Raw genomic sequence first — 115,343 nt, forward strand, 5'->3', positions numbered from 1 at the left:
CCGCGGCCCGCCGGCGCCGCCTCCTGCGCGTGCGCCGCCGAGCCGAGGCCCGCCGCCGCGACCGCGAGGCCGGCAGCGGCCCCGAGGAACGCACGTCTGCTGCCGTGGGGACTCAACTGGTCCTCCTTTCCGGCCCGTTCGGGGCCGTGTGTCCAACCGGAGCTGTCGCGGGGCACCGTCACTCCACCTTGATCCGGACCGAGCCCGCCGTGGTGTCGCCCTTGTCGTCGGTCACCGTCAGCCGGGCGGTGTAGTCACCCTTGCGTTCGTAGGTGTGCTCGGCGGTCGCGCCCTCCTCGCCGTCGGCCTTGCTGTTGTCGCCGAAGTCCCAGTGGTACGAGGCGATTTCGCGTCCGTCCGCAGGCTTCACCGTGCCGGTGAGCGCGACCTTCAGCGGTGCGCCGCCGTCAGCCGGCTCCGACTTGACCGTGACCTCGGTGGCCGGGGTCTTCTCCACACCTGGGCCGTTGAAGTGCAGCCAGTCAAGGGAGAGCAGATCCTCCTTGTCCTCGGACCACTCGGAGTTGGTGAAGACCGCGTACAGCGCATCGGTGCCGCCCGGGTCCTCCAGCTCCGTGGTGGGCGACACGAAGTTCCCCCAGTCGCCGGTGCTCGGCACGGTCACCTTGCCGACGAGCGGCCCGTCCGGGGCACCCGAACGGAACTCGATGTCACCGCCGAGACCACCGGAGGAGGCGCCGACGGTGACCGACTCGACGCCCTTGAGATTCGTGGGGTCGAACGACACCCAGTCGCCGTCCTCGATCTCGATCAGCCGCTTGCCGGCCGAGGCGTCGTCACGCGACCCCACCTCGACACCGTCGTGCGCGCCGCCGGTCTTGGTGAAGTGCTCCGCCTCCCGGAAGGAGGTCCGCAGGGTCAGCGAGGAGGAACCGGTCAGCGACGGCACACCGTCCGCGCCGCCCTCGTCCTCGTACTGCGCGGTGATCCCGTAGTACAGGTTCTGCCCCGGACCGTGACTGTCGCCCGCGTCCGTGACGATCTCGCCCTCGCAGCCCTGGTAGTTGTCCAGCGGATGCAGATGGGAGTCGTGGCCGAGCTGCGACTGGACGACGACCTTCTCGCAGTCGATCTCGTCCGGGCCGCCGTCCTCCTCGTCCGTCACCTCGACCTTGAACGGGATGGTGTCACCGAAGCTGAAGAGGCCACCGTTCGGCGGCGTCGTCACCTTCACCTCGGGTCTGTTGTTGCCCACGGTGATGTCGCGCACCGCGAGCGCCGTCAGATCGCCCGGCGCGGTGACCTTGAGGCGGGCCGTGTACTGCCCGTTCTCCTCATAGGTGTGCTTCGGGTTCGCCTCGGTGGAGTCGGTCTCGCCGTCCCCGTCGAGGTCCCATTCGTACGTCACCTCGGTGCCGTCCGGCAGACCGGAACCCTTGCTGGAGAACTCCACGTCGAGCGGTCCCGTGCCGTTGTCCGGGGTCGCGGTGATCCGGGCGTCCGGCAGCCGGTCGTCGCCGACGTAGTCGATGCGGTAGATGCCGGAGCCCTCGTTGCTGCCGCCGCGGCCGGTGCCGCTGCCCAGCCCGAAGTCGATCACGTACAGGGCACCGTCCGGGCCGAAGTCGGCGTCGAACGGCTGGTTCCACTCCATGTCCTCGAACAGCGGGTTGATGGAGTGCAGATCGCCCGCCTTCACGTCCTCGAAGCGCGGATCCTCGAAGGACTGGTCCTTCTGCTGGATCGAGAACGACTTGAAGTTCTGCCGGGTGAGCTCGTAGTTGAGCCACTTCCCGTCGTACGCCTCGGGGAACTTGGTGCGGTAGTCGTTGTCCCCGTCGAAGTCGTAGACCGGGCCGCCCATCGGGCCGCCGCCACCGGTGCCGAGCTCGGGGAACTCCTCGGAGGCCGAGTAGGCGTACCAGACCAGGGCCGGCTTGGCCGCGGGCAGGTCGGTGAGGCCGGTGTTGTTCGGCGAGTCGTTCTTCAGGGCGTCGCACTTGAACTTCTCGCCCGAGGTGTTGGACGCGAAGTCGAAGTCGTTGAACGGGATGTTGTTGCCCACGCAGTACGGCCAGCCGTAGTTGCCCGGCTCGGTGATGCGGTTGTACTCGACCGTGCCCTCCGGACCGCGGTCCTCCTTGGCCGCCTGCGCATCGGGGCCGTAGTCGCCGAGCAGCACCGCGCCGGTCTGCGGGTCCGTGGTGATGCGGAACGGATTGCGGAAGCCCATCGCATAGATCTCCGGACGGGTCTTCTCGGTGCCCGGCTCGAAGAGGTTCCCGTCCGGGACGCCGTACGTGCCGTCGTCCTTCGGGGTGATGCGCAGGACCTTGCCGCGCAGGTCGTTGGTGTTGCCGGCGGTGCCCTGGGCGTCCCAGGCGCGACGGCCCTCCCGCTCGTCGATCGGCGTGAAGCCGTCCGAGGCGAACGGGTCGGTGTTGTCGCCGGTCGCGATGTAGAGATCGCCGGCCTTGTCGAAGGCGATCGACCCGGCCATGTGCGAGTTGGCGCGTCCCTCACCGCGGTAGGTCGGCACGGTGAGCAGCTGCTCTGCGCTGTCCGGATCGACCTTGCCGTCCTTCTCGGTGAACCGGGAGAGATTGAGCTGCTTCTCCTCCTTGTCCGAATGCAGCAGATACAGCCAGTGGTTGTCCGCGAAGTTCGGATCGAGGGCGAGCCCGAGCAGACCGTCCGACTGGTCCGTCATCTCCGGGGTGTACGCCATGTCCATCGCCGTGCTGACCTTGAGGGTCTCCTGGTCGATGATCTTCAGCTTGCCGGTCCGCTGGATGAAGAACACCCGTCGGTCGGGCGCGATCGCCAGCTCGAAGGGGTCGGCGAGATCCTCGGTGGCCAGCGGAGTGCGCTGGAACGAACCGGTCTTGGAGGCCGTGCAGTCGCCCGGCTCGGCCCCCGCCGCCCACTCGATGCCGCCGAGGATGTGCTGCAGGAAGGCCTCCTCCGAGAAGGCCGCCTTGTCGTGCCCGCCGGCCGTGAACCAGGAGCGCCCGCCGTCGTAGTTCTGGCACCAGGACCACGGGTGGTCGACGCCCTCGTCAAGGCCTTCGACACCGTCGCGCACCTTGATCTGCGCGAGGGTGTGCACCTTGCCGGTCGGATTGGTGCGCCAGTTGTACCACTCCTCGTTCCGTTCCCAGAGCTGGGGCAGGTCCTTGGTGGACGGGTGCGTCTGGTCGAGGACCTTGATCCGGCCGGTCTGCGGCTCCGGGTGCTTGTCGAAGATCGCGCCGACCAGGCCCTCGTACCACTCCCAGTCGCGCTCGCTGGCGGAGGCCGAGTGCAGGCCGACCCAGCCGCCGCCGCCCTGGATGTACTTCTGCAGGGCCGCGCGCTGATCCGCATCGAGCAGATCGCCGGACTCCGGCGTGGAGTTGGTGTTGTTGAAGACGATCGTCTGGAACCGGGCGAGGTTGTCGTCGGTGAACGCGGTGGAGTCGTCCGTGGCCTCCACCTCGAAACCGTTTTCCTCACCGAGTTTCTCGATCGCCGCGATGCCCGCGGGGATCGAGTCGTGCTCGACGTTGGTGACCTTGGAGAAGACCAGCACCTTGAACGGTGCGGCGGCGGCCTTCGGCGGCACGCCGAGACCGAGGCTGAGCAGCAGTCCGAGCAGCGCCACCAGGACAACTGCGGGTCTCAGTAGGGTCGGTGGCCCGGCACTGGAGGTACCTCGTGCAGTGCGCGTGCCACGTGCGGGACGTCCCATGGGCGCTCCCTGAGAAGAGGGGGTGGCTGTGGAGGCAAACTAGAAAGCGCTTTCTGCAGTGCGTCGTTCAGCGTAGGTTTCCGGCCCGAGAGGGGTCAATGGGTCGGGAGCGCGCGGTGCAGGCAACCGCGGTTCCTGGTACGGGAGTTGGCGTACGGCGCCGGACGGGACCCTGCCGTACGGCGGAGCAGACGCCAGCGGTCGTACGCATGTACCGGCCGCAGGTGGGGAGGCAGAGGGCCACAGCACGCCGGGGCGGCGCCCCGCAGAGCCGCCCGTCGGACGCCACCGCGCCCCGGCCCACGACACGAGGAGGACGCCCCGATGACGTACACCGTGGGACAGGTGACGCCCGGCGACGGCGCACAGATCGCCACGTACACCTGGCTGCCGGGCAGCGGCCGCCCGCGTGCCCTGGTGCAGATCGCGCACGGCGCGGCCGAACACGGCCTGCGCTACGAGCGGTTCGCCCGCCACCTCACGACGCGCGGCTACGGGGTGGTGGCCTCGGACCACCGCGGTCACGGCGCGACGGCTCCCGCCACCGGCGGCTACGGCGTCACCGGCGACGCCGACCGGGACAGCTGGCTCGCGATCGTCGAGGACCTGCGCCTCATCGGCGAGCGGGCCCGAGCACTGCACCCCGGTGTGCCCCTGGTCCTGCTCGGCCACAGCCTCGGCTCGATGCTCGCCCGCGACTACGCCCAGCAGTACTCCGACGACCTCTCCGGTCTGATCCTGTCCGGCACCTTCCGCTCACTGCCGTCCGTCGAGACCGAGCAGTCGATCGCCGACCTCGAGCGCGAGATCGCCGAGCGCGGCCGCACCGCCCTCTCCGACTTCGTCCCGAACCTCTTCGGCTCCTTCAACGACCCGTATCCGGACCGCACCGGCTTCGAGTGGCTCTCCCGGGACGACGCGGAGGTCGACGCCTACGTCGCGGACGAGCGCTGCGGCTTCCCCTTCTCCGCGGGCCTCTCCCTCGACTGGGTCCGGGCCGTGCGCCGGATCAACGACCCCGCGAACCTGGCCCGGATCCCCGCCGACCTGCCGGTCCACATCGCGGTCGGCACCGAGGACCCCTGCAACCAGCGCATGACCCTCGTCCACGAGCTCCTCGAGGACCTGCGCTACGCCGGCGTCACGGACCTCACCTGGAAGGGCTACGAGGGCGCCCGCCACGAGATCCTCAACGAGACCAACCGCGACGAGGTGCACAGCGACCTCACGGCCTGGCTGGACGCGCACGTGTGAGGTGGGCGGCCGGGGCGTTCGGCAGGTGCTTCACTGTCAGTGCCGTGTTCTACCGTCGTGCCATGGTCACCTCCGACGACGTCCGGGAGCTCGCGCTCTCGCTGCCCGCCACCACTGAGAAGATCGCCTGGTCGATGCCCACCTTCCGGGTCGCGGGCAAGATGTTCGCCACGCTGCCCGAGGACGAGACGTCGATGGCGGTGCGCTGTCCGAAGGAGGAGCGCGACGAGCTGGCGCTCTCCGAGCCGGACACGTTCTGGATCGCGGATCACGAGGCGATGTTCGCGTGGGTCAGAGTGCGGCTCGCGGCCCTGGAGGACCGAGCCGAGCTGCGCGACATCCTGGCCGACTCCTGGCGCCAGGCCGCCCCGTCCCGGCTGACCGAGCAGCATCCGGACCTGGGGGTGGTGTGACACCTGCCGCCCGGGATCCGCGCGGCTCCGGCGCCACCGGAAACGAATTCACGACCACCGCCCCGAGTGCGGTATTGTTTCGGTGCGCGCACGGCCGGGGGAAACCCCAGGTCACGCGGGCATCGGGACGTGGCGCAGCTTGGTAGCGCACTTGACTGGGGGTCAAGGGGTCGCAGGTTCAAATCCTGTCGTCCCGACGGATACGTCGGATATTTCCGCAGCTGAGGGCCATCTTCGGATGGCCCTTTCGGCGTTCTGGGGGCCGGCCCCGGGATCGGATGGGAGTGCTCCCACCCGATCCCGGGGCGGTGAAGACGGGGTCTTGCTGGTGCTGCGGTGCCATGATGCGTGGCCGGTGGTGGGGGAGAGCGCTGTGAACTGCAGGTTTCCCGAGGGCGCCCGCCCGTGTGCACGGGAGTGCCCGCCCGTGTGCACATGGAATCGCAGGCTCGGCGTACGGACCGGCTCGTGCGCGGACTACGGCCGTGACCAGGAACTGAGCACAGCCCTGGAGCCTCTTCACCCGGCACCGACCCGTACCCCGAAGCCGGCGGCGGACGTCGTGTCGGCGTTCGGGACCGGCGGAGCGCTGTCGAGGATGGCGCGTTCGGTGATCGTGGCCTGCGCCGTCCACTCGGGGGCCAATGCCGCGTAGGTGGTCACGTCGTGCCAGTGGCCCTGGGTGTGGAAGAGCTGGCGCAGGGTCGCCTCGGGGCGGAGGCCGGCGGCGAGCATGACGGCTTCCATGCGGGTGTGGTCGGCGCGATGCCCGGCCCAGATGCGGTGCAGTCCCAGCGGGCCGAAGCCGTACGCCATCAGGAGGCGTCCCGCCTCGTGGCCGTGCCCGCGGACCGGGGCGTCGGGCAGCAGGACCAGGCTGGTGAGCATGGCGTTTCGGCCGTACTCCTCGATGAGCAGGCCCATCGTGCCGACCATGGTGTCCTGGCCCGGCGGGCACACGGCCAGGGTGTGCTTGCGCCGCGGGTGGGTGTAGGGCTGGGCGAGGTGCTGCGCGAAGGCGTCCTGCGCCTGGCGGGCGTCCATGCGGTCGACGCCGAGGTAGCGGGTGAGCAGCCGGTGGGTCTGGATGCGCTCGAAGGGTGCCAGGTCGGTGACCCGCAGTTCGCGCAACCACAGGTGTTCGCCGTGCAGTTCGGGCAGCCGGTTCACCGGACGGCTCCCGCCGTCGGGCGCCCGAGAGACGCGGCACGGTCCGGGACGTCGGTGATGCCGCGGGGAGCGATGAGAGCTTCGAGGTCCACGTAGTAGCGGCCGGAGGCGACCGGGTCGCCGAGCAGGATCCGGCGTGCGGTGTCGGTGACCAGGGCGCCGCCCAGCATGACCCCGCTGGCGAGTTGGGGCCAGCTGGACAGGGTGCTGCCGATACGGGGGAGGGCGTCGGTCATCGCTGGGCTCAGGCGGCTCTCGTCGCAGATGCGCAGCAGGTGGGCGAGGGCCTGGGCGGGACTGAGCTCTCGCACTTCGCCGGCGCTCAGATCTCCCGTACGGCCGTGGAAGAGCGGCCGGTCCGGCTCGAGGTCGAAGCGCTCGACGTCGAGCAGGCCCCGGTCGTTGGCGTCCATGAGGACAGGGACGCGGTGCCGGCGGGCGTACTCGCGGGCGGCGGTCTTCACCCACGGGGTGTCGCACTCCTCGACGAGCAGGTCGAGCGGGTGCTCCGGGTCGTCGAAGAACGACTCGATGGTGTCGTCGGTGAGCCCGTCGTGCCACAGCTCGATGTCGAGATAGGGGTCGACCTCGTACATCTGCCGGGCGCACAGCACGGTCTTGGGCAGACCCAGATCGTGGACTCCGGCGCGCAGCCGGTTGAGGTTGCTAAGGGAGAGGGTGTCGAAGTCGGCCAGGCGGAACGATCCTGCGACGCCTTCCATGACGCAGGTGAGGGCGGCGCTGTTGCCCACGGAAAGGCCGATCACGGCGATCCGCCGCTCAAGCAGACTCTGTTGCTGAGCGGCAGTGATCTTGTCGCGGTTACGGTCGGTGCGCACCCGCCGGAACTGCTCGCGCGGCAGCAGGTGCACCAGACGTCCGGACCACGGATACCAGGCCCAGGTGCCGTGGCGGCCGGGCTCGACGCCGTCCGTCAGCTCCTGCACGGCGGCGTCCAGGCCGTCCCCCGAGAGATCGTCGCCCGGGCGCAGACAGCGCGCCAGCTCGACGAGTTGCTCGTCGATGTGGTCATGCATCTCCCGCACGGATCCGGAGGCGAGCAGCGTTTTCAGTGCGGCGCGGTCCTCGGGCTCGCAGGGGCGCAACAGGGCGGGGCGGAAGGCGGCCCGGTGTCCGGGGCCCGGTGCGGTGCAGGCTCCGTACTCCGGAGCATCGCTCAACGAATTGATCACGACGCCGGAAGTTACCAGCGGCGGATCTTGGAAATCCCTTAAGGCAGGGGGCGCGCCCGGTCGAATTCATGCGCGGACCTTCACCATCGTGCGCCCCCTCAAGCCCCGTCCCCCAAGGGGTCTTTGGGAACAAGGGGGCGCGCGCGACAAGTCATCTGCTTATCGGTCTTGAGGGCGAAGCCCGTCCGCGCGCCTACAGCGGAGCTTCACCGCCCGCCGCCCAGGCCAGCATGGCCGCCGGATCGGCGTGGGCGGCCTGGCGGTGGTAGGTGTCGTAGGCGCCGGCGCCGACGAGCCGGCGTGCGGTGTTCTCGCCGAACTCGCGCAGCGGCTGGACGTCCGGTGCGCCGCGCTGGGGGTGGCCGACCGCCTCCCACAGCCGTTGCCCTCCGCCTGAGGCGAGCGCCGCCGAGCGGCCGTCGCCGCTGGCCGAGTACGACGCGGCCAGCATGTCCAGGCCCAGCGCGATCCCGAAGGTGTCGCCGATCTGCTGCTTGGAGGCGAGCATCGCGCGCGCATGCTCCAGTGCCGCATCACCGTGCTGCTCCCGCAGCGCGATCACGCACAGCTGGTACTCGGTGTACGAGCGGATCCAGTGCTCGCCCATGGCCACGCACTCGGCGCGCAGTTCCGTGGCCGCGTCCCGGCTCTCCTCGAGGCGACCGACGCCGGTCAGCGCGAAGAGCCGCAGCATCCGGCACATCATCATCGCGTGCCCGGCCGGTTGTTCCGCAGCACCGTTGTCCTCGTGCGCAGCCTGCAGGGCGCCCTCAAGCAGGTCGAGGGCCTGACCGGCGTTGCCCTGCAACAGGTCACTCATGGCCTGCAGATAGGCCGCGCGCAGCAGCCCGGACGGGTCCTGGTCGCTGCGCGCCAGGGCCAGGCACTGACGGGCCAGCTCGGTCCCCGTGGCGTGGTTGCCCTGGAGCAGATGCGTCAACCCCAGTGCCCAGACGGCTCGTTGCCTCGTCGCCGCCTGCTGCCCGCTGTCACCGGCCTGCAGGGCACGGGCCAGATACTCCTGTGCGGTGTGCGCATGGCCGCAGCAGGTCCAGTAGAAGCCGGTCAGCGTGGCCAATTCGACGGCGTCGTCGACCTGGTGGTCGAGCAAGTAGTCGAGCGCCGCGCACAGATCGGGATGGGCGTCCTTGATCGTGCGGTACCAGCCGCTCTGCTCCGCGCTCGTCCATGTCGCGTCGGCCTGCCGCGCCAGCGAGAGGAAATGGGCGGCATGCGTGGTGGCCATGGTGTCCAGCTCACCGAGCTGTGTGAGCCACAGGCGCCCGTACTCGCGCACGGTGTCCAGCAGCAGATAGCGCTCCCCGCGGCGGGTGACCACCGACTTGTCCACCAGGCCCGCCAGCGCGACCTCGACATCACGCGCGCTCAGCGGCCCGCCGGCGCACAGCGCGGCCGCCATGGGCGCGTCGAAGTGCCCGAGCACGATCGAGAGCCGGGCCCAGAGCAGCCGTTCCTTGGGCGTGCACAGTTCGTGACTCCATCCCAGGGCGGTACGCAGCACCTCGTGCCGGCGTGGCGTCGGGATGCGCACCGGGGTGGTCTCCTCGCGGTGCAGATCGTGCCGCGGACGCTGCAGAAGCTCTGCGACGCTGCTGTGACGCAGCGCCCCGGCCGCCAACTCCAGGGCCAACGGCAGCCCGTCGAGATAGGTGCACAGCTCGGTCACCTGGTTCAGCTCACCGGGCTGCGGCGTCACGCCCATCTGACCCGCACGCTGCAGGAAGAGTTCCGCGGCATCCGTGGCGTACGGCAGCGGCTCGACCACCACCACGTACTCGTCGTCGAGGCGAAACACCTCCCGGCTGGTGGCCAGGATCGTCAGGTGCGGGCACTTGTCGAGCAGTGTCTCCACCACGCGCCGGCAAGCGGGCAGCACATGCTCACAGGAGTCGAGGACGATCAGCAGTTCGCGCTCGCCGATCCACTGGCCGATGACGTCCAGCGGCATCCGGGGCGTGTGGTCGGACAGCCCGCAGGCATCCGCGACGAGGGCCGCGAGCATCCGCTCGTCGGCCAGCTGCCACAGGTCGGCCCAGCAGGCCTCGTCGCCGCCGGCGGCCTGCTCGCGCTCGACGACCTGTCGGGCGAGCCGGCTCTTGCCGACACCCGCGGTGCCGGTCACCGTGATCAGCCGCTGCACCTTCAACGCACTCTGTAATTCGGCCAGTTCCTGATCCCGCCCGATGAACACGGCCCACGCTCCCCACCGTTGCCGGCCCCGGCGTCGCTGCAACGCCGCTTCGGCCTCTGGCACTCTCCGACAAGGCATCCTGGCACTCCGGCGCGGCCCACGAAACACTTCCGCGCCCGCGGATTCACCGGAGTGGTGCCTGTGCGGTCGCGCCCCGCGGTAATCGTTGTACGGGCTCATGCGGTAATCGTTGTACGGGCCCTTGTCGTCCCCGCCCCGACGTTTGTACGTTGCAGCAGACACCACAGGAAGCGCTTTCTATGCTCGCCGTCCGGAGGGGACATGACGCCTGGCGCCACCGTGCCGTCGTATCGGCGCACAACTGCACCGTCACGACTCCGAGCTGCCGTGACGGCGGTCGGAGCCGCTCTGCTGACCGCCGCGTTCGTCACCCCGTCCGGCGGCCCGTCCTCGCCGCAGGACCGGTCCGCGGCTGCCGGGGCGGGCATCCGCGGAAGCCTGGTCGCGGGCTACGACTTCGAGCATCCGGACCCCGTGGACGCCGGGCGTGAACGAGACCTGGGGCCGTCCGGGACCAGCCTGTCCCTCGTCAACGGCGGGGCCGCGATGCGCGTGCGCGACGACGCCGATCCCCGGCGCGGACACGTCCTGCAGACCGGGCAGGTGAGTCCGGAGGCGGCGGGGAACGACGACTGGAAGGCGGGCGTGTACGACCCGGACGGCGCGGAGTCGCTGCACGCGTTCAACGGGGCCCGCCAGGCCACGGTGATGGGCTGGTTCCGTACCACCGGGCAGAACCCGAGCCCGGATTCGGGCTCGGACGACCCCTCCGACCTCTACAACGCCATCGGTCTTGCGGGCGTCCTGACCGGGGACTCGAACGGACACGACGTACGGGCGCTCCTCGAACTGATCGATGTCGACGGCGAGTTGCGCCTGGTCGCGCTCGGCCGCCGCCTGGACGGCGGCGAGTCCCAGACCTTCGCCGCGGACGGGGACTGGCGCACCCATCTGCCGGACGGCAAGTGGGTCCACCTGGCCGCGACCTTCGACTTCGACACGGGCGAGATGGCGCTCTACCGCAACGGCCGTGCCCTGTCCGGCAGTTACGTCCGCGACGACGATCCCTGGACCCTGGAAGGGGAGCCGGAGCCCGACCTCGCCTCACCGACCGACCCACGCGGCCTCAAGATCGGCGGGAGCTTCCCGCAGAACACCCGCGAAGCCAACCCCTGCAACTGCCGCATGGACGACCTGCTGTTCCTGGACCGGGCCGCCACACCGGGGCAGGTGAGAGCCGAGTACCGCCGCACCGCCGGGCGCCCCGCGTCCTGACCGCCCGTCCCGCGCACGCCGCCCGTACGCACCTCCCGGGCACGCCACACGAAGGGAGCCCTCTTGTCCCCGTCGGTCCCGCACGTCCGGCCCCGTAAGACATCCCTCCTGGTCCAACTCCTCACCTGCGCCCTGTTCGCCGCGGTGCTCACCGCGGCACCGGCGGGCGCGGCCGAAGCGCCTGCCGACGACGCCGCCGCGGCGGACGCCGTCACCGACCCCATCCCCGGCAAGCCGGTCACCTCCGGACTCGGCCTGGAGGTCGAGGAGTTCGCCCAGCTCCCGAAGTCCGAGCCGCGGCCGGGCCCGGTCGAGGACGACCGTCTGATCCGGCACAACCGGATCAACTACCTGACCCCGTTCCCGGGCAGGTCCGGCCGCCTGGCCGTCGCGGACCAGAACGGCACCATGTACTCGCTCGAGAAGGACGGCTCCGGGCAGCACCCCTACCTGGACCTGTACGAGGAGTTCTCCGATGCGTACTACGCCAGCCGGGGCCTGGGCACCGGCTTCGGCTACGTCACCTTCGACCCGGACTTCCGGCACAACGGCCGCTTCTACACGGTCCACACCGAGAAGCCCGAACTGACCGAAGCCGAGCCGGACTTCAGCCAGCCCAGCGGGGACGGGTTCCACGGCGTCATCACCGAGTGGACGGCCGACGACCCGAGCGCCGGCACATTCTCCGGCACCCACCGGGAGCTGCTCCGCATCGGCTTCAACGGCCAGGTCCACGGCATCCAGCAGATCGACTTCAACCCGACCGCCGGGCCCGGCGACACGGACCACGGACTGCTCTACATCGCGGTCGGCGACGGCGGCAAGGGCTCCACCACCGGTGACCCGCAGGACCGGGCTCTGCCGCACGGCAAGCTCCTGCGCATCGACCCGCGCGGCCACGACAGCGCGAACGGCGAGTACGGGATCCCGGCCGCCAATCCGTTCGTCGACGAGCCCGGCACCCTCGGCGAGACGTACGCGATCGGGATGCGCGACCCGCACCGCTTCAGCTGGGACCCCCGCGGCAGCCACCGCATGTTCCTCTCCCATGTCGGCGAGCACGCCATCGAGTCGGTCTACGAGGTGCGGGCCGGCGACAACTACGGGTGGAGCGAACGCGAGGGCGCCTTCGTCTTCGACAAGAACGCCACCGACCCCTGCGCCAAGATCCTTCCGCTGCCCGACGACGACGCGAAGTACGGCTACACCTATCCGGTCGCCGCCTACGACCACGATCCGCCGGCCGACTGGGACTGCAAGTCCGACGTGGGCGTCGGCATCTCCGGCGGCTACGTCTACCGCGGTGACGAACTGGACGCCCTGCGGGGCAAGTACGTATTCGGCGACATCGTCGACGGCCGTCTCCTGTACACGGATGCCGCGGACATGCGCCGCGCGGAGCCGGGCGGCGAACAGCGTCTGGCGCAGATGTACAGCCTGATGGTCTACGACGCCAAGTCCGGCAAACGCGTCTCCCTGCAGGAACTCGCCGGTGACGAGCGTGTCGACCTGCGGTTCGGGCAGGACGCGGAGGGCGAGCTGTACATCCTCTCCAAGGCCAACGGGAAGATCTGGAAGGTGACGGGGACGCGCACGTTCGCGAGCTGCGACACCGACGGGACCACCCTCACCGATGTGATGGGCGCGGAGCACTGGGCGCCCATCACCCCGTCCAAGTGGCGGTTCGAGGGCGGCCAGGCGGTGCTGACCGAGCCGGGCGTCGAACGGCCCGGACCGCGCCGCCCCTACGAGTACGCCGTGCTCACCACCGGCCCCACGTACCGCAACGTCCGTATCGACGCCGAAGTCCGCATCGATACGCCGACCGACATCGACAACCGGGACGTGGTCGTGATCTTCGGCCATGAGTCCGACACCAGGTTCGGCTACGCGCATCTCTCGCAGGACAACTCCATCTATCCGCACAACGGCGTCTTCACGGTGGACGACGCCGACCGGCTGCGGGTCGAGGACCAGTGGGACGGCACCACCGGCGCCCCGCCCGCGATCAGCGACGCGGCCTGGCACCGGGTCGAGGTGGTGCGCTGCGGGGACACCGGGGAGACGGCCGTGTACCTTGACGGATCGTCGTACCCCTTGATGACCGCGGTGAGCGCGCGGCCCGGCGACGGGCGGATCGGCTTCGGCTCGTTCGACAACGCCGGCAGGATCCGTGGTCTGAAGGTCTCCGGAAAGTCGTAGCAGCCATGTGTCGAACGGGCCGGACGCCGGCCCACGCGAGGGGAGTCCGATCAACGATGTCCACTTCGGTACGGAGCAGAGTGCGGACGGCGGCTCTCGCACTCGCGGCAGTCGCTGCCCTCGCCTTCGGCACGACCGCCACAGCAGGTGCGGCGGGCTCGGCAGCGGCTCCCGATCCCGCTCCCGCTCCGGCTCCCGTTCCCGCGAAGGAGGGGCCGACCTCGGTGGCGTNTCCCGATCCCGCTCCCGCTCCGGCTCCCGTTCCCGCGAAGGAGGGGCCGACCTCGGTGGCGTACATCGAGGTGAACAACCACAGCATGCTGAACGCCGGCAAGTACACCCTCGCCGACGGCGGCGACCAGGTCTTCGACGTCGCCGTGATCTTCGCGGCGAACATCAACTACGACACCGAGAAGAAGGAGGCGTATCTGCACTTCAACGAGAATGTGCAGCGCGTCCTCGACAACGCCGACACCGAGATACGGCCGTTGCAGGAGAAGGGCATCAAGGTCGTCCTCTCGGTGCTCGGCAACCACCAGGGCGCGGGCTTCGCCAACTTCCCGTCCCAGGAAGCCGCTTCGGCCTTCGCGACCGAGCTGTCGGACACCGTGACCGAGTACGGTCTCGACGGCATCGACTTCGACGACGAGTACGCCGAGTACGGCAACAACGGCACCGGCCAGCCCAACGACAGCTCGTTCGTGCACCTGGTGACGGCGCTGCGTGCGAACATGCCGGACAAGATCATCAGCCTGTACAACATCGGCCCCGCCGCATCACGCCTCTCCGACGGCGGGGTCGACGTGTCGTCCGAGTTCGACTACGCCTGGAACCCGTACTACGGCACATGGCAGGTGCCCGACATCGCACTGCCCAAGTCGAAGCTGTCCCCGGCCGCCGTCGAGATCGGCGGGACCTCGCAGAGCACGACTGCCGACCTCGCCCGCCGCACCGTCGCCGAGGGGTACGGCGTCTTTCTGACGTACAACCTCGACGGGACCGATCGCAGCGCCGATGTCTCCGCGTTCACCAGGGAGTTGTACGGCAGCGACGCCGTCCACTCCCCGTAGGAGGTCACCAGGGGACGCTGCCGTGGCGGTCCCGGTACTGCGCGGTCGGGCCCGTCGCACTGATCGGGGATCTCGTGCACCCGCCGCCGGGGCCCTCGGCGCCCTGCGCGCCGAACAGGACTCGGCGGCCTCCCGCCTGCCTCGTACGCCCTGACCCAGGGCGCCCACGTCCGGATGCAGGGCAGGGCAAACGGTGCAAATCTGGCGCCATGACCTCTACGCCGAAGCATGTCCAGCCGTTCGTCGCCAAGCAGCAGGAAGAGCTGCGCAAGCGCCTGCCGTTCTCCGACACCCAGGACTTCGAGGATGCGACGCGCGGCCTGATCGCTCGCCGGGAGCCGAACGCGGTGGCGGCGGAGGACGGCACGGTCGTATGGGACAACGACAGCTACGCCTTCCTGACGGGTGACGCTCCCGACAGCGTGAATCCGAGCCTGTGGCGGCAGTCCCGTCTGGTGGCGGAACAGGGGCTCTTCGAGGTCGTCGAAGGCATCTACCAGGTACGCGGCCTGGATCTGTCCAATGTGACGTTCGTCGAGGGCGACCGGGGCGTCGTCGTCATCGACCCGTTGCTGAGCAAGGAGACGGCCGAGGCGGCGCTGGCCCTGTACCGCGAACACCGCGGTGAGCGGGAGGTCACGGGCGTCGTCTACACCCACTCGCACGTCGACCACTTCGGCGGTGTCAAGGGCGTCACCACGCAGGAGGACGTCGAGGCGGGGCGGGTGCCGGTGCTCGCGCCGGAGGGGTTCATGGAGCACGCGGTGTCGGAGAACGTGTACGCGGGCACGGCCATGGGCCGACGGGCCGCGTACATGTACGGGGCCGCGCTCGCCCGCGGTCCGCAGGGCCAGGTCGGCGCCGGCCTCGGGCAGACCACCTCGACCGGCACCCTCACGCTCATCCCGCCGACCGTGGACATCACCACCACCGGGCAGGAGGAGGTCGTCGACGGCGTACGCATGGTCTTCCAGATGGCCCCGGACACCGAGGCGCCGTCGGAGATGCTCATCCATTTCCCCGACCTCCGGGCGCTGTGCACGGCCGAGGACGCCACCCACAACCTGCACAATCTGCTGACGCTGCGCGGCGCCGTGGTCCGCGACCCGCACTCCTGGGCGAACCACCTCACCGAGGCCATCGACCTGTTCGGCGACAAGTCCGACGTCGTGTTCGCCTCCCACCACTGGCCCACCTGGGGCCAGGAGCGCGTCGTGCGGTTCCTCGGCATCCAGCGCGACCTCTACGCGTATCTGCACGACCAGACCCTGCGCCTGATCAACAAGGGCTGGACCGGCACCGAGATCGCCGAGCACCTCGAACTGCCGCCGGCCCTCGAGCAGGCGTGGAACACCCACGGCTACTACGGATCGGTGAGCCACAACCTCAAGGCGATCTACCAGCGCTACATGGGCTGGTTCGACGGCAATCCGGCCCACCTGTGGCAGCACACACCGGTGGAGGCGGGCAAGCGGTACGTCGAGTTCATGGGCGGCGCCGATGCCGTGGTCGAGAAGGCACGGAACTCCTTCGAATCGGGCGATCTGCGCTGGGCGGCCGAGGTGCTCGGCCATGTGGTGTTCGCCGAGCCCGATCACCGCGCGGCCCGCGAACTGCTCGCGGACACCTACGAGCAGCTCGGGTACGGGGCGGAGAACGGCCCCTGGCGCAACTTCTACCTGTCGGGCACCACCGAGCTGCGCGACGGCCGATTCGGCACGCCCACCGTCGCCGCATCCGGCGACATCATCGCCAACCTCACGCCGCCCATGCTGTTCGATGCGATCGCCATCCAGATCGACGGCCCCAAGGCCTGGAACGAGAACCTGAGCATCGATGTCGTCCTCACCGATGCCCAGGACCGCTACCGGTTGAGCCTGACCAACGGCGCGCTCACCTACAGCTCCGCACCGCGGCAGGGCACGGCGGACGTCACCCTCACGACCACCGCCAAGGCCCTGCCCGCGCTGGCGCTGGGGAAGCCGACCCCGGACGCCCTCGCGCAGGCGGGCATCCAGGTCGAGGGTGACGTGTCGGTCCTCGAGACGCTCTCGTCCGTACTCGATCCGGGCGACCCGGACTTCCCGATCGTCACGCCGTAGCCGGTCCGTCCGACCGGCCCACGCTGCGCGGCCGAGGCACGACCGGATCCTGCTGGACGCCGTCAGGCCAGCAGGCGCTTCCAGTCGCTCAGGGTGAACGCTCCCGCGGCCGCGGGCGTCCTGGCACCCGCGCGACGCATCGTCTCCACGGCCGCGGCGACGTCCTCGTTCTCACCGGGCCGGCCGGTGGGGGTGATCAGCGGCCAGATGTCGGAGCCGAGGTATCCGGTCTCGTCGACGGCGGAGTGGTACGTCGCCGAGCAGCTGTGCCGCTCGATCCGGTGCGTCTCGGTGAGCCGCACGACCGCCCGCTTCGTGGCCGCGTCCAGCACGCCGGTGGTGCCGACGCCGGTGAACCCCTTGGCCCGTAGCAGGTACTGGGCCGCGCGCACCTGGGGGCCGACCGCGTTCGGGCGCAGCAGCGGCCACACCTCGGGGGCGGGGACCCTGGCCACGCCCATGGCGTCCGCCACCGCGTCGCGCAGTTCCTGGAGACGGCCGTAGAGAACCGTGCCCGGGCACTCGGTGGAGTTGAAGTCGCGGTGCCCCATGATGTCGGCGACCGGACGGTCGTACTGGGTGGCGATCCAGGCGACCAGGTCGACGAGGGAGTCCCACAGGGCCTGCGGGACGTCGACGTCGACGTAGATGCCCTCGTTCTCGATGCCGATCGTCTCGCTGTTGTGGTCGGCCACATGGGCACCCTGCACATGCTGGGTGCCGCCCTGCACCACGCCGAGGCTCTGATGCCTGCCCTCCAGGGCGTAGCCGCCGCGGCTGTTGGTGAACTGCTGGCCGCTGTCCCCGAAGCCGCGTGCGATGTGGGCGCTCTGGATGCTGCGGCAGATCTCCATGGCGTGCTCCAGCGAGTAGTCCTCGCTGTTGCCCGGATCAGCGGTGTGGTGGACGACGATGTAGGTCGGCACCCGGTCGAGTACGACGATGTCCTGGGTCGGAGCCTGTGCTCCCCACTCCTCGGTGGTGTAGATGCGCGGCTCGGCCGCGGCGCGGCGGGCTCGTGCCTGTGCGGGGACGGTGGGGGACCGGCGCGCGGTGGCGCCGGAGGCGGCGTTCGCGCCGCCGAGGCCGACGACCCCGGCCGCGGTGGCGACCATGCTGCTGCGGATGAGCGCTCGACGGTTCAGTCCGGGCTGCGAGCTCATGAGTGCTCCCTGTGCGTGTGGGGGGACAAGCGGTCTGGAGGCCGGTACGTCAGGCGTGGCACGCCTGGCCAGGGAAGCAGTGAGACATGTACGCGACAACCCCGTGGAGGCGAATTCCCCAGGTTCTCCGGGCCGGTTGAAAGAAGCGCGACCGAGAAAGCCGCGTAGCCGAGCGAATCGACGCCGCTCTTCGTTGGTCGCACCTCTGGCGGCGGGCGGCGCGCGGCCGGCGTGGCCCCTGGGCGGGCGGTCGGCCCGGGGTTGCGCCGGAGCCCGGCGGGCCGGACGCTGAAGGTCCGGGGTGATGACGATGCGCAGCCGTTTCGAGCCGGATCGCAAGCTGACCGTCCGCATGGTGCTGACGATGTTCCTGCTCGGGCTGCTGTACGTGGTGTTCGTCGCCGCCCTGATCGTGCTGCTCAAGTCCGTCGTACTGGTGGTCGTGATCGCCGCGGCCCTGCTCGTGGCGCAGTTCTGGTTCTCGGACCGCATCGCGCTCCACGCCATGCGCGGGCACCTGGTCGGCCGGGAGGAGCAGCCCGAGCTGCACGGGATCGTCGACCGGCTCTGCGCGGCCGCCGACATGCCCAAACCCCGGGTGGCCGTGTCGGACATGGATCTGCCCAATGCGTTCGCCACCGGCCGCAACGCCGATCATGCGGTCGTCTGTGTCACCACCGGACTGCAGCGCCGCCTGACCACCGAGGAGGTCGAGGGGGTGCTCGCGCACGAGCTGTCCCACGTCGCACACCGTGACGTCGCGGTGATCACCATTGCGTCGTTCCTGGGCGTGATCGCCGGACTCATCGTCCGCTTCGCCTTCTACTCGCAGCTCTTCGGCGGACGTAATCGCGACCAGAACACGGCCGCCGTCCTGGCGATCGTGATGGCGGTGTCCGCGTTCGTGTACGCGATCAGTTTCCTGCTGATCCGTGCCCTGTCCCGCTACCGCGAGCTGGCCGCCGACCGGGCCGGCGCCATGCTCACCGGCAAACCGTCCGTGCTGGCCTCGGCGCTCACCAAGGTCAGCGGCGATGTGGCCCGTATCCCGACCCGGGATCTGCGCACCGCGCAGGCGTTCAACGCCTTCTTCTTCACCCCCGCCCTCGGACCGGGCACGGCGCTGGCCAAGCTGTTCTCCACCCACCCCAGCCTCGAGCGCCGTCTGGAGGCGCTCTCGGCGATGTCCGCGGAATTGGGGGAGCCGGGATGACCGTACGCCCCGACTCCGGCCGAAGGAGCTGACGGACCTGTGGGACTCCTGGACGTGCTGTTCGGCCGGACCAAGCCGGTCAAGCCGGACCTCGACCGGCTCTTCGCCCTGCCGTCGGCGGCGGTCACCCTCCAGGCGGCCGCCGGCTTCACGCCGACCGGGGCGGGCTCGGTGTGCTTCGCCGCCATCGAAGGAGGAGCCTTCGCCCAAGTGCAGCAGGACGTACGGGCCTTGCTGGACGCCGACTCCCAACGGGGCGGTACGCCGGTGGAGTCCGGCCGCGACGACTACGGCTATGCGTGGCTGCTCTCACGCCGTGATCCCGGTGACCTGCCGGCCCTGGTCAGTGATCTGCACGCGGTGAACTCGGCCCTGCAGGACAGCGGCTTCGGGCCCCAACTCCTGTGCTCCCTGGTCACCTTCCACGATGCGGAGCAGCGCCCGCTCGCCCTGGTCTACCTCTACAAGCGGGGCACCTTCTACCCGTTCGCCCCGCTGCCCGGCGAGAAGCGCGACAACCCGCTGGAGCTGCAGGTCAGAGCCGCGGTCAAGGGTGACCTGCGCGTCGAGGAGGACCTCGCGCGCTGGTTCCCGGTCTGGGGTGCTCCGGGCCTGTGACCCGGGGTGTGACCCGGTGGTGTGAACGTCCGCCCGCCGGCGATGAGTCCGGCCCGTGCCGGCGGTCTCGATCTCCGAGAAGTGCACGATCGTTCGCGAGGAAGCCGGGAGAACATCATGACCGCCACCTACACCTTCGACGTCTTCTCGAGCCTGGACGGCTTCGGCGCAGCCGCGGGCGACTGGACCGGTTACTGGGGGAAGCAGGGGCCCGAACTCCTGGATCGGCGCCTCGAGTTGTACGGCGGCGAGCAGCGGATGGTGTTCGGAGCCAACACGTTTCGGCTGTTCGCGCGGATGCTGGCGGAGAGCACCGAGGGCTCGGACGTGCGCGACCCGTGGGTGACCCGGATGCGGAGTCTGCCGACGACGGTGGTGTCGACCACCCTGGAGACGACCCTCGACTGGCCGGACGCGACGATCGAACACGGCGATGCGGTCGAGGTCGTCGGCCGTCTCAAGGAGGCCTCCGACGTCCCGCTGCGCTCGCACGGCTGCCTGGCGATGAACCGGGCGTTGATGGCCGCCGGCCTCGTCGACCGCGTCCATGTGACCCTCTATCCGGTGATCACGGGCGAGTCCGGCCGTGACCCGGTCTTCCAGGGTGCCGCCGACTTCGACCTCGAGCTGATCGAGTCCCGCACCCTCGACCACGACATCACGGAACTCGTCTACCGGCCCGCCCTGCACGGCTGAGGGCCGGCCGCGGCACCGCGAACTGCGCCCCCGTCACAGGCGGTCGACCTGCCGTGCGGGGGCGTGAGTTCGTGCTGCGGGTGGTGCGAGGTGCGCGCGCGACGTGCCGGCTGTGACGTGCGGGCCGCGACGCGCTCGGCTCACTCCTCGATGGACGCCGGGTCCATCCAGACGACCTCCCAGGTGTGACCGTCCGGGTCGTCGAAGGCGCGGCCGTACATGAAGCCGTAGTCCTGGGTCTCGCCGCTGACCGTGCCGCCGGCGGCGACCGCCTTGTTCACCAGGTCGTCGACCTGGTCGCGGCTCTCCGCGCTCAGGGCGAGCAGCACCTCGCTTGAAGAGGTCGAGTCCACGATCTTCTTCTTGGTGAACTGGGCGTACTTCTCGGGGGTGTGGAGCATGACCACGATGGCGTCACTGAGCGGGATGGACGCCGTGGATTCGTCGCTGAACTGGGGGTTGATCGCGTACCCCAGCTCGGCGAAGAACTTCTTGGCGGCGTCCAGGTCGCCGGTGGCCAGGTTCACGAAGATCATCTGCTGGTACATGGCTTGGTGTCTCCCCACGGTGTGTGTCCGTACGAAGAGATGGACCCGGGTGCGGCCGGGAACTCATCGGTACTCGTGGATCCACTTTCCCCGGCTCCTGCCTGATGTGTACGCTGACACGAAAACCGTTCAGTGTATGTTTTTAGACTGCCGCGCGGTCGCCGAGCGATGCGAACGTGCGGGGAGGAGCGCCTTGATGACGACCCCGACCGGCCCGGGCCTCGATCTGCCGAACGGCTTCCTGATGGGAGCCTCCACATCGGCCCACCAGGTCGAGGGGAACAATGTCTCCAGCGACTGGTGGGGGATCGAGCAGCGCCCCGGCACTTTCGTCGCCGAACCCAGCGGCGACGCGGCCGACAGCTTCCACCGCTGGCCCGAGGACATGGACCTGCTGCGTGAACTGGGCTTCAACGCCTACCGGTTCGGCATCGAATGGGCCCGCATCGAGCCGGAGCGCGGGCAGATCTCACGGGCGGCCGTCGCGCACTACCGGGCCATGGTGGAGGGTGCGCTCGAGCGCGGCCTCACCCCTGTCGTGACGCTTCATCACTTCACCTCGCCGCGCTGGTTCAGCGAGGGCGGCGGCTGGCTCGCCCCCGATTCCGCCGAACTCTTCGCCGCATTCGCTCGTACGGCCGTGGAGATCCTGCAGCCCGGCGTACGGTACGTCGTCACGATCAACGAGCCGAACATGCTGGCGGTGATGCACGCCATCCGGGAGGTGGCCGCGCAGCACGGCTGGGAGAGCATCGCGCACGGCAAGCAGAAGGACGCCCCGACGGGGGCGGCGGCCATCGACCCCGCCTCCATCGAGCCGGACGCGGCGGTGGCGGAGGCACTCATCCGCGCCCACCGGGCCGCCTCGGCCGTACTCAGGTCGGCCGCGCCCGGCCTCCGGGTCGGCTGGACGATCGCCAACCAGGTCTACCAGGCCGAGCCGGGCGCCCAGGAAGTGGCGGACGCCCATGCCTGGCTCCGCGAGGACATCTTCCTGGAGGCGTCCCGGCAGGACGACTGGATCGGCGTGCAGGCCTATACCCGCCACCGCATCGGCAAGGAGGGTCCCCTGCCGGTCCCGGACGACGCCGAGACGACGCTCACCGGCTGGGAGTACTACCCGCAGGCACTCGGCGAGGCCGTACGGCACACGGCGGAGGTGGTGGGTCCGCAGGTGCCGGTCCTGGTCACCGAGAACGGCATCGCGACCGCCGACGACCGGCGGCGCATCGACTACACCACGAGGGCCCTCGCGAGTCTGGCCGAGGCGATGCGCGACGGCATCGAGGTGCTCGGGTATCTGCACTGGAGCGCCCTCGACAACTACGAATGGGGCACCTACCGCCCCACCTTCGGTCTGATCGCGGTCGACCGGGAGACGTTCGTCCGTACGCCCAAGGAGTCGGCCCGCCGGCTCGGCGCGCTCGCGCGGTCCGGCCGCATCCCGGAGGGCGCCGAGCTGCCGGAAGCCGGTGCCGTGTCCTCGCGTTAGGCTGACCGGCATGGCGAAACGGGGTCCGTACGAGAAGGGCGAGGCGAAGCGCGCGGAGATCCTCGAGGCCGCACTGGAGATCTTCGCGGCCGAGGGGTACCGGGGCACTTCCCTGCGCAAGGTGGCGGCCCGGTGCAATCTCAGCCTGCCGGGCCTCATGCACTACTTCGACTCCAAGGAGGACCTGCTCACCCGGGTGCTCCAGGCGCGTGACGAGACCGCGCGGGCCCGGCAGATCGAGCGCGGCGCCGCCTTCAACTACCGCGAAGTGATGCGGGAGGGCGCGTCCACCCCGGGCCTGGTCGAACTGTTCGTGTCCATGGCCGCCGCCGCGAGCGATCCGGAGCATCCGGCCCGTGCGCATTTCGCCGAGCGCTATCCGGTGATCCGCGAGCGGCTCGCCGGCTCGCTGCAGGGGCACATGGACGAGGGCCGGATCACCGACGCGATCCCCGCGGAGCGCCTCTCGCAGCTGCTGATCGCACTCGCCGACGGGATCCAGCTGCAGTGGCTGACGGACCGGTCGGTCGACATGGAGCAGCCGATCGACGACGTGATGCGGCTGCTCGAACTCCTCGCAGGGAGCGGGGTGTCTCCCGCCGACGGCGGCTGATCGCGGCGGCCTCAGGTGTCCGGCCGGGGCACGCTCCCCGAGGGCGATGAGCGGACTTCGGCCCGGGCGGGGTGGCCTGGAGTCCGTGACGTGACAGCCGGCCACGCCGGTCAAGTGGCCGTATGTGAGGGCACGGTGGAGCGTCGCCGCGCGGCCGTGTCGGCCGGATCTTGTGGGTCCGCGGTGCCTGGCGCGCTCCCTCAACCTCCGGCCGGGGCCCACGAGTCGTACGCCCGAATCACCCAAGTGCGTCCAGCGCGAAGGGGATCCGTGCGTCGGCTGAGCGCGCGCCTGGGGCCACAACCCGGCCTGAGCCTGGGGGAGTCGCGACCGGGCTCCGCGGGTCGATCCGTGAAGATCCGCCGGACAGCGCCCCGGCGTCTCGGTCTCGCGGCGCCCCCGCGACCCATGCGTGGCGGTCGCCGCCTCCCTGGCCTTGTCCCTGCCTGCGCTCACGCGCGGCGGCCCGTGCCTGGACACCGGTGCGTACAGGCCCAGTTCACCGCTTGGGCGGGCGGAGCCGTGGCCCTCGGCCTCGGTCGCGCGGTCACAGGGTGCGGGGACTCTTGACGACTAGAAACCGATCACCGTACGGTTTTGGAAATCGGGAGATGCGCGGACCGCCGGTGGCCGCACACCGCGACCCGACACCCGCCCTCTGCGAAGCGAGGTACCGCCCCATGCCGGAAAGCGATGCGCCACCCTCGACCGACGGCTCCCGGGCCACGCGCCCGTCGCGACGGCGAACGGCGGCCCGTGCGGGGCTGGTTGCAGCCGTCGATGCGATCGCGCTCGCACAGCCGACGGTGACCGCCGTGGCCGATGCACCGGCGCTCACCGCAACCCCGGCGCCCACCGCAGCCCCCGCGGCCGAAGCCCCGACCGGCGAGCGCTACGTCGCGCTCGGTGACTCCTTCAGCTCGGGGCAAGGGGGGCCGGGCGACGGGGCGCCCTGCCGCGAGGCGATCCCGCTCGCCGACGGCGACCTCGGCTGGTTCGGTGAGAAGGAGCGGCAGTTCAACACCATGCCGGCGCAGCAGGTCAATGTGTACGACGCCACCTGTGTGGACACGTACACACCCTCGATCGGGCGCGACGCCTGCAAGCCCGTCGGAGTCCGCTGGGTCGAGCCGGAGGACGTCGGTGACGGCGCCGGGTTCCACCCCAACGGCGCCGGCCATCGCGCCATGACCGAGGAGGTCGTCGGTGCGCTCAGGCGCTGACCCGGGCCGCGGGGTCCGGGTCCACGCCGTAGCGGCGCAACAGGGCGCGGAGTTGGGCCGGCATGTCGACCGCGTCCGGCTCCAGGAGCCACTGGGTCTGCAGTCCGTCCATCAGGGCGATGAGCTGGACCGCCACCGCGTCCGGGTCGTCCGTCACCGGCGGGTCGGCCGCGGCGAAGAGTGCGCCGAGGGCGCGTGCCGTGCCCTCGCGCACCACTCGGTAGCGGTGCACGAAGTAGTCGTGTGCCGGGTGTTCGGGGTCGGCCGCCTCCGCGGACAGATTCGCGTACAGGGCGACGAGGCCCGGTGTCGTGCTGTTGCGTGCGACGACGTCGAGCAGCCGGGACAGCCACTGCTCCGGCGAGGGCTCGGGGGCGTCCGCGTCCAGGGCCGTGGGGAACAGGCCCTGGGCGTCGGCCCGGTCGCGGTGGCCGAGCAGTTCGAGCAGCAGGGCCTCCTTGCCGGGGAAGTGGTGCAGCAGGCCCGCATGCGTCAGGCCCGCGTGCGCCGCGATGTCCCGCAGCGACACGGCGTGGAACCCGGAGCGGGAGAAGAGTGCGGACGCGGACTCAAGAATTCGCGTACGGGTGCGCTCGCCCTTCGACGGGCGTCTGACGGGGGTGTCTCCCGGATGACTCAACTCGGCGTCCTTCCACAGGGCTCGGCGGCGACCGCCATCCTGCCCGGTGCGGGCCCGGCCGCGAAACCTACCACTTGGTTAATTCTTCACCCGGAACACCTACCGGCCGGTCGGTCCGGTGTGTAGGCTCGCCCGCACCGCGCCGGAGGCACCCACCGCCCGTACCGCCGACCAGGCGGTTCGCACGGACCGACCGGACGCCGGCACCCGACGCCGCGCCGGAATCGGCGGCCGCCACAGCCCACCGCCACGCCATCCCATCTCCGCCAGGCCGGGCGGACAGCCGGACGGAAAGCCAGTCTCATGCTGAACTTCATCGCACGCCGGATCGCGGCAGGTGCCGTGCTCCTGCTCGTCATCTCCGCCTTCACCTACCTCCTGCTGTCCGTCCCCGACATCGACGTCGGGCGCCAACTCCTCGGCCAGGGCGCCGATCAGCACGCGGTCGACGCCAAGAACACCGCTCTGGGACTCGACCGGCCCGTGATCGAGCAGTACGCCGACTGGCTGGCGCATGCCGTACGCGGCGATCTGGGTGTCTCGTGGTTCACCAGTGAGGACGTCGGGACGGCGGTCTCGGGACGGCTGCCCGTCACCCTGAGCCTCGTCCTCGGCGTCACCGTCGTGACGACCGTCCTGTCGTTCCTGCTCGGTGTCTGGGCCGGAGTGCGGCGCGGCGCCGTCGACCGGGCCGTGCAGATCATCGGGGTCGCCGGATATGCACTGCCCGGCTTCCTCGTGACGCTGATCCTCGTCCTGGTCTTCGCCGTGCAGCTCGGCTGGTTCCCCGCCATCGGCTACACCCCGTTCACCGAATCGCCCGGCGGCTGGCTGTCCACGGTGACGCTGCCGGTCCTGTCCCTCTCCGTCGCCTCGGTCGCGGGCGTGTCCCAACAGGTGCGCGGCGCCGTCATCGACGTACTGCGCCAGGACTACGTACGCACGCTGCGGACCCGCGGCCTGACCACCCGGCGCATCGTCCTCAAGCATGTGCTGCGCAACGCCTCCGCGCCCGCGCTCACGGTGCTCGGCATGCAGTTCGTCGGGCTGCTCGGTGGCGCGGTCCTGGTCGAGCAGATCTTCGGCCTGCCCGGCATCGGCAGCATGACCGTCGCCTACACCACGCGCGGCGACATCCCCGTGATCATGGCGCTCGTCATGCTCACCGTCGTCGGCGTCGTCCTCATCAACCTCGCCGTCGACATCCTCATCGGCTGGCTCAACCCGAAGGCGAGGGTCGCATGAGCGAGAACCTCCCCGCGACCACGGCACCCGAGCCCGGCGCCGACACTCCGCAGGTACGCCGCACCGGCACCGTCCGCCGAGTGCTGCGCAACCCGCTCGGCGCGCTGTCCGCCCTGATACTCGCCCTGTTGGTGCTCGCCGTGCTGCTCGCCCCGCTCCTCGCGCCGCAGGCGCCCGGGGCATCCACCCTCAGCGAGGCCTTCGCCCAGCCCAGCGCCGCCCACCCGCTCGGCATGGACTCGGCGGGCCGCGACATCCTCTCGCGCATCCTGTACGGCGGCCGCGGCACCCTCGGCGGCGCGGTGCTCGCCCTGGCGATCGCCCTCGTGCTCGGGGTACCCAGCGGGCTGTACGCGGGCTACTACGGCGGCCGGTTCGACGCGGCCGCCGGCTGGATCGTGAACCTGGTGATGGCGCTGCCCGCGATGGTCGTACTGCTCGCGTCCCGGGCCATCCTCGGCCCCCGGGTATGGGTCCTGATGGTGGTGCTCGGCGTGCTCGTCGCGCCCAGCTTCTTCCGCCTGGTACGTGGCATCGTGGCCGACATCCGCGGCGAACTGTACGTGGACGCCGCGAAGGTCTCGGGCCTCGGCGACACCCGCATCGTGGCCCGGCACGTGCTGATCGTGGTGCGCGGCCCGGTCATCATCCAGGTGTCCCTGGTCGCGGGCATCGCCATCGCCCTGCAGGCCGGGCTCGAGTTCCTCGGTATCGGCAGCACGTCCTCGGCCACCTGGGGCGCCATGCTCAACGAGGGGTTCCAGAACATCCAGCGCGCACCCCGCCTGATGCTGTGGCCCGGACTCGCCCTCGGCCTCACCAACGCGGCGCTCGTGCTGCTCGCCGGCGCCATCCGCGACGCCCTGGACGACCGGGCCGGCGCAGCCCGCAAGCGCAGCCGCCCTCGTAAGGTGCGGGGCCGCCCCGCCGGCATCGAACCCGCCACCCGCACCGCCTCGCTCGCCGACGCCACCGGGCGCTCCCCGCTCCTCTCCGTACGGGACGTGGTCGTCGCCTACGCACAGGCGGACGGCACCGACAAGCACGTCGTGCACGGAGTGGACCTCGACGTGCACCCGGGCGAAATCGTCGGGCTCGTCGGCGAATCCGGATCCGGGAAGTCGCAGACCGCGTTCGCCGTGCTCGGCACGCTGCCCGAAGGGGGCAGGATCGCCCGCGGCAGCATCACCGTCGACGGCCGGGAGATCGTCGGACTGCCCGAACGCGAGCACCGCACCCTGCGCGGCCGCACCCTCGCGTACGTCCCGCAGGAGCCGATGAGCAATCTCGATCCGGCCTTCACCGTCGGCAGCCAGCTCGCCGAACCGCTCCGCCACCACCTGGGCCTGTCCCGCGCCGAGGCCGCCGCGCGCGCCCTCGAACTGCTGCGCATGGTCGAGATCCCGAACCCTGAGCAGGTGCTGCGGCGCTACCCGCACGAAATATCCGGCGGCATGGCCCAGCGAGTGCTCATCGCCGGCGCGATGTCCTGCGAACCCGACATCCTCATCGCCGACGAACCCACCACGGCACTCGACGTCCGGGTCCAGGCCGAAGTCCTCGACCTGCTACGGCGGTTGCGCACCGAACGCGGCCTCGGCGTCCTGCTCGTCACCCACAACCTCGGCGTCGTCGCCGACCTCTGCGACCGCGTCGCGGTGATGAACGCGGGCCGCATCGTGGAGACCGGCGACGCCGCGGACGTCCTCGACGCCCCGCAGGACCCGTACACCAGGACCCTGCTGTCCGCCGTGCTCGACGACGCCCCCGCACGTCCCGCCTGGCAGCCGCACCCGAGCACAGCAAGGACCGCCACCGCATGAGCATGCAACCGAGCAACCACCCGGCCGCCCACCGCGAGGTCTCCGCGGCCGACGCCCTGCTCTCCGTGGACCGCCTCCGTGTCAGCTTCCCCGGCAAGGGCCGGCGCGCGCCCGCCACCGAGGTCCTGAAGGGCGTCGACCTCGCCATCAGGCCCGGTGAGACCCTCGGCCTTGTCGGCGAATCGGGGTCGGGCAAGTCGACGATCGGACGCGCCGTGCTCGGGCTCGCCCCGGTCACCTCCGGCACCGTCACGTTCGCCGGCCGGCGCATCGACCGGCTGAGCGCCCGCCGCAGGCGCGGGCTCGCCCGCGATCTCCAGGTCGTCTTCCAGGACCCGTACACCTCACTGAACCCTTCGCGCACCGTCGGCGACACCCTCGCCGAACCGCTCATCGCGCAGGGGACCGCTGCGGGCGCCTCCCGGGAACGGATCGCCGATCTGCTGGGGCGGGTCCAGCTGCCCGCGGACGCCGCGTCCCGGCTGCCCCGCGAGTTCTCCGGCGGCCAGCGCCAACGGGTCGCCATCGCACGGGCGTTGGCCCTCGACCCGCGCCTGATCATCTGCGACGAGCCGGTGTCCGCACTCGATCTCACCACCCAACGCACCGTCCTCGACCTGCTGTTGGAGATCCAGGAGGCCACCGATGTCGCTTACCTGTTCGTCTCGCACGACCTGTCCGTGGTCCGGTTCATGAGCCACCGGGTGGCCGTCATCCACCACGGCGAGATCGTCGAGACCGGCGACGCCGCCACCGTCACCGGCACGCCCAGCCATCCGTACACCCGCACCCTGCTGCTCGCCTCACCGGTGGCCGACGTCGCCGAACAGCGCCGCAGGCGGGCGGCCGCCGACCGGGTGGCGAAGAAGGAGCAGCAGACATGACCACGAGTGCTTCGCGCCGCGAAGGAGCCACCATGCCCGGCAGCCGACCCAACTTCGTCTTCTTCATCCCCGACCAGCTGCGCGCCGACGCGGTCGGTGCCTTCGGTAACCCGTACGTGCACACTCCGCACCTGGACGCACTGGCCGCGGGCGGGACCCGGTTCGACAACGCCTATGTCCAGCATCCGGTCTGCTCGCCCAGCCGTGCCTCCTTCCTCACCGGCTGGTACCCGCACACCGGCGGCCACCGCACCCTCACCCACCTCATCCGGCCGGACGAGCCGAATCTGCTGCGCAGCCTCAAGGAGGGCGGCTACCACGTGGCCTGGCCCGGCCTGCGCGGGGACACCTTCGCGCCCGGGGTCACCGAACTCAGCGTCGACGAGCACGGTTTCGGCGTCCTGCCCACGGTGCTGCCCACCCTTCCGCGGGTCGAGAGCTGGCCCGGCGGAGAGGAATGGGCCCGCCTCTACTACCAGGGCCGCACGGAGGACGACGACGGCCGGATCGACTCCGACGAGGCCACCATCCGCACGGCACTCCAGTGGCTGGAGAATCCCCCCGAGCAGCCCTGGGCGCTCTTCGTCCCGCTGATCGCTCCGCACTGCCCGTTCGGGATCGAGGACCCTTGGTTCTCCCTGCACGACCGGGACGTCCTGCCCCCGCCGGTGCCCGCCGCGGACGACTCCGACCGGGAGCCGGCGTACATGCGGGCGATCCGGGAGCGCTTCGGGATCACGGACACCTCACCCGCCATGTGGCGGGAGATCACGGCCACTTACTACGGGATGATCTCCCGGATGGACGATCAGCTCGGCCGTGTCATGGCCGCCGTGGACTCCCGCGGACTGCGCGACGACACGGTCACCCTGTTCTTCGCCGACCACGGCGAATACCTCGGCGACTACGGGCTGATCGAGAAGTGGCCCTCGGCCATGCACTCCTGCATCACCCGCGACCCTCTGGTCATCTCCGGCGGTGGGCTGCCGTCCGGGCAGTCCACGGATGCCATGGTCGAGCTGCTCGACATCGTGCCCACGGTCCTGGAACTGGCCGGACTCGAGGCCGGCCACCGGCACTTCGGGCGCAGCCTGCTGCCCGTCCTGGAACGACCGGACACGGAGCACCGCCGATTCGCCTTCACCGAGGGCGGGTTCTCCAGCGACGAGGAACCGCAGTTCGAGATGGCGGGCTTCCCCTACGACCTCAAGGCGGCGCTCCAGCACGAGAATCCGCGGCTGGTCGGCCGCGCGATCGCGGTGCGAGACAAGGAGTGGTGCTACGTCTGGCGGCTGTACGAGGAGCCGGAGCTGTACCACCGTCCCAGCGACCCGGACGAGCGGGTCAATGTCGCCGGGCGGGACGAATATGCCGGGGTGGAGGCGCGGATGCAGCAGGCGCTGCTGCACTGGCTCGCCGACACCTCGGACGTCATTCCCGCCGAGCCTCATCCGCGTTATCCGCGCGTCGACCTGCCCGTACCCGCCGGGCGCCCGCGTCCGGACGGCGCGGTCGAGCGCGCATCGGAACACCTCGAAAGGGTCTTCGCGCACCTGAGGAACACCGGCGCTGTCTGAGCGCGCCGGACCCGGCCGGGAGCGGCTCCGACTGCTCCCGGCCCACCTGCCCCGGCCCTCTCGCCCCACCTGTCGCACACAGTCCGGCCGCGGGGCCCCCGGGCCCGATGCGGCCGGTGGAGGACTCCATGAACGCCGTCATCCCCGCCCCTGCCACCACCGTCGACAGCGGTGGCGCACCGCTCACCGCAGGCAACTGGCACATCCGGTCCGATCCCGGACTGCGGGCCGAGGCCGACACACTGCGCGAACTGCTCGCCCCACACCTCGGCCCCCGGCTGCTGCCGCCGGGCTCCACCGACGAGGGCCATCACCTGTGGCTGACCAGCAGTCCGACACCGACGACGGGCCCCCGAACCCCGGTCGGCGTCCCGCCCTCGGGTCACGATCGTCCCGTGGACGAGTCGTACGAGATGCGGGTCGACGCCGACGGAATCACCTGCCGGGCGCACACCGCGACGGGTGCCTTCCGCGCCGGTGTCACCGCGGCCCAACTCCTGATCACAGGCCCGGACTTGATTACGCGTCAACAGCTCACCGACGCACCGTACTTCGCCTGGCGCGGCCTGATGCTCGACCCTGCCCGCACCTTCCTGGACGGCACGGAACTCCGCCGTCTCATCGACCTCGCAGCGCTCTACAAACTCAACGCCGTCCACCTCCACCTCACCGACAACGAGGGCTGGCGGCTCGAGATCCCCGGCTTCCCCGGCCTGACACCGGCACCGGACACCGCGGACGCGAGGCGTACGTATTACACGCTCACCGAGTACCGGGACCTCCAGGAGTACGCCGCCCGCCGGCACATCACCCTGGTCCCCGAGATCGACCTGCCCGGGCACTGCGCGACCCTGCGTGCGGCCGTGCCGGGACTCCCGGACGCACCGGCTCCCGAGGGCCTCGCCGGCAGGTACCCGTTCGTCCCGCCGCTCGACCTGACCGACGCCCGCACCCGCGAGGTCGTCGCCGCCGTCCTCGCGGAGGTCTGCGCGGCCACCCGAGGCCCCTTCGTACACATCGGCGGAGACGAGGCCTTCGGCGCCACGGAGCAGAGCCTCGCGGCGTCGGTACGTGAACTGCGCTCGCTGGTGGGCAAGTTCGGCAAACGCCCGCTGGCCTGGCAGGAGGCCTCCCGGGCCGGGGTCGAGCCCGGCGACGTACTGCAGCACTGGGTGGATGTGGCGATGATGGACCTGCCGGACACCGCGGACGGACTCGCGGACCGGCCCGAACTCCTCGCCGCCGGGCACACCGTGGAGCGGATCCGCGCACTCAAGCGCTTCTTCGCGCCCTCCGACCACGACGTGGCACGGATCCTGGCCGGCGGTGGACGGGTGCTCCTGTCGCCGCAGTCCCACCTCTATCTCGACCGGCCCTACGCGGCCGAGGTCACCCCTGCCGACTGCCCGCCCGAGCGGACCGGGCTCGGGTTCCCCAACTACCGTCCGGGCAGCACCCGTTGGGCCGCATCCTGGACGCCTGCCGGGCACGGCATCCCCGAGGAGCGGATCGCGGGGGTCGAGGCCACCCTCTTCGCCGAGCGCCTGCGCGGCTTCGACGACGTCACCACCCTTCTACTGCCCCGGCTCGCCGGGGTGGCCGAGGCGGCCTGGAGCGGAGCCGCCCCCGACTGGGAGTCGCACCGCGAACGCCTCGGGCGGCATGCGGCCCTCTGGCGCGCGCGGGGCCTCGCGTACTTCCCCGACAGCGAGATCCGCTGGCACTGAAACCCTCGGCGCGGGACAGGACTGACGGTGCTGACACGGCTGAACTTCCCGACACCGTCCCGCACATGGCGAAGCCCCGGTGACGCGTCACCGGGGCCCGCCACGTACCGGCGTCAGGAACCGGCAGGAGTGTAGTTGTAGATCGACGGCACTCCCATGCCGGCCTGCGGCACCACCTTGACGCCGTCCCCGGCGACCAGCAGGAACTTCATGCGGTAGAAGGGCGCGAACCAGGCCTCCTCCACCAGATGCCGGTTCAACTCCTTTGCAGCCGCGGCGGATTGAGCCTCCGTACCCGACTGCATCCGCCCGAGGAGTCGCTTCACCGTCTTGTCCGTGGAGCCGAACATGTTGAACGTGCCCGGCGTCACGAGCTCCTGCGCGGTGACCCAGTCGGTGTCGGACTGGCCCATGTTCATCACCATCGCCGAGTAGGCGCGGTCGCGGTAGATCTTCTGCACCGCGCTGCCACCGTCCAGCTCGTCCCAGGTCACCTTGATGCCGACCTTGCCGAGGTCGGTCTTGACCGAGGACGCGATCGCGTCACTGACGATCGCGGACACCCTCGGCAGCTTGAGCGTGAAGCCCTTGGCATAGCCGGCCTCGGCGAGCAGCTTCCGCGCCTTCGCCGGATCGTGCCGGTAGTAGGAGTCGAGCTCCTTGTCGTAGGCCTCGGCGCCGGTGCCGAAGATCTGGTCGGTGGCCTCGCCGCGACCGCGGCGGATCTTCTCCACCATGGTCGAGCGGTCGAGCGCGTGGTTGATCGCCCGGCGCACCTTCGCCTCGCGCAGCGCCGGGGTGCGCACGCCGCCCCGGTCGAAGAGCAGCAGGCCCTGGAAGTCGAAGGTGTACTGCGTGGTGGTGAGGCCGGCCCCGGAGCCGATCGCCGTCTGCTGGTTCGCGTCCTGCAGGGTCGCGCTGTCGATCTGCCCGGTCCGCAGGCCGTTGACGATGGCCGTCTCGTTGTCGAAGACACTGATCGTCAGGGTCTTGAACGGGAGTTCGTCGTCCCAGTAGTCCGCCCGGCGCTCGTAGACGTAGCGGTTGCCGACGGCGGTCTTCGCCTTGTCGAGGGTGTACGGACCCGTGCCGACCGGCGTCGTACGGAGCGAGTCGCCGTCCAGCTTCGCGGGGGAGGCCATCAGGCCGGCCGCGTCGCTGAGGTAGAAGAGCAGCGCGGGCTCGGGGGCGGACAGCTTCAGGGTGAGGTGGGTGGCGTCGGTGACGTCGACCTCGTCCAGCATGTTCAGGTACTTGGCGCCGCCTCCGCCGCCCTTCTTGAAGTGCTGCAGATTGGCCTTGACGGCTTCGGCGTCGAACACGGTCCCGTCGCTGAACTTCACGCCCTTGCGCAGGCTCAGGGACAGCTCGGTCCGGCTCTTGTCGTACGACCACTCGGTGGCCAGCATCGGGCGCATGCTGCCGTCCGGTGCTCGCTTGATGAGGGTGTCGTAGACCGGCTGGAAGTACGGCAGATTGCCGCCGAGCGCGTCGGCCGGGTCCAGGCTCTGCGCGCGGGTGAGCGTCGCGATGTTCAGCTCCGCCGTCCCGGTCGCGCCCGGAGCGCCGCCGCCCCCGCAGCCCGCGAGAGCGAACGCGGCCGCTGTGGCAACGGCGACGGCGGCCCCGGACCTGGTGGCGTACCACTTCATGATCTCTCCGTCTTCAGGGCCGGGACGCGGGTCGCCGGCGATCGTGGCAGGGCACGGCACGGGAGATCCCGATGGGCTGCCCTTCACGAAAACCGTAATGTGATCGGTTTCTGCGCGTCAATGGCTGCGCGACGTGGGAGCGTCGATGGCCCAGCCGCTCCTGAAGCCGGAGCCTCGGCAGCCGTGATGACGAGTCGTCGAGTCGTCGCAGGTGTGAGGCCGCGTACTCGACGGAGGGGCGGCCCTCAGCGGTGGATCGGCAACGGTGTCGTCTCGGTGAGACGCCGGCCCGTGCCGCCCCAGCGGAGCGCGATGATCTCGGCCATGATCGCCACGGCCGTCTCCTCCGGCGTACGCGCGCCGAGGTCGAGGCCGATGGGGGAGGCGAGGCGGTCGAGCTCGGCCTCCGCGACCCCGGCCTCCCGCAGCCGGCGCAAGCGGTCCTCGTGCGTCCGGCGGCTCCCCATCGCCCCGACATAGCGGGCGGGTGTACACAGCGCACGCTGGAGCAACGGCACGTCGAACTTGGGGTCATGGGTGAGGACGCAGATCACCGTGTTCTCGTCCACCGTGGTGGAGTCGAGATACCGGTGCGGCCAGTCGACGACGAGTTCGTCCGCGTCCGGGAAGCGCCGGCGCGTGGCGAAGACGGGGCGGGCATCGCAGACCGTGACGTGGTAGCCGAGGAACTTGCCGATCCTCGCCACCGACGAGGCGAAGTCGATCGCCCCGAACACCAGCATCCGCGGCGGCGGTGCGAAGGACTCGACGAACACGGTGACGTCGTCGAGCCGTGACTGGCCCTGCCGCCCGAGGTGCACGACGTCGGTGCCGCCACCGGCCAGCAGCCCGCGGGCCCGCTGGGCCACGGCTGCGTCCAGGCCGGTATCGCCGAGCGTCCCCTCGGATCCGTTCGGCGTGACCACGAGCCGACCGCCGGGAGCGGGCGCCGTCTCGGGCTCGGCCGCACCACCGTCGGCGGGGAGCGGCGAGGCCACCGCGACCGGCTGCCCGCGCCCGATCGCCGCCAGCACGCCCGCAAGTCCGGGGAAGCGCCCCGCACCCGCCGGCCGTATGAGGATCTCGATGATCCCGCCGCAGGTCAGGCCCACCGCAAGCGCATCGTCGTCGCTCACTCCGTACGTGACCGCGACCGGCTCCCCCGACTTCAGGACCTCCCGGGCCAGCTCGTACACCGCACCCTCGACGCATCCGCCCGAGACGCTCCCGATGACCTCGCCGTCCTCGGCGACCGCGAGCGAGGAACCGGGCCGGCGGGGCGCCGAGCGCCACGTCCTGACCACGGTCGCCACCGCGAAGCGGCGCCCGTCCGCGAGCCAGGAGGCGAGGCCCTCCGCGATGTCCCGCATCGAGGTTCGCCTCCTTCGGCAGTGACCGCCGCGCGGACGGTGAGCGCCCCCGAAAGGGCCTCGGCGGTGCTCCGCACACGACGGATCCGGCGCCGTGCAGTCCGGCGTCCCCGGATCATGCGGAGCCGGCGCCTCGCATGTCAACGGCCGCTTAAGCATTCGCTTAAGTGGACGCGGGACACGATGCGGAGTGAGTTAAGTGAATGCTTAAGCCGCCGTTGACACCCCCGTCCCCGCGGAGGCGCAATGATCCCCTGACAGCGGCGCCCGAGGCGCCCGGCCGGTCGCCGGGCGAGACAGGGGAGTGCGGCATGCAGGTACCCGCTCCGTTCGAGTACCAACGGGTGAGCACGGTCACCGAGGCGGTCACGCTTCTCGACCGGCTCGGCGACACCGCGCGCCTGGTGGCCGGCGGACACAGCCTCATCCCGATGATGAAACTCAGGCTCACCAACTTCGAGTACCTGATCGACATCAACGAACTGCACGACGAGCTCGGCTACATCCGCAGCGAGCCCGGACCCGACGGTGCGCCGGGCCGGATCCGCATCGGCGCCATGACCCGCCACCGCGAACTCCTCGAGTCCGACGAACTCGCCGCCGCCTTCCCGATCTTCCGCGACGCCGAGCGAGTGATCGCCGACCCGGTCGTACGCAACCGCGGCACGCTCGGCGGCTCCCTGTGCCAGTCGGACCCCTCCGAGGACCTGTCGGCCGTGTGCACCACGCTCGACGCATCCTGCGTGATCCAGGGCCTGGATGGTCAACGCGTGGTGTCGATGGACGAGTTCCACCAGGGCCCGTACGAGACCGCGGTGGGCGACGCCGAGATCCTCACCGAGGTCCGCTTCCCGGTCCGTCCCCGCGGATCCAGCGCGTACGAGAAGGTGGAGCGGCGCGCCGGCGACTGGGCGGTCGTCTCGGCGGGCGCGGGCGTCTGGCTCGACGAGAGCGGACTCGTCGAGGACGCCCGCGTCGGGCTCGCCGCCGTCGGACCCAACACCGCGGGCATCCCGGGGATCGCCGACGCCCTGCGCGGACAACGCCCCACCGAGGAGCTCTACGCGCGCGCAGGCGACATCGCCGCCGAGTCCTGCTCCCCGGTCACCGACCGGCGCGGCAGCGCCGAGTACAAACGGCATCTCGCGCGCGAGCTGACCGTACGCGTACTGCGCCGGGCCGTCGCCCGGGCCACCGGACAGGAGGTGTGACCGTGCAGGTCACCATGACCGTCAACGGCGAAGAGGTCACCCGGGAGATCGAAGGCCGGCTGCTCCTCGTGCACTTCCTGCGCGACCACCTCCAGTTGACCGGCACCCACTGGGGCTGCGACACCAGCAACTGCGGCACCTGCGTGGTGCGCCTCGACGGCGAACCCGTCAAGTCCTGCACGGTGCTCGCCGCCATGGCGGGCGGCCACGAGGTGCGCACCGTCGAGGGCCTGGAGCAGAACGGCGAACTCGACCCGGTCCAGCGCGGGTTCATCGAGTGCCACGGACTGCAGTGCGGATTCTGCACCCCCGGAATGATGATGACCGCCCGCGCCCTGCTCGACTCCGACCCCGACCCGTCCGACGAGGAGATCCGCGAGGCGATCTCCGGCCAGATCTGCCGCTGCACCGGCTACGCCACCATCGTCCGCTCCATCCGCTGGGCCGCCGCCGAGGAGGCCGGCACCCGGACCACGGCCCCCGACACCGAAGCACCTGCCGCCGAGCAACCCGCCGGCGAAGAACCCGTAGCGACCACCACGGGGAGCGCGTCATGACCACCGTCGCCCCCAACGGCAACCGCACCGCGTTCGTCGACAACGACCGCAAGCCGAACGGGCACGGACGGATGCTCCGCAAGGAGGACCCGCGCTTCGTCCGCGGCAAGGGCCGCTACGTCGACGACCTCCAACTGCCCGGCATGCTGCACCTGGCGATCCTGCGCTCGCCGTTCGCGCACGCCCGCATCACCTCCGTGGACACCACCCTCGCCGAGGCCCACCCCAAGGTCCGCCTGGTGGTGACCGGCGCGATGCTCGCCGAGAAGGGCCTGGCCTGGATGCCGACCCTGTCCAACGACGTCCAGGCAGTGCTCGCCACCGACAAGGTCCGCTTCCAGGGCCAGGAGGTCGCCTTCGTCGTCGCCGAGGACCGCTACGCCGCACGCGACGCGCTCGAACTGATCGACGTCGAGTACGAACCGCTCGACCCGGTCATCGACGTACGCGGCGCCCTGGCACCCGACGCCCCCGTCATCCGCGACGACCTGGAGGGCAAGAACGACAACCACGTCTTCGACTGGGAGACCGGCGACGCGGCCTTGAGCGAGGAGGTCTTCCGGCGGGCCGACGTCGTCGTCTCCGAGGACATCGTCTACCCGCGGGTGCACCCGGCCCCGATGGAGACCTGTGGCGCGGTCGCCGACTTCGACGCGGTCGACGGCAAGCTCACCCTCTGGTCCACCACCCAGGCCCCGCACGCCCACCGCACCCTGTACGCCATCGTCGCCGGACTGCCCGAGCACAAGATCCGGGTCGTGTCACCGGACATCGGCGGAGGCTTCGGCAACAAGGTGCCGATCTACCCGGGTTACGTCTGCGCGATCGTCGGCTCGCTGCTCACCGGCAAGCCGGTGAAGTGGATGGAGGACCGGGCCGAGAACCTGATCAGCACCGGATTCGCCCGGGACTACCTCATGCGCGGCGAGATCGCCGCCACCCGCGAGGGGAAGATCCTCGCCATCCGCACCCATGTCCTCGCCGACCACGGCGCGTTCAACGGCGTCGCCGCCCCCGTGAAGTACCCGGCGGGCTTCTTCGGCGTCTTCACCGGCAGCTACGACCTGGAGGCGGCCTACTGCAAGATGACGGCCGTCTACACCAACAAGGCCCCGGGCGGCGTCGCCTACGCCTGCTCGTTCCGCATCACCGAGGCCGTCTACCTGGTCGAACGGATCGTGGACTGTCTGGCGCACGAACTGGGCATGGACCCGGTCGAGTTGAGGATGAAGAACTTCATCAGGCCCGAGCAGTTCCCGTACCGCACCAAGACCGGCTGGGTCTACGACTCCGGCAACTACGCCCCGACCATGGAGCTCGCCAAGGACCTCGCCGGCTACGACGCCCTGCGCGCCGAGCAGGCCGAGAAGCGGGCCCGCGGCGAGATCATGGGCATCGGTGTGTCCTTCTTCACCGAGGCCGTCGGCGCGGGCCCCCGCAAGGACATGGACATCCTCGGCCTCGGCATGGCCGACGGTTGCGAACTGCGGGTGCACCCCACCGGCAAGGCGGTCGTACGGCTCTCCGTACAGACCCAGGGACAGGGCCACGAGACGACCTTCGCCCAGATCGTCGCCGGTGAACTCGGCATCCCGCCCCAGGACATCGAGGTCGTGCACGGCGACACCGATCAGACCCCGTTCGGACTCGGCACCTACGGCAGCCGGTCCACGCCGGTGTCCGGAGCGGCGGCCGCCCTGGTCGCACGCAAGGTCCGCGACAAGGCCAGGCTGATCGCCTCCGGGATGCTCGAGGTGTCGGTCGCCGACCTGGAGTGGGACGAGGGCACCTTCCGGGTGGCGGGCGACCCCGAGGCCTCGGTCACCATTCAGGACATCGCGATGAAGGCGCACGGCGCCGGGGATCTGCCCGAGGGGATCGAGGGCGGCCTCGAAGCGCAGATCTGCTACAACCCGGAGAACCTCACCTATCCGCACGGCGCCTACATCTGCGTCGTCGACATCGACCCGGGCACCGCGAAGGTGACCGTACGGCGCTTCGTGGCCGTCGACGACTGCGGCACCCGCATCAACCCGATGATCATCGAGGGTCAGGTGCACGGCGGCCTCACCGACGGAGTCGGCATGGCGCTGATGGAGATGATCGCCTTCGACGAGGACGGGAACTGCCTCAGCGGCTCCCTGATGGACTACCTGATCCCCACCGCACTCGAAGTGCCCGACTGGGAGACCGGGTTCACGGTCACACCCTCACCGCACCATCCGATCGGCGCCAAGGGCGTCGGCGAGTCGGCGACCGTCGGCTCGCCCCCGGCGATCGTCAACGCCGTCGTCGACGCGCTCGCCCCCTTCGGCGTCCGGCACGCGGACATGCCCCTGACGCCCTCGCGGGTGTGGGAGGCGATGCAGGGCCGGCCGGAGCCGCCGATCTGAGCGGGCACCGGTGCGCACATGACGGAGGCCGAGGAGGTGACGGGATGACAGCGGTGACGGGGACGCCCCACACGGTGGACACACACGCGCGCACGGTGGACACGCACCCGCGCACGGTGGACACACACGCGCGCGAACTGGCGGCACAGCGCGTGCCGTTCGTGCACGCCCGCGTGGTGCGCGCCCAGGCCCCGTCCTCCGCACACCCGGGTGACGAGGCGATCGTGTACGGCGACGGCAGGATCGAGGGCTTCGTCGGCGGGGTGTGCGCCGAGGAATCGGTGCGCACGGCGGCACTCGGCGCGCTGCGCGGCGACGGCCCGCTGCTGCTCCGGGTGCTTCCGGAGGGCGACGAGGACTTCCCCGACACCCCGGGCGCCCAGGTGGTGGTCAACCCCTGCCTTTCCGGAGGGGCGTTGGAGATCTTTCTGGAGCCGGTACTGCCGCCGCCGCTGATCGAGATCGCCGGACGCACCCCGATCGCCGAGGCCTGTGTCGCACTCGCCGACGTACTCGGATACGCCACCGCACGCTCCCTGCCCGAGGGCCCGCCCGCCGAGCACACCGGTGCCGTCGTCGTGGCCGGACACGGCCGCGGCGACACCGAGTCGCTGCGCGCCGCCCTGGACGCCGGCGTCCCGCACATCGAACTGGTCGCCAGCCGCCGCCGCGGCGCCGCGCTCCTCGACGAACTCGGGCTCACCGAGGCCGAGCGCGTCCGGATCCACAGTCCGGCCGGGCTCGACATCGGCGCCCGCACCCCGGCGGAGATCGCCCTGTCGATCCTGGCCGAGATCGTCGAGAGCGTACGGTCGGTCGGCGCGCCCTCGTCGGTGGGGCACGACGACCGGCCCGTCCAGGCGGTGGATCCGGTGTGCGGGATGACGGTGACCGTACGGCCCGACACGTCCCATCTGGCCGTAGGGGAAGAGGAGTTGTGGTTCTGCGGACCCGGCTGCCGGGACCGGTACGCGGCCGGGCTTGCGAGCTGAGGGGGTGAGCGCACTGTTCACGGACGCCGAGGACGTACGGCGCCGACTCGCGGACATCGGACATCTCGTCGACCGGGGCACCGCCACCGCCCTCCACCTGGCCACCGCCCTCGACCGGCCGCTGCTTCTGGAGGGCGAACCCGGCGTCGGCAAGACGAGCGCGGCCAAAGCCCTCGCCCGGGCCCTGGACACCCCGCTGATCCGCCTGCAGTGCTACGAGGGACTGACGGCCGGCGAGGCGCTCTACGAATGGAACTACCAGCGGCAGCTGCTCGCGGTGCGCCGCACCGAGGCCCTCGGACAACGGGCAGGGGACGCGGACCTGTTCACCGCCGAGTACCTTCTCGACCGGCCCTTGCTGCGGGCCGTGCGGCACGAGGGCCCGCGGCCGCCGGTGCTCCTGATCGACGAGATCGACCGGGCCGACGACGAGTTCGAGGCGCTGCTCTTCGAGTTCCTCGGCGAATGGACCATCACCATCCCCGAGTTGGGCACCTTCGCCGCCGGGCGCCCGCCCGTGGTGATCCTCACCTCCAACCGCAGCCGCGAACTGCACGACGCACTGCGCCGGCGATGCCTCTACCACTGGATCGACCACCCCACTCCCGAGCGCACGGCGGAGATCCTGCGCCGCTCGGTGCCGGCCGCGAACGCACCCCTGATCGCGTCCGCCACGGAGTTCATCGGCAAGGTCCGCGCCCTCGACCTGGACAAGGTTCCGGGCATGGCCGAGGCCATCGACTGGGTCTCCGCGCTCGCCGCCCTCCGGGTGTCCGAGCTGGCGCGCAAGGACGTCGTCGCGACCCTGAGTGCGGTCGCCAAGAGCCCCGACGACCGCACCACCATCACCGGGGCCCTCGGAGAATTCGGCTACCCCGAAGAAGCGAGGAGACCGTAAGCCATGAAGATCGACAACGAGTTCCGCGTCGATGTACCCGTCGAGCGGGCCTGGGAGGCTCTCACCGACTTGGAGGCTCTCGCACCCTGCATGCCCGGAGCACAGCTCACGGGCGTCGAGGGCGAAGTCCACCGCGGCAAGGTCAAGGTCAAAGTGGGGCCTGTGATCAGCCAGTTCGCGGGCACGGCCCAGTTCGTGGAACGCGACCGGGAAACCCACAGCGCGGTGATCAGCGCGGCCGGCAAGGACACCCGCGGGCAGGGGAACGCGTCCGCACGGATCAACGCGGTGCTGCGTCCCGACGGTCCTGAGCGTACGCAGGTCAGCGTGACCACGGATCTCAACATCAGTGGAAAGCTGGCCCAGTTCGGCAGCGGCATGATCAAGGAGATCTCGGAGAAGCTGTTCGCGCAGTTCGTGGCGAACGTGGAGAGCCAATTGCTCGCGGGACCGGCGGAGACGGGGAATCCGGCTCCGGAGGCGTCGCCCGAGCCGGAGGGGCGTCGTGCTGCCGCAGCCGCGTCCGCACCTGACTCACCTTCCGCTGTGGATCGGGCAGGTGCCTCGGTCACGGCCAAGGTCAAGGCCGATGACGACCAGGAGCAGGGGCAAGGGCAGGAGCAGGAGCCGGAGAAGCAGTCGGAGAAGAAGTCGGAGCCGGAGGACGGACCCGAGGCCCTCGACCTGATGCGCCTCGCCGGCAAGTCCGTCTACAAGCGGCTGATCCCGGTCGCCGTGGCCGCCGTCGTCGTCGGCGTGGTGATCTACCTCCTGGTGCGCTGAACCGGAGCCGACGCCAGAAGGACGCCATGGAGACGCCATGAACGGGACGGACCCCTTCCTGCCCGCCGTGGACCGGGCTGCGTTCGCCGCGGCCCTGGCGGACCGACTCCGGCACGGCGGTGTGCCGGTGGGCCTGACGGCCACCCAGGACCTGGTGGCCGCGCTGACCGTCGCCCGGCCGTCCACGCGCACGGCGCTGTACTGGACGGCCCGCATCACCCTCGTCCGGGACAGGCCGTACCTGAACCGCTTCGACGAGGTCTTCGCCGCGGTGTTCGGTGACGCCCTGCTCGCGGTCGATCCGCACGCCCGCCGCGACGGCCTCGGTGCCGTGCCGCCCCGCGGCGGGCCCGCGGCACCCCTGCTCACCGACGCCGCCGGCGATCCGATCGGCGGGACCGGACTGCCCTGGGCAACACTGGCACCCACCGTCGGCGCGGCCGAGCACAGCGAGGACCACGTCCTGACCGTCCCGCAGCGGCTGCCCTCCGACCTCGCGGGCGCGGTGGACACACCGTTCGAGCAACTCGACGAACGGGAGAGCGATCTGCTCGGCCAGTACCTCGAGGCCGCACTGGGGGAGTGGCCGACCCAGCGCTCACGCCGGTACGCGGTACGCCCGGGCGGTTCCCGGGTGGCGATCAGGGAGACCGTGGCACGGTCCCGGCGCACCGGCTGGGAACCGGTCCGCCTCGTGCGCACGGCACCCGTGCGCCGGCCACGACGAGTGGTGGTGCTGTGCGACGTCAGCCGCTCGATGCAGGCCCAGGCGGTGCCGTACCTGCATCTGATGCGTGCGCTCGCGCGGGCGACGCGAGCGGAGACGTTCGCCTTCGCCACCTCGCTGACGCGCCTGACCCACGTACTCGCGCACCGCTCGGCGCAGACCGCGTTCGAGGAGGCCTCGGAGCGGGTCACGGACCGCTTCGGCGGTACGAGGATCGCGTACTGCCTGGAGACGCTGCTCGCCTCGCACCACGGAGGCGCGGTACGCGGCGCGGTCGTGCTCATCGCCTCCGACGGCTGGGACGGCGACCCACCGGAGCGCCTGGCAGCGGCGATGGCCCGCCTGCACCGCCGAGCCCACCTGATCACCTGGCTCAACCCCCGCGCCGGCACCCCCGGTTACGTCCCCCGCACCACAACCATGGCCGCGGCCCTGCCCCACATCGACGTCCTCCTCCCCGCGACAACGTTCAACGACCTCGTAGACCTGGGCCCGCGCCTGGCGGCGCTCCGTAACAGCCCCTCCGGCGTTTGAGGAGGCCTTACAAACAAGCCCCTCCGGCGTTTGAGGAGGCCCCTCCGGCAGGAGTTCCGGGAAGGGGCGGGTTTGGGGAATCCCACCCCCACCCCCACCCCCATCCCCGGGGACCGGAGGTCAACTCCAAAGCGTCACATGAATAGCGGGCCGAAAACGCCCAGCCGTAACCCCCGTTCCGCGAAGCATCGCCTGAGTGGCCCGAGGCGTCGTGACAAACCTCCGCAGCTCCGCTGCGACCGGCGGCGACTCCCGGTCCCCGAGCGCGAGCAGATTCCACGACCCCCGAGCGGGCAGATGCGGCCCGCTGAGCTGACACAGGTCCCCACCCGCCAGATCCTTCGTGACGGCGAACGTGACCGCCAGGACCACCCCCTTGCCGTGCTTCGCCTCGTCGACAGCGGCCGCATGGCTCTGAAAGATCCGCTGATGGTGCTCGGGGACGGCAAGACGCCGCAGCACCGAGGGCACGATCCCCGCCCGTCCCACCGCCGAAGGCCCGAGCAGCCACGCCTGTTCGCGCAGCTCCGCGACTCCGACGGCGCCCTGCCGCGCGGCCAGCGGATGACCGGCCCCGACGACGGCGATCATCTGGTAGTTCAGGAAGTGCGTACAACTCATCGAGTCGTCCACGGTGGCCGGCCGGGGCCCGAGCGCGACGTCGACCGCCCGCTCCGTCAACAGCGCGGGGAAGCGCTGCGGATTGTGCACACTGAGCTCGACGTCCAGGTCATGGGCGCGCCCGGCGAACAACTCGATCAGGCCCGGCGCCGCGTACTCCGCGAACAGGCTCGACGCCGCGACCCGCAGCAGCCGCCGCCCGGACCCGGCCATCTGCACTTCGAGCACGGTCTGGTCCTGGAGCCCGAGCATCTCGGCCGCCCGGCTGGCGAGCCGCAGCCCGCCCGGTGTGAAGGCGAGGCCGTGGGCGGTGCGCGTGAAGAGCTTGTCGCCGAGTTCCTTGCGCAGATGGGCGATGTGCAACGAGACGGCGGCCTCGGTGACGCCCAGGTCAGCGGCTGCCGCCTTGACCGAGCCGAGGCGGACGGTCGCCGCGAATGCCCGAAGTTGTGCCGGGGTCAACCAGAACCTCCCGTGTGCACCACGGACCTCACTCCATATGTGACCTGCGTCTCAAGTTAGCGCACAGGCCGTTCCCCGGGCCACGCCTCCGGCCGAACCGCGGTGCCCGGTGAGGTCCCGCCCGGTCGGTGACCTCGCTCAGCTGCGGCTGCGGGTCAGTACGTGCGTGGTGCTGCCGTCGTCCTCCTCGACGTCCCGGACGTGCTCGAAGCCGATCCGGGTCAGCACGGCGAGAGATGCCGCGTTGGGTGCGGCCACCGTGGCGTGCACGGCGGTGAGGCCGAGGGTGGCGAATCCGTACTCGACCAGTTTCTGCGCCAGTTCCGTCCCGAGGCCCGATCCCCACACCTCGGGCGCGAGGGCGTAGATGATCTCGTGGCCTTCGACCTCGGCGGTCCACTTGATCTCGGCGTGCCCGACCAGACGCCCCTCGTGGCGAACCGCCCAGACGTCGAAGAGGGACTCCGCGTACACCTTGGAGAAGATCCGCCCGAACAGGGCCCGGTCCGCTGCCTCGGTGTCCGGGCCGTCGCCCATCCAGCGCGACACCCTGGTGTCCTGGAAGAGCGCGACGAAGTCCTCCTCGTCCGCACGGACGTACGGCTCCAGGAGCAGCCGCTCGGTGTGCAGCACGGGGGTCATGAGCCGTGACGCTATCCCGTAGCCCACCGGCCGGCACCTCAATTGATGTGCGACGCAGCGCGGGCAGGCCTAGCGTGAGCCCATGACCTGGCTCCCTGCCGACTTCGTCCATCCCGTCCATGTACCCGTGCCCGGGACCACCCTGCATCTGCGGCCGATCCGGGAGGCGGACGCGGCGATCGACCACCCGGCGGTGATGAACTCCCGTGACCGGCTGTGGGAGATCTTCGGCCCGGCCTGGTCCTGGCCGAGCGAGTCGATGACCCTCGAGCAGGACCGCGCCGACCTGCTCCGGCACGAGAAGGAGATGGCCGCGCACCAGTCGTTCAACTACGCGCTCCTGGACGAGGACGAGACGGCGCTCCTCGGCTGTGTCTACGTGGACCCGCCCGAGCGCGCCGGAGCCGACGGCGAGGTCGCCTGGTGGGTGGTGGACGAGCTGGTCGGCAGCGACACGGAGCAGGCGCTCGACGCCCTGGTGCCGCGGTGGATCGCCGCCGACTGGCCGTTCACACAGCCTCGTTGCATCGGCCGTGACATCACCTGGCAGGACTGGATGGCACTGCCGCCCGCGGTCGGCGACGCCGACGCCTGAGACGCGGCCGTCCGATCCCCGCCACCCTTCCCTCGCCACCCGGAACCGGCGTCCGGCGCCGGCCGCCGGACGCCGATAGCCGCTCAGCGCGGGCCGACGGCCGCGGTGGCCAGGAAGTCGAGCAGGACGGCGTTGAAGCGCTCCGGCTGCTCGGCGCCCGGCAGATGACCGGCCTGCTCGATCACGGACAGCACCGCGGAGGGGACCAGGCGGCGGATCTCCTCGGCGTCGGCGACCGGCGTATAGGCGTCGTCCGCACCGACGACGACAAGCACGGGCTTGCGGACCGCTGCCAGGGTGTCGCGGTGGTCGGGCCGTTCGGCCCGCCCGCGCAGCGCCGCGGCCGCGCCCCGGGGATCCGTCGCACGCATCATCTCCTGCACCCGCGCGGCGACATGAGGCATCGCGGACACGTTGTACGCAGCGAGCATCTTGTCGATCACCTCGTCCGCGTAGCCGCCCATGCCCTCGGCGAGCAGCCGGTCGGCGAGTCGGTTGCGGACCTGCTTGCCCTGCTCGGTCTCCGCCGGGGCGGAGGTGTCGGACAGTACGAGGGCGAGCACGCGGTGCGGATGCCGGAGCTGGACCTCCATGGCGATCTGTCCGCCCATCGAGACGCCGCCGATCACCGCCCCGGGGATGTCCAGATGATCGAGGAGCGCGGCGAGATCGTCGGCGAAGTCGGCGAGGAGCACCTTCCCCGGCGTGACGCTGCTGCGCCCGTAGCCGCGCAGATCGGGGGTGACGACCCGATACCCGGCCGCGCTCAGGGCCTCGGCCTGGGGCGCCCACAAGGTGCTGTTGAAAGGGTGCCCGTGGATCAGCAGGACGGGCGTGCCGCCCGACGGGCCGTGATCGTCGTAGTGGAGCGTGGCGCCGCGCAGCGGTATGGCGTTCATGTCACGCACCCTAACCACGCGGCCCGCCGTAAGTGCAGGCGTTTCGTGGCGGAGGCCATGTCCGCGATACTGGTCGGGACCCCGACCCTTCACAGAAGATCCCATGGCCAAGAACAGCAGCCCCTCGACCACCGTCCCCGACACCGTGTGGCTGGGCAACGGGCGCCATTCAGGGCCCGAGCCCGAGCTGGACATCAGGCGCAACCTGATCGCACTCAAGGCGGCAGGGGTGCTCGACGACTTCCTGGAACTCGATCCGGCCGAGGCCGCCCGATCCACGGTCCTGCACCCGCGGGACGCGTCCGCGGACCCCGGCCCGTCCGCCCGGCGGCTCTTCGAGGCACGCTGGCGCCCCGTCGAGCACATCACCGTGCGTGCCCAGCTGACCACGTACGACGCCCCGTTGCGCCGCAAGGAGAGCGACGGAGTCACCTGGGTGCTCGCCGCCGAGGCCGAGCAGCCCTGGGACGTACGGTGGGCCTCGCCCGCGACCATGTTCTGGCCGGACAGCGACCGGGTGGCCTGGGACCAGGACCTGGTGGCCGGACTGCGCCTGCGGACGACGAACCATCTGCCGAAGGACGACGACGCGGTGCGCCGCCTGCTGCGCGACTGCACCCGCCAGAGCTGGTACATCCACATCGTCGTGCACGAGGCGATGACACCGGACGCGCTCGGACAGCGGCCGGTCGCGGCCTTCCTGCCGCCGAGCCTGCGCCACCGGATCGTCGAGCACCGGGCCACGCCCGACCAGGCCCGCATCGCGGACTTCGCCATGAAGCGGGAGCTCGATGTGCGGATGCCGCGCGGCGGCGCGGTCATCCTGCCCTCGACACCACCGGTGGCCGGGTACGACGCAGCGCGCTGCACGGTGCAGAACGTCTTCCTCGACGGCACGCAGCCGACCCAACTGCTCGACAGGATCAGGGAGTTCGCGATGCTCCCGCGACCCCTGCCGCCCGAGGCCGAACAGGCCCTGAACCGGCTGCGCCAAAGCTGGCACCTGCTCACCGCGGAGGAGGAGCTGGCCCACGCCCAGGGCATGGCCGTCCGGTACGCCGAGGCGCTCGAGGAGATGACCCGGTCCCGCGACCGCTATCGGGAAGCGGCCGAGGCGGCGCACGCCGCACTCGCCGAGGCGACCGGCGGGAGCGGCGCGGTGCCGCACCTGCCGGCGCCGGCGCGGCCGGACGGAGCGCCGGGATCGCCGCGCAGCGCACTGACGAAAGCTTTCGGCCGCTTCCGAGGGTCGAACGGCAAGTAGCCTCCTCCGCCCGGCCGTTCGGCCGCACTCGCTCCTCATCCGCAGGCCCGCTCCGCATCCGCAGGCCCGTCCCGCCCGACAAGGACCATCACCGTGCTCGTCACCCGCTCCGTCGCCCTGTTCGTCGTGGCCGCGTTGTTCGAGATCGGGGGCGCCTGGCTGGTGTGGCAGGGCATCCGGGAGCACAAGGGGTGGATTTGGATCGGGGCGGGCGTGATCGCACTCGGCCTGTACGGCGTGGTCGCCACGCTGCAGAGCGACGACAACTTCGGACGGATCCTCGCCGCGTACGGGGGCGTCTTCGTCGCCGGTTCGATCGCCTGGGGCATGGTCGCCGACGGCTACCGGCCGGACCGCTACGACGTCATCGGTGCCCTGGTGTGCCTGCTCGGGATGGCCGTCATCATGTACGCGCCGCGCGGCAACTGACCTGCCGGAGACGGGAATTGCCGGTGGGAGTCGCAGGCGAGTCCTACGGCAGCGCCAGCCGGCCGCCCACGGTCGACTCCCGGGTCTCCAGCCAGTGCGGGGCCGTGTGCACCTCGAAGGGCGCCGGATCCTCCTCCGAACGGATGCGGGTGGCCAGGCACTTGACCGCGAGCGAGGCGATCGCTGCCCGGTCGGGGACCACCGATGTCAGCGAGGGCGTGCTGTACAGCGCCTCGTCGGAGCCGTCGATCCCGGCCACCGCGACATCCCCGGGGACGCTCAGGCCCGCCTCGTGCAGCGCGCGCAGTGCACCGACCGCCAGCATGTCGCTGAAGCAGAACACCGCGTCCGGGCGTACGCCGGCGGGGAGTCGGGCGAGGGTGCGCATCGCGAGCAGGCCGTTGTGGCGGTCGAAGTCCTGCACCGTGGGCGCCAGGCGCGGGTCGTAGGTCAGCCCGGCCGTGTGCAGGGCCAGTTGGAAGCCCTCCAGGCGCTGTCTGCTGGTCGCGGACGCCTTGCGGTCCACGCCGATCGCGGCGATCCGGGTGCGGCCGAGGCCGGCCAGATGCGCGGTCGCCTCGCGGGCCGCCGCGACATTGTCGATCAGGACGTGGTCGGCGGTCAGCCGGTCCCGCTCGTAGTTGCGCTCGCCGAGCAGTACGAGCGGGAACTCGCTTGCCACTGGGGCGAGTTGGTCCAGGGAGGCATGCAGCGGCGAGAGGATGACACCGTCCAGGAGCGCCGCGCCGACGCCGGTCGCCAGGCGCAGTTCCTCCTTCGCGTCGCCCAGGGTCTCCTCGATGAGCACGGTGAGGCCGAGCTTTGCCGCCTGTGCCCGTACGTGCTGGGCGAGTTCGGCGAAGTACGGCGTGGCCAGGTCCGGGACGGCGAGTGCGATCAGGCCGCTGCGGCCGGTGCGCAGGCGGCGCGCCGAGGCGTTCGGCCGGTAGCCGAGCTCGCGCACGGCACGCATCACATGCTCACGGGTGGCATCGGAGACCCGCGGGGCGTCGCGTACAACGTTGGACACGGTCTTGATCGACACCCCCGCGCGCTCCGCCACGTCCTTGAGTGTCACTGCCGCCACCGACCTGCTCCCCTCCTGCGTTTCCCCTGATTATGCACGGATCCGCCTTGGAAGCCAGGGGCGATCCCGCGCCGGATCCAGGGGCGATCCTGCGCCGGATTCCGGTGCTCCGAACTCCGGATCATCTCGATCGTCGCAAAGGGTTGACCCTACGGACTCACGCCGGTTACAACGTTGGAACCGGCCGCATAGGAAGCGCTTTCTCAGTGCTCGGGGCCGTTCGTCTCACGAAAGGGTCCGCATGTCTCCGCATCCTTCGAGCGCCCCGCTGCGCACCGCCGTGGTCGGCACGGGAGGAATCGCCCGCTCCAGCCATCTGCCCGCACTCCAGGAGCTGGCGGGCGAGGGCCGGGTGGAGATCGTCGCCGCGGTCGATGTCGACGCGGATGCCGCACGCGCCTTCGCCGATTCGGCCGGCATCCCGTACGCGGGCACCGATCTGGACGGCATGCTCGACCAACTGCGCCCGGACCTCGTGGTGTTGTGCACCCCGCCCGCCGTGCACCGGGAGCAGTCGGTCGCCGCGCTGCGGGCCGGCGCCTGGGTCTGGTGCGAGAAGCCGCCGAGCCCGTCGCTCGCCGACCACGATGCCGTCACGGCCGAGGAGAAGGGCGACGACGCGGGGCCGTACGCCTCCATCGTCTTCCAGCACCGCTTCGGATCCGGCGCCCGGCACGTACGCAGGCTGCTGCAGGAGGGCGCCTTCGGCCGGCCCCTGGTGGCCCACTGCCAGACCACCTGGTACCGCGACCAGGCCTACTACGCCGTGCCCTGGCGCGGACGCTGGGCCACCGAGGGCGGCGGCCCGGCCATGGGCCACGGCATCCACCAGACCGATCTGCTCCTGGACCTGATGGGGGAGTGGAGCGAGGTGCGCGGCATGGCCGCCCGCCTCGTGCACGACGTGGAGACCGAGGACGTGTCCACCGCGCAGGTCCGCTTCGCGAGCGGCGCCGTCGCCACCGTCGTCAACAGCGTCCTCAGCCCCGACGAGGTCAGCCGGATCCGCATCGACTGCGAGCGCGCGACCGTCGAACTGACCCACCTGTACGGCTACCGCAACGCGGACTGGCGCATCACGCCGGCACCCGGCGTGCCCGCGGAGGCCGTCGAGGAGTGGAGCAACTTCGGTACGGACGAGCCCAGTTCACACCTCGCCCAGCTGCGTTCGCTCGTCGACGACATCACGGCCGGCCGGCGCCACCCCACCAGCGGACCGGGCGGCCGGCGCACGCTCGAATTCATCACCGCCCTCTACAAGTCCGCCTTCACCGACACCCCCGTACGTGCGGGCGAGATCGGCCCCGGCGACCCCTACTACACCGAACTGCACGGCGGAGCCCCCGACTGGGCGCCCGCCGGCCTCGGCACGCCCGCCACCCCCGGCAAGGAGGAGCACGCATGACGCTCTCGCTGACCCACGCCCACGGCGACCGGATCACCGTGGCCCACGAGGCGTCCGGCGCCGAGCTGTTCGCCTACGTCTACCGTCCCGAGGCCGCCTGGGAAGCACCCAAGCCGTATCTGCACCCACTGCGCACCCTGTCCGGCGCCACGGTCACCGACTACCGGCCGAACGACCACCGCTGGCACAAGGGCCTGCAGCTCACCGCCTCCCACCTCTCGGGCCAGAACCTCTGGGGCGGCAACACCTATGTGCACGGCGAGGGCTACCTCGAACTGCCCGAACGGGTCGGCTCGATGGCCCATGCGGCCTTCGACGAGGTGTCCGCATCGGGCGACCGCGCGGTGATCGCCGAGCGCCTGACCTGGCATCCGCACGACGGCGAGCTGTGGGCCGACGAGGAGCGCCGCGTCGAGGTGTGCGACGTCGACCCGGAGGCCGGCAGCTGGACCCTCGGCTGGACCTCCTCGATCACCAACCGCCGTACCGAACCCCTGCGTTTCGGCAGCCCCACCACCCACGGTCGCCCGGCGGCCGGCTACACCGGCCTCTTCTGGCGCGGCCCGCGCGCCTTCCGCGACGGCCGGGTGCTCACCGCAGACGCCGAGGGCGAGGAGGTGATGGGCGGCCAGGCACCCTGGCTCGCGTACACCGGCGAGCACGACGGACGGGACGGCCACGCCACCGTCGTCTTCGAGCACGCACCCGCCAACGACCACACGGGGGAGCGGGGGACGCACCCGGCGCACTGGTTCGTGCGCAGCGACCCGTTCGCCGCTGTCGCACCCTCCTGGGCCTTCCACGACGAGCTGCTGCTCGAACCCGGCGCGACCCTCACCCGCGGCTACCGCGTCCACATCGCCGACGGCGACTGGGACCGGGAGCGGATCACCGCGCACCTCAAGGAGCGCCCATGGTGAGCACGACGGCGTACGAGGGATTCCCCGCGGCCGTCGGGGTGTCGAGGCTGCGTGTGTACGACTGGCCCACGGTCGACGGACACCCGGGCGGCGGCACGCCGCATCTGCACCTCGCCTGCACCGAGGGCTATGTGGTCACCGGCGGCCGCGGCGCCGTACAGACGCTCACCACCTCCGGATTCCGGGAGACGCCGCTGGAACCGGGCACCGTCGCCTGGTTCACCCCCGGCACCATCCACCGACTCGTCGACGAGGGCGGCCTGGAGATCGTCGTCGTGATGGAGAACAGCGGACTGCCCGAGGCCGGCGACGCCGTACTGACCCTCCCGCCGCAGCTGCTCACCGACCGCGCCACCTACGCCGAGGCAGTACGGATCCCGCCCGGCGCCGGCGAGGAGCGGCAGGCCGAAGTCGCCCGCGCCCGGCGGGACGTGGCGACCCGACGCTTCCTCGAACTGCGCGCGGCGACCGAGGCGGGCGACCCCGGGCCACTCGCCGAGTTCCAGCGCGCGGCGGTCGCTCTCGTACGACCCCAGCTGGACGACTGGACCGGGCGCTGGCAGGACGGCGCACACACCGCCGCGACAGCGACCGCCGCCCAACTCACCGCACTGCGTGAGCAGGACGGACACCACCTCACCGAGGCGGCCGTCGCCTCGACCGGCCCCACGGCACGCGGACGCTTCGGCATGTGCGGCCGCCTGGACGTGTACCAGGGCATCTGACGACACGTCAGCACGCCTGCACCCAGCCATCGCCGGCCGACGACCCGCACCCTCCGCACACCCACCACCCAGCCCCCGGAAGGCCCTCATGCCCGAGCCCCCCATCGGCCGGCGCCGGCACCCGAGCCGGCGGTCCGTACTGGCCGCGGCCGGCGCCGGTCTCGGCACCGCGCTGGCGGCGTCACTCACCGCGTGTTCGAGCGCGAGCGGCGGCGAGTCCCGCGGCGTCACCCTCACCATCGCCTGGTGGGGGAACGACGACCGGGCCGAACGCACCCAGCGGGCCCTGCGTCTCTTCGAGAAGGAGCACCCGGGCGTCACCGTCCAGGCCTCCAACTCGGACTTCGGCTCGTACATGCAGAAGCTCGCCACCCAGGCCGCGGGCGGCGGCATCCCCGATCTGGCCCAGCTCGACTACCGCCAGATCTCCCAGTACGCGGGCGGCGGCGCCCTGCTGCCGCTCGACTCCGCCGTACGGGACAAGCGCATCCGCACCGCCGACATCGACACCGACCTGCTGCGCACCGGCACCTTCGGCGGCAAGCAGTACGCGCTGCCGATGGGCCGCGGCATCACCGGATTCGCCTACGACACCAAGATGTTCAAGAAGGCCGGCCTCCGCACCCCGCGCCCCGACTGGACCTGGCAGGAGTGGGCGGAGGCCAATCGCCGTATCGCCGCACTCGGCCTGAAGTCACCGGACGGCCGCCCCGTCACGGGCGCCAACGACGGCGGGGTCAACGAGGACGTCTTCGAGACCTGGCTGCGCAGCCGCGGCGGAAAGCTCTACGCGAGCCAGACCCGGCTCGGCTTCAGCGAGGACGACCTCACCGAGTTCTGGACGCTCTGCGACGACCTGCGCAGGAGCGGCGCCACCGCCGAGCCCAAGGACACCGTGCAGGCCGTCAGCATCGAGACCAGTCCGATGGGCCGTGGTCTCGCCGCCTCCGACTACACCTGGGACGCACCGTTCCCCGGCTACACCGACCTGCTGGGCGACCAGGTCCGCTTCTGCCCGTGTCCCACCACCGACGGCCGGCAGGGCTCCTACTTCAAGCCCTCCATGCTCCTGGGCATCGGGGCGAACACCCGGCACCCCGAGGAGGCCGTCCAGCTGGCGGACTTCCTGACCAACGACCCGCGGGCCGGCGCCATCCTCGGCTTCACCCGGTCCACCCCGCCCAACAAGGCCACCGCACGGCGCGTCGCCAAGACCCTCGAGGGCTCCGAGCTGCAGATCTACCGCTACGCCCAGGACATGGAGAAGTACGGCCTGGACGCACCCCCGGCCGCCCCGCCGCGCGGCGACGTCGCGATCCAGATCGCCTTCAAGCGCCAGTACCAGCGGATCGCGTACGACCTGGCCTCGCCGCGGGACGCCGCACGGGAATTCATCGACGAGGCAGAACGGGAGCTGAGGTCATGAGCACGGTCTCCACCAGGTCGCCCGCGTCCACCGACCCCGACAGCGCTCCGGAGGGCGGTGCCCCGCAGCGCACCGGCCGCCGCCGCACCGTACGCGACAAGCAGTGGCCCGCCTATGTGTTCCTGTCGCCCTGGATGATCGGCGCGGGCGTACTGACCCTCGCGCCCATGGCGGTGTCCCTGTATCTGTCCTTCACCGACTACAACCTCTTCGACCCGCCCGAGTGGGTCGGCCTGCGCAACTACACGGAGATGTTCACCGAGGACCCGCGCTACTGGCGCTCGGTCGGCACCACACTCCTGTACGTCGTCGTCGCCGTACCCCTCAAGCTCGCCTTCGCACTCGGCGTGGCGATGCTCCTGAAGAACCTCGGCCGGGGCCGGTCCTTCTATCGCTCCGCCTTCTACGCCCCCTCACTGCTCGGCGCGAGCATGTCCATCGCACTGGTGTGGAAGGCCCTGTTCAACGACGGCGGTTCGGTGCCCGAGGCGCTGGGGTGGATCGGCATCGATACCGGCGGCTGGGTCGGCAACACGGATCTTGCGGTGTTCGCCGTGGTCCTGCTGACGGTGTGGCAGTTCGGCGCCCCCATGGTCATCTTCCTGGCCGGACTCCAGCAGATCTCGCCCGACCTCTACGAGGCCGCGGCACTCGACGGAGCAGGCCGCTGGCGGCAGTTCGTCTCGATCACCGTGCCGATGCTGTCTCCCGTCGTCTTCTTCAATCTCGTCCTGGAGACCATCCAGTCGTTCCAGGTCTTCACCCCCGCCTTCGCGATCAGCGGCGGCGACGGCGGACCCGCCGACTCCACCAACTTCTACACCCTCTACCTGTACGAACGCGGCTTCACCGCGTCGCACATGGGCTACGCATCGGCCATGGCCTGGATGCTGCTCATCGCCATCGCCGTGATCACCGCGATCCTGTTCCGGACCTCGCGTTCCTGGGTCTTCTACGCGGACGAGGAGGGCGGACGATGAACCTCGCCGTCAAGCGCCGGCTCCCGCACGTCGCGGCCGCACTGGGACTGCTCGTCCTGCTCTACCCGCTGGCCTGGCTGCTCGCCACCTCGCTGAAGCCGGCCGACGAGGTGCTCACCAGCCTCGACCTGTGGCCCGGCAAGCTCGAATGGTCCAACTACACCACGGCCCTCGAGGGCGTCTCCGGCATCTCGGTCGGCCGACTGCTCGGCAACACCGTCCTCATCGCGACCGGCGCGGTCATCGGCAATGTGCTGTCCTGCTCGCTGGCCGCCTACGCCTTCGCCCGGCTGCGGTTCCGGATGCGCGGGGTGATGTTCGGCTTCATGGTCGCCACCCTGATGCTGCCGCACCACGTGGTCCTGATCCCGCAGTACATCGTCTTCAACCAGCTCGGCATGGTGGACACGTACTGGCCGCTGATCCTGCCCAAGTTCCTCGCCACCGAGGCGTTCTTCGTCTTCCTGATCGTGCAGTTCATGCGCGGGCTGCCGCGCGAGCTCGAGGAGTCCGCCCGGATCGACGGCTGCGGCCCCTTCCGCACCTACTGGTCGATCACGCTGCCGCTCAGCCGGCCCGCGCTGATCACCACGGCGATCTTCACCTTCATCTGGACCTGGAACGACTTCTTCACACAGATGATCTATCTCTTCGCGCCGGAGAAGTTCACCATCACCCTCGCCCTGCGCAGCTTCGTCGACACCTCGAGCATGTCCGCGTACGGGCCGATGTTCGCGATGTCCGTGATCTCGGTGCTGCCGATCGTGCTGTTCTTCTTCGTGTTCCAGCGCTATCTGGTGCAGGGCATGGCCACCTCCGGACTGAAGGGCTGATCCGTCATGGCACAGGCATCGGCCGCGACCCGCGGTGCACGCCGGGAGCCCGGCGAGGTCTTCGGGCCAGGCTTCACCCTCTTCGCCGACATGCTGCTGGTGGGCGTGCTGACCACCCTGGCCTGTCTGCCGGTCGTCACGGTGCCGGCCGCATTCGCCGCGGCCTCGGCGACCCTGCGGCAGACGGCCGGGGACGGCCTGCAGATCAAAGTGGGCACATACACAGGGCACTTGAGGGATCTGCTCTCGCCCCGCACGCTCGTCGCCGGCCTTGCCCTGCCCGTACTGTTCCTCGTCCTGCTGACCGACGCGGCGCTGGTACGCAGCGGACTGCCCGGCGCACGGGTGGTCGCACCCGCTCTTGCCCTGCTGGCGCTCGGCGCCGCCGTCGTCGGGCTGCGTGCCACGGCACTGGACGAACCTCATCAACTCTCGTTGGGCAAGGCGCTGTCGAGGTGCTCGGCCGACCTGATGGGCGCCCTTCTGCTTGCCGCCGCCGTGCTGCTCGCCGCCCTCATCGCCTGGTCGACGCCGCTGCTGCTCCCGCTGCTTCCGGGACCGCTCGCCTTCGCCGCCACCGTGGTGGACCTGCGCCGGACACCCCGCCGGAAGTCATCCTGACCCGGACCGGCTCGAACCCGGACACCGAACCGCTGAACACCGAACACCCCCTGAAACCACCGGAGTTCCCCGAATGACGACCACCACTCACCTGGACGTCGCGGGCCACCCGCGGCCGCAGCTCGTGCGTGACCCCGACTGGCTCGACCTGAGCGGCAGCTGGCAGTTCGCGCACGACGACGCCGACCGCGGTCGCGCCGGACGCTGGATGGACCCGGATGTCACCGCACCGTTCACCCGCACCATCACCGTGCCCTACCCGCCCGAGAGCAAGGCCTCGGGCGTGGGCGACACCGACTTCCACCCCGTGCTCTGGTACCGCCGCACCGTCCCGATGATCGCCCCGCCCCGCGGACGCCGGCTGCTGCTGCACTTCGGCGCCGTCGACCACCGCGCCGAGGTGTGGGTGGACGGACGACCGGTCGGCCGGCACGAGGGCGGCCACACGGGGTTCAGCTGCGACCTCACCGATGTCGTCGACCGGGACGGCGACCATGTCGTGGTGGTCAGGACCGAGGACCAGCCGCAGGACGCCACCCAGCCGCGCGGCAAACAGGACTGGCACCGCGACCCGCACGTCATCTGGTACCACCGCACCTCCGGCATCTGGCAGCCGGTGTGGCTCGAGGACGTCCCCGACCACCACGTCACCCGGCTGCACTGGACGCCCGATGTGGCCGCCGCCCGCGTACGCTGCCGGCTCCGCCTCGACCGTTGGCCCCAGCACCCGCTGCACCTGACGGTCCGCCTCACCCTCGGCGACCGCGTCCTCGCCGAACAGCGCACCCTCACCGAGGGCCAAGAGACCGACTTCGACGTGTCGATACCGGCCCTGCGCAACGGCCAGGACCTCGACGCGCTGCTCTGGAGCCCCGAGCACCCGCACCTCGTCGACGCGACGGTCGTGCTGAGCGACCCGGACTCCGGCGAAACCGTCGACCACGTCTCCTCCTACCTCGGACTGCGCGACATCGGCTGGGACGACGGCGTCTTCCTGCTCAACCACAAGCCGTACTTCCTGCGCTTCGCGCTCCAGCAGGGCTACTGGCCCAACTCCCATCTGGCGGCCGGCGAGGAGGACCTGCGCCGCGACGCCGAACTCGCCAAGGAGATCGGGCTCAACGGCCTGCGCATCCACCAGAAGATCGAGGACCCGCGCTTCCTCCACTGGGCCGACCGGATCGGCCTGCTGCTGTGGGAGGAGATGCCGTCCGCGTACGCCTTCGGCACCCGGACGGTGGAGCGGGTGGTCGCCGAATGGACCGAGGCGATCGCCCGCGACCTCAGCCACCCGTCCATCGTCGCCTGGATCCCGCTCAACGAGTCCTGGTCCGTCCCGAATCCGGCGACCGTCCCGGAGCAGCGGCACTTCATGGACGCCCTCTACCACCTGACCAAGTCCCTCGACCCGTCGAGGCCCGCTGTGTCGAACGACGGCTGGGAGGTGTCCGCGGCCGACATCTGGGGCGTCCACGACTACACACAGCACGCCCGGGTCCTGCGCGAGCGCTACGGCCACACCGGCCTGCGCCGCGGCGAGATCGTCGAACAGTGGCCCGGCGCCAAGCGGTTCACCCTCGACGGCGCACGCCACACCGGACAGCCCGTCGTACTCAGCGAGTTCGGCGGCGCCACCTTCGAACCCGCCGACGGCGCCGAGTGGTTCGGCTACGACACCGTGGCCACCGAGGCCGACTTCGCCGAGCGGCTCCGCTCCCTGGTGGACGCCGCCGTCGACTCCGGTCTCGCGGGCTTCTGCTACACCCAACTCACCGACACGGAACAGGAGACCAACGGGCTGCTGACCGCCGAACGCCGGCCCAAGCTCCCGCCGGCCGAGCTGCGCGCCATCCTGACCCGCACCCGTGCTCAGGCACGAAGTGAGTACGCGCCTGAGTAGCCGGACCCATGTGACAGGAGCCGCGCGGCCGCCACCCTGTGTCCATGAGTGAGACACAGGTCAAGCAGCAGAACACGGCGGCGTACTACGGGCAGGCCGTCGCCTCCTTCGGAGTCGCACTCGCGGCCGTCACCGTCGGCATCGCCAAGCTCGATGCCGATGCCTGGGTCCGCGGCTTCCTCGGCATCGCCGTGCTCTACCTGACCACCTCGGCGTTCACCCTCGCCAAGGTCATCAGGGACCGGCAGGAAGCGGGCCAGATCGTCAGCCGGGTGGACCAGGCCAGGATCGACAAGCTCCTCGCCGAGCACGATCCGTTCCAGAAGGTGTGAGGGGGGTACGGGCCCCTTGCCCGTACCCCCCTCACGCGCCGTCCGCGCTCAGCAGCTCAGCGCCCGACCGGGTGGCGTGTGCAGCAGGCGGGTGAACTGGCGGTACAGATCCACCCGGTGGGCGACCTGCTCGGGGCTGCCGCCGTCGCACTCCGGTCCGTTGAGCGCCCGGATCGTCTCGCCGAAGCCGGCCTTGCGGACCATCGCCTGATGACCGGTCATCGTCGACTGGCCGGTCTGGGTGTTCCAGTACCAGAGCGCGGTCAGCCAGGCCACCTCGGGATCCTGCTCGACCAGCCAGGGGTTGTTGAGCAGGTCGAGGCCGAGTGCGTCACCCGCCGCCTGGTAGTTGAAGTTCCAGCTCAGCATGATCGCCCCGCGCCCGTAGTAGGCGTCGTTCCCGGCCGGGCACCCGTACGGCTGGGTGTCGTCGCAGAAGATCGGATACGTGGACTCGTCCTGCGCGACCACATAGCGCAGCCCGCCCGTCTCATGGCTGACCTGGGCGAGGAAGGCGGCCGCCTCCTGACGGCGGGTCACCGTGCCGCCCGTCCGCGCGAAGGCGGGGAACTCCGCGGCGGCCGCCACCAGCCCGTCGTATGTGAAGAACGCGTCCCGCTCCGGGAACATCCGCTCGAACTGCCGCTCGCTGACCGGGAATCGAGCGGGGCGGTGCTCGGGCGCGGCGGTCGCACCGCTCGGCAGTACGGCGAAGGCGAGGCCGAACACGACGGCGAGGGCGGCCAGTCGGGCGGTGAACCGGCCGGTTCGGGGTCGGCTCTGCGGTGTTGCGGGCACGGGTACCTCACTCCTGGATCGGATAGGTCCATACCATTGTGCAGAGCATGTCAAGGCATCGCGCCGTCCTCCGGGACTCGGCCCCGAGGACGCCCGAGCGCTCAGCCCTTGCGCGCGACTCCCGCGTACAGCGGCACCGCCGAACCGTCCCGCACCTCGTCCACCGCGAGGTCGGGGCGCCAGTCCGGCAGCCATACGATTCCGGGCTCGACCAGCTCGAGGCCGGCGAAGAACCGTCCGAACTCGTCGCGGGTGCGCGGCACCAGCGTCACCCCGCCCGCCTTGTACATCTCCACCGCCTCCCGGGTGCGCTCCGGATCGAAGTCCGAGGCGAGCAGGGTCAGCGCCAGGTGGCTGCCGGGCGGCACCGCGTCCATCAGGCGTCGCACCGTCTCGTAGGCGCCGTCCTCGTCCGTGACGAAGTGCAGCACCGCGATCAGGGACACGGCCACCGGCTGGTCGAAGTCCAGTACTTTCGCGGCGAGTTCGATGATCCGGTCCGGTTCGCGGACGTCCACCTGCAGATACTCGGTGACACCCTCGGGTGTGCCGCGCAGCAGGGCCGCCGCGTGTGCGAGCACGATCGGATCGTTGTCGCCGTAGACCACCCGGGCCTTGGGCGTGATCGACTGGGCGACCTGATGGAGATTGGGCTCCGTGGGGATCCCGGTGCCGATGTCCAGGAACTGCCGTATGCCGGCCTGTCCCGCGAGGTGCCTGGTGGCGCGATGCATGAACCAACGGTTGTGCTGGGCGCCGTACTTGGCGGTCGGCTCGAACGTCGCGATCCGGCGCCCCAGCTCCTCGTCCGCCGGGTAGTTGTCCTTGCCACCGAGATACCAGTCGTACACCCGGGCGGGGTGGGGCGTGCTGGTGTCGATCCGGTGGCTGCTCCCGGACGTTTCGGTCATACGTCAACTCCCTCGGTGGCGGCGGGAGTTCGAGTGTACGTCCGGGAGTCGTCGGGCCGCCGGGTCAGTGGGCTCCCGGGCCCGCGCCGGCCGCGTCCGGCACCTCGTGGGCGTACGGAGGCTCCGCACCAGGTCGGGAGCAGGTGATCGCCGCGGCCCGGGCGGCGAAGCCGAGCACCTCGCGCCAGACGTCACCGGGCAGCGCGGCCAGCGCCCCGGCGGAGAGCAGGTCGCGCTGCTCGAGGGTGTGCAGCAGCGCCGCATTGACCGTGTCCCCGGCGCCGATGGTGTCCGCGACCCGGACCCGCTCGCCCGGCACCCGGTGGCTCTCGCCCGACTTCGTGTGTGCGGTGAGTCCGTCGCCGCCCCGGGTGACCACCACGGCCGCCGGTCCCGCGGCCAGCCATGCGTCGATGTCGTTCCCCAGCCAGTCGGCGTCCTCCTCGCTCAGCTTGAGCAGCGAGACCGACGGCAGCCAGCCGCGGAACCGCTCCCGATAGGCGTCCGCGTCCGGAATCAGCCCCGCCCGGATGTTGGGATCCAGGGCGACGAAACGGCCGCGCGTCGCCTCCCGCCGCATCAGCTCCTCGTACGCACTCGCCCCCGGCTCGAGCACCAGGGAACAGGTGCCGAACGACAACGCCCGGGTGTCGGCGGGCAGTTCACCCGGGACCTCGAAGAGCCGGTCCGCGGTCCCCTCGCAGTAGAAGCTGTACGCGGCCGAACCGTCCGCCGCGACAGCGGCGAGGGCGAGCGTGGTCGGCTCGGGCCCTCGCTGCACCAGGCCCACATCCACGTTCTCCTCGCGGAGCCGCTCGTACAGGGACGCGCCGAAGGCGTCGTCGGAGACACGGGAGCAGAAGGCGGCGCGGGAACCGAGCCGCGCGAGCGCGACGGCCGTGTTGTACGGCCCACCGCCGCGCGCCGGCAGCAACGGGGCGGTTGCGGCGCCGGCCGTCTCGGGCACCAGGTCGATCAGCGCCTCACCGGCAACGACGATCACGTGGGGTCCTCTCGAGGGTACGTACGGAAGTACTGGCGGGCCGGGGGCGTCCCCGTCCCGCACACTCTCAGATCTTGCCGCCTTCCGGCACCACATGGCCCTTCGGACCTGCATCGGGCACGACAGCGGGCGTTTCGGTCAGCCGTCCGCAGCCGCCACCAGACGCGGAGCACAGGCGGCCGGATCCACCTCGACCCCCTGCTCGGTGTCCTCCGCGAGCTCCGACGCCCACCGAACGAGCCCCGGGACGTCGATCCCGTACCGCGCCCCCGCTTCGTCGATCGCGCCGGCCCCCCGGCGCAGCAGCCGCGCCCCGCCCGTCGCGTTCCCGCGCGCCGCATGCGTCAGCCCCACGGCGAGCTGGGCGAGCCCCCGCCACAGCGCACGCTCCTCCTCGGGCCCCGACTTCCAGGCATCCTCGAACACCTCGTGCGCATGGAACGGCCTGCCCGCATCGAGCAACTCCTGCGCCTCGGCCAACGTCTCGAAGGGACCGCGCACCACGCCCTCCGGCTGCCGCTCCACACCGGGCACACCGTAGGGGAGGGGGCGCCCGAGCCCGTCCCGGGGCCGCGCGTTCCTGGCCCGCCCCTCATCGTCCCGATCCCGCCCGGTGGGCGGCCCACCGGGGACTTGCGGTGCCTTCGACGAGCGGTTCGCAGCAGAGTCGTTCACCTCTGCATTGTCCACCCGACGGCCGGCAAACCACCTGTTCCACGGTGATGTAGGCTTGCCGAAGCACCTGCACGGGACGCCCCGCGCCAGGTCGCGGGACGTGGCGCAGCTTGGTAGCGCACTTGACTGGGGGTCAAGGGGTCGTGGGTTCAAATCCCGCCGTCCCGACCATGACGCCGGATCTTCCGGCGACTCGAGGGCCATCTTCGGATGGCCCTTTCGGCGCTCTGGGTGCCGTCCGCACGGGAGCCGGCGGCCGCAGCCTCAGGACCGTGCTGTGAGGAAGTCGGCACGGCATCCAGGACCCCGACCGGCGTGATCGAGGATCTCGCGGCCGCCCGCAGACGCGACCGCCCGCGCGGGCCGGTCGCCGACCAACTGTGGGACTTCCTGACCCGCCAGACACCGCTCCTGCGCCCGGCACTGGGCCGTGTCCCCAGGGCGAGCCCGCTCTGGAGGGGCTTCGCTGTGCTTCTCACCAACCCGTGAACAGCAGATGGTTGACGGTGAGGGCCAGGGCGGCCTGGGCGGTCAGCCAGGGGCGGGGGCGGGGCAGGAGACCGCCCGCCGCGAGGAGCCACATGGTGAACGGCAGCCAGATGCGTTCGGTCTCCGCCTTGCTCATTCCGGAGAGGTCGGCCGCCAGCAGGGCCCCGAGGGCGGCGAGCGCGAGGAGGGCGAGGCGTACGCCGGGTGTGGTGAGCCGGGGGCGCGGGAGGAGCTCCGCGCCTGCTCGGCGCAGGCCCGCGACCGTGGCCGGGCCGACCGTCAGTACGGCGCAGGCGAGATTCGCCCACACCCAGTAGCTGTACGGGCGGATGCCGCCCGCGCCCTGGTAGTAGCGGGTCACCAACAGGTCGTAGCCCTCCCACCAGTTGAACCCGATGACGGTGAACGCGGCCGGGACGACGGCGCAGCCGGCGAGCAGCGGGGCGAGGAGCAGCGGGCGTCTCCACACCCGCCCGAGCAGCAGCACCGCCGCCACGAGGACGGCGAAGAGGGTGAGACCGTACGACAGATAGCAGGTCAGGCCGAACAGCAGGCCGGAGCCCGCGGCCCACCACAGGGACCGGCCGGTCGCGGCGAGGGCGAGGAGGGCGACGGCCCAGGCGGCGACGGCCGCGAAGTAGGCATCGGCGGAGGCGCCCATCCAGACGGCGGCGGGGGCCAGGACGAGGAACGGCGCCGCCCGCCGCGCCAACTCCTCGCTCGCCAGCGCCCGTACGGCCGTAAGGACCGCCATGCAGGCGGCTGCGCCCGTGACGATGCACCACAGGCCGGCCCATCCGCCGCCGCCGAGCCCGATGCGGTCGAGCAGTACGAAGGTGAGTGGCGCCGCCGGCGGATGGCCCGCGGTGTGGGCGGGCCAGGGGTCGGGGGAGTCGATGAGGATGTGCTGCGTGTAGCTGCGCAGGGTCGCCGGGATGTCCTGGAAGCGGTCGATGACCTGCAGATACTCGTACTTGGTGGTGAGCCGTATGGCGATGCCTCGGTGCCAGTCGTCGATCATGGCGAGGCTGAGGATCCAGGCGAACGACGTCCCCCACGCCGCCAAGAGCAGGAGCCGCCAGCGCAGGGTCGCGGCGACGCGGGGGCCGTACGTCACGACGGCGACCGCCACCGCGAGCGCCGCCGGGGTGCCCGGGCCGATGTGGGGCATCCATTCGGCGTACAGCGGAGGCCAGTTGACGCGCAGCGTGTGGTGTGTGCCCTCGATGTGCCGGCCGATCAGTACCGCGGCCACGACGAGAAGCGCGGCGGCCGAGGCCGCGTACAGGTCGCGGCGGCCGGCGGCGGGTTCGGTGCGGTTCACAGTCGAAACGCTAGATCGGGCGCGCCCCGCCATGGCCGCGCCGGGTCCGGACGTCAGCGTTTCGTCATGGGTCGCGCCGCCGATTCCGGACGGGTCCGGGCCTACCGTCGCAGCATGCGCGACATCTCCCGTCTTCCCACCTCGCCACGGTTCTGGCGCAGTCCGGTGCGCGGCCGCCGGTTCACCTCGGTGCTCGGCCTCGTCCTGCTCGTCGGCGTCACCGTGCTGTTCGTGACGGGGCTGCTCTCCTACGCGGCGTACAACCCGGGCCTGGCGCCGGTGAATGACAAGACTCCCGACAAGGGGCTGCTCGGTTTCTATCTGTTCTCCTGGCCGACGGATCCGCACTGGCTGTACCGGCTCACCCAGGGCGTGCACGTCACGCTCGGGATCACCCTGATCCCGGTGCTGCTCGCCAAGCTGTGGTCGGTGGTGCCCAGGCTGTTCGCGCTGCCGCCGGTCCGCTCGGTCGTCCACGGCCTTGAGCGGGTCTCGTTGCTCCTGCTCGTCGGCGGAGGACTGTTCGAGTTCGTCACGGGTGTCCTCAACGTCCAGCTCGACTACCTCTTCCCCGGATCCTTCTACCCCTTGCACTTCTACGGCGCCTGGGTCTTCTTCGCGGCGTTCCTCGTGCACGCGGCCCTGAAGACGCCGATCGCGCTGCGCAATCTGCGAGCCATGAAGGACGGTGAAGAGGCCGATGGGCAGGGGGAGTTGACGGCACCGGACCCCGCTCCGCCGACCTTCTCGCGACGTGGCGCCCTCTGGTTCGTGGGCGGCGGTTCGGCCCTGCTGTTCGCCACAACCGCGGGGCGAAGTTTCGACGGACTGCGGCACACGGCCCTGCTCGCCCCGCACGGCGGCGCCGAACCGGGCAGCGGACCGAACGGCTTCCAGATCAACAAGACCGCCGCCCACGCAGGCATCCGCGCGGCCGACACCGATGCGGAGGCTTGGCGTCTGACCGTTACCGGGCGCACCGGGACAGTCCGCCTCCGGCGCGGTGATCTCGAACAACTGGCGCTGCACAGTGCCGAGTTGCCGATCGCCTGCGTGGAGGGCTGGTCGACGTCCGACCAGCGGTGGCGGGGTGTACGGCTTCGCGACCTGGCACAGCTCGTCGGCCACGACGACGGCGACCCGCCGGACCTCCACGTCGAGTCGCTGCAACGTCAAGGCGCGTTCCGGCACGCGGCCCTGAGCTCCCGTCAGGTCGCGGACCCGCGCTCCCTGCTCGCCCTCTACGTCAACGGCGCGCGGCTGTCCCCGGATCACGGCTACCCGGCACGGATCATCGTCCCGGCGGCGCCCGGTGTGCTGAACACCAAGTGGGTCGCCCGGCTGACGTTCGGAAGGCTGTGACCATGCGAAGCATCAGCGACAGCCGTATCGGGCTGCCCCGGATTCCGCTCGGCAGCCGCTTCCAACTCCTGCTCCTCGCCTGCTCGTTCGCGCTCGCCGCCTACGCCGGCGTGCGGCTGCTCGCCGACGACTGGTTCGGTGTCGTGCTGTGGATCGTGGGCGCGGCGCTGCTGCACGATCTCGTACTGCTGCCGCTGTACGCCGCCGCGGACCGGGCGCTGCTCGCGGCGGCCGGGGCCGCCGGCCGCAGGGAGCGGGCCGGCTATATGCGGGTCCCGGCCGCGCTGTCCCTTCTGCTGCTGGTCGTCTGGTTCCCGCTGATCAGCGGGATGACCGCCGACCGCTACCGGTCGGCCACCGGGATGTCGGCCGACGGGTTCCTGCCCCGCTGGCTGCTCATCACCGCGGTGCTCTTCGGCGGCAGTGCGCTGCTGCTCGCCGTGTCGGTGCTGCGACAGCGCAGGGCGGCGAAGCGCCGGCCGCCGGCCGTCCACTGAGCGACCGGTACGAGGCCGGCCCGCCTCGCGTACCGCGACAGGGCCTCGGTGCCGAGTCGCGCCCAGGGGAACGGGCGGCCCTTCCCCTGGGCGTTCGCCAGGTCGACGACCTGCACCTCGGCGCGTTCGTCGACTTCCACCGGCGCGGTCTCGGCGATCAACAGGCCGTCGGGGGAGAGGAGTTGGCGGACCCGCCGCAGAAGGGCGTGCGGGTCGCCCCCGATACCGATGTTGCCGTCCATGAGGAGCACGGTGTCCCAGCGCCCCTCACCTGGCAGCGGATCGAAGACGGAGCGGTGCAGGGCCGGGCCGCCGAGGCGTGCGGTGCGGTCGACGGCGGCCTCGCTGACATCGATGCCGAGTGCCGTGCGGCCGAGCGCGGCGAGCTCGGCGACCAGCCGGCCCGGGCCACAGCCCACGTCGAGGACGGCGCCCTCGCAGCGTGCCAGGACGGCGCGGTCCACCGCGTCGGCGCGCGCACACCACCGTTCCACCTCGAGCGGCAGCAGCCAGCCGTCGGTGCGGCGCAGGAACAGCGGGCCCCGACCCGAGCGCAGTGCGAGCGCATACGGGTCGGCCGACGCCCAGGGCGCGGCCGTGTCCACCGGCGCGCTCATCGGCGTACCGCCGCGCACTCGGCCAGGCGGGCCGCGAAGAGACCACCGGGCGCGAGCGTGGCGACGGCCGCCGCGTCCTCGGCGGTGTCCACATCCCGCAGCAGCGGCAGATCTCGTACGCGCAGACCGGCGGCGACGAGGCGTGCCCGCTGGGCGGCACCGGTCACCGGTGTCGACATCGCTACACCGCGCAGCAGTTCCGGGTCGGGTGCCAAGAGCCCGAGTGCCCAGAAGCCGCCGTCAAGAGCGGGCCCGAACCAGGCGTCGCAGCCCTCGAAGTCCACGTCCAGGAGCTCCGGCGTGACCTGCGGCGTGTCCATGCCGATGAGGAGCGTGGGCCCCTCGCAGCCGGCGAAGGCGTCCGCGAGACGAGCGTCGAGGCCGCCCGAGCATTGCGGTACGACATCGAAGCCGGGCGGCAGCCAGGGTCCGGGCGCTCCGTCCAGGGCGAGCACACGCCGATCGGCGGGCGTCGCGGCGACCGTGCGCAGCGTGTCGGTGAGCGCTGCTTCGGCGAGCTCCGCGGCCTGCCGTGGCGTGTACGGCGGGGTGAGCCGGGTCTTGACGCGTCCGGGACGCGGTTCCTTGGCGATCACGAGGAGCGTGGTCAACGGCTGCGTCCTTCCGGCGAGGAGCTCTGCGGCGGGGTGGGCGGCTCGGCGAGCACCCGGCGCATGTCGCGCACCGCGTTCCAGGTGCCGCGCCACGTCCCGGTCACCTTTGAGGCTCCGGTGCGCGGCAGGTAGGGCACGTCGTGCTCGGTGATGCGCCATCCCGCGTCGGCGGCCCGGACCACCATCTGCAGGGGGTATCCGCTGCGCCGGTCGGTGAGGCCGAGCCCGAGCAGCGCCTCGCGGCGGGCGGCCCGCAGCGGTCCGAGGTCGTGCAGGGCGGTACCGGTCCGGCGGCGCACCATGCGGGCGAGTACCCGGTTGCCGACCTGGGCATGAGCCGGCCAGGCGCCACGCCCCGCGGGGCGGCGCCTTCCGAGTACCAGATCGCTGCTGCCGGCTCGTACCTCGTCGACGAAGGGGATCAGCTGCGCCGGGTCCAACGAGGCGTCGCAGTCGCAGAAGCACACGAAGTCGGCAGTGGAGGCCGCAAGACCGGCGGCGCATGCGGAGCCGAAGCCGCGCCTCGGTTCGCGCACGACCCGGGCGCCCAGGCGCCGGGCGACTTCGGCCGAGCCGTCCGTGGATCCGTTGTCGACGACGAGCGCGCTCCAGCCGTCAGGGATGCGGGCGAGGACCCAGGGGAGGGCCTCGGCCTCGTCGAGGCAGGGCAGGACCACGTCGACCGTGGGTGGTGGGGTTGTCACGGCTTTCACCCTACGAGCGGAGAACGGACATATAGGACGCGTGCTCCTTACGAAACACGGACGTCCACAGCGCCGGGGGACCTGAAGCCCGCCCTGGTGCCGCAGGGGTGTCACGCTGTGGGAATGCACCAGTCATACGAGCCCCCGAGGCCCCCGGCCTCCGAAGGAGCGGCCCGGGTCCTGGTCGTCGACGACGACCCGACCGTCGCCGAAGTCGTCACGGGATACCTGGAGCGTGCCGGATACACCGTCGACCGCGCCGACGACGGCCCCACCGCCCTGGCCCGCGCGGACGCCCGCCGCCCGGACCTCGTGGTGCTCGATCTGATGCTGCCCGGCATGGACGGCCTCGAGGTGTGCCGGCGGATACGTGCCCGCGGCCCCGTACCGGTGATCATGCTGACCGCGCGCGGGGACGAGGACGACCGCGTGCTCGGTCTGGAGGTCGGCGCCGACGACTATGTGACGAAGCCCTTCAGCCCCCGAGAGCTCGTCCTGCGCGTGGAGTCCGTGCTGCGCCGGGTCCGCCCGGACTCCGACCGGCGCCCGGTGAGTGCCGCGGGCCTCACCGTCGACCCGGCCGCCCGTCGCGCCACCCGCGACGGGACCGAACTGGCCCTCACGCTCCGGGAGTTCGACCTCCTTGCGTTCTTCCTGCGGCACCCCGGAAGGGCGTTCAGTCGAGAGGACCTGATGCGCGAGGTGTGGGGGTGGGAGTTCGGCGACCTGTCGACCGTCACCGTCCACATCCGACGTCTGCGCGGCAAGGTCGAGGCGGACCCGGCGCGCCCGCATCTCATCCGGACCGTATGGGGAGTGGGCTACCGCTTCGAACCCGACACCCGAGCGGTCGCAGGGGAGGGGTGACGATGCGCGACAACGTCCTCATCGCCCTCTACGCCTTCGCCGGCGCCGCCGCCTCGGGCCTCGCAGGTGCGGTCGCGCTGCGTCTGCTGCGCCGCCGTTCGCTCACCGTGTCCCTTGCGGTCGTCTCGGCCGTCGGGGTGGTCGCCATGCTCGCGGGCACCCTCGCCGTGGCCTGGGCGATGTTCCTGTCCCCGCACGACCTGACCGTCGTCACCACGGTGGTGGCGATGGCGGCGGTCGCCTCGCTCGCCACCGCCCTCCTGCTCGGCCGCCGGGTCGTCGCCCGCAGCCGTGAACTCGCCGTCGCCACACGCTCGTTCGGGGACGACGGCGACTTCGCGGCCCCGGACGTCCCGGCGACGGCCGAACTCGAGGAGCTGAGCCGGGAGCTGGCCGCGACGAGCGCCAGACTTGCGGCGTCCAGGAGCCGCGAACGCGCCCTGGAGACCTCCCGCAGGGAGCTGGTCGCCTGGATCTCGCACGACCTGCGCACCCCGCTGGCCGGCCTGCGTGCCATGGCGGAGGCCCTGGAGGACGGTGTGGCCGCCGACCCCGGCCGCTATCTCACCCGGATGCGCACCGAGGTCGACCGCCTCAACGGCATGGTCGGCGACCTCTTCGAACTCTCCCGCATCCACGCGGGCGCACTGCCCTTGAGCCCGGCCCGGATCTCCCTCTACGACCTCGTCGGCGACGCCCTCGCCGGGGCCGACCCCCTCGCGCGCGAACACGGCGTACGACTCGTCGGCGACCATGTCGAACCCGTGCCGGTCGAGGTCGACGGCAAGGAGATGAGCCGAGTCCTCGGCAATCTCCTCGTCAACGCGATCCGCCGGACCCCGGCCGACGGCACGGTCGCCGTGGCCGCCGAGCGATCGGCCGAAGGGGCGGTGGTCGTCTCCGTCACCGACGGCTGCGGCGGCATCCCCGACGAGGACCTCGCCCGCGTCTTCGACACCGGCTGGCGCGGCAGCGATGCCCGAACTCCACCCGCCGGAGCGGGACTCGGCCTGGCCATCGTCCGCGGCATCGTCGAGGCCCACCAGGGCAGGGCCTCGGTCCGCAACATCCCGGGCGGCTGCCGCTTCGAGGTGACGCTGCCCGCCGCACCGTAGCGTCACCGCCCGCGTGCGAACTCCTGCATCCCGTCCTCGAAGGACACCTCGGGCTTCCACCCCAACTCGTCCCGCAGCCGCGACGAATCGGCGGTGATGTGCCGGACGTCTCCCAGCCGGTACTCGCCGGTGACGACGGGCGCGGGCCCGCCGCAGGCCTCGGCGAGGGCCCCGGCGAGCTCCCCGACGGTGTGCGGCACCCCGCTGCCCGCGTTGTACGCGGTCAGGGCGCCGCGGCCCGTATCGGCCTCGAGCGCCGCCACGTTGGCCGCCGCCACATCCCGTACGTGGACGAAGTCCCGCCGCTGCCGCCCGTCCTCGAACACCCGCGGGGCCTCGCCCCGGGCCAGCGCCGAGCGGAAGAAGGAGGCGACGCCGGCGTACGGGGTGTCCCGCGGCATCCGGGGCCCGTAGACGTTGTGATAGCGCAACGACACCGCCGTACCGCCCTCGCTGCGCGCCCACGCCGCGGCCAGCTGCTCCTGCGTGAGCTTCGTGGTGGCGTAGACGTTCCGCGGGTCGGCCGCCGCGTCCTCCGCCACCGGACCCGTGGCCAACTCGCTTCCGCACACAGGGCACTTGGGCTCGTAGCGCCCCGCCTCCAGGTCGCGCACGGCACGCGGCCCGGGCCGTACGGTGCCGTGCCGCGGGCACGCGTAGTGCCCCTCGCCGTAGACGACCATCGACCCGGCGAGGACGAGACGCCCGACGCCCGCCGCGGCCATGGCGGACAGGAGCACGGCGGTCCCCAAGGCATTGTGCGCGACATAGTCCGCGGCGTCGGCGACCCCGTCGCCGAGGCCCACCTTGGCCGCCTGATGACACACGGCGTCCACGCCGTCCAACGCCCGCGCGACCGCCGCCGGTTCCCGCACATCGGCGCCCGGCCGGTCCCGCCGGTCGAACACCACAGGATCGTGCCCCCGCGCCGTGAGCGCCTCGACGACATGGGACCCGATGAACCCGGCACCGCCGGTGACCAGTACACGCATGCCGCCACGCTAGACCGGGGGCGGCCCGTGCGCGGGGGCGCAGCCGCCACACGTCACCGGACCGTCATACCTCCCACCGGAGCGCAGGCCGATCAGTCGCACAACGCGTCACGGAGCCGGGGCAGGGAGTCGAGGAGGGCCGCCACTCCGGGGTTCTCGGTATGTGCTGCCAAGTACACGAAACGGAGTTCCACGCTCCATGGGGGCAGTCTCACCGGCAGCAGACGGATACGTCCGGAGCGTTCGAAGGTGCGAGTGGCGAAGCGTGGGACCACCGCGACGTGGCCGGAGCCGATGGCGCACCGGATCGCGGCCTCGGGTGAACCCGTGGTGTGCACGGGGATGTTGCGACGTCGTTCCGGGTGGTTGAAGATCGCCGCAAGCGGCTCGCCCTCCGCATCCCAGCGGTAGACGACGAGCGTGCTGCCCACGAGGTCGTCCGGGGTGAGCTCGGTCGCGTCGCCCAGACGATGGTCCGGCCCGCACACCGCGACCATCGGCGACGTCCCCAGCCGCTCCGACCTCAGCGATCCCGTCGCCACCTGGGTGAGCAGAAAGCCACCGTGTGCGCTGCCGTCGCGCACCTGCTCCACGACTTCCCTGCTGTGCGCCACACGTCCGTGCACGGCGATGTCCAGCCCGTCCAACGCGCTGAAGGCCAGCGGGAAGACCGTGGCGGCGAAGCTGTTCGGGGCGGCCAGTACAAGGCGCTCCGGTGTCCCCGTGTCGAGGCTGTGCACGGCCTCGTCCAGCAGGTCGAGGCACCGCCGCGCGTACCCCATGAGGCGTTGTCCGGCCGGTGTCAGTGTGCTGCCGCGTGCCCCGCGTACGAACAGGGTGGTGCCGAGTCGACGTTCCAGCGCGGCGATCCGATTGCTGACCGAGGGTGCGGCCAGCCGCAGTTCCACGGCCGCGGCATTGAAGCTGCCGAGGCGTGCGATCGCCGAGAACACTTCGAGATCCATGATCTCCAACGACGGTGAAGGCATAGCACCAGGCTAATGCCAGAGGTAGAAGGATTCGGCCTACCGAAGTACTCGGCGCTCGTCGAAGCTGTGATGACCGAAACGTACGCACCACCGCTCGAGGCGAGCGGAAGACAGGAGTCCCTTACACGTACGACTGACCGACCAGGAGGAACGTTGTGGGAACACCGCTGCGCAAGGGATCGATCACAGGGATCGCGCTCGCCGTCCTGTGCGTGAGCGCGCCGGCCGGGTGCGCCAATCCCGATGACGGCGCCGAAGGAGGTGTGGGAAAGGGAACCGAAGACCTGGTCGCGACGGTGGATCGCGATCCGGAGATCGCTGCCATGGTCCCCCGGGAGATCGCGAAGCGGGGTTCATTCACCGCCGCGGTCAACCCGTCGTCGCCGCCGATCAAGTTCGTCGACGACTCCGGGGACATCACGGGATTCACCCCGGAACTGGTCACGGCGGCGGGGAAGTTGATGGGTCTGGACGTCGTCATGAAGCAGACCTCCTTCGATGCCCTCATCCCCGGCCTCGAAGCCCGCCGGTTCGATGTCATCCTGTCCATCAACGACCTCGCGGACCGTCGGGAGAAGACGGACTTCATCGACTACCTGCAGACCGGCACCGCCATCCTCGGAGCCACCTCCCTCCCGCAGGACGAGCTCACCCCCAAGAAGCTCTGCGGGCTCTCCGTCGGCTACGTGCGCGGGAACGTACAGCAGGACCTCGTCGCGGCGGCCGCCGAGCACTGCGCCGAGGCCGGCGCGAAGCGGGTGACCGGCACTGCCTTCCAGGACATCAACGCGGCCATTCTCGCGGTGCAGAGCGGCCAGATCGACACGGCGTGGGGCGACGCACCGTCCATCTCGTACAACGCGGAGAAGAATCCGAAGCGGTACAAGGAGCTGTACCGGGAGATCTCGGGTCCCTACGGCGTCGGCGTCAACAAGCAGGACACCGAACTGCGGGACGCCCTGCGCGCGGCTCTGCGCAAGTGCGTGGAGAACGGCATCTACCGGAAGCTCCTGAAGGACTACGGACTGACGGACTACGAGCTGCCGGACATGTCCCTGAACAAGGGGCCCGCCGATGAGCACGCATGAGACGCTCGAGCCCAGCGCCGCCACCGGCGACGAAACCGCACTGCACACCCTGCCGATCCGCGACCCCAAGAGGCTGGCGCACTGGCTGAGTTACGCGGTGGGCGCCGTCGTACTCGTGCTGGCCTTCCGGTTCGTCGTCCTCAATCCGCACTGGGACTGGCCGACGATCGGTTCCTGGCTCTTCAGCCGACGCGTGGTGTCCGGACTCCTGAACACCATCCTGATCACGGTCGTGTCCACGGCCGCGGGCCTTGTGCTCGGTCTGGTCGTCGCCGCACTCCGTCTGTCGGGCTTCGCCGTGCTGCGGGCGATGGCGGCCGTGTACGTGTGGATCATCCGCGCGACACCCGGGCTCGTCCTCATCCTGTTCGTCTACTTCCTCGCCGCCCTGATGCCGACCCTCAGCCTGGGCCTGCCGTTCGCGGACCCGTTCTTCGAGGTACCCACGAATCAGGTGATCTCGCAGTTCTCGGCGGCGGTCATCGGGCTCTCCGCGTACCTCGGGGCCTATTCGGCCGAGATCTTCCGCGGGGGTGTGCTCTCCGTCCACCAGGGCCAGTTCGAGGCCTCCCACTCACTCGGACTCTCCGCGTGGCAGACGTACACCAAGGTGGTGGGTCCGCAGATCATCCGCGTGATCACACCGTCGCTGGCCAACGAGGTCGTGACGATGTTCAAGAACACCTCGCTGGTGTCGGTGATCGGGTACGTGGAGCTCCTGACGACCGTGCAACTCGTCTATTCGCAGAACTTCAAGACCATTCCGATGCTCACCGTCGCCGTCATCTGGTACCTCGTCCTGACCAGTCTGGCGATGCTCGGGCAGTCACGCCTGGAGAAGCGCTTCGGCCGCGGCTTCAACCGCCGGGTGGTCAAGAGCGCGGTGTCCGCGGACACGGTGGGACAGGAGGAGCGGCATGACTGAGCAACCACTGTTGAGGCTGCGCGACGTGGAGAAGCGGTTCGGTGACTTCGTCGCGCTCGACGGTGTGAGTCTCACCTTGCGGGCCGGCACGGTGACCTGTCTCGTCGGCCCGTCCGGGTCGGGCAAGAGCACATTGCTGCGTACGGTCAACCTGCTGGAGCGGCTGGACGGCGGGGCCGTCTACCTCCGGGGCGAGATGCTCGGCTTCACCCGCAGCGGCGATCACCGCAGGCCCGTCCCGAAGAAGGTGGCACGCCGTCAGGTAGTCAACTTCGGCATGGTCTTCCAGAGCTTCAACCTCATCCCACAGCTGACCGCCACGGAGAACGTCGCGCTCGGACCGGTCGAGGTCCTGCGCGTCGGCCGGTCCGAGGCACGGCACCAGGCACATGAGCTACTGACCCGGGTGGGCCTGGCCGACCGGGTCGATCACTATCCTGCCGAACTCTCCGGAGGCCAGCAGCAGAGAGTCGCCATCGCTCGGGCACTGGCGATGAAACCGAGCGTGCTGCTCTTCGACGAACCCACCAGTGCCCTCGACGCCGAGCTCGTCGCCGAGGTGCTCGCAGTCATCAAGGAACTGGCCGAGGAGGGCTTCACGATGCTGATCGTGACCCATGAACTCGCCTTCGCCCGCGACATCGCGGACGAGGTCGTGATGATGGAGGACGGGCGGATCATCGAGTCCGGACCGCCGCAGGACATCCTCCTGAACCCCACCACCGAGCGGGCACGGCGCTTCTTCGCGAGCGTGAGCCACTGATGGCGCAGCAGTCGACGCGCTCGTTGGACCGTGCACGGCTGGCCTCCCTCACCCCGGCGGACCTTGCACACCGCGGGAGTGCGAAGTGGTGCCGGGTCCCCGGCGCTCTGGGGGCATCAGTCGCCGAGATGGACTTCGGCCTGGCCGAGCCGATCAGAGCCGCACTGGTGGAAGCCGTCCGGCGAGGCGACCTCGGCTATTTCCCACCTGACCTGGACGACCGGCTGCGTCGAGCCACTGCGCAGTACCAGGGGACCTCGTACGGCTGGGATGTCGACCCGGGGCGAGTGTGCGCCGTGGGAGACGTGATCGTGGGGCTGGAAACCACCATCGAGCACTTCACTCCACCGGGATCACCCGTCGTGGTGCTCACCCCGGCCTACATGCCCTTCCTGACCGTACCGACGCGGCTGCACCGAGCCGTGGTCCAGGTGGACCTGCGCGAGCAGGAAGGCACGTGGCAACTGGACCTGGAGCGGATCGCCGCAGCGCTCGCCGCGGGCGCCGGACTGGTCGTTCTGTGCAATCCGCACAACCCGATCGGCAAGGTGTACGAAGAATCGGAACTCCGCGCGCTCGCCGATCTCGTGGAACGCCACGGAGCACGCGTCTTCGCCGACGAGATCCACGCGCCGCTCATCTACCCGGGCAGTCGGCACCACTGCTACGCCCCACTCGGCGAACACACCGACCGGCACACGATCACGGCCACCTCGGCGTCCAAGGCATGGAACATCCCGGGCCTCAAGTGCGCACAACTGGTCCTCGGCAGCGAGGACCACGCGGCCTGGAGGGGCATCCGTCACAGCGCCTCGCGCGGAGCATCGAACCTGGGCGCGGAAGCGACGATCACCGCCTACCGCGACGGGGCACCGTGGCTGGCCGAGGTCATGCACCACCTCGACAGCAACCGCCGGCTGCTCGGCGAACTGATCGAGGCGCATCTCCCCGGAGTCCGCTGGTCCGCACCCGACGGTACGTACCTCGCCTGGCTGGACTGCCGTGCGCTGGGCCTCGACTCGAGCCCCGGCACGCACTTCCTGGAACAGGCGGGGGTCTCGGTCGCCGACGGCCGACTCTGCGGAGCCGCCGGAGAGGGCTTCGTACGAGTCAACTTCGCCACCCCCGCCCACATTCTCGAGCAGATGCTCAGGGCAATGGGCAAGTCCCTCGAGTCCCCCTGAACAAAGCGGCATGTGTCACGCACCGCTTCATGCACGCACACCCAGAAAGCGAGCTCACTGTGAACCGACCGTCGATCGCCGTCATCGGGGCGGGAGTTGTCGGACTGTCCATCGCCCGGTCCCTGTCACTGGCCGGCGCCCGGGTGACGATCCACGAGCGCAACCGGATCGGATCCGGCACCAGCTCGGGCACGTTCGCCTGGGTCAACTCGAACGGCAAGTCCCCTGATTCGTACCACGAGTTGAACCTGGCGGGCATGCGGGAGCACGAGGAGCTGCAGCGCACGTCGACCTCCGAGGCACAGTGGTACATGCAGACCGGCACATATGAATGGACGACGAAGCCGGAGGTCGCCGAGCGTCTGCAGCAGCGGGTCCAGCGACTGACCGACGCCGGCTATCCCGTACGCAAGGCCACCACCGACGAACTCAGGGCCAGGATCCCGGAGCTGCGCATCCACCCCCGCTCCTCGGAGATCGTGCACTTTCCCAGCGAGGGTTACCTCGCCCCGAGCGTGCTGCTCGCGCGCCTGTGGTCGGAGGCCAAGGCCAACGGCGCGGAGCTGCGCGCCCCGGTCGATGTTCTGGACGTCGTCGAGGACAGCAGCGGCGTGACCCTGCACCTGAGTACCGGAGAGACCTGGCGGGGCGACTTCGTGGTCAGCGCCGTCGGGCGGTGGAGCGAGTCGATGATGAAGACGCTCGGCAAGCAGTTCGCCATGATCGATCCGGACCTGCCCAACAAGTTCGCCTGCGGGTTCCTCGGCTCCACCGACCCTCAGTATGTGCAGTTGAGTTCGAACCTCATCACACCCGAGTTGAATGTGCGGCCCGACGGAGGCGGCCGTCTGCTGCTGCAGACACCGGACCTGGACCACCGGGCAGATCCCGCGTACCAGGCCGACACCACCGGGCTGATCGGTCAGGAGATGCTGGCGCGGCTGCACCGCCTGTTCGACAACACCGCGGGCGCGCGGATCGAGCGGATCGCCGTCGGCCAGCGTGCGCGCCCGGCCGACGGGCTGCCCGCGGTCGGGTTCGTCACCGATGCCGCGCGGGTGTACCTCGTGGCCACCCACAGCGGGATCACCCTGGCACCGCTGCTCGGCCGGCTCGTCAGCACCGAACTGCTCGACGGCGCGCGTTCGCCACTGCTCCACGACTACGCCCCCGATCGGCTCGTGGGCAGGACCGTCGCGGACTTCCCCAAGTTCGCGACGCTGCACTATCCCGCGGCGCAATAGCCACCTGATCGTCCAGCCCCTCGGGCCTCCCAGGAGTGGGCGAATGACCCGTGCCGAGCTCCGGTTAGGGTGGCCTTGCCGGGCGGGACGTTTCGTAGGGCGACTCAGGGGAGGCGCATCGTGGTGGAGGGTGAACGGCCGGGTGGAGGGGCGAAGGCGGAGACGCCGTCCGTGATGGTCGAGCGGCCGCCGTTTCACAGTCGGTTGATCACGGATCCCGGAGTGCTCGGGGTGCTCGACGAGCTGTACGAGCGCGAGCGGCACATCAACTGGGAGGCGTACGCGCACGATCCGGATCCGTTTCAGCACTCCGGGACCGGATTCTCGCTCAGCCCCGAGCAGGGGGACCAGCTGTACCTGCTGGTCCGGCACGGGCAGGCGCGCCATGTCGTCGAGTTCGCCACGTCCCTCGGCTTCTCCACGATCTTCCTTGCCGCGGCGCTGCGTGACGGTGGCCGAGGAAGGGTGTACACCGCCGAGCTGGTGCCGGAGAAGGCGGCGCAGGCCCGGGAGAATCTCGCCCGTGCCGGTCTCGGCGACTATGTCACGGTGCTCGAAGGGGACGCCCGGGAGACGCTCGCCGCCGTTCCCGACGGGATCGACTTCGCGCTCATCGACGGCTGGGAGCCGATCGTCTCGCTCGACGTCCTCAGGCTCATCGAACCGAAGCTGAGGTCCGGCGCGTTGGTCTACAACGAGAACCGGGACCGGGAGTTCCTGGACTATGTGCAGGCGCCCGACAGCGGGTACGGGAATGTGCCGCTGCTCAGCGGCTCCGCCTACAAGCCCCAGGGCGAACTCTCGCTGCGCCGCTGATCACCGAGCCGGGCGCGCGGCGGCGCCCGTCCGCCGGTACGCACCACGGCCTGAAGCGCCTCGTGGCCCGGCCGATATCGTGGCCGGGCCACGACAGGGGCCGTCCGCGGGTACGGGCGCGGAACGGCCGGCACGGGCGCAGTGTGAGGAGCGCGAAGTGTGGGACGGCACGGGGGTCGACGAGCCCGGGCGTTTGATAGCCGGGCGATATCGCCTGATGGAGAGGATCGGGCGCGGCGGCATGGGGACCGTCTGGCAGGCCGAGGACGAGGTGCTCGGCCGGCACGTCGCGGTCAAGAAGCTGCATCTGCCGGGGAGTCTGGAGGACACCGAGCGGGCCAGGCTCTTCGAGCGCACCCGGCGCGAGGCCCGCAGCGCTGCCCGCATCACGCACCCCAACGTCGTGGTGGTGCACGATGTCGTGGACGACGACGGGCTGCCCTGCATCATCATGGAGCATGTCCGGGGATCCGCGCTGGACGAGATCCTGAAGAAGAACGGGCCGCTGACTGCCCCTGAGGCAGCGAGAGTCGGCGCCGGGATGGTCGCGGCGCTGCGGGCGGCACACGGCGCCGAAGTCCTCCACCGCGATGTGAAGCCGGGCAATGTGCTCCTCGGCGCCGACGGACGCGTGGTCCTCACGGACTTCGGCATCGCCGTCGTCGCCGACACCTCGACCCTCACCCGCACCGGAGAACTGGTCGGGTCCATCGACTTCCTGGCCCCGGAACGCCTCCGCGGCGGCGACCCCGCACCGGCGTCGGACCTGTGGGCCCTGGGCGCCACCCTGTACCAGGCGGTGCAGGGGTATCCGCCGTTCCGCCGGAACACCCCGTTCGAGACGGCGTACGCGATCGCCTTCGACGCCGTCGAGCCTCCGGCCGATGCGCAGGCGCTGGCCCCGCTGATCGACGAACTGCTCGCCAAGGACCCGGCCGAGCGGCCATCGGCGGCACAAGTCGAGGAGCGGCTGCGGGAGTTGACGTCCACGACGGCCGTTCAGACCGTACGTCACCTCCCTCCGGATCCCGCGCGCACCGCCCCGACGGCCCCCATGGCGCAAGCGCCGGGCACTCCCACCCCTGGTGGGCCCGGCGGCGGACGCGGGCGCGGCCGCCGGGTGGTCCTGTGGGCGGCCGTCACCACCGTCGCGGTGGCACTCGCGGTCGGCGGCACGTTCCTCCTGATGCAGGGCCGGGGCGACGACAAGGACTCACCGCCCCAGGGCGGCCCCGAGCCGACCAGGAGCGCCGAACGCACCCCCACGGCCGAGCCGTCCCCGGTGCCGCAGGGCTACCGCCTCGTACACGAGAAGCAGTTCGGCGTCTCCTTCCCCGTACCCGAAGGCTGGACCCGCAAGGACCTCCCGGAGGACAACGAGGGCGTGGCCTACATCGACCCGGCCGGCCTGGTCAGCCTGCGCGTCGCGACCGTCGACCTGGCGAGCACCGACCCGCTGCAGCGCTGGAAGGACGACGAGGCCAGATCGATCGAGGAGGGCAAACTGCCCGGATACCGGCAGATCCGGATGCAGAGCACGGCCTACCGGGGCATGCCCGCCGCGATATGGGAGTTCACCTGGCAGGGCCGCGCCCGCCAGTTCCGCGCCCAGGACCTCGGGTTCGGGGAGCCGGGCAAGACGGAGTACGCCATCTACCTCTCGGCACCGAGTGCGGACTGGAACCGGCACAAGAAGGTCTTCGCGGACGTGCGCAACGGATTCCGCTTCGACAAGGGCAGCCGGGACTAACAGCGTCGCCGGGAGCGGGCGGCAGTCAGGTGCCGCCCGCCCGCTCCCAGAGGTGCCGCGGCCCTCAGGCCGTCGCGATGGCCGGGTCGCTGACGCCGGGCCTGCCGGTCTCGACGTGGCCGGCCAGCCGGCGCAGATACGTGCTGTCGCCCTCGGCGAGGATCCTCAGGTCGTACCAGCGCTTGGAACGGGCGAGGCCGATCGTGTGCGTCAGCTTCGCGCCAGGACGCACCGTGAGCTTCTCGCTGCGGCCGCCGTAACCGTTGGTCAGGTGCAGCGTCACCTTGGACTCGCCGGAGTTGGTGACCGTCAGCTCGATGCCGCCGCTGCGCGACAGATGCCGCGCGGTGACCTCGGGCCCCGGGGCCGTCGCCGTGCCCCGGAAGGTGCGCAGAAAGCCGTTGGGGCCGTGCACGGTGAGGTCGTACGCGCCGTCGGTGGACGCCGTCGACCAGGTGTCCGAGAGCGTCTTGCCGGCTTCCGTGGAGTACACCCAGGGGCCGTCCGTGCGGTTGCCCGATGTGACATGGAAGTGGGCACCGGACTTCCGGCCGCCGCCGAAGGTCAGCGTCACCGCACCCGTCCCGGCGTCCGTCGCGCTGTCGGCCAGCGGGGCGTACGGCAGCGGGCGAGTGCGGCGGGAGCCCTTCTCCTGCTTCAGCGACTGCGGGGTGTCGGGGCGCACCGGGACGTAGGAGTCATGGCGTTCGTTGTCGGTCGGCTCGTAGTCGTCCACGTCCGGGAGCTCGGGCCGGTCGGTGTCCTTGAGGGAGAAGTCGAAGGCGGAGGTCAGGTCGCCGCAGACGGCGCGGCGCCACGGTGAGATCTGCGGCTCGTGGACGCCGAAGCGCTGCTCCATGAAGCGGATGATCGAGGTGTGGTCGAAGGTCTCCGAGCAGACGTAGCCGCCCGTCGACCACGGCGAGACGACGAGCATCGGCACCCGCGGGCCCAGGCCGTAGGGGCCGGCCTGGTTGTCGGCGTCGCCCGCGTAGTAGTCGGCCGCGGTGTCCATCGTCGCGGCGCCCTGGTCCTTGGAGGCCGGCACATACGGCGGCACGACGTGGTCGAAGTAGCCGTCGTTCTCGTCGTAGGTGATGAACAGGGCCGTCCGGCTCCACACCTCCGGATTGGAGGTCAGCACGTCGAGGACCTGCGCGATGTACCAGGCGCCGTAGTTCGTGGGCCAGTTGGGGTGCTCGTCGAACGCCTCGGGCGCGGTGATGTACGAGATCTGCGGCAGCTCGCCCGCGGCGACGTCGGCGCGCAGGTCGTCGAGCAGCTCCCCGCCCTTCTTGATCTCGGTACCGCGCCGCGACTTCTCGTAGAGCGGCTCGCCCGGCTTCGCCTTGCGGAAGGTCTCGTTGTACAGCAGCGTGTTGCAGCCGTAGCAGCCGATGTACGCGTCCTCGGTCCAGCCCCACTCGCCCTCGGCGTTCAGGCCGTTGCCGATGTCCTGGTAGTACTTCCAGGAGATCCCGGCCTCCTCGAGGCGCTCGGGATAACTGATGCCCTCGTTGCCCGGCTTGTCCCCGGAGACGACCTGCCCGCCGATTCCGGACGGGTCGCCGCCCTGGTAGCCCGTCCACATGTAGTAGCGGTTGGGCTCGGTGTTGCCGATGTACGAGCAGTGGTAGGCGTCGCACACGGTGAACTTGTCCGCGAGGGCGTAGAAGAACGGGATGTCCTCCCGCGTCATGTACGCCATCGTCTCCTCGGACTTGGCGGCGATCCAGCCGTCGTACGCGCCGTCGTTGAGCGCCTGGTGGCTGCCGTTCCAGCTGTGGTCGAGGCCTGCGAGGAACTTCATGCCGAGGTCCTCGTCGTCCGCCCGGTAGGGCAGCACCTCGGTGTCGGAGCCCGGCTCCTTGGGCTGGTGGAAGACGGACTTGCCGCTCGGGAGAGTCACGGGACGCGGGTCGCCGTGGCCGCGTACGCCCCTCATCGCGCCGAAGTACTGGTCGAAGGAGCGGTTCTCCTGCATCAGGACGACGATGTGCTCGACGTCCTTCAGGGAACCGGTACGGCGCGCCGCGGGTATCGCGGCCGCCCGGTCGATGCTGCTGGACAGGGCGGCAAAACCTGCGGTTGCTCCCGTTATCTGCAGGAAGCGGCGCCGATTGAGTTCGGGCATGCTGAAGACCTCACAAAGATGCGCGTGTTGCCGATGGGACGCGCGAAGTCTGCCAAGGTCAGGACCGGTGCGGAAGCAGCGGGTCCAGGTCGGGGAGCTCGGGCGGCCCGCTCAGGCCGCTCCCGCCGCGTCCTTCGGGACCCGGAGCGTCGGCTCAGCCCGCAGTGCGGCGACGTCCGCCCCGCACTCGGTCAGGACCCGCTCGACCTCCGCCGCGGACGTCTCGTCCGTACCGGCCTTGTCGAGGAGCGCGGCCAGCAGATGGGTCGTGCCGACCGTCGGTGCACCCTGGGCGGAGGCGGTGAACTGGGTGACATGCAGGAGCCTGCGTTCGAACGGTGCGGCGCTCTCGACCTCCCCGGGGTCCCCGGCGCCGGCGGCCGAACTCGCCGAGTCGCTCAGCACACGGGCGAGCGCGTCCTGTCGGGCGCCGTGCCGGCGCAGTAGTTCCGCCCCGCGGCTGTCTGCCGCCAGCCGGCCCGGGAGCTCACGGCCCGCGACGGTCAGCGCGCGGTCCAGGGCCAGGATGCCGAGGAGCACGTCGACGGGCTGCTGCTCCGCCGCCCCGCGCCGTACCGTTCCCCGCAGGGCCTCCGCACGCACCGCGCTCACCACCGCGGAGCCGAAGCCGGCGCCGCCCCCGAAGACCCAGGCGGTGAACTTCCGCGTCAGCGGATTGCCGCTCCTGCCGAACGTGCCGGCCGTGCGCAGCATCAGGACCGAACCGGGCTCAGGCGCCGGGTCCTCCCCGAGTGACCGCTGCAGCGCGGCACACGCGGCGGAGATGTCCAGCTTCTCCACCGTCATGGCTTCCCGCGCCCGGGTGTCGGGCAGCGCGAGCAGGGCGTACGCCACATCGCCGACGCGCACCGACAGGGCACCCCGCTGCCGTGCCGTCTCGAGCGACCTGCGCAGGCAGGCCCGCAACGCGCCGGTCAGCGGCGGGAGTTCGACGGCGGCCGCCACCTCGTCCTTCCTGCGGTTCCTCCAGCGCAGCCGCTTCGCCTGCTCCTGACGCACCTCCCGCCAGAAGGCGTCGATCTCCCGCCCGTCCTGCGGGGCCTCCACCGCTCCGTCGCCCGCGTCGGCGCTGATCCAGACCGAGGTGCCACGGGCCCCGATCGAACCGCCGAGAGAGCCGGAGGCCTTGATCCCGGGGGCGATCGCGGAACCGGCGGCCGAATCCCCGGACACCAGGGCGCTCAGGACGCTCTCCGTGCCGACGTCCGTACGCTCCTCCTTGGCGGCCCTGTTCATCGCCTCGAGGAACAACTGGACGACGTCCCGCTCGAATTCGGTGGTCGCTCCGGCGCTGCGGTCGGGGGTGCGCGGATCCATCGGTCTCCCTCTGCTCGGCTGTGGTCCGGTCAGTTGTGGTTCTCGTCGATGACGTCCGCGATGCCGTCCTTGACCTGTACGACCACGTCGACGCCGTTCTTCGCCGCCGCCGTGAGCTGGTCCTCGGTGCAGGGCGTGTTCGGGCTCTCCGCGTCGCCGCAGATCAGACCGGAGCCGTTGATGGTGGTGTCGGTCGAGGTGAAGAACGCGCGCTCCTTGCCCTGCTGGTCCGCGACCGTGTACTTGCCCGGGGCCAGATGGCCGAGCTTCCCGGACCAGCTGCCGGAGGGCTTGTCGCTGCCGCCGCTGCTCGCGTGGTCCTCGACGATGCTCACGGCGATGCCGTTCCTGAGCTTGACGGTGGCGCTCACACCGTCCTTCGCGGCCGCCTCCAGCTGGGCCTCGGTGCAGGGAGTCGCGGCCTGACCGTCCGCATCGCCGCAGATCTTGCCCGCGCCCTCGATGTCGGTGTCGGTGGAGGTGACGAACGCCTGCTGGGTGTCCTTGAGATCGGAGACGGTGTACTTGCCGGGGGCCAGATAGGTGACGTTCCCGAACCAGGTGCCGGTCACTGCCTTGCCGCCCGACGCGGCCCCGCCGCCGGTGTGCGCCTCTTTGCCGTCGCCTCCGTCCTTGCCGGCCGAGGCACCCGTGTCACCCGAGTCGGAGTCGTCGGCCTTCCCCTTCGCGTCCGAGCGTGAGCCCGACGACCCGGAGCCGTGCGACTTCCTGCCGTCGGAGTCGCCTCCCTGACAGGACGTCAGCAGCGCGGTGGTCGCCACCAGAGCGGCGGCGGTCAGGACGGTCTTGCGGCGGTGGCTGCGAAGCATGCCGTGGCTCCCCGTGGACGTACGAAAGCGGCCGGGTGCGGGACCCGGCCGGAGTTGTGCTTGGTCGACCGACATCGTGTCCGACCGGTCGACGCCGGGGGAAGGGCGGTTACGAGGTGATGACACAGCCGAGGTGATCATGAGACTTGCGGGCGGCACTCGGGCACGCGGCGCCCGGTCCGGGCAGACTTCCCACGCGATCGCGGGCACTTCGGGCGCTGCGGTCCGGTCCGGGGAGGGCGACCCGGACCGCGGAGAAAACGGAGCGGCGGTCCGGCCTCCTGCCGCATAGGCTGCCTGTTCCACAGATCAGGGAGGATCCGGCGCATGAGCAGCACCGCGACACCGTTTCCCGCGCGGGTCGAACTGACCGGCGAGGGCCTGGTCCTGCGGGACTGGACGGAGGCCGATCTGGCCGCGATGCCGGGCCTCTTCGACCATCCCGACATCGCCCACTGGACACCGATCGTGTCCCCCTTCGACGCCGCCGCGGCCCGCGCACGCCTGGTCCGTGACCGGGAACTGCGGGCCGAGGGCACGGCCATGCTGCTCGCCGTCACCGTCGACGGCGGTGCACCGCTCGGTGAGGTGATGCTGCGGTGTGCCCCCGAGGGCACCGAGATCGGGTACGCCATCGGTCCCGCGCACCGCGGTCAGGGTCTTGCCGCGCGGGCGGTGCGGGTGATGGCCGCGTACGCCTTCGAGCAGCTCCGCGTGGAGCAGGTGATCCTGGAGCTCGAGGCGGAGAACACGGCGAGCGCCGCGGTGGCCGCGAAGGCGGGATTCACGCTGCTCGACGTGCCGCTGATCGAGGGCGAGGAGAAGGGCAGGCCGTATGTCCTGCAGACGTGGGGTCTGCAGTCGCCCGGCAGCGGTCGGGAGCCGCAGGATCCCGACAGGCGCGGAGCGACTCCGCCCCCGCTGCTGGGAATCAACCACCTCACCCTGCCCACGACGGACCTCGACCGGCTCCTGTCGTACTACACGCAGGTGCTCGGAGCCGGCTTCGCCTTCGAGCGCGCGGCGACCGCGACCGGCCCGCGGATCGCCGCCCTCGACGTCGGCGGGAACGACCACCTGATGCTGGTCGGGATGACCGCCGCGCCCCGGACCGACCTGGACCCGCTGGGGCAGGCCGGCTGGGGTCTGCGCGTGGGCTCGCTCGCGGAACTGGAGGAGATGCGCGAGCGGATCCTGGCCGCCGGACACCGGGTCGATCCGATCGTGACCCTGCCCGCCCAGTGGACGATGACGGCCCACGACCCGGACGGCCGCCCCGTCGACATCCGCGCCCACCGCCCCCGCACCGGCAGCTGACGGCCCCGGCTCAGAGCCGGGTCAGGACCCGCAGCTCGGCATCGTGCTCCGCACTCCACTGGAACGGCAGCCCGGAGTGCGCCAGGTACGCCCCGCCGTACTCCGCACCGGAGTGCTCGTCGCGGTAGCGTGCGGCGGTGTCCAGGCCGCGCAGGCGCAGCCGCGCGGCGCACCCCGGGACGAGTGGACTGCCGTCCAGGCGACCGGTGTTGAGTGCGGTCACCGCGAGACGGGAGCCGTCGCCTGCGGTGAACTGCACTCCGCAGGTCGCGTCGGACGGCGTCCCCAGCAGATGTGTCTCACCGTGGTGGACGAGGCCGCGGATGTCCTTGTAGCGGGCGATCCAGCGGGCCGCCTCCTTGCGCCGGTCCGCCGGCCAGGCACCGATGTCCGCGCCGATCCCGAGGACGCCCGACATCGCATTGACGAAGCGGAAGGCGAGGGAGCGCGGCCGGGGGTCGAAGAGCCCGGGGGAGTCGGTGACCCAGGAGCTCATGGTGTGCGGTGCGTGGGCGTGCAGATAGCCGTACTGGATCGAGAGCCGGTCCAGGGGCGCGGTGTTGTCGCTGGGCCAGACCACGTCGGTGCGGGCCAGGGTGGCATGGTCGACGCGGCCGCCACCGCCCGCGCAGCCCTCGACCGTGACGTGCGGGTGCGCGGAGCGCAGATGGTCGAGGACGCGCAGATAGCCGGCGACGTGCTCGGCGTCCAGGTCCGTCGACTCCGGGTCCGCTCCCGGCCGCCCTCGCTCGGTCGGCGGGCGGTTCATGTCCCACTTCAGGTACGAGACGGCGTGCCGGCCGAGCAGCCGGTCGAGGGTCTCGAGGACGTACTCCTGCACTTCGGGCAGCCCCAGGTCGAGCAGGAGTTGATTGCGGACCAGGCGCGAGGGGCGCCCCTCGAGGCGGTACACCCAGTCCGGACGGGCCCGGTGGAGCTCCGACCCGGGGCTGACCGCCTCGGGCTCGACCCACAGGCCGAAGTCCAGACCGAGACCGCGTACGTCGTCCACGAAGCGGTCGAAGCCCTGCGGGAAGGCGGCGGGGTCGGGCGTCCAGTCGCCGAGGCCGCCGGTGTCGTCGTGGCGGCCGGTGAACCAGCCGTCGTCCACGACGAAGAGCTCCACGCCCATCTCGGCTGCCCTGCGGGCGAGTTCGAGCTGTCCGTCGGCCTCCACGGCGAACGACGTGGCCTCCCAGGAGTTGTAGAGGACCTTGCGGGGACGGTCCAGACGATCCCCGGCGAGCCGGCGTTCGTAGCGGTGCCACACCCGGGCGAGTCCGTCCAGACCGTCCGGGCTGAACGCACAGGCGAGGCGGGGAGTGGTGAGGGTCCGCCCGGGGTGCAGGACGAGCGCGGACTCGTGCGGGACGCGGCCGGCGCCGACCCGCACCGTGCCACCGGGTTCGGCCTCGGCGGTCATGTGCCAGTTGCCCGGCCACTCCAGGGCGATGCCGTACGTGGGGGTGTCGCCCTCGGCCGGCAGGCCCGCGTCCTGCACGGCCATCCAGGGAGCGTGGGCGTGACCGGGGGTGCCCTGGGTGCTGCCGGTCTCCAGACGGCCGCGCCGCAGCCGGGTCGTGGTGCGCTGGAACTCCTGGGACCACTGGCCGGTCAGATGGGTGAGGCGTGCCCCGGCCTCGCCGACGGGGATGTTCACGGCTCCCGAGTCGAGCCGTTCGAGGCGTACCGCGGAGGTGCCGGTGGCGGTGAGGTCCGTCCAGCGCTGCACGATGTCGGTGCCGGGGACGGTGGCGTAGTGCAGGACGACGCGCAGGCCGGGCACATCGTCGTGGAAGGTGAGGGCGAGCGATGTCGGCCCGTCCTGCGCCGCGCCGGCGAAGCGCCACCACACTCCGCGCTCCCGGCCCGGGGCGGCGGCGATGAGCTCGCCGCGGGTGAACGGGCGCAGACCGTACGGGATGTACTCGGCCCGGGCGGTGTCGGCGGGGGTGATGAAGTGCGTTCTGCGCGACCACTCCAGCGGGGAAGGACCGTCCTCCGCGCCGTGCGGCCCCCAGGCGGACAGCTCGGGCCAGACACCGGCGCCGGGCCCGTCGCCCGCCCCGTCGCCGCCGAGGGTCACGGCGTACACGGTGTTCTCGGTGCGCAGCAGCCAGCGGTCCTGCTCGCCGGGCGTCGCGCGGGGGGTGGTGCTCACTTGACTGCTCCTAGGTTGAGGCCCGCCACGAAGTGGCGCTGGAAGCGGAGGAAGACCAGGACGGTGGGCGCGGCGGCGATCACGGATCCCGCGGCGATCACGTTCCACTGTGAGACGTACTGGCCCTGAAGTCCGAGCAGCGAGGCGGTGATCGGCATCCGGGTCTCGGTGCGCAGGACGGTGATCGCCCACAGCAGGTCGTTGAAGATCCAGGTGAACGACAGGGCGCCGAGTGCGGCGAGCGCCGGCCGGGACAGCGGCAGGACGATGCGCCAGTAGATCTGCGCCGGGCCCGCACCGTCGATCACCGCGGCCTGCTGCACCTCGGCGGGGATCGCCCGCATGAACCCGTGCAGGACGAACACGAAGAAGCCGATGCCGAAGCCGACCTGCACACCGATCAGCGCCCACAACGTGTCGTGGAGGGCGAAGAGTTCGGCCATCTTCGAGACCGGGATGAGCAGGATCTGCGGCGGCAGCAGATTGCCGCCGAGCATCACCAGGAGCAGCGTCCGGCGACCGGGCAGGTCGTAGCGGCTGAGCGCGAAGGCCGCCATGGAGGCGAGCAGCAGGGAGAGCAGCACCGTGGGGACGGTCACCAGGAGGCTGTTGACCAGGGCGCGCTGCTGGCCGCCGTCCGTCCACGCCTGGGAGAAGCCGTCCAGGGTGAACGAATGGGGCAGTGCGCCGAGGCCGTTGGCCGCGATGTCGTCGAAGGAGCGGACGGCGGTGACGAGGACGAGCGCGATCGGGATCAGCCACAGCACCGAGAGCAGTCCCGCGCCGGCGTGGAATCCGACGGTGGCGGCCCGACGCCGGTGCAGGGCGCGGCTGTTGGTGGCCTGGGTGGCCTGGGTGGCCTGGGTGGTCGGTGCGGGTGGTGTGGTGGTGCGCATCAGTCTGCCTCCCGGAAGGCGCGGACGAGGTAGGAGGCGATGACGCCGAAGGCCAGCACGAAGATGACGACGGACAGGGCGGACCCGTAACCGAGGCGCAGGGACTCGAAGGCGGTGGAGTACATGTACGTGCTCAGGAGCTCGGAGGAGTGGTACGGGCCGCCCTGGGTGAGCGCCCAGACCACGTCGAAGGAGCGCAGCGAGTCGATCACGATGACCGAGAGCACCACCGCGTTGACACTGCGGAGTTGAGGCAGCGTCACATGGCGGAAACGCTGCCAGGGTGTGGCGCCGTCGACCTTGGCCGCCTCGTGCAGCATCGGATCGATGCCCTTGAGCCCGGCGAGATAGAGCACCATCACATAGCCGACCTGACGCCACAGGGCGGGTACGAGGACGGCGTACAGGGCGGTGTCGCGGTCGGCGAGCCAGGAGCGGGTGAGCCCGTCCAGACCGACCCCTTCGAGGACGTTGTTGATCAGCCCGTCCGGCTGGTACATCGCCTGCCACACCAGGGCGGTGGCGACGAGCGAGAAGACCACCGGCAGGAACAGGGCCGCCCGGTAGAAGCCGACGCCGCGGCGTTCCTGCTGCAGCAGCAGCGCGGCGCCGAGACCGAGCAGCGCGGACAGGCCGCCGAACAGGAGCAGCCACAGCGCGGTGTTGACGGCCGCGTCCCGGAAGACCTGGTCGCCGAACATCTCCCGGAAGTTGTCCAGGCCGACGAACTGGGCGGCCGAGATGCCGTCCCAGTCGGTCACCGAGAGATAGAAGCCCTGGAGGGCGGGCCAGAACACCCAGAAGCCCTCGATGAGCAGCGGAAGCAGTACGAAGGTGACGACGACAGGGTGCACCCGGGTGGCCGCGCCGCGGCGGCGCCGGGTGCGCGGTGGCCGGGACGCGGGGACGGGTGGAGCTTCTTCGAGGACGGCCATGTCACTTGCCCCAGATCTTCTCGGCGTCCCGCTGCCAGGTCGTGAGGATCGAGCCGATCTTCTCCGGCTCGGCCAGGTAGCGGATCAGTGCGGTGTCGGCGGTCGGCGCCAGTTCGTCGCTCGAGTCGCGGTTGAAGAACTGGGTGACCTCGTCGGCGCCCTCGATCAGGGCGCGCCCCTTCTTCACCAGGGCGGTGCCGCTGTCCTTGGCGTCGGGATGGGTGGGCAGCGCGGTCCCGGACGAGCCCTTGAGGTAGAGCTCCTGCGCCTCGGCGGTGGCCAGATAGCCGAGCAGCTCCTTCGTCTGCCGGGTGCGCCGGCTGCGGGCGCTGGCGAAGTAGCCGTCGGTGGGGGCCTCTTCGGCCATCGGCACCTCGGGGTCGATGGCGGGGAAGCGGAAGAAGTCGATGTCGTCGAGCCCGCCCTTGGGCACGGCGTCGGCGAAGAAGGTGCCGATCAGCATCATTCCCGTACGGCCCTGCAGGAGTTCGGTGGTGGCGTCCTGGAAGGGCAGCGCCGTGCTCTTGGAGTCGAGGAAGGGTCGCGCCTCGTCCCAGCGGTCGAAGACCCGCCGCACCTCGGGGTCGTCGAAGCGGTGCCGGCCGGCGAGCAGGTCGCGGTGGTACTGCGGGCCGTTGATCCGGATGTTGAGGTAGTCGAACCAGGAGGACGAGATCCAGGCGGTGTTGCCGCCGGCGCCCATGCCGATCGGCTCGACCTTCTTGCCCTTGAGCTTGTCGCACAGATCCAGGAACTCGTCCCAGGTCTCCGGCGGGCTCACACCCCACTTCTCGAACTGGGACTTCCGGTAGAAGAACGCCCACCAGTAGTACGTGGTGGGGACGAACACCTTGGTTCCCGAGCGGGTCGAGCAGAGGCGCTTCAGAGCGGCGCTGTAGCGGGAGAGGTCCGGACCCTTCCACAGGTCGTCCAGGTCGAGCAGGAGATCGCGCTTGGCGTAGGCGTCGGCGACCGAACCCGGGTACCAGGTGTACAGATCGGGCGGGTTGGCCGAGGTGAGGTAGGTCGGGAGCTGGGTGCGGAAGGTCTCCGAGGCGATGGTGTTGAGCGAAACGCGGCTGCCGCCACGGGAGTTGAAGGCGTCGACGACGGTCTGCAGCGCGCTCTTCGCCTGCGGGGACGAGAGGTTGGACTGCAGGGTGACCGCGCCGCCGGCCGTACCGCCACCGGAGCGGACGGAGGTGACGCAGCCGCTGAGCATCGCCGAGAGACCGGCGGCGCCGGCGCCGGTCAGGAACCGGCGGCGACTTGGGAGAGAGGTGGCCATGAAGTGACTCCTGAGGAGGCCCCGGCGGACCGGTCGAGCGGTGAACCGGGGGCGCGGCCGGTCCGCCGAGGCGTGAACTAGTCGGAGAGCGCGGTCAGTCGGAGCCGGTCGCCCACGCCGCGGTAGGCCGCGACGAGGGACACGTCGTCGCCTCCGGCGGCCGCGAGGGAGCCCTGGGTCGCCGCACTGGGGAAGTCGGCGCGCTTGCTCCAGTCCGTCCACTCGGTGCCGTCACCGTCGGACGTGCCGGGCAGGGAGCGCTGCCACACGGTGTAGTCACCGGCCCGTGCGTACAGCCGTACGGTGTCCCCGTCGAGCGCCAGCGAGGGGCTGCCGCCCACCGAGCCGCCGAGCGAACTCCACTGCGACCAGCTGCCGTTCGCGTCCTTCACCCGGGTCCACAGCGCACTGTCCGTACCGCGTACCACCACATGGACCCGCCCCTGCGCATCGGCGACGGCGGCCGGGTCGTCGTACAGGCCGTGTCCTTCCGGAGTGCCGAGGTCGGTCCAGTTGGCGTCGGGGCCGGACTTCGCGAGCAGGTCACCGTCGGTGCCGCGGGCGACGACGGTGGTGTCCTGACCGCCCGTGCCCGTGCCCGCGGCGGCGAGCGCCGAGCCCAGTCTGCGGTCGTCGACGCGCTGCCACGCGCCCTGGCGGTCGCCGCTCAGTACCTTGCGATAGCCGCGGCCGTCCGCCGCGCGGACATACACTTCGACGTCGCCGTCCCGGGTGGCACGCGCGGCAGGGCGACCGGTCACGCGGCCGCCCGGCGGCGTACCCAGGCTCTCGCCGTCGCCGGCCCGCTGCCCGTCCCGCACCGTGTGCCGCCGCACAGAGCCGGCCTTGTCCCGTACGAAGAGGTCCGTCCGGCCGTCCGCCGTACGCACCGCTGCGGGGTCCTGCGAGGAGCGCGCGCCGAGTGCGGTGCCGGGCGCGGAATCCTCGCCGCTCAGCTTCAGGAACGCCGTGCCGTGCGCGGGCACCCGCACCGTGTACGTGTCGCGATGTGTGCCCTTGTCCGCACGGGCGCGCAGGTCACGCACCCGGACCGGCCCGTCGAGGCCCGCGTCGGAGAAGCGGACGGTGCGCTCGGCGTCGTCGTCGGAGCGGTTGAGCAGCACCACGGCCCGCTTGCCCGTGCCCTGCAGCACCTTGCTGTACACGTCACCGGTGTCGTCCGAGGCCACCTTGGCGCCCTGGATCGCCAGCGGGTCCTGGTCGACGCCGAGGATCTCCGGATTGCGCAGGGTGTCGATCATGCTCTGCGGCAGGGTGCGCGGATCGGCGCCGATCACCAGCGGCGACGCCATCACCGACCACATCACCAGCTGGGTGGTGGACTCCTCCTCGGTCAGCTCGCGCGAGCCGTCCTCCATTCTGCGCATCGGGATGAGGTAGTCCGGGTCGTTGTAGCGGCCGGGGCTCTGGGCCTCGGGGTGCGCCATGTTGGCGTCCAGGTTCCGCAGGATGTTGGGCCACTGGTTCTCGGAGGGCGTGCCGAAGGCGACATCGGTGCCGGTACGCCAGGAGTCGCCGTACCGCGGGCCGAAGCGGTAGTTGTTCTTCGCGTCCTGGGCGGGCGTGTGCGGGATGCCCCAGTCGTCCGTGAGCGGGTTGCACAGATTGAGGATCATCGGCCGGCCGGCCTTCCGTACGGCCTCGCTGAACTCCTTAAAGGCGGGCTCGGGGTCGGCCTTCTCGGTGATGCCGCACAGGAAGTCGACCTTGATCGCGTCGAACTTCCAGCCCGCGAACTGCCGGGCGTCCTGGTCGTAGTGGCCCCTGCTGCCGAGGCCGCAGGTCTCGCCGCCGTCGTAGGTCCCCGCGTCCGTGTAGATGCCGGCCTTCAGGCCGCGCTTGTGCAGATAGTCGACCAACGCCGGGATGCCGGACGGGAAGCGGTCCGGATGCGCGACCAGGCGGCCCTGCGCATCGCGCGGAGTGTCGGCCTGCCAGCCGCCGTCCAGCCAGACGATGTCGTACCCGCTCTTCTTGAGACCGCTGCTCACCAGGTGGTCGGCGACGTCCTTGACGGTCTCCTCGGTGGGCTGACCGACGGCGAAGTACGTGTTCCAGCCCATGTACGGGGTGGGGGCGAGCGGGCGTTCCTCCGATGCGCTCCTGGTGGCCGAAGTGGCCGAAGTGGCCGTGTGGGACGGGGAGTCGGCGGCCGACGCCGGTGCGGCCGGCAGGGTCGCGGACAGCAGCGCCGCGGTGAGCAGCGCGGGCCCGACCGTCGCTGCGTGGGGTGAAGTCACAGAGCTCTCCTGACGAGGTGCTGACAACCGGGAGGGCGCTGCGGTCTCCAGGATGTGTCCGAACGGCAGCGCTCGCGACGACTGTTGTCGCAGGGTCCGGCCGCTGTCAATAACAATTACTAATTAAGTAAAAGTCGCTCGGGTGAGGCCGAGGGAGGCGGGCGCTCGCACATGCCGCGCACGCGGGCATGCCGGACCGGGGACGGTCGCCCGCCCCCGGTCCGGTGTGCTCGTCGGCGCGTGCGCCGATCCCTCAGTCCAGTACGGCCCGTGCCCACGTCCCCTCGTCCGCTGCGAGCAGCCGGCCACGCTCGGCCTCGGCCACCAGCGGGCCGAGGTCGCCGGTCACCCGCAGTGCCGATGCGGCGGTCAAGTGGCCCAGGCGCAGGGCCTGTTGGAGTGGCAGGCCCTGATGCCGGCCGCTCAGGAACCCCGCGGCGAACGCATCGCCGGCACCCACCGGCTCCACGACGGCGACGCGCAGCGCGGGCACCACCACGGCCTCCCCGCCCTGGAACGCCGTCACCTCCCGTGCCCCGTCCTTGACCACGAGGATGCGTGGCGAGGGCAGCAGCGCACGCACGTCGTGCGCGGTACGGACACCGGCGCCCCACAGCGCCTGTGCCTCGTCCAGGCCCACGAACACCAGGTCGGCCCGGTCGGCGAGCGACCGCAGCAGCTCCGCAGGACGCCGACCCGGCCACAGCGCGGGCCGGTGGTTCACGTCGAAACTCACCAGGCCCGGCCGGTCGGGCCGCAGCGCGCACTCCACCAGCTCGCGACAACTCGCCGACAGGGCCGGTGTGATGCCGCTGAGGTGCAGCACCTCCGCCGGCCAGGCCCGGTCCAGTGCCTCGGGGCCCATGGCCGACGCGGCGGATCCCGTCCGGTGGTAGCGGACCCTGGTCCTCTCCGGCGCCGGGTCCTTCACCATCAGCCCCGTCGGCCGGTCCGGATCGACCCGTACGCCCTGCACCTCCACGCCGTGGGCCGCGACCGCTTCCCGTACCCGGGCCCCGAAGGGATCGTCCCCCACGGCCGACACCCAGCGGGTCGGCACTCCGTACGCGGCCGCGTAGCAGGCGACGTTGGACTCGGCGCCGGCCACCCGGACCGCCAGGGTGTCCGCTGCGGCCAGGGGGCCGGCGGGCGTGGGAGCGAGCGAGACCATCGACTCGCCGAGGCACGCCAGGTGAACGCCGCCCGTCACGGCTCGCCGCCGCGGTAGGGGTGCGCCGGCGGCCCCGGTACGTCGACGCGCAGCGCGAGCAGCGCACCGTCCAGTGGGCCCGGAGCCGTGAGGCCGATCCGGGCACTGGTGACGTACAAGGTGCGTCCGTCGGGGCCGCCGAGGCACAGCCCGGCCGGCTGGGCGACGGGCACCCGTACGATCCGGTCGAGTGTTCCGTCCGGCAGACGGCGGTGGAGTACGCCACCGCCCCACACGGCACTCCACACCGCCCCGTCCCGGTCCACGGCCATCCCGTCGGGACTGCCGGCGTCCACGGTCGCGAAGACGTCGGACGGGCCGGGATCTCCGGTACGCGGATCGATCCGGTGGCGCAGGATCAACCCCCGGGCGCTGTCGGCCAGATACATCGTGCGGCCCTCGGCGTCGAAGACCGGGCCGTTGGGCACGGTGAGGCCCTCGAGGACGCGGTGCACGGATCCGTCGGGATCCACGCGGAGCAGGGCGCCGCCGCCGGGTGCCGCGTCGTAGCGCATCAAGCCGGCCCAGAAGCGGCCCGCCGGGTCGGCGGCACCGTCATTCATCCGCACGCTCGCCGGGGCGTCCTCGTGAGGCGTCGGCAGCCACCGCGGGTCCCGGCCGGGATCCAGGAGACAGACGCCCGTGCCCGCGGCGGCGATCCACCGCCCGTGGGTGCCCTCCACGGGGGCGACGGCGCCCAACGGCACCTGCAGCCTGGCCAGTTCGGCCAGCGGTGCGGCGGCGCCGGCCGGCCCGTCCCGTACGGTCAACAGGCGCCCGCTGAGGATGTCGGTCAGGACGAGGCGTCCGGCCGTCCACCGCGGGCCCTCGCCCAGTTCGAGCCGATCGGTCGCACACGTACGGACGTCGTCCGTTCCGGCGGCGGTCACTCGGCGCCCTCCTCGACGGCTGCCCGCAGCTCCCGCGCCCGAATGCGCAGGGCATCGAGATCACCGCCGTCGGCCGCGTCGCCGATCAGCGGCGATCCGACACCGACCGCGGTCGCACCGGCGGCGAGATATGCGGCGGCGGTGCCGGGTCCGATGCCGCCGACGGGAACGAACGGAATGTCGGGGAACGGTGCACGCAGCGCCCGGAGAGCATCCGGACCGCCCGCCTGGGCGGCCGGAAAGAGCTTCGCGCCCACCGCGCCCGCGTCCGCGGCGGCCATCACCTCGGTCGGCGTCAACACCCCGGCGAGGACCGGGAGTCCGAGGGCGCGCGCCTCGGCCACCCCGTTGCCGATCCCGGGCGTGACGACGAAGTCCGCACCGGCACGCGCCGCGGCACGGGCGTCGGCGGCGCTCAGCACCGTGCCCGCGCCCAGCGGCGCCGAAGGCCCGAGCGCCGCACGCGCCCGCGCGATGACATCGAGCGCGCCGGTCCCGGACAGGGACACCTCGATCAGGTCCACTCCCTCATCGGCGAGGGCCAGGACGGTGGACAGCTGTGCCTCGGGGTCGTGGCCGCGCACGATGGCGAGCAGCCGTCGCTCGCGGAGTGCGGCTATGAGTTCCACGGATCGGTCCTTCCAAGGGGGTGCGGCAAGGGAGTTCGGCGGGGCGAGGGGATGCGACGACTCACCATTCGGCGAAGCCGCCGTCGGGATGGCGCCAGACCGGATTGCGCCAGGCGGCGGTGCTCGCGTCGGCTGCCCGTACCGCCTCCTCGTCCACAAGCACGCCCAGGCCCGGCAGTTCGGTCCGATGGGCCTGACCGCCGGTGAAGCGGAACGGCGCCGGGTCCATCACGTACGAGAGGAGATCGGCGTCCTTGTTGTAGTGGATGCCGAGACTCTGCTCCTGGATGAGGAAGTTGGGTGTGGAGAAAGCGACTTGGAGACTTGACGCCAAAGAGATCGGCCCGAGCGGGCAGTGCGGGGCGAGCTGTGCGCCGAAGGTGTCGGCGAGCGAGGCGATCCGGTGCACCTCCGAGATGCCGCCCGCATGCGACAGATCGGGCTGTGCCACGGCGATCCCCGACTGCAGGGCGGGCAGGAACTCCGCACGGCCGTAGAGCCGTTCACCCGTCGCGACCGGGACCGTGGACGCCTCGACAAGCCGGGGCAGTACGTGGGTGTGCTCGGGCAGCAGCGGCTCCTCGGCGAACAGCGGGTGCAGCGGCGCGATCCGCTCCAGGACGCGCCGCGCCCCGGCCGGGGTGAACCGGCCGTGGAAGTCGATCGCCACATCCCGGTCCCAGCCGAGCGCGTCACGGGCCGTGGACACCCGCTCGACGACGGCGGCCGTCTCGGCGGCCGTCGGCAGGGGAGAGATCCGCCCTGAGGCGTTCATCTTCACCGCGGTGAAGCCGGCCTCCACCTGCGCCTCGATGTGCTCCGCCAGCTGCGCGGGCTCGTCGCCGCCCACCCAGGCGTACACCCGGACCGCGTCGCGCACCGGGCCGCCGAGCAGGGTGTGCACCGGCACGCCGTGCCGTTTGCCCGCGATGTCCCACAGCGCCTGGTCGAGACCGGCCACGGCGCTGGAGAGCACCGGCCCGCCCCGGTAGAAGCCGCCCTTGGTCATCACCTGCCAGTGGTCCTGGATCCGCGCAGGGTCCTGCCCGACGAGGTACTCGGACAGCACCTCGACGGCCGTACGGACCACCTCGGCCCGCCCCTCGACCACGGGCTCGCCCCAGCCGACGAGACCCTCGTCGGTCTCGACGCGGCAGAACAGCCAGCGCGGCGGCACCTGGAACGTCTCGATACGGGTGATCTTCATCGTGTGGAGGCCGGCCTTCCGCGCGGTGCTTCGGATCCCGGTGCTTCGGATCGCGATGCTTCGGACATGGGGGACTGCTGCTGCGAGGTGCTCGGCACGTGCGGCGAGGTGCTCACGACGACTCCTTGAGGACACTCCAGCCGCCGTCCACGACCAGACTCGTCCCGGTCACGTACGCGGCCTCGTCGGACGCCAGGAAGGCGATCGAGGCGGCGACCTCATCGGGAGTGCCGAAGCGCCCGGCGGCCGTACCGGCCACGCTCGCCGCGCGGTCCTCCTCGCCGATGCCCTCCCAGGCGGCGGTGAGAATCGGGCCCGGCAGTACGGCGTTCACCCGCACCCGGGGCCCGTACTCCACGGCCAACTGGCCGCACAGGGACAGCAGCGCGCCCTTGGACGCCGCATAGGCGGGACGGCCCGGCAGGCCCATGCGGGCGTGCACGGAGGAGGTGAGGACCACGCTGCCGCCGTGTTCGGTCATGTCCGGCAGCGCCGCCTTGACCCCGAGGAACGCTCCCGTGAGGTTCACCGACAGCTGCCGGTCCCAGGAGGCACGGCTCATCCGGTCCGCGGCGGCCACCTCGACGGTGTAGGCGTTGCACACCAGCACACCCACAGGACCGAAGCGGTGCGCGGCCGCGACCAGTCGGTCCCAGTCCGCCTCATCGGCCACGTCACCCCGGACGAACTCCGCCCGGCCACCGGCCTCTTGGATGCCCGCGGCCACCCGCGCGCCGCCCTCGGCGATGTCGGCGACGACCACGGCCGCGCCTTCGGCGGCGAGCCGTTCGGCCGTGGCGGCGCCGATCCCCGCGGCGGCTCCGGTGACGATCGCGACCCGGCCGTCGAATCTCTTCATTCCTGGCGTCCCATCTCTTCGAGGCTCCGGCCCTTCGTCTCCTGCACGAACTTGGCGGCGAAGGGCAGCGACAGTGCGGCGAAGGCCGTGTAGATGATGTACGTGCCGGACAGACTCCAGTCCGACATGCTGGGGAACGTCGCGGTGACCACCCAGTTGGCGACCCACACGGTGGCCGAGGAGAGGCCCAGGGCGGCGGCGCGGATGGACGAGGGGAACATCTCGCCGAGCATCACCCAGAGCACCACACCCCACGACGAGGCGAAGCAGAGCACGAACACATGGGCGGCGATCAGCGCGACAAGACCTTGGGCGTGCGGCAGCCGGCCGTGCACCAGATCAGCGGAGAACGCCCAGGCCACGCAGCCGAGCGCCACCGTCATACCGGCGGAGCCCGCGAGGACGAGCGGTTTGCGGCCCACCCGGTCCACGAGGAGCATCGCGAGGACCGTACCGACGATGTTGATGATCGACGTGGTGAACGAGTAGAAGAACGAGCTGCTGGGATCGACACCCACCGACTGCCAGAGCGTCGCGGAGTAGTAGAACGCGACGTTGATGCCCACCAGTTGCTGGAAGAGTGCCATGCCGATGCCGACCCATACGATCCCGCGCAGGCCGAGCACCGCACCGCGCAGATCACGGAAGGCGGACCGGGTCTCCCGGCCCATGGTGTCGGCGATCTCCGTGACCCGTGCGTCGAGCGATGTGCCGGGAGCCTCGACCCGGGCGAGGACGGCACGGGCCTCGGTGGTCTTCCCGACGGACACCAGATAGCGGGGCGACTCGGGAATCAGGAAGGACAGCACGCCGTACAGGAGTGACGGGAGGACCATCACGCCGAGCATCCACTGCCAGGCCTCGAGCCCGGCCAGCTCGCCGCGCTGGTCGCCGTCGGCGAGATTCAGGATCAGCCAGTTCACCAGCTGGGACACGGCGATACCGAGAACGATCGCGGCCTGCTGGAAGGCGGCGAGGCGTCCGCGGTAGGCGGCCGGTGCGACCTCCGCGATGTAGGCGGGCCCGATCACCGAGGCCATGCCGATGCCGAAGCCGCCGACCACCCGCCAGGCGGAGAGGTCCCACAGGCCGGTGGGCAGCGCGGAGCCGATCGAGCTGACGGTGAAGAGGCCGGCCGCGATCCGCATGCACGGGATGCGCCCGATGCGGTCGGCGATGCGGCCTGCGACGGTGGCACCGATCGCCGAGCCGATCAGGGCGATGGCGATGACCTGGGCCAGTGCGGCGGAGCCGACGTCGTAGCGGTCCCGTACGGCCTCGACGGCGCCGTTGATGACGGAGCTGTCGTATCCGAAGAGGAAGCCGCCCATGGCCGCGGCGGCCGCGATGAAGACGACATGGGCCAGTGGGGGTGGCGACTTGGGGTCTGCCGCGGCGGTCGCGGTGGTCGGTATGTGGGACATGAAGTGCCGTGCCTTCTTGCGGGGGTCGGGGGTGTGGCGTGCGGGGTCACGCGGTGCGGATGCCCCAGGTGGCCGTGTGCTGGTCGCCGGGGGCGAGTACGGCGAGGTCGTCGCCGGAGGCGAGCGCGCCGGGTGGGCAGGTCATGGGTTCGACGGCGAGGCCGGGTCGGCCGAAGTGGTCCGCGGTGTAGAGCTGCAGCCAGGGGTGCCGCGCGTCGGCCCACAGGGTCACGCCCGGCCCGTCCGGGGAGCGCAGGGTGACCCGGGTGCGTCCGTCGATGTCGCGTACCAGATCGGTGTACGAGTGATTGAGGACCGTGTCGCCCACCGGTCGCGCGGTGCGGAAGTCCTCGCTGGTTCCGGCCAGTTGGCGGGGTGGTCCGTCGGGGCGCAGACGGGCGTCCGGGTACAGGGCGCGGCCGGCGGGGACCTCCAGGGTGCAGTCGCCGAGCGGGCTGCCCGCGGTCAGGTAGGGGTGTGCGCCGAGGCCGTACGGGGCGCGGTGCCCGCCGGCGTTCCGGGCGGTGACGGTGACCCGCAGTCCCTCGTCCGGGTCGAGGGCGTAGGCGGCGGTGAGCTCCAGGGGCCACGGATAGCCGGGGCGTGCCCCGAGCAGCAGCGTGAGCCGTACGCGATCTGCCGCCCGCTCGGCCACCGTCCAGGTCTCCCATCGCACCAGGCCGTGCAGGGCGGACGGGGGCTCCTGCTCGTCGAGCGCGAGTCCGAGCGTGTGTCCGTCGAAGGCGTAGCGGCCGTCCGGCAGCCGGTTGGGCCAGGGGGCGAGGAGCTGGCCGTGCGCCGCGGGGGCCGGCTCGTCCGCGTCGAAGCGCAGGATCAACGGCCGGTCCGCATGGTCCAGTTCGCGGAGTGTGGCGCCCACGGTGGTGACCGTCGCCCGGTACGGGCCCGCCCGGAGCGTGAGCTGCTCTCCCGAGCGGGGCAGGAAGGTGCGGTGGCTCAAGACGGTGTCCTCACTGGTGCGGGACCTGTGGTGCGGATACGGGTGGGCGGTCTCGCGGACGGAGCGGTGGCCGAGGCCGCGAGGCGAGCCCAGCATTATTCATAATTAATGTTCTGTCGAGAGGGGTGCGGCCTTGCTGTCAAAAAAATTAGGAAATAAAGTTGGCGAAGCGAGTCCGGTCGTCGGCCGGCGTGAGCAGGTCGAGGGGGAGCAGTCGATGTCCTACGCGGGACGCGGTATCCACGGCGCGGTGGTCGAGACCCTGGGCGCCCGTGTGGTGGCCGGTCAGGTCGGCGAGGGCGCCACTCTCGACCCGCGCTCCCTCGTCACCGAACTCGACGTGAGCCTCACGGTCATCCGGGAATCGCTCAAGGTGCTCGCCAGTAAGGGACTTGTGGCTTCCCGGCAGAAGCGGGGCACGTATGTCCGGGCGCGCAGCGAGTGGAACGTGCTGGACGCCGACGTCATCCGCTGGCGCGTCGACGGCGGCGAAGCGGCCGTCGTCCTGCGTGACTTGGCCGAGATGCGCGGCATCGTGGAGCCCGCCGCGGTGCGCCGCGCCGCGGAGCGCCGTACGGACGACGATCTGCGCGCGCTCGACGCGGCACTCGATGCCATGGCGCATGCGGGCACGGACATCGCCGCCGCCGCATCGGCCGACGCGGAGTTCCATCGCGCGCTGCTCGCCGCCTCGGGGAACGAGATGCTGGCCCGTCTGCACGAACTGATGGAGCCGGCCCTGCGCGCCCGGGACAGCATCGTGCACGCCTACCCGGACGCCGCCGACGACCCGGTGCCGAGCCACCGCGCGGTCCTGGAGGCGATCCGGCGCCGCGACGCGGACGGCGCGACCGCGGCGATGGTCGAGCTCCTCGCCAAGGCCGAGACCGATCTGGGCGTGGCGGTCGGGGACGTGGACGCTCCTTAGGAGCGCCCCCCCGAATCGGGTCCCGTAGGTCACTCGAGGCCCTCCGTTACGCTCCCTGCATGGGCGGCAAAGGTCGGAAGCGGGACACGGCGGTGCAGTCGGTGGATCGGGCGGTCTCGATCCTGCAAGTCCTCGCGGCGCGCGGACCGTCCGGCGTGACCGACATCGCCGGGGCCCTGGAGATCCACAAGTCCAGTGTGTTCCGGCTGCTCGCGACCCTGGAGGCGCGCGGTCTCGTCGAGCGCGACGGCGGACGCGGGCGCTACCGCATCGGCTACACGGTGGTCGAACTGGCCGGCGGTGTCACCAAGGGCGACGACCTGTCCCTGCTCAGCCGCCCGGTCTGCCAGGAGCTCGCCGAGGCCGCGGGGGAGACGGTCAATCTGGCGGTGCACGACGGGGCGGAGGTCGTCAGCATCGACCAGGTCATCGGCAATGCCGCCATCACCAGCATCGACTGGGTCGGCAAGCGCACGCCCCTGCACGCCACATCGGCGGGGAAGGTCTTCCTCGCGCACCTTCCGCAGGACGAGCTTGCCGAGATCCTGGCGCAGCCGCTCGAGGAGTACACCGAGCACACGGTCACGGACCCGGCGCTCCTGAAGGAGCAGTTGGAGACCGTACGAGAACTCGGATACGGGGTGGCGAGCGAGGAGCACGAGATCGGTCTCGCCGCACTGTCCGCTCCCGTACGCTCCCTGAACGGCGAGGTGGTTGCCGCCGTGACGCTCTCCGGGCCGACCTTCCGGATCAACGACCACACCATCTCCGCGCTGGCCGAGAAGCTGGTGGCGGCCGGCGACAAGATCTCCTGGCGCAAGGGCTATCTCCGGCGCGGCTGATCCGTCTCCGAAAAGGGTTGACGGGGGACTTCGGCAGGCTCCACATTTGTCTCGTATAGCGACTCTGTTTCGCATAGCGAAACTCGCGGAGTTCTCCGGGAGCAGATGTGCGCACACTCACCGCGACCATGGATCCCCTGCTCCAGCCCTTCCGGCTGAAGCACCTCACCCTGCGCAACCGCGTGGTCAGCACCTCCCACGAACCGGCCTACGGCGAGGACGGCCTGCCCAAGGACCGCTATCGCGCATACCACTTGGAGAAGGCCCGCGGCGGCGTCGGACTCACGATGATCGGCGGCTCCGCGGTCGTCTCACCGGACAGCCCGCCGTCGTTCGGCAATCTGCGGCTGCACCGCGACGACATCGTGCCGTGGCTGCGGCGCCTCACCGACGACGTGCACGGCGCCGGAGCGGCCGTCATGTGCCAGGTCACCCACCTCGGGCGCCGCACCAGCAACTACACAGGCGACTGGCTGCCGCTGGTGTCCGCGTCCCCGCTGCGCGAGCCCGCACACCGCTCGTTCCCCAAGGCCGCCGAACCGTGGGACCTCGAGCGCATCGTCGCCGACTACGCGGCGGCCGCGGTGCGTTGCCGCGAGGGCGGACTCGACGGCATCGAACTCCAGGCGTACGGCCACTTCCTGGACAGCTTCCTCTCGCCGCTCACCAACCACCGCGACGACGGGCTCGGCGGCAGCCTCGAGCACCGCACCGCCTTCCCGCTCCGGGTGATCCGCGCCGTACGGGAAGCGGTCGGCCCGGACTTCGTGTTCGGCATCCGGATGGCCTTCGACGAGGACCATCCCGAGGGACTGACCTTCGACGATGCGGTCGCCGCCGCCCGGCAGTTCAGCGCCGCCGGGATCGACTTCATCAGCGCGATCCGCGGCTCCATCGAGAGCGACGCCTCGCTGGCCAGGACGATCCCGACGATCGGCACACCGCTCGGCTCGTTCCTGGACTTCACCGGCGCGATACGGCGCCGCCTCGACGTGCCCGTGATGCACGCGGCGCGCATCGCCGACCCCGCCACCGCGCGGCACGCCCTGCGCGAAGGCCTGGTCGATCTCGTCGGGATGACCCGCGCCCAGATCGCCGACCCCCATCTGGTGGCCAAGGTCGCCGCCGGCCAGGAGGACCGCATCAGGCCCTGCGTCGGGGCGAGTTACTGCCTGGACGCGATCTACGACTCCGGCGACAGCAAGTGCATCCACAACCCGGCCACCGGGCGCGAACTCCAGCTGCCGCACATCATCGAGCCGGCCACCGGACCCCGCGCGAAGGCCGTGGTCGTAGGGGCAGGTCCGGCAGGCCTGGAAGCCGCACGTGTCCTCGGCGAACGGGGCCACCGAGTGGTCCTGTTCGAGGCCGGCGACGCCCCCGGCGGGCAGATCCGGCTCGCCGCTGCCAACCCGCGCCGCCGCGATCTCCTCGGCATCGTCGACTGGCGGGTCGCCGAGTGCAAGCACCTCGGCGTCGATCTGCGGCTCGGCACGTACGCCGAGTCCCGTGACGTGCTGGCCGAGGACCCCGAACTGGTCCTGATCGCCACCGGCGGCCTGCCCGACCGGTCCTTCCTGACCGCCGGGGCCGACCTCGTCGCCGACACCTGGGACGTGATGTCCGGATCCCTGCGGCCCCGGAGCACGGACGAGGTGCTGATCTACGACGACCACGGCGGCCACCCCGCGATGGACGCCGTCGAACTGCTCGCCCCGACCGGCGTCCGACTGCACCACGTCACACCGGAGCGCATGCTCGCACCGGACGTCGGCAGCATGAACTCCCCTGCGTATCTCGAGGTGTTCGCCGAGCACGGCGTCACCACCACCCTCGCCCGGCGGCTCCGATCGGTGCGCCGAGCGGCCGGCGGGCGGCTCACCGCCACCCTGTACAGCGAATACACCCGCACCGAGACCGAGCAGGACGTCGACCATGTCGTCGTCGAGCACGGCACCCTGCCCAACGACGAGCTGTACACCGCACTGCTCGCAGGCTCCAGCAATCTCGGCGAGGTCGACCACCGGGCTCTCCTCGCCCACGAGCCACAGACCGTGGTCCGCAATGAGTCGGGGCGGTACCAGCTGTTCCGCATCGGCGACGCGGTCACCAGCCGCAACATCCACGCAGCCGTGTACGACGCGCTGCGCCTGTGCCTGCCCGTCCGACGAACCACCGGAGGGACGAGATGACCACAACCGCCCTCGTCACACCCGCCGCCGAACTCGTCGCACGACGCGTCCCCGGCCGCAGTCTCGAAGCGCCCTTCTACGTGGGCGAGGAGTTCTTCGCCCTCGACATCGAGGCCGTGTTCGCCCGCAGCTGGATCTTCGCCGCGACGGAAGCCGAGGTCCCCGAGCCGGGCGACTACGTCACCGTCACCGTCGGGCCGTACTCCGTGATCGTCGTACGCGACGACGACGAAGAGGTGCGGGCCTTCCACAACGTCTGCCGGCATCGCGGCGCCCGCATCCTGAACGAGCCGCGCGGCTCCGTCGGCACCATCGTCTGCGGCTACCACCACTGGACGTACGGCGTCGACGGCAGACTGCTGCACGCCGCCTCGCAGGAGCCGGGCTTCGACCCCACCTGCTTCGGCCTGCGGACCGTCCAGGTGCGCGCCGTCGCCGGCCTCGTCTTCCTCTGCCTCGCCGACCGGCCCCCGGCCGACTTCGACGACTTCGCCGCACAGGTGACGCCCTACCTCGCCCCGCACCGACTGCGGCACGCCAAGGTGGCCAGACAGGTCGATCTGATCGAGCACGCCAACTGGAAACTCACCATGGAGAACAACCGGGAGTGCTACCACTGCGCCGGGCACCCCGAACTCCAGCGCTGCTACTTCCCGTTGTACAACTTCGCCGAAGGCGACGTACCGCCCGCACTGCGCCCGACCTACGAGCGGTTCCTGCAGGCCGACGCCGCCGCACGCGCCGCATTCGAGTCACTGGGTCTGCCGTACGCCGCCGTCGAGGACCTGGTCGAGCGGCCCACCGGATTCCGGGTCGAGCGCGAGCCGCTCGACCTCGCGGGGGAGTCCTTCACCGAGGACGGCAAGGCGGCGGTCCGGCGGCTGCTCGCCGACTTCCCCACCGCCCGCCTCGGCCACCTGGGCCTCCATCTGCAGCCCAACGCCTGGTTCCACTGCGCCGCGGACCACGCGGTGACCTTCTCGGTGATCCCGCTCGCCGCGGACCGGACCCTGGTACGCACCACCTGGCTGGTGCACGCCGACGCCGAGGAGGGCGTGGACTACGACCTCGACGCGCTCACGAACGTCTGGGAGGTCACCAATGAACAGGACGCGGTCTTCGTCGCCCGCGCCCAGGCCGGCATCGGCGACCCCGCCTACGTCCCCGGCCCGTACAGTCCCACCGAGTCCCAGGTCGAGGACTTCGTCCGGTGGTACATCAACCGCCTGAGCGCGTATCTCCAGGAGGGGCCATGACGACTCCGCAGGAGGGGCCATGACGACAGCGACGCGGCCCGCCGGGACCCCGCCGCCCGCCTGGGCCGACGGACTCCTGGTGTGCCGGCAGATCCACGACGCCACCGCGGATGTCCGCACCTTCGCGCTCGAACCGACCGAGCCCCGGCTCTTCCGGCACGACCCCGGGCAGTTCCTCACGCTGCTCCTCGACATCGACGGCGCACAGGTCGAGCGCTGCTACACCATCTCGTCCCCGCCGACCCGCCCCGACCTGCTGACGATCACGGTGAAGCGAGTCCCCGGCGGGCTCGTGTCCAACTGGCTGCACGACCACCTGGTCCCGGGCGGCACGGTGTGGGCGCGTGGCCCGCTCGGCGACTTCTCCATCGCCCGGCATCCGGCGCCGAAGTACCTCTTCCTGTCGGCCGGCAGCGGGGTGACACCGCTGATGTCCATGACCCGCGCGCTGTACGACCTGGCCCATGCCGTGGACGTGGTGTTCGTGCACAGCGCCCGCAGCTTCGACGACATCATCTTCCGCCGGGAACTCGAGTTCATCGCGACGGTGGCTCCGCACATCCGGGTCACCCACCTGCTGGACGACCGCGGTGAGCAGCTGAGTGCCGCGCTGCTCCAGGAGCTCGCGCCCGACCTCCTGGAGCGCGAGGTCTTCACCTGCGGGCCGGGCGGCTACATGGAGTCGGTACGGGACATGCTGTCGGCCACCGGATTCCCGCCGGCGCGCTACCACGAGGAGAGTTTCACCTTCGAGCCCGCGGCCGGCACCGCGCCTGAAGGGGCCACCGGCCGGACGGCGTTCAAGGTGGAGTTCGCCCGCACCGGCCGTACCGTCGACTGCGACCCGTCCACCACCGTGCTCGCCGCCGCCTCGCGCGCCGGCATCACGCTGCCGGCCTCGTGCGCACAGGGCATGTGCGGCACCTGCAAGACGACCCTGCTCTCGGGCAGGGTCGACATGCAGCACAACGGAGGCATCCGGCCCCGCGAGATCGCCGCGGACAAGATCCTGCTGTGCAGCTCGAAGCCCCTGGACGACCTGGTGATCGACGGGTAGGCGGAGGCGGAATCGAGGAAGCGTGACCCGTCAGCCCGCCGTCGACCAGGACAGGGTGCCGTTGGCCGCGGTCAGTGCGGCCAGGACGACCAGATCCGCGACGCCGAGCGCGATGCCGAGCCAGGCGCGGCCGCGGCGGGAGGTCCCCCGGGTCAGGGCGAGGGTGCCGAAGATCAGGGCGCACGGGCCGAGGAACAGATTGAAGACGAGCAGTCCGGTCAGGCCGGTGACGAAGGACGCCACCGCGTAGTCGTTCGCGGCCCGGCGGGCGCGCGTGGTGGGCGCCGCGGAGACGGGCGCGGTCGCCGTGGATTCGGTCGTCCCGGTCATCGCGCTCACCGCCCCGCCCGCCGCGCGGGCCGGCGCTCGCGGACCGCGAAGACGAGCAGCCAGGTGGCGAGCACGGCGCCCGCCAGCAGCGCTGCGGGCACCGGCAGTTGGGCCGCGGCGCCGACCACCACGCCGAACAGAAGTATCGCCGCTACGAGAATGATCATGGGTAGGCATCCCCCTCTTCGGTGAACGGTTGTAGTAACAGTTGTTCACTGAAAAGGAGCGTACGCGCGCTGGCGCCGTAAGGCAAACGAGTGTTTACTCAACCTCCGTGATGAGCCGCACCACCGCCCCCGGGACACGGGAGGCCCGCAAGCAGCAGACCCGCCAGGCCATGCTCGACGCCGCGCTCGAACTCCTGGAGGAGCAGAGCCTGTCCAGCCTCGGCCTGCGGGAGGTCACCCGTGCCGTGGGCATCACCCCGGCCGCCTTCTACCGCCACTTCCGCGACATCCCCGACCTGGGCGTGGCCCTGGTCGAGCAGGCCCTGGGCAGTCTCCACGACCTCGTACAGGTGCTGCTCGCCGAGCAGGACGGGCCGCAGCAGCGCATCGACACGACCGTCGAGCTGATCCGGCAGTACGTCGCCGAGCACCCGGCGCACGTACGATTCGTCGCCAGTGAGCGGCACGGCGGGGTGCGCGAGGTGCGCCAGGCCATCGCCGGCGAACTGGACCGCTTCATCGAGGAGGTGGCCGGCACCCTGGGCGCCGACCCGGGCGCGGAACTCTGGAGCCGGGACGAACTGCGCATGCTGGCCGGGCTGTTCGTCGACCAGATGGTGGGTACCGCGTGCTCGTTCCTCAGCGCCCGCCTCGACGAGGGGCCGCCCGCGGACGAGGTGGCGCAGACGGCCCGGGACCGGATGCGCCTGGTGCAGCTGGGGCGGCAGCACTGGCTTCCGTGAGCCCGGTGCTGCCGCCGCCGCTGCGAGCCGTACGGACCTCCGCCCGGTCCGCGTAGACCTCCGCCCGGTTCAGTCGGTGTAGACCTCCGCCCGGTCGATGCTGATGAACGCGCCGGTGGATGCGTCGTTGTGCTCGCCGGTCACCCGTACCTGCACGGTGTGCGGACCGGGGGACAGGCGCGGACTGCGGTACTGCACCGTCTCGCCCGTACGGATCGGACCGTGGAAGTCGACGCGCTCCTCGGGACCGCCGTCGACGCTGACGGCCGCGATGCCGTTGCCGGTGTCCTGCACGGAGAGCAGCACGATGCGGGTGCCGGTGAACCGGAACGTCGCGGTGTTGCCGGCCTGGTCGCTCCAGTGGTCGTCGCCCCAGAAGCACTGGGCCGCGCAGCCGGTGCCCGAGTTCCAGCTGCCCGTGTACTCCACCGTGGCGTCGCCGCTCGAGCGCCCGTCGTCGTTGATCCAGTGGTTGCCGGAGCCCGGGTCGCCCGCCGGCAGGTCCTGGGTGGCGCCCATGGCGAGCGGTGTGCCGAGGTCCGGGCTGCCGTCCGCGTTCCAGGAGATCTTCTGGGCGCGGGTGGTGCGGTCGGTGTAGGTGTTCTCGGCGGTGGTCTTGGCGTGGTGGATCAGCCAGTCCTCGCTGCCGTCGGGGGACTTGAAGAACGAGTGGTGGCCGGGTCCGAACACCCCGCGGTCGTCGGCACGGGAGAAGACCGGTCCTTCGTGCTGGGTCCAGTTGCCGGGGACCAGTGGATCGGCGTCGTCCGGCAGCGACATCATCCACACCTGGTAGTCGGGCTTTCCGGTGTCGCAGGCCGAATACGTCATCCAGGTACGGCCGTTGCGGTTGAGGAACGCCGGCCCTTCGCGGACCTCGGGGCAGCCTCCGGCGGCGTCGATCGCCACCGCGTCTCCCGAGACGGTGTACGGGTCGGACATGGGTGCGATGTTGAGGCCGTTGTGCTGGTAGGCGTTGATGCCGCTGTACGCCAGATAGAGCTTGCCGTCGTGCTGCAGGATGCCCGGGTCGATGGCGAAGGTGTCGGTGTGGTTGGGCGGTTCGAGCTTCGCCTTGAAGTGGTACGGGCCCGCCGGGTCGTCCGCCTCGGACTCCAGGACGTACAGGCGATGGTGGTCGTCCTCCCCGTCGTCGGCCGTGTAGTAGAGGTACCAGCGGTCGCCGAAGTGGTAGAACTCCGGCGCCCAGATGTGCTGGTTGCGGGACGGGTCGCTGTCCGTCCACACGGTGACCGGGTCGGCCGCGAGCAGCGTGGACAGCGAAGGCGAGCGCCACATCTTGATGCTGTCGCCCTGGGTGGTGGCGAGGTGGTAGGCGCCGTTCGCGTACGCCATGAAGGGATCGGGGCCGCTGTTCAGCGGATTGCGGAAGGTCCCGGCGGCGTCGGGCGCGGGCTTCTCCGCGACGGCCCCCGGCGCGGTCAGCAGGCCGACCAGGAGGGCGAGTAAGGCGGTGAGCAGGACGGAGCGGGGGCGGGGGCCCATGGGCGACTCCTCATGTCGGGATGTCCAGTTGCTTCCGTAGGGGCGGGCGTGGGCCTCACTGACCGCCGAGACCCGTCGTCGCCACCGACTTCACGATGTGCCGCTGGAAGAAGACGAACACCACCACGAGCGGCAGCGCGGCAAGCACGGCCGAGGCCATCGACTGTGCGTACTGGATGCCGTACGCGTCCTTCACCGCCGTGATGCCGACGGGCAGCGTCATCAGGGACGGATCGGAGGTGGACACGAACGGCCAGAGGAAGTTGTTCCAGGCGCCGATGAACACGAAGATCGCCACCGCGGCGAGCATCGGCCGGGACAGCGGCAGCAGCACCGACCAGAAGATGCGCCAGTGCCCGGCACCGTCGATCCGCGCCGCCTCCTCCAACTCCTGCGGCAGCGAGTCGAAGTGCTTCTTCAGGATGAACACCATGGCGGGCGCGACCGTCTGCGGCAGGATCACCGCCGCGTAGGTGTCGAGCAGATGCAGCGACAGCATCTGCTGGAACCACGGCACGATCAGGATCTGCGGCGGTACGAGCACGGCGGCGACGGTGAGCACGAACAGCCAGCGCCGGCCCGCGAATCGGGTGCGCGAGAAGGCGTACCCCGCCATCGCCGAGACGAGCACCGTGATCACCGTGACCGCGGCCGCGATGAGGAGGCTGTTCAGCATCCACAGCGGCAGGTCGCCGCGCTCCCACACCGCGCTGAAGCCCTCGAGCGTGAACCCGTTCTCCGGCCAGAACCAGTTCAGCGGATCGCTCGCGTCCGCCTCGGACTTGAAGGCCGTGAGCAGCGCCCAGGACATCGGAAGCAGCCAGATCAGCGCCCCGATCGTGAGCGCGGTCAGCGCGAGTACGCGCGCGGTGCGGCTCTCCCCGAGCGTGAGATTCGTACGGGTCCTGGACTGCGGTCGCCGCATCGGCGGCCGCAACGGACGTATCGGACGGGCGACTTGGCGAGCAGCGGCGGCGCGGGATCCGGTGTCGGTGGAGGTCATGGTCACTTCTCCCGGCGGCGGAGGGCGAGGAACTGGACTGCGGAGGCGAGGACCACGAGCGCGAAGAAGATGTAGCTGATCGCCGATGCGTAGCCGAGGCGGTAGCCGGTGAAGCCGACGTCGTAGATGTACTCGACGACCGGCCGGGTCGAGCCGTTCGGGCCGCCCTTGGTCAGCAGATACACCTGGTCGAAGACCTTCAGCGACGCCAGGATCTGCAGCACGGTGATCACCACGGTGATACGGCGCAGCTGCGGCAGCGTCACCGACCACAGGCGTCGCCAGCCGCCGGCGCCGTCGATGGCCGCGGCCTCGTAGAGATGGTCCGGGATCGACTGCAACGCGGCCAGATACAGCAGGAAGTTGAAGCCGACCGTCCACCACAGGGTGGCCAGCGCGATGGCCCACATCGCCACCGACTCCTCGCTCAGCCAGCCGACCGTGCCGAGCCCCAGCGAGTCGAGAAGATGGTTGTACAGGCCGAGATCGGGCTGGTACAGCCACAGCCACAGCAGACCGATGACACCGACGGGCAGCAGATACGGCGCGAAGAACGCGAGCCGCCACACCCACTGGCCGGGCAGCCCGGTGTGCACGAGCAGCGCCATGCCCAGCGCCACCACGACCAGCGGCACCGTCGAGATCACCGTGAACCACAGTGTGTGGCCGAGCGCCCGCCACATCTCGGCGTCCTTGAAGGCCTCGGTGAAGTTGTCGAGGCCGACGAACGACGGGGCGTGTGCCGAGAGCGACGTGTCGGTGAGGCTCATCCACAGCCCCTGGCCGAGCGGCCAGATCATGAAGGCCGCGAACAGCACGAGGAAGGGCAGCGCGAACAGCAGCCCGGGCGAGAACAGTCGCCGCACCTGCCCGGAAGCCGACCGGGGCGAGACGCGGGGAGGGGACGTCATGGTGCCTCCTGCGGGGGATCTGCGGCCGGTCACGCCGGGCTCGGCTTGGCGAGGAAGGTGTTGATGCGGCGCACCATGGCACGGGCCGCCCGGTCGGGGGCGAGCCCGTCGTGCAGCGCCTGCTGTATCACCTGGGACACGGCGTTCTGGAAGTCGGAGCCCGCGCCGGCGAACCACACCGACGGGTCGAGCACCACATGCTCGGCGGCCGTCTTGTAGTGCGTCTGCGGCACCAGCTCGCCGTACTCCTCGGTCCGGGTGATCGGTTCGTACGCGGGGATGTGACCAGCGGTCGCCCAGATCTGACCGGCCTTGAGCAGCGCGGCCACCGCGCGGTGCGTGCGGCGCCGGTGGTCGGCGTCGGGACTGTCGCGGTGCGGCAGCACGAACGCATGGGCGTCGGCGTAGACCGCCGGGGTGCCGAAGACCGTGGGGAAGGGCGCCGCGCCGACGTTGTCGTTGGCTTCCTTGAAGGTGCCGAGCTCCCACTCGCCGTTGAGGATCATCCCGGTCTGGCCGTTGGCGAACGCGGCCACGGCGGACTCGTAGTTGAGCCGGCCCGGATTGACCTTGCCGTCCACCAACTTGGCCATGAACGCGATGACTTCGGTGATCCGGTCCAGATCCACCTTCGCCGGACCGCCGTCGGGGAGCTCGAAGACGCCGCCCGTCTGCCGGTACAGGCCGTAGAACAACCGCCAGCCCTGGGCGGTGTCGTTGACGTACCCGAAGGCGATGCCCTGCTTCCCGGACGCCTTCGCGAGTTCGCGGCCGGCGGCCAGGAAGCGGTCCGGCGACGAGAACGCCTCGGCGTCGAGCGTGCCGTCCGCGGCGAGCAGCCCCGCCTTCTTCGCCGGCTTCGGGTCGTAGAAGACGATGAACGGGTGGGTGTCGAGCGGGATCGCGTACGTCTTGCGCTCGTACTGGGTCCTGGACCACACCGCATCGGCGAAGTCGCCGCGGCGCACGCCGAATTCGGCCAGCGCATCGGTGTCCCACGGGTCGATGAGGCCGGTGGGCGCGTACCCCGCGAGGCGCGACATGTGGGCGACGGCGACATCCGGGCCGCGCCCGCCGGCGGAGGCCATCGCGAGCTTGGTGTAGTACGGGGTGCCCCACTCGAGCACGGTGCGTTCGATCTTCGTGCCGGGCATGTCGGGGCGGGCCGTGCGCACCATGTCGTTGAGCAGGCCGCCGTCCGCGCCCTGGAAGAGGTCCCACAGACGGACGGTGGAGTCGTCGGACGCCAGGGCGTTGCCGCAGCCGCTGAGTGTCCCCGTCCCGAGGGCGGCCGCCCCGGCGCCGAGCGCTGCCGCGAGCGCGCGCCGCCGGGTGAACGCGGGCCGGTCCACGGGTGCGCCTGAGCCGGTCATGTGGCTCCTTCCCCGCCCGGGCGGCGGAGCCGTGGCCGCCGCCCTGCGAACTGTCATCGAGGTGAACTACCGGCACTGCCGGGACTGCTGGACGTGCCGGGACCGCCGGACGTGTGGCACCGGCGTCCGTGAGCCGACATGGCACCATGGTGTTTACATCGATGTAAATCCCCGGGACGGTCAAGGATCGGGGCCGAAACCGATTCGTGATGCGACGGGCGGGGCTCCGTCGGGTCCTGGATACGATCGCGGACGGCAGCGGGCCTGTCCTCACATTCCCGCCGTCGCGGGACAGGCGGGAATGTGAAGACAGGACCGAAGGAAGGAATGCGCAGCGTGGCGGCCAGACCAAGGATCAAGGACGTGGCGGAATACGCCGGCGTCTCGCCGAAGACCGTCTCCAATGTGATCAATGACTTCGAGCATGTCTCGGACCGCACCCGCGAGGCGGTCAAGGAGGCGATCGACGCACTCGGTTACCGGGTCAACATCGCCGGCCGACAGCTCCGCCGCGGCCGTATCGGCATGATCACCCTGGCCGTACCGGAACTCGACGTCGCCTACTTCGCCGAACTGGCCACCCATGTGATGGCCGAGGCGGAGAAGCGCGGCCAGACCGTGCTGCTGCACCGCACGGGCGGAGCGCGCGAGCAGGAGCTGGCCGTCCTCGGCGGCTTCGACGCCCGGATCAGCGACGGCGTGATCCTCAGCCCGCTCGCCCTGCACCCCCGTGATCTTGCCGGCCGCGACCAGGGACTCCCCGTCGTCCTGCTCGGTGAACGCCCGACGGAGGGCGGCGCGGACCATGTGGCGGTCGACAACGTCCGCGCGGCCCGCGAGGCCACCGCTCATCTGCTGTCCCGCGGGCGGCGCCGCATCGCCGTCGTCGGCGGGACGACCCGCGGACGCCAGGGCACCGACCGGCTGCGTACGGACGGCTGCCGCGAGGCCCTGAAGGCCGCCGGCGTACCGTTCGACGCGGAACTCGTGGTGCCGGTCGACGCGTACCACCGCGAGCACGGCGCACGGGCCGCCGCCGCCCTGATGGACCGGCGCCACCGCCCCGACGCCCTGCTCTGCCTCAACGACGATCTCGCCCTCGGCGCCTTGCGCGCCCTGCACGAGCGGCAGGTGGACGTACCCGGCGACCTCGACGTGGTGGGCTTCGACGACATCGAGGCCGCCCGCTACAGCGTGCCCAGCCTGACCACGGTGTCCCCCGACAAGGCGGAGATCGCCCGCGCCGCCGTCACCCTCCTGCTCGACCGCATCGAGGACCCCGCCACCGGCCCGCCGCAGGACCATGTGGTCGGCCACGAGGTCATCGTGCGGGAGAGCAGCGGGGGTTGACGGCAGGCGGTCGAAGGGTGGGCGCGCCCGGTCAGTCGCGCCGCGAGGTCGGGAACAGCTCCTGCACCTTGGCCTTCAGACCCTGCCTGACCACGTCCGTGCGCTGCGGATCGCTCTGGAAGAGCGCATGGGCGGTGTTCTCGATCTGCTCCCAGGTCGCGTGCGGCGGGATCGGCGGCACGGACGGATCGGTGACGAAGTCGACCACCGCCGGACGGTCCGCATCCAGCGCCGCCTGCCACGCGCCCGCGACCTCGTCCGGTGACTCCACCCGGATCCCGGTGAGACCCAACTGCCGCGCGAACGCCGCGTAGTCGACGTCGGGAATCTCCTGCGAGGGCGGGAAGGCAGGCGCCCCGCCCATGGCCCGCAGCTCCCAGGTGACCTGGTTCAGATCCCGGTTGTTGAGTACGCCGACGACCAGGCGCGGATCCGCCCATTCGTCCCGGTACCGGGCTGCGGTGATCAGTTCCGCCAGGCCGTTCATCTGCATCGCCCCGTCACCCACGAGGGCGACCACGGGGCGGTCGGGCTGCGCGAACTTGGCGCCGATCGCATACGGCACGGCACACCCCATGGTGGCGAGCGTCCCGGAGAGCGAGCCGCGCATCGTCCCGCGCATCGTGATGTGCCGGGCGTACCAGTTGGCCGCGGAGCCCGAGTCGGCCGTGAGGATCGCGTCGTCCGGCAGCACGGGATCGAGGGAGCGCACCACCCGCTCGGGATTGACCGGGTGCGCGGACACAGCGGCCCGCCCGCTCATCGCCTCCCCCCAGCGCTCCACCTCGGCGCACACCGCCTCCTGCCAGTCACGCCCCTCGTTGCGGCGCAGCAGCGGGATGAGCCGGCGGAGCGTCGTACGGGCGTCGCCGACCAGATTCACCTCGTACGGGTAGCGCATGCCGATCATGTGCGGGTCGATGTCGATCTGCACCCCGCGTGCCTTCCCGTACGGCGGCAGGAACTGCGAGTACGGGAAGCTGGAGCCGACGGTGAGCAGCGTGTCGCAGTCGCGCATGAGCTCGTAGCTGGGCCGCGTGCCGAGCAGGCCCATCACGCCCGTGCCGTACGGGCACCGGTCGGACAGCACGTCCTTGCCGAGCAGCGCCTTCGCGATGCCCGCGCCGAGCAGTTCGGCGATCTGGACGATCTCGTGGTGGGCGCCCGCCGCGCCCTGACCGACCAGGATCGCCACCTTGTCACCGGAGTTGAGGACGTCGGCCGCGCGCTCCAGGGCCCCGGTGACGGGTTCGCTGGTCCAGGCGCTGCGGTCCAGGCTGGACGGGACCATCTTGAACGCGTGGGCCGGCGGGGTGTATTCGAGCTCCTGCACGTCCGCCGGGACGATCACCGCCGTGGGTGCGCGGCGCGCGTATGCCGTACGCACCGCGCGATCGAGGACGTTCGGCAGCTGCTCGGGCACCGTCACCGTCTCGACGAAGCCGGCGGCCACGTCCTTGAACAGGGTGTGCAGGTCCACCTCCTGCTGGTACGAGCCGCCCATGGTGCTGCGGGCCGTCTGGCCGACCAGGGCGACGACCGGCACATGGTCCAGTTTGGCGTCGTACAGACCGTTCAGCAGATGCACGGCTCCGGGCCCCGAGGTGGCGGTGCACACACCGAGCCCGCCGCTGAACTTGGCGTGGCCGACCGCCGCCAGTGCGGCCATCTCCTCGTGCCGGACCTGGATGAACTCGGGGCGGTCGGATGCCCTGCCCCAGGCCGCGATCAGCCCGTTGATGCCGTCCCCCGGATAGCCGAAGACGTGCTCGACGTCCCAGTCGCGCAGCCGGTCGAGGATGTGGTCGGCGACCGTGTGGTTCATGGCTGGAGCCTGCCTTTCGCATCCGGAACTCGTCGCCATGGGCGGCGTGGACGCCGGTGGCGACCGCTTGTCGCGACGCGTACCCGTGAGCCGGGACACAAGACGGGTCATGTTTCGCGGCACCTGTGACGGGGAGGCGACAGACAGCTTCAGAACTGTGAGGCTCACTCGGCGCCGACCACGATCGGCCGGATCCGCACCGCCCGCGACACGGCGGCTCGGCCACCCACGGCGCCTGCCACGACTCGGACATCCGAGGAGTGAACTCAAGTGAACGGCACGCAGAATCCGCGTCCCCGCACGCACAGCGGCAGGGGCCACGACCACCACGACCGCCCGCAGACCCAGCGCGACTTCGAACGGATGCAGACGCTGCCGGCGGGACCCGAGCACGAAGTGATCGAGCAGCGCCTGATCCGGGCCTGGCTGCCGATGGCGACCCGGCTCGCCGACAAGTACCGCGACCGGGG

General features: G+C 71.0%; 100 protein-coding genes, 2 tRNA genes and 2 pseudogenes (1 of these 104 running past the window's edge). 59 read left to right on the top strand and 45 right to left on the bottom strand.

Annotation, left to right across the window (positions count from 1 at the left end; all coding sequences use genetic code 11):
* Positions 1-178 precede the first annotated feature (178 nt).
* Positions 179-3,691, bottom strand: a complete 3,513-nt coding sequence (locus DY218_RS31340; protein WP_128559558.1) for a ThuA domain-containing protein — start codon at positions 3,689-3,691, stop codon at positions 179-181.
* 324 nt (positions 3,692-4,015) lie between these two features.
* Between DY218_RS31340 and DY218_RS31345 the strand changes: the two genes are divergently transcribed.
* From DY218_RS31345 to DY218_RS31355, 3 genes are all read left to right on the top strand, one after another.
* Positions 4,016-4,945, top strand: a complete 930-nt coding sequence (locus DY218_RS31345; protein ID WP_128559559.1) for an alpha/beta fold hydrolase — start codon at positions 4,016-4,018, stop codon at positions 4,943-4,945.
* 62 nt (positions 4,946-5,007) lie between these two features.
* Entirely contained in the window at positions 5,008-5,358 is a 351-nt protein-coding gene (locus DY218_RS31350) for an MmcQ/YjbR family DNA-binding protein (RefSeq protein WP_128559560.1), read from the top strand.
* A gap of 123 nt (positions 5,359-5,481) precedes the next feature.
* Positions 5,482-5,555: transfer RNA gene (locus DY218_RS31355), tRNA-Pro, on the top strand.
* 322 nt (positions 5,556-5,877) lie between these two features.
* Here the strand turns inward: DY218_RS31355 and DY218_RS31360 are convergent.
* From DY218_RS31360 to DY218_RS31370, 3 genes are all read right to left on the bottom strand, one after another.
* On the bottom strand, positions 5,878-6,528 hold the full coding sequence (locus tag DY218_RS31360) for a GNAT family N-acetyltransferase (RefSeq protein WP_128559561.1): 651 nt from the start codon (positions 6,526-6,528) through the stop codon (positions 5,878-5,880).
* Complete coding sequence (locus tag DY218_RS31365; RefSeq protein ID WP_233521993.1) at positions 6,525-7,721, bottom strand: ThiF family adenylyltransferase; 1,197 nt, start codon at positions 7,719-7,721, stop codon at positions 6,525-6,527. Before DY218_RS31365 ends, DY218_RS31360 begins: the two co-directional genes overlap by 4 nt.
* Before the next feature lie 193 nt (positions 7,722-7,914).
* On the bottom strand, positions 7,915-9,933 hold the full coding sequence (locus tag DY218_RS31370) for an ATP-binding protein (protein WP_128559562.1): 2,019 nt from the start codon (positions 9,931-9,933) through the stop codon (positions 7,915-7,917).
* Positions 9,934-10,281: 348 nt separating this feature from the next.
* Here DY218_RS31370 and DY218_RS31375 point away from each other — a divergent pair, with 348 nt between their 5' ends.
* The 5 genes and pseudogenes from DY218_RS31375 to DY218_RS31390 all read left to right on the top strand — a co-directional run bounded on the left by DY218_RS31375 (position 10,282) and on the right by DY218_RS31390 (position 16,603).
* Positions 10,282-11,229, top strand: coding sequence for a LamG domain-containing protein (locus DY218_RS31375; RefSeq protein ID WP_233521994.1), 948 nt, complete (start codon positions 10,282-10,284; stop codon positions 11,227-11,229).
* A 63-nt stretch (positions 11,230-11,292) separates the two neighbouring features.
* Complete coding sequence (locus DY218_RS31380) at positions 11,293-13,431, top strand: PQQ-dependent sugar dehydrogenase (protein ID WP_128559564.1); 2,139 nt, start codon at positions 11,293-11,295, stop codon at positions 13,429-13,431.
* Between the two features lie 56 nt (positions 13,432-13,487).
* Positions 13,488-13,662, top strand: a pseudogene (locus DY218_RS35520) (chitinase); the annotation flags it as partial.
* Between the two features lies 1 nt (position 13,663).
* Positions 13,664-14,501, top strand: a pseudogene (locus DY218_RS31385) (endo-beta-N-acetylglucosaminidase H); the annotation flags it as partial.
* A 209-nt stretch (positions 14,502-14,710) separates the two neighbouring features.
* Positions 14,711-16,603 (top strand): alkyl/aryl-sulfatase, encoded by a 1,893-nt coding sequence (locus DY218_RS31390; RefSeq protein ID WP_128559566.1) that lies wholly within the window; start codon positions 14,711-14,713, stop codon positions 16,601-16,603.
* Positions 16,604-16,665: 62 nt separating this feature from the next.
* On the opposite strand, the gene DY218_RS31395 is transcribed toward DY218_RS31390, so the two are convergent.
* Entirely contained in the window at positions 16,666-17,766 is a 1,101-nt protein-coding gene (locus DY218_RS31395; protein WP_128559567.1) for a peptidoglycan recognition protein family protein, read from the bottom strand.
* Positions 17,767-18,076: 310 nt separating this feature from the next.
* Between DY218_RS31395 and htpX the strand changes: the two genes are divergently transcribed.
* From htpX to DY218_RS31410, 3 genes are all read left to right on the top strand, one after another.
* A complete protein-coding gene (gene htpX, locus DY218_RS31400; protein WP_128559700.1) occupies positions 18,077-18,979 on the top strand; it encodes a zinc metalloprotease HtpX in 903 nt (300 codons plus the stop codon).
* Positions 18,980-19,018: 39 nt separating this feature from the next.
* Complete coding sequence (gene pspAB / locus DY218_RS31405) at positions 19,019-19,597, top strand: PspA-associated protein PspAB (protein WP_128559568.1); 579 nt, start codon at positions 19,019-19,021, stop codon at positions 19,595-19,597.
* 117 nt (positions 19,598-19,714) lie between these two features.
* Positions 19,715-20,293 (top strand): dihydrofolate reductase family protein, encoded by a 579-nt coding sequence (locus DY218_RS31410; RefSeq protein WP_128559569.1) that lies wholly within the window; start codon positions 19,715-19,717, stop codon positions 20,291-20,293.
* Positions 20,294-20,433: 140 nt separating this feature from the next.
* On the opposite strand, the gene DY218_RS31415 is transcribed toward DY218_RS31410, so the two are convergent.
* Positions 20,434-20,841: a VOC family protein gene (locus tag DY218_RS31415; protein WP_128559570.1), complete on the bottom strand. Its 408-nt coding sequence runs from the start codon at positions 20,839-20,841 to the stop codon at positions 20,434-20,436.
* A gap of 196 nt (positions 20,842-21,037) precedes the next feature.
* Between DY218_RS31415 and DY218_RS31420 the strand changes: the two genes are divergently transcribed.
* From DY218_RS31420 to DY218_RS31430, 3 genes are all read left to right on the top strand, one after another.
* Positions 21,038-22,333, top strand: coding sequence for a glycoside hydrolase family 1 protein (locus tag DY218_RS31420; RefSeq protein WP_128559571.1), 1,296 nt, complete (start codon positions 21,038-21,040; stop codon positions 22,331-22,333).
* A 10-nt stretch (positions 22,334-22,343) separates the two neighbouring features.
* A complete protein-coding gene (locus DY218_RS31425) occupies positions 22,344-22,946 on the top strand; it encodes a TetR/AcrR family transcriptional regulator (protein ID WP_128559572.1) in 603 nt (200 codons plus the stop codon).
* Between the two features lie 815 nt (positions 22,947-23,761).
* Complete coding sequence (locus DY218_RS31430; RefSeq protein WP_128559573.1) at positions 23,762-24,169, top strand: SGNH/GDSL hydrolase family protein; 408 nt, start codon at positions 23,762-23,764, stop codon at positions 24,167-24,169.
* Here DY218_RS31430 and DY218_RS31435 read toward each other — a convergent pair.
* Positions 24,159-24,809 (bottom strand): TetR/AcrR family transcriptional regulator, encoded by a 651-nt coding sequence (locus tag DY218_RS31435; protein WP_128559574.1) that lies wholly within the window; start codon positions 24,807-24,809, stop codon positions 24,159-24,161. The genes DY218_RS31430 and DY218_RS31435 overlap by 11 nt on opposite strands.
* A gap of 303 nt (positions 24,810-25,112) precedes the next feature.
* Between DY218_RS31435 and DY218_RS31440 the strand changes: the two genes are divergently transcribed.
* The 5 genes from DY218_RS31440 to DY218_RS31460 all read left to right on the top strand — a co-directional run bounded on the left by DY218_RS31440 (position 25,113) and on the right by DY218_RS31460 (position 32,065).
* Entirely contained in the window at positions 25,113-26,054 is a 942-nt protein-coding gene (locus tag DY218_RS31440; RefSeq protein WP_128559575.1) for an ABC transporter permease, read from the top strand.
* Positions 26,051-27,877 (top strand): dipeptide/oligopeptide/nickel ABC transporter permease/ATP-binding protein, encoded by a 1,827-nt coding sequence (locus DY218_RS31445; RefSeq protein WP_128559576.1) that lies wholly within the window; start codon positions 26,051-26,053, stop codon positions 27,875-27,877. Before DY218_RS31440 ends, DY218_RS31445 begins: the two co-directional genes overlap by 4 nt.
* 2 nt (positions 27,878-27,879) lie before the next feature.
* Positions 27,880-28,761: an ABC transporter ATP-binding protein gene (locus DY218_RS31450; protein WP_128559701.1), complete on the top strand. Its 882-nt coding sequence runs from the start codon at positions 27,880-27,882 to the stop codon at positions 28,759-28,761.
* On the top strand, positions 28,758-30,338 hold the full coding sequence (locus DY218_RS31455; protein ID WP_199566914.1) for a sulfatase-like hydrolase/transferase: 1,581 nt from the start codon (positions 28,758-28,760) through the stop codon (positions 30,336-30,338). The genes DY218_RS31450 and DY218_RS31455 overlap by 4 nt, the downstream gene beginning before the upstream one ends.
* A gap of 128 nt (positions 30,339-30,466) precedes the next feature.
* On the top strand, positions 30,467-32,065 hold the full coding sequence (locus tag DY218_RS31460) for a family 20 glycosylhydrolase (protein ID WP_128559577.1): 1,599 nt from the start codon (positions 30,467-30,469) through the stop codon (positions 32,063-32,065).
* Positions 32,066-32,178: 113 nt separating this feature from the next.
* Here the strand turns inward: DY218_RS31460 and DY218_RS31465 are convergent, their stop codons facing one another.
* Positions 32,179-33,717 carry an ABC transporter substrate-binding protein gene (locus DY218_RS31465; protein ID WP_128559578.1) on the bottom strand — a complete coding sequence of 513 codons (1,539 nt, stop codon included), beginning with the start codon at positions 33,715-33,717 and terminating at the stop codon, positions 32,179-32,181.
* A gap of 245 nt (positions 33,718-33,962) precedes the next feature.
* Positions 33,963-35,087 (bottom strand): XdhC family protein, encoded by a 1,125-nt coding sequence (locus tag DY218_RS31470; RefSeq protein ID WP_128559579.1) that lies wholly within the window; start codon positions 35,085-35,087, stop codon positions 33,963-33,965.
* 311 nt (positions 35,088-35,398) lie between these two features.
* On the opposite strand from DY218_RS31470, the gene DY218_RS31475 reads away from it, so the two are divergent.
* From DY218_RS31475 to DY218_RS31505, 7 genes are read left to right on the top strand one after another with little or no spacing between them, the layout of a single operon-like run.
* Positions 35,399-36,298: an FAD binding domain-containing protein gene (locus tag DY218_RS31475; RefSeq protein WP_128559580.1), complete on the top strand. Its 900-nt coding sequence runs from the start codon at positions 35,399-35,401 to the stop codon at positions 36,296-36,298.
* The gene (locus DY218_RS31480) at positions 36,295-36,855 is read left to right on the top strand and encodes a (2Fe-2S)-binding protein (protein WP_325052037.1); all 561 of its coding nucleotides are present in this window, start codon (positions 36,295-36,297) and stop codon (positions 36,853-36,855) included. The genes DY218_RS31475 and DY218_RS31480 overlap by 4 nt, the downstream gene beginning before the upstream one ends.
* Positions 36,852-39,248, top strand: a complete 2,397-nt coding sequence (locus tag DY218_RS31485) for an aerobic carbon-monoxide dehydrogenase large subunit (protein ID WP_128559581.1) — start codon at positions 36,852-36,854, stop codon at positions 39,246-39,248. The genes DY218_RS31480 and DY218_RS31485 overlap by 4 nt, the downstream gene beginning before the upstream one ends.
* Positions 39,249-39,292: 44 nt before the next feature.
* Positions 39,293-40,240, top strand: a complete 948-nt coding sequence (locus DY218_RS31490) for an XdhC family protein (protein WP_128559582.1) — start codon at positions 39,293-39,295, stop codon at positions 40,238-40,240.
* 4 nt (positions 40,241-40,244) lie between these two features.
* The gene (locus tag DY218_RS31495; RefSeq protein WP_128559583.1) at positions 40,245-41,138 is read left to right on the top strand and encodes an AAA family ATPase; all 894 of its coding nucleotides are present in this window, start codon (positions 40,245-40,247) and stop codon (positions 41,136-41,138) included.
* A 3-nt stretch (positions 41,139-41,141) separates the two neighbouring features.
* Positions 41,142-41,921 carry an SRPBCC family protein gene (locus tag DY218_RS31500; protein ID WP_128559584.1) on the top strand — a complete coding sequence of 260 codons (780 nt, stop codon included), beginning with the start codon at positions 41,142-41,144 and terminating at the stop codon, positions 41,919-41,921.
* A 37-nt stretch (positions 41,922-41,958) separates the two neighbouring features.
* The gene (locus DY218_RS31505) at positions 41,959-43,182 is read left to right on the top strand and encodes a vWA domain-containing protein (protein WP_128559585.1); all 1,224 of its coding nucleotides are present in this window, start codon (positions 41,959-41,961) and stop codon (positions 43,180-43,182) included.
* 120 nt (positions 43,183-43,302) lie between these two features.
* On the opposite strand, the gene DY218_RS31510 is transcribed toward DY218_RS31505, so the two are convergent.
* On the bottom strand, positions 43,303-44,265 hold the full coding sequence (locus DY218_RS31510; protein ID WP_128559586.1) for a LysR family transcriptional regulator: 963 nt from the start codon (positions 44,263-44,265) through the stop codon (positions 43,303-43,305).
* A 138-nt stretch (positions 44,266-44,403) separates the two neighbouring features.
* Entirely contained in the window at positions 44,404-44,907 is a 504-nt protein-coding gene (locus DY218_RS31515) for a GNAT family N-acetyltransferase (RefSeq protein ID WP_128559587.1), read from the bottom strand.
* A gap of 82 nt (positions 44,908-44,989) precedes the next feature.
* On the opposite strand from DY218_RS31515, the gene DY218_RS31520 reads away from it, so the two are divergent.
* A complete protein-coding gene (locus tag DY218_RS31520) occupies positions 44,990-45,502 on the top strand; it encodes a GNAT family N-acetyltransferase (RefSeq protein WP_128559588.1) in 513 nt (170 codons plus the stop codon).
* Between the two features lie 83 nt (positions 45,503-45,585).
* Here the strand turns inward: DY218_RS31520 and DY218_RS31525 are convergent, their stop codons facing one another.
* Positions 45,586-46,401 (bottom strand): alpha/beta fold hydrolase, encoded by an 816-nt coding sequence (locus DY218_RS31525; RefSeq protein ID WP_128559589.1) that lies wholly within the window; start codon positions 46,399-46,401, stop codon positions 45,586-45,588.
* A gap of 103 nt (positions 46,402-46,504) precedes the next feature.
* Between DY218_RS31525 and DY218_RS31530 the strand changes: the two genes are divergently transcribed.
* Together DY218_RS31530 and DY218_RS31535 are read left to right on the top strand one after the other, a co-directional pair.
* A complete protein-coding gene (locus tag DY218_RS31530) occupies positions 46,505-47,665 on the top strand; it encodes a hypothetical protein (protein WP_128559590.1) in 1,161 nt (386 codons plus the stop codon).
* A 93-nt stretch (positions 47,666-47,758) separates the two neighbouring features.
* A complete protein-coding gene (locus DY218_RS31535) occupies positions 47,759-48,094 on the top strand; it encodes a YnfA family protein (RefSeq protein ID WP_128559591.1) in 336 nt (111 codons plus the stop codon).
* 43 nt (positions 48,095-48,137) lie between these two features.
* On the opposite strand, the gene DY218_RS31540 is transcribed toward DY218_RS31535, so the two are convergent.
* Complete coding sequence (locus tag DY218_RS31540; RefSeq protein ID WP_128559592.1) at positions 48,138-49,181, bottom strand: LacI family DNA-binding transcriptional regulator; 1,044 nt, start codon at positions 49,179-49,181, stop codon at positions 48,138-48,140.
* Between the two features lie 241 nt (positions 49,182-49,422).
* Between DY218_RS31540 and DY218_RS31545 the strand changes: the two genes are divergently transcribed.
* From DY218_RS31545 to DY218_RS31585, 9 genes are all read left to right on the top strand, one after another.
* A complete protein-coding gene (locus DY218_RS31545; protein ID WP_128559593.1) occupies positions 49,423-50,586 on the top strand; it encodes a Gfo/Idh/MocA family protein in 1,164 nt (387 codons plus the stop codon).
* Entirely contained in the window at positions 50,583-51,506 is a 924-nt protein-coding gene (locus tag DY218_RS31550) for a DUF6807 domain-containing protein (RefSeq protein WP_128559594.1), read from the top strand. The genes DY218_RS31545 and DY218_RS31550 overlap by 4 nt, the downstream gene beginning before the upstream one ends.
* Positions 51,500-52,231 (top strand): cupin, encoded by a 732-nt coding sequence (locus tag DY218_RS31555; RefSeq protein WP_128559595.1) that lies wholly within the window; start codon positions 51,500-51,502, stop codon positions 52,229-52,231. The genes DY218_RS31550 and DY218_RS31555 overlap by 7 nt, the downstream gene beginning before the upstream one ends.
* A gap of 88 nt (positions 52,232-52,319) precedes the next feature.
* Positions 52,320-53,657, top strand: coding sequence for an ABC transporter substrate-binding protein (locus DY218_RS31560; RefSeq protein ID WP_128559596.1), 1,338 nt, complete (start codon positions 52,320-52,322; stop codon positions 53,655-53,657).
* The gene (locus tag DY218_RS31565) at positions 53,654-54,637 is read left to right on the top strand and encodes a carbohydrate ABC transporter permease (protein WP_128559597.1); all 984 of its coding nucleotides are present in this window, start codon (positions 53,654-53,656) and stop codon (positions 54,635-54,637) included. The genes DY218_RS31560 and DY218_RS31565 overlap by 4 nt, the downstream gene beginning before the upstream one ends.
* Complete coding sequence (locus DY218_RS31570; RefSeq protein WP_128559598.1) at positions 54,634-55,470, top strand: carbohydrate ABC transporter permease; 837 nt, start codon at positions 54,634-54,636, stop codon at positions 55,468-55,470. Before DY218_RS31565 ends, DY218_RS31570 begins: the two co-directional genes overlap by 4 nt.
* 6 nt (positions 55,471-55,476) lie before the next feature.
* Complete coding sequence (locus DY218_RS31575; RefSeq protein ID WP_128559599.1) at positions 55,477-56,091, top strand: hypothetical protein; 615 nt, start codon at positions 55,477-55,479, stop codon at positions 56,089-56,091.
* 73 nt (positions 56,092-56,164) lie between these two features.
* A complete protein-coding gene (locus DY218_RS31580) occupies positions 56,165-57,991 on the top strand; it encodes a sugar-binding domain-containing protein (RefSeq protein ID WP_128559600.1) in 1,827 nt (608 codons plus the stop codon).
* Positions 57,992-58,035: 44 nt separating this feature from the next.
* Positions 58,036-58,323, top strand: a complete 288-nt coding sequence (locus tag DY218_RS31585) for a YiaA/YiaB family inner membrane protein (RefSeq protein WP_128559601.1) — start codon at positions 58,036-58,038, stop codon at positions 58,321-58,323.
* A gap of 48 nt (positions 58,324-58,371) precedes the next feature.
* Here the strand turns inward: DY218_RS31585 and DY218_RS31590 are convergent, their stop codons facing one another.
* The 4 genes from DY218_RS31590 to DY218_RS34400 form a co-directional block, all read right to left on the bottom strand.
* Positions 58,372-59,121 carry a chitinase gene (locus DY218_RS31590; RefSeq protein ID WP_407703710.1) on the bottom strand — a complete coding sequence of 250 codons (750 nt, stop codon included), beginning with the start codon at positions 59,119-59,121 and terminating at the stop codon, positions 58,372-58,374.
* Between the two features lie 101 nt (positions 59,122-59,222).
* Positions 59,223-60,032, bottom strand: a complete 810-nt coding sequence (locus tag DY218_RS31595; protein WP_128559603.1) for an SAM-dependent methyltransferase — start codon at positions 60,030-60,032, stop codon at positions 59,223-59,225.
* Positions 60,033-60,096: 64 nt separating this feature from the next.
* Positions 60,097-61,035, bottom strand: a complete 939-nt coding sequence (locus DY218_RS31600; RefSeq protein WP_128559604.1) for a carbohydrate kinase family protein — start codon at positions 61,033-61,035, stop codon at positions 60,097-60,099.
* A gap of 138 nt (positions 61,036-61,173) precedes the next feature.
* Positions 61,174-61,560 carry a DUF309 domain-containing protein gene (locus DY218_RS34400; RefSeq protein ID WP_158574177.1) on the bottom strand — a complete coding sequence of 129 codons (387 nt, stop codon included), beginning with the start codon at positions 61,558-61,560 and terminating at the stop codon, positions 61,174-61,176.
* A 244-nt stretch (positions 61,561-61,804) separates the two neighbouring features.
* Between DY218_RS34400 and DY218_RS31610 the strand changes: the two genes are divergently transcribed.
* Together DY218_RS31610 and DY218_RS34675 are read left to right on the top strand one after the other, a co-directional pair.
* Positions 61,805-61,881, top strand: a tRNA-Pro gene (locus tag DY218_RS31610).
* Between the two features lie 144 nt (positions 61,882-62,025).
* Entirely contained in the window at positions 62,026-62,199 is a 174-nt protein-coding gene (locus DY218_RS34675) for a hypothetical protein (protein ID WP_199566923.1), read from the top strand.
* Here DY218_RS34675 and DY218_RS31620 read toward each other — a convergent pair.
* Entirely contained in the window at positions 62,186-63,556 is a 1,371-nt protein-coding gene (locus DY218_RS31620; RefSeq protein ID WP_128559606.1) for a hypothetical protein, read from the bottom strand. The two genes, DY218_RS34675 and DY218_RS31620, sit on opposite strands and share 14 nt — an antisense overlap.
* Positions 63,557-63,637: 81 nt before the next feature.
* Here DY218_RS31620 and DY218_RS31625 point away from each other — a divergent pair, with 81 nt between their 5' ends.
* Complete coding sequence (locus tag DY218_RS31625; protein ID WP_128559607.1) at positions 63,638-64,885, top strand: molybdopterin-dependent oxidoreductase; 1,248 nt, start codon at positions 63,638-63,640, stop codon at positions 64,883-64,885.
* A 343-nt stretch (positions 64,886-65,228) separates the two neighbouring features.
* Here the strand turns inward: DY218_RS31625 and DY218_RS31635 are convergent, their stop codons facing one another.
* Genes DY218_RS31635 through DY218_RS31645 form a run of 3 tightly spaced genes read right to left on the bottom strand, consistent with a single transcriptional unit; the run spans position 65,229 to position 67,326 of the window.
* Positions 65,229-65,999: a class I SAM-dependent methyltransferase gene (locus tag DY218_RS31635; protein ID WP_128559608.1), complete on the bottom strand. Its 771-nt coding sequence runs from the start codon at positions 65,997-65,999 to the stop codon at positions 65,229-65,231.
* Positions 65,996-66,610, bottom strand: coding sequence for a TIGR04282 family arsenosugar biosynthesis glycosyltransferase (locus DY218_RS31640; RefSeq protein ID WP_128559609.1), 615 nt, complete (start codon positions 66,608-66,610; stop codon positions 65,996-65,998). Before DY218_RS31640 ends, DY218_RS31635 begins: the two co-directional genes overlap by 4 nt.
* On the bottom strand, positions 66,607-67,326 hold the full coding sequence (locus DY218_RS31645; protein WP_128559610.1) for a glycosyltransferase family 2 protein: 720 nt from the start codon (positions 67,324-67,326) through the stop codon (positions 66,607-66,609). Before DY218_RS31645 ends, DY218_RS31640 begins: the two co-directional genes overlap by 4 nt.
* A 114-nt stretch (positions 67,327-67,440) precedes the next feature.
* On the opposite strand from DY218_RS31645, the gene DY218_RS31650 reads away from it, so the two are divergent.
* Both DY218_RS31650 and DY218_RS31655 read left to right on the top strand, forming a co-directional pair.
* Complete coding sequence (locus tag DY218_RS31650) at positions 67,441-68,184, top strand: response regulator transcription factor (protein WP_128559611.1); 744 nt, start codon at positions 67,441-67,443, stop codon at positions 68,182-68,184.
* Between the two features lie 2 nt (positions 68,185-68,186).
* The gene (locus DY218_RS31655; protein WP_128559612.1) at positions 68,187-69,299 is read left to right on the top strand and encodes a sensor histidine kinase; all 1,113 of its coding nucleotides are present in this window, start codon (positions 68,187-68,189) and stop codon (positions 69,297-69,299) included.
* Positions 69,300-69,301: 2 nt separating this feature from the next.
* Here the strand turns inward: DY218_RS31655 and DY218_RS31660 are convergent, their stop codons facing one another.
* On the bottom strand, positions 69,302-70,291 hold the full coding sequence (locus DY218_RS31660) for an NAD-dependent epimerase/dehydratase family protein (RefSeq protein WP_128559613.1): 990 nt from the start codon (positions 70,289-70,291) through the stop codon (positions 69,302-69,304).
* Between the two features lie 92 nt (positions 70,292-70,383).
* Positions 70,384-71,280 carry a LysR family transcriptional regulator gene (locus tag DY218_RS31665; RefSeq protein WP_128559614.1) on the bottom strand — a complete coding sequence of 299 codons (897 nt, stop codon included), beginning with the start codon at positions 71,278-71,280 and terminating at the stop codon, positions 70,384-70,386.
* Between the two features lie 263 nt (positions 71,281-71,543).
* On the opposite strand from DY218_RS31665, the gene DY218_RS31670 reads away from it, so the two are divergent.
* The 7 genes from DY218_RS31670 (at position 71,544) to DY218_RS31700 (ending at position 79,050) form a co-directional block, all read left to right on the top strand.
* The gene (locus tag DY218_RS31670; RefSeq protein WP_128559615.1) at positions 71,544-72,368 is read left to right on the top strand and encodes an ABC transporter substrate-binding protein; all 825 of its coding nucleotides are present in this window, start codon (positions 71,544-71,546) and stop codon (positions 72,366-72,368) included.
* Complete coding sequence (locus tag DY218_RS31675; protein WP_128559616.1) at positions 72,355-73,293, top strand: amino acid ABC transporter permease; 939 nt, start codon at positions 72,355-72,357, stop codon at positions 73,291-73,293. The genes DY218_RS31670 and DY218_RS31675 overlap by 14 nt, the downstream gene beginning before the upstream one ends.
* On the top strand, positions 73,286-74,056 hold the full coding sequence (locus tag DY218_RS31680; protein ID WP_128559617.1) for an amino acid ABC transporter ATP-binding protein: 771 nt from the start codon (positions 73,286-73,288) through the stop codon (positions 74,054-74,056). Before DY218_RS31675 ends, DY218_RS31680 begins: the two co-directional genes overlap by 8 nt.
* A 128-nt stretch (positions 74,057-74,184) precedes the next feature.
* Positions 74,185-75,240, top strand: coding sequence for a MalY/PatB family protein (locus DY218_RS31685; protein WP_199566915.1), 1,056 nt, complete (start codon positions 74,185-74,187; stop codon positions 75,238-75,240).
* A gap of 59 nt (positions 75,241-75,299) precedes the next feature.
* Positions 75,300-76,484, top strand: a complete 1,185-nt coding sequence (locus tag DY218_RS31690) for an NAD(P)/FAD-dependent oxidoreductase (protein ID WP_128559619.1) — start codon at positions 75,300-75,302, stop codon at positions 76,482-76,484.
* Positions 76,485-76,604: 120 nt separating this feature from the next.
* The gene (locus DY218_RS31695; protein WP_233521997.1) at positions 76,605-77,300 is read left to right on the top strand and encodes an O-methyltransferase; all 696 of its coding nucleotides are present in this window, start codon (positions 76,605-76,607) and stop codon (positions 77,298-77,300) included.
* Between the two features lie 217 nt (positions 77,301-77,517).
* Positions 77,518-79,050 carry a serine/threonine-protein kinase gene (locus DY218_RS31700; RefSeq protein WP_128559620.1) on the top strand — a complete coding sequence of 511 codons (1,533 nt, stop codon included), beginning with the start codon at positions 77,518-77,520 and terminating at the stop codon, positions 79,048-79,050.
* 64 nt (positions 79,051-79,114) lie between these two features.
* On the opposite strand, the gene DY218_RS31705 is transcribed toward DY218_RS31700, so the two are convergent.
* The 3 genes from DY218_RS31705 to DY218_RS34680 form a co-directional block, all read right to left on the bottom strand.
* Complete coding sequence (locus tag DY218_RS31705; RefSeq protein WP_128559621.1) at positions 79,115-81,184, bottom strand: phosphocholine-specific phospholipase C; 2,070 nt, start codon at positions 81,182-81,184, stop codon at positions 79,115-79,117.
* A 111-nt stretch (positions 81,185-81,295) separates the two neighbouring features.
* Entirely contained in the window at positions 81,296-82,522 is a 1,227-nt protein-coding gene (locus DY218_RS31710; protein WP_128559622.1) for a Clp protease N-terminal domain-containing protein, read from the bottom strand.
* Positions 82,523-82,551: 29 nt separating this feature from the next.
* The gene (locus DY218_RS34680) at positions 82,552-83,352 is read right to left on the bottom strand and encodes a hypothetical protein (RefSeq protein WP_199566916.1); all 801 of its coding nucleotides are present in this window, start codon (positions 83,350-83,352) and stop codon (positions 82,552-82,554) included.
* 327 nt (positions 83,353-83,679) lie between these two features.
* Between DY218_RS34680 and DY218_RS35530 the strand changes: the two genes are divergently transcribed.
* Positions 83,680-84,669 carry a GNAT family N-acetyltransferase gene (locus tag DY218_RS35530; RefSeq protein ID WP_233521998.1) on the top strand — a complete coding sequence of 330 codons (990 nt, stop codon included), beginning with the start codon at positions 83,680-83,682 and terminating at the stop codon, positions 84,667-84,669.
* A 10-nt stretch (positions 84,670-84,679) separates the two neighbouring features.
* Here the strand turns inward: DY218_RS35530 and DY218_RS31725 are convergent, their stop codons facing one another.
* From DY218_RS31725 to DY218_RS31780, 12 genes are all read right to left on the bottom strand, one after another.
* Entirely contained in the window at positions 84,680-86,830 is a 2,151-nt protein-coding gene (locus DY218_RS31725; RefSeq protein WP_128559623.1) for an alpha-galactosidase, read from the bottom strand.
* Positions 86,827-87,726, bottom strand: coding sequence for a carbohydrate ABC transporter permease (locus tag DY218_RS31730; protein ID WP_128559624.1), 900 nt, complete (start codon positions 87,724-87,726; stop codon positions 86,827-86,829). The genes DY218_RS31725 and DY218_RS31730 overlap by 4 nt, the downstream gene beginning before the upstream one ends.
* Positions 87,726-88,661: a carbohydrate ABC transporter permease gene (locus DY218_RS31735; protein WP_128559625.1), complete on the bottom strand. Its 936-nt coding sequence runs from the start codon at positions 88,659-88,661 to the stop codon at positions 87,726-87,728. The genes DY218_RS31730 and DY218_RS31735 overlap by 1 nt, the downstream gene beginning before the upstream one ends.
* A 1-nt stretch (position 88,662) precedes the next feature.
* Positions 88,663-89,949 carry an ABC transporter substrate-binding protein gene (locus DY218_RS31740; protein WP_128559626.1) on the bottom strand — a complete coding sequence of 429 codons (1,287 nt, stop codon included), beginning with the start codon at positions 89,947-89,949 and terminating at the stop codon, positions 88,663-88,665.
* Positions 89,950-90,026: 77 nt separating this feature from the next.
* Positions 90,027-92,210, bottom strand: coding sequence for a glycoside hydrolase family 27 protein (locus DY218_RS31745; protein ID WP_233521999.1), 2,184 nt, complete (start codon positions 92,208-92,210; stop codon positions 90,027-90,029).
* Positions 92,211-92,463: 253 nt separating this feature from the next.
* Positions 92,464-93,420, bottom strand: coding sequence for a sugar kinase (locus DY218_RS31750; protein ID WP_267899397.1), 957 nt, complete (start codon positions 93,418-93,420; stop codon positions 92,464-92,466).
* The gene (locus DY218_RS31755) at positions 93,417-94,310 is read right to left on the bottom strand and encodes an SMP-30/gluconolactonase/LRE family protein (RefSeq protein WP_128559627.1); all 894 of its coding nucleotides are present in this window, start codon (positions 94,308-94,310) and stop codon (positions 93,417-93,419) included. Before DY218_RS31755 ends, DY218_RS31750 begins: the two co-directional genes overlap by 4 nt.
* Positions 94,307-94,939, bottom strand: a complete 633-nt coding sequence (locus DY218_RS31760) for a bifunctional 4-hydroxy-2-oxoglutarate aldolase/2-dehydro-3-deoxy-phosphogluconate aldolase (protein WP_128559628.1) — start codon at positions 94,937-94,939, stop codon at positions 94,307-94,309. The genes DY218_RS31755 and DY218_RS31760 overlap by 4 nt, the downstream gene beginning before the upstream one ends.
* A 61-nt stretch (positions 94,940-95,000) precedes the next feature.
* On the bottom strand, positions 95,001-96,146 hold the full coding sequence (gene dgoD, locus DY218_RS31765) for a galactonate dehydratase (RefSeq protein WP_128559629.1): 1,146 nt from the start codon (positions 96,144-96,146) through the stop codon (positions 95,001-95,003).
* Between the two features lie 112 nt (positions 96,147-96,258).
* Positions 96,259-97,005: an SDR family NAD(P)-dependent oxidoreductase gene (locus tag DY218_RS31770; RefSeq protein WP_128559630.1), complete on the bottom strand. Its 747-nt coding sequence runs from the start codon at positions 97,003-97,005 to the stop codon at positions 96,259-96,261.
* A complete protein-coding gene (locus tag DY218_RS31775; protein WP_128559631.1) occupies positions 97,002-98,429 on the bottom strand; it encodes a sugar porter family MFS transporter in 1,428 nt (475 codons plus the stop codon). Before DY218_RS31775 ends, DY218_RS31770 begins: the two co-directional genes overlap by 4 nt.
* Before the next feature lie 46 nt (positions 98,430-98,475).
* Positions 98,476-99,390, bottom strand: a complete 915-nt coding sequence (locus DY218_RS31780; RefSeq protein WP_199566917.1) for an aldose 1-epimerase family protein — start codon at positions 99,388-99,390, stop codon at positions 98,476-98,478.
* Between the two features lie 217 nt (positions 99,391-99,607).
* Here DY218_RS31780 and DY218_RS31785 point away from each other — a divergent pair, with 217 nt between their 5' ends.
* The 5 genes from DY218_RS31785 to DY218_RS31805 all read left to right on the top strand — a co-directional run bounded on the left by DY218_RS31785 (position 99,608) and on the right by DY218_RS31805 (position 105,665).
* On the top strand, positions 99,608-100,318 hold the full coding sequence (locus DY218_RS31785; RefSeq protein ID WP_128559633.1) for a FadR/GntR family transcriptional regulator: 711 nt from the start codon (positions 99,608-99,610) through the stop codon (positions 100,316-100,318).
* 92 nt (positions 100,319-100,410) lie between these two features.
* A complete protein-coding gene (locus tag DY218_RS31790) occupies positions 100,411-101,160 on the top strand; it encodes an IclR family transcriptional regulator (RefSeq protein WP_128559709.1) in 750 nt (249 codons plus the stop codon).
* Between the two features lie 107 nt (positions 101,161-101,267).
* Entirely contained in the window at positions 101,268-103,352 is a 2,085-nt protein-coding gene (locus DY218_RS31795) for an oxidoreductase (protein WP_233522000.1), read from the top strand.
* Positions 103,349-104,608: an aromatic ring-hydroxylating oxygenase subunit alpha gene (locus DY218_RS31800; RefSeq protein ID WP_128559634.1), complete on the top strand. Its 1,260-nt coding sequence runs from the start codon at positions 103,349-103,351 to the stop codon at positions 104,606-104,608. Before DY218_RS31795 ends, DY218_RS31800 begins: the two co-directional genes overlap by 4 nt.
* A 19-nt stretch (positions 104,609-104,627) precedes the next feature.
* Positions 104,628-105,665, top strand: coding sequence for a hybrid-cluster NAD(P)-dependent oxidoreductase (locus DY218_RS31805; protein ID WP_128559635.1), 1,038 nt, complete (start codon positions 104,628-104,630; stop codon positions 105,663-105,665).
* 30 nt (positions 105,666-105,695) lie between these two features.
* Here the strand turns inward: DY218_RS31805 and DY218_RS31810 are convergent, their stop codons facing one another.
* A complete protein-coding gene (locus tag DY218_RS31810; RefSeq protein WP_128559636.1) occupies positions 105,696-105,995 on the bottom strand; it encodes a DUF4190 domain-containing protein in 300 nt (99 codons plus the stop codon).
* 5 nt (positions 105,996-106,000) lie between these two features.
* Positions 106,001-106,162, bottom strand: a complete 162-nt coding sequence (locus DY218_RS34690) for a hypothetical protein (protein ID WP_199566918.1) — start codon at positions 106,160-106,162, stop codon at positions 106,001-106,003.
* A 110-nt stretch (positions 106,163-106,272) separates the two neighbouring features.
* Between DY218_RS34690 and DY218_RS31815 the strand changes: the two genes are divergently transcribed.
* Positions 106,273-106,905, top strand: a complete 633-nt coding sequence (locus DY218_RS31815; RefSeq protein WP_128559637.1) for a TetR family transcriptional regulator — start codon at positions 106,273-106,275, stop codon at positions 106,903-106,905.
* Between the two features lie 69 nt (positions 106,906-106,974).
* Here DY218_RS31815 and DY218_RS31820 read toward each other — a convergent pair whose 3' ends face one another.
* The 4 genes from DY218_RS31820 to DY218_RS31835 are packed head-to-tail and all read right to left on the bottom strand — an operon-like array spanning position 106,975 to position 111,698.
* The gene (locus DY218_RS31820; protein WP_128559638.1) at positions 106,975-108,411 is read right to left on the bottom strand and encodes a family 43 glycosylhydrolase; all 1,437 of its coding nucleotides are present in this window, start codon (positions 108,409-108,411) and stop codon (positions 106,975-106,977) included.
* A 55-nt stretch (positions 108,412-108,466) separates the two neighbouring features.
* On the bottom strand, positions 108,467-109,414 hold the full coding sequence (locus DY218_RS31825; RefSeq protein ID WP_128559639.1) for a carbohydrate ABC transporter permease: 948 nt from the start codon (positions 109,412-109,414) through the stop codon (positions 108,467-108,469).
* A gap of 2 nt (positions 109,415-109,416) precedes the next feature.
* Positions 109,417-110,325 carry a carbohydrate ABC transporter permease gene (locus DY218_RS31830; protein WP_128559640.1) on the bottom strand — a complete coding sequence of 303 codons (909 nt, stop codon included), beginning with the start codon at positions 110,323-110,325 and terminating at the stop codon, positions 109,417-109,419.
* Between the two features lie 29 nt (positions 110,326-110,354).
* A complete protein-coding gene (locus DY218_RS31835) occupies positions 110,355-111,698 on the bottom strand; it encodes an extracellular solute-binding protein (protein WP_128559641.1) in 1,344 nt (447 codons plus the stop codon).
* Between the two features lie 327 nt (positions 111,699-112,025).
* Between DY218_RS31835 and DY218_RS31840 the strand changes: the two genes are divergently transcribed.
* Entirely contained in the window at positions 112,026-113,048 is a 1,023-nt protein-coding gene (locus DY218_RS31840; RefSeq protein WP_128559642.1) for a LacI family DNA-binding transcriptional regulator, read from the top strand.
* A 31-nt stretch (positions 113,049-113,079) separates the two neighbouring features.
* Here the strand turns inward: DY218_RS31840 and DY218_RS31845 are convergent, their stop codons facing one another.
* A complete protein-coding gene (locus DY218_RS31845; protein WP_128559643.1) occupies positions 113,080-114,873 on the bottom strand; it encodes a thiamine pyrophosphate-requiring protein in 1,794 nt (597 codons plus the stop codon).
* A gap of 270 nt (positions 114,874-115,143) precedes the next feature.
* Here DY218_RS31845 and DY218_RS31850 point away from each other — a divergent pair, with 270 nt between their 5' ends.
* On the top strand, positions 115,144-115,343 hold the start of the coding sequence (locus tag DY218_RS31850; protein WP_407703711.1) for a sigma-70 family RNA polymerase sigma factor. 619 nt of this gene lie beyond the right edge of the window; the window shows 200 of its 819 coding nt (coding positions 1-200); the start codon lies at positions 115,144-115,146; its stop codon lies off the right edge, out of view.

Origin of the sequence: Streptomyces triticagri, from assembly GCF_003429565.1 — a bacterium.
GTDB classification, from domain to species: domain Bacteria; phylum Actinomycetota; class Actinomycetes; order Streptomycetales; family Streptomycetaceae; genus Streptomyces; species Streptomyces triticagri.

Coding starts and splice junctions, on each gene's coding strand:
- DY218_RS31340 (WP_128559558.1), bottom strand. CDS start 3,691: ATGGGACGTCCCGCACGTGGCACGCGCACTGCACGAGGTACCTCCAGT.
- DY218_RS31345 (WP_128559559.1), top strand. CDS start 4,016: ATGACGTACACCGTGGGACAGGTGACGCCCGGCGACGGCGCACAGATC.
- DY218_RS31350 (WP_128559560.1), top strand. CDS start 5,008: ATGGTCACCTCCGACGACGTCCGGGAGCTCGCGCTCTCGCTGCCCGCC.
- DY218_RS31390 (WP_128559566.1), top strand. CDS start 14,711: ATGACCTCTACGCCGAAGCATGTCCAGCCGTTCGTCGCCAAGCAGCAG.
- DY218_RS31395 (WP_128559567.1), bottom strand. CDS start 17,766: ATGAGCTCGCAGCCCGGACTGAACCGTCGAGCGCTCATCCGCAGCAGC.
- htpX (WP_128559700.1), top strand. CDS start 18,077: ATGCGCAGCCGTTTCGAGCCGGATCGCAAGCTGACCGTCCGCATGGTG.
- DY218_RS31410 (WP_128559569.1), top strand. CDS start 19,715: ATGACCGCCACCTACACCTTCGACGTCTTCTCGAGCCTGGACGGCTTC.
- DY218_RS31415 (WP_128559570.1), bottom strand. CDS start 20,841: ATGTACCAGCAGATGATCTTCGTGAACCTGGCCACCGGCGACCTGGAC.
- DY218_RS31420 (WP_128559571.1), top strand. CDS start 21,038: ATGACGACCCCGACCGGCCCGGGCCTCGATCTGCCGAACGGCTTCCTG.
- DY218_RS31425 (WP_128559572.1), top strand. CDS start 22,344: ATGGCGAAACGGGGTCCGTACGAGAAGGGCGAGGCGAAGCGCGCGGAG.
- DY218_RS31440 (WP_128559575.1), top strand. CDS start 25,113: ATGCTGAACTTCATCGCACGCCGGATCGCGGCAGGTGCCGTGCTCCTG.
- DY218_RS31445 (WP_128559576.1), top strand. CDS start 26,051: ATGAGCGAGAACCTCCCCGCGACCACGGCACCCGAGCCCGGCGCCGAC.
- DY218_RS31450 (WP_128559701.1), top strand. CDS start 27,880: ATGCAACCGAGCAACCACCCGGCCGCCCACCGCGAGGTCTCCGCGGCC.
- DY218_RS31455 (WP_199566914.1), top strand. CDS start 28,758: ATGACCACGAGTGCTTCGCGCCGCGAAGGAGCCACCATGCCCGGCAGC.
- DY218_RS31460 (WP_128559577.1), top strand. CDS start 30,467: ATGAACGCCGTCATCCCCGCCCCTGCCACCACCGTCGACAGCGGTGGC.
- DY218_RS31465 (WP_128559578.1), bottom strand. CDS start 33,717: ATGAAGTGGTACGCCACCAGGTCCGGGGCCGCCGTCGCCGTTGCCACA.
- DY218_RS31470 (WP_128559579.1), bottom strand. CDS start 35,087: ATGCGGGACATCGCGGAGGGCCTCGCCTCCTGGCTCGCGGACGGGCGC.
- DY218_RS31475 (WP_128559580.1), top strand. CDS start 35,399: ATGCAGGTACCCGCTCCGTTCGAGTACCAACGGGTGAGCACGGTCACC.
- DY218_RS31485 (WP_128559581.1), top strand. CDS start 36,852: ATGACCACCGTCGCCCCCAACGGCAACCGCACCGCGTTCGTCGACAAC.
- DY218_RS31490 (WP_128559582.1), top strand. CDS start 39,293: ATGACAGCGGTGACGGGGACGCCCCACACGGTGGACACACACGCGCGC.
- DY218_RS31500 (WP_128559584.1), top strand. CDS start 41,142: ATGAAGATCGACAACGAGTTCCGCGTCGATGTACCCGTCGAGCGGGCC.
- DY218_RS31505 (WP_128559585.1), top strand. CDS start 41,959: ATGAACGGGACGGACCCCTTCCTGCCCGCCGTGGACCGGGCTGCGTTC.
- DY218_RS31515 (WP_128559587.1), bottom strand. CDS start 44,907: ATGACCCCCGTGCTGCACACCGAGCGGCTGCTCCTGGAGCCGTACGTC.
- DY218_RS31520 (WP_128559588.1), top strand. CDS start 44,990: ATGACCTGGCTCCCTGCCGACTTCGTCCATCCCGTCCATGTACCCGTG.
- DY218_RS31525 (WP_128559589.1), bottom strand. CDS start 46,401: ATGAACGCCATACCGCTGCGCGGCGCCACGCTCCACTACGACGATCAC.
- DY218_RS31530 (WP_128559590.1), top strand. CDS start 46,505: ATGGCCAAGAACAGCAGCCCCTCGACCACCGTCCCCGACACCGTGTGG.
- DY218_RS31545 (WP_128559593.1), top strand. CDS start 49,423: ATGTCTCCGCATCCTTCGAGCGCCCCGCTGCGCACCGCCGTGGTCGGC.
- DY218_RS31550 (WP_128559594.1), top strand. CDS start 50,583: ATGACGCTCTCGCTGACCCACGCCCACGGCGACCGGATCACCGTGGCC.
- DY218_RS31555 (WP_128559595.1), top strand. CDS start 51,500: ATGGTGAGCACGACGGCGTACGAGGGATTCCCCGCGGCCGTCGGGGTG.
- DY218_RS31560 (WP_128559596.1), top strand. CDS start 52,320: ATGCCCGAGCCCCCCATCGGCCGGCGCCGGCACCCGAGCCGGCGGTCC.
- DY218_RS31565 (WP_128559597.1), top strand. CDS start 53,654: ATGAGCACGGTCTCCACCAGGTCGCCCGCGTCCACCGACCCCGACAGC.
- DY218_RS31570 (WP_128559598.1), top strand. CDS start 54,634: ATGAACCTCGCCGTCAAGCGCCGGCTCCCGCACGTCGCGGCCGCACTG.
- DY218_RS31575 (WP_128559599.1), top strand. CDS start 55,477: ATGGCACAGGCATCGGCCGCGACCCGCGGTGCACGCCGGGAGCCCGGC.
- DY218_RS31580 (WP_128559600.1), top strand. CDS start 56,165: ATGACGACCACCACTCACCTGGACGTCGCGGGCCACCCGCGGCCGCAG.
- DY218_RS31585 (WP_128559601.1), top strand. CDS start 58,036: ATGAGTGAGACACAGGTCAAGCAGCAGAACACGGCGGCGTACTACGGG.
- DY218_RS31595 (WP_128559603.1), bottom strand. CDS start 60,032: ATGACCGAAACGTCCGGGAGCAGCCACCGGATCGACACCAGCACGCCC.
- DY218_RS31620 (WP_128559606.1), bottom strand. CDS start 63,556: ATGGCGGGGCGCGCCCGATCTAGCGTTTCGACTGTGAACCGCACCGAA.
- DY218_RS31625 (WP_128559607.1), top strand. CDS start 63,638: ATGCGCGACATCTCCCGTCTTCCCACCTCGCCACGGTTCTGGCGCAGT.
- DY218_RS31635 (WP_128559608.1), bottom strand. CDS start 65,999: ATGAGCGCGCCGGTGGACACGGCCGCGCCCTGGGCGTCGGCCGACCCG.
- DY218_RS31650 (WP_128559611.1), top strand. CDS start 67,441: ATGCACCAGTCATACGAGCCCCCGAGGCCCCCGGCCTCCGAAGGAGCG.
- DY218_RS31655 (WP_128559612.1), top strand. CDS start 68,187: ATGCGCGACAACGTCCTCATCGCCCTCTACGCCTTCGCCGGCGCCGCC.
- DY218_RS31660 (WP_128559613.1), bottom strand. CDS start 70,291: ATGCGTGTACTGGTCACCGGCGGTGCCGGGTTCATCGGGTCCCATGTC.
- DY218_RS31665 (WP_128559614.1), bottom strand. CDS start 71,280: ATGCCTTCACCGTCGTTGGAGATCATGGATCTCGAAGTGTTCTCGGCG.
- DY218_RS31675 (WP_128559616.1), top strand. CDS start 72,355: ATGAGCACGCATGAGACGCTCGAGCCCAGCGCCGCCACCGGCGACGAA.
- DY218_RS31680 (WP_128559617.1), top strand. CDS start 73,286: ATGACTGAGCAACCACTGTTGAGGCTGCGCGACGTGGAGAAGCGGTTC.
- DY218_RS31685 (WP_199566915.1), top strand. CDS start 74,185: ATGGACTTCGGCCTGGCCGAGCCGATCAGAGCCGCACTGGTGGAAGCC.
- DY218_RS31700 (WP_128559620.1), top strand. CDS start 77,518: ATGGAGAGGATCGGGCGCGGCGGCATGGGGACCGTCTGGCAGGCCGAG.
- DY218_RS31705 (WP_128559621.1), bottom strand. CDS start 81,184: ATGCCCGAACTCAATCGGCGCCGCTTCCTGCAGATAACGGGAGCAACC.
- DY218_RS31710 (WP_128559622.1), bottom strand. CDS start 82,522: ATGGATCCGCGCACCCCCGACCGCAGCGCCGGAGCGACCACCGAATTC.
- DY218_RS34680 (WP_199566916.1), bottom strand. CDS start 83,352: ATGCTTCGCAGCCACCGCCGCAAGACCGTCCTGACCGCCGCCGCTCTG.
- DY218_RS35530 (WP_233521998.1), top strand. CDS start 83,680: ATGAGCAGCACCGCGACACCGTTTCCCGCGCGGGTCGAACTGACCGGC.
- DY218_RS31730 (WP_128559624.1), bottom strand. CDS start 87,726: ATGCGCACCACCACACCACCCGCACCGACCACCCAGGCCACCCAGGCC.
- DY218_RS31735 (WP_128559625.1), bottom strand. CDS start 88,661: ATGGCCGTCCTCGAAGAAGCTCCACCCGTCCCCGCGTCCCGGCCACCG.
- DY218_RS31740 (WP_128559626.1), bottom strand. CDS start 89,949: ATGGCCACCTCTCTCCCAAGTCGCCGCCGGTTCCTGACCGGCGCCGGC.
- dgoD (WP_128559629.1), bottom strand. CDS start 96,146: ATGAAGATCACCCGTATCGAGACGTTCCAGGTGCCGCCGCGCTGGCTG.
- DY218_RS31770 (WP_128559630.1), bottom strand. CDS start 97,005: ATGAAGAGATTCGACGGCCGGGTCGCGATCGTCACCGGAGCCGCCGCG.
- DY218_RS31775 (WP_128559631.1), bottom strand. CDS start 98,429: ATGTCCCACATACCGACCACCGCGACCGCCGCGGCAGACCCCAAGTCG.
- DY218_RS31785 (WP_128559633.1), top strand. CDS start 99,608: ATGTCCTACGCGGGACGCGGTATCCACGGCGCGGTGGTCGAGACCCTG.
- DY218_RS31800 (WP_128559634.1), top strand. CDS start 103,349: ATGACCACAACCGCCCTCGTCACACCCGCCGCCGAACTCGTCGCACGA.
- DY218_RS31805 (WP_128559635.1), top strand. CDS start 104,628: ATGACGACAGCGACGCGGCCCGCCGGGACCCCGCCGCCCGCCTGGGCC.
- DY218_RS31810 (WP_128559636.1), bottom strand. CDS start 105,995: ATGACCGGGACGACCGAATCCACGGCGACCGCGCCCGTCTCCGCGGCG.
- DY218_RS34690 (WP_199566918.1), bottom strand. CDS start 106,162: ATGATCATTCTCGTAGCGGCGATACTTCTGTTCGGCGTGGTGGTCGGC.
- DY218_RS31815 (WP_128559637.1), top strand. CDS start 106,273: ATGAGCCGCACCACCGCCCCCGGGACACGGGAGGCCCGCAAGCAGCAG.
- DY218_RS31820 (WP_128559638.1), bottom strand. CDS start 108,411: ATGGGCCCCCGCCCCCGCTCCGTCCTGCTCACCGCCTTACTCGCCCTC.
- DY218_RS31825 (WP_128559639.1), bottom strand. CDS start 109,414: ATGACCTCCACCGACACCGGATCCCGCGCCGCCGCTGCTCGCCAAGTC.
- DY218_RS31830 (WP_128559640.1), bottom strand. CDS start 110,325: ATGACGTCCCCTCCCCGCGTCTCGCCCCGGTCGGCTTCCGGGCAGGTG.
- DY218_RS31835 (WP_128559641.1), bottom strand. CDS start 111,698: ATGACCGGCTCAGGCGCACCCGTGGACCGGCCCGCGTTCACCCGGCGG.
- DY218_RS31840 (WP_128559642.1), top strand. CDS start 112,026: ATGCGCAGCGTGGCGGCCAGACCAAGGATCAAGGACGTGGCGGAATAC.
- DY218_RS31845 (WP_128559643.1), bottom strand. CDS start 114,873: ATGAACCACACGGTCGCCGACCACATCCTCGACCGGCTGCGCGACTGG.